Annotated in this window: 108 protein-coding genes and 7 tRNA genes (2 of these 115 cut by a window edge); 53 read left to right on the top strand and 62 right to left on the bottom strand. The window is 39.0% G+C overall.

What is annotated here, in order from left to right; translation table 11 throughout:
* From A994_RS04880 to fen, 4 genes are all read left to right on the top strand, one after another.
* A protein-coding gene (locus A994_RS04880; protein ID WP_004030215.1) for a homocitrate synthase family protein crosses the window boundary here: on the top strand, positions 1-906 show its 3' portion. The gene continues 270 nt to the left of window position 1, outside the view; only the last 906 of its 1,176 coding nucleotides appear in the window; its start codon lies beyond the left edge, outside the window; its stop codon occupies positions 904-906.
* A 129-nt stretch (positions 907-1,035) separates the two neighbouring features.
* On the top strand, positions 1,036-2,280 hold the full coding sequence (gene hacA, locus A994_RS04875; RefSeq protein WP_004030214.1) for a homoaconitase large subunit: 1,245 nt from the start codon (positions 1,036-1,038) through the stop codon (positions 2,278-2,280).
* Between the two features lie 2 nt (positions 2,281-2,282).
* Entirely contained in the window at positions 2,283-2,816 is a 534-nt protein-coding gene (locus A994_RS04870) for a chorismate--pyruvate lyase family protein (protein ID WP_004030213.1), read from the top strand.
* A gap of 159 nt (positions 2,817-2,975) precedes the next feature.
* Positions 2,976-3,962, top strand: coding sequence for a flap endonuclease-1 (gene fen, locus A994_RS04865; RefSeq protein WP_004030212.1), 987 nt, complete (start codon positions 2,976-2,978; stop codon positions 3,960-3,962).
* A gap of 22 nt (positions 3,963-3,984) precedes the next feature.
* Here the strand turns inward: fen and A994_RS04860 are convergent, their stop codons facing one another.
* The 6 genes from A994_RS04860 to A994_RS04835 all read right to left on the bottom strand — a co-directional run bounded on the left by A994_RS04860 (position 3,985) and on the right by A994_RS04835 (position 11,585).
* Positions 3,985-4,593 (bottom strand): DUF2119 domain-containing protein, encoded by a 609-nt coding sequence (locus A994_RS04860; RefSeq protein ID WP_004030211.1) that lies wholly within the window; start codon positions 4,591-4,593, stop codon positions 3,985-3,987.
* Positions 4,594-4,702: 109 nt separating this feature from the next.
* Positions 4,703-5,494, bottom strand: a complete 792-nt coding sequence (locus A994_RS04855) for a DUF2119 domain-containing protein (protein ID WP_237739701.1) — start codon at positions 5,492-5,494, stop codon at positions 4,703-4,705.
* A gap of 125 nt (positions 5,495-5,619) precedes the next feature.
* On the bottom strand, positions 5,620-6,873 hold the full coding sequence (ahcY, locus tag A994_RS04850) for an adenosylhomocysteinase (protein ID WP_004030209.1): 1,254 nt from the start codon (positions 6,871-6,873) through the stop codon (positions 5,620-5,622).
* Positions 6,874-7,275: 402 nt separating this feature from the next.
* Positions 7,276-9,474, bottom strand: coding sequence for a CDC48 family AAA ATPase (locus A994_RS04845; RefSeq protein ID WP_004030208.1), 2,199 nt, complete (start codon positions 9,472-9,474; stop codon positions 7,276-7,278).
* A 262-nt stretch (positions 9,475-9,736) separates the two neighbouring features.
* Complete coding sequence (locus A994_RS04840) at positions 9,737-11,041, bottom strand: prephenate dehydrogenase (RefSeq protein ID WP_004030207.1); 1,305 nt, start codon at positions 11,039-11,041, stop codon at positions 9,737-9,739.
* A 223-nt stretch (positions 11,042-11,264) separates the two neighbouring features.
* Entirely contained in the window at positions 11,265-11,585 is a 321-nt protein-coding gene (locus A994_RS04835) for a hypothetical protein (protein ID WP_004030206.1), read from the bottom strand.
* 340 nt (positions 11,586-11,925) lie between these two features.
* Between A994_RS04835 and A994_RS04830 the strand changes: the two genes are divergently transcribed.
* The 3 genes from A994_RS04830 to A994_RS04820 all read left to right on the top strand — a co-directional run bounded on the left by A994_RS04830 (position 11,926) and on the right by A994_RS04820 (position 15,388).
* The gene (locus A994_RS04830) at positions 11,926-12,987 is read left to right on the top strand and encodes an mRNA surveillance protein pelota (RefSeq protein ID WP_004030205.1); all 1,062 of its coding nucleotides are present in this window, start codon (positions 11,926-11,928) and stop codon (positions 12,985-12,987) included.
* Between the two features lie 129 nt (positions 12,988-13,116).
* Entirely contained in the window at positions 13,117-14,349 is a 1,233-nt protein-coding gene (locus A994_RS04825) for a radical SAM protein (protein ID WP_004030204.1), read from the top strand.
* A gap of 127 nt (positions 14,350-14,476) precedes the next feature.
* Complete coding sequence (locus A994_RS04820) at positions 14,477-15,388, top strand: cell wall biosynthesis protein (protein ID WP_004030203.1); 912 nt, start codon at positions 14,477-14,479, stop codon at positions 15,386-15,388.
* A 44-nt stretch (positions 15,389-15,432) separates the two neighbouring features.
* Here the strand turns inward: A994_RS04820 and A994_RS04815 are convergent, their stop codons facing one another.
* The 3 genes from A994_RS04815 to A994_RS04805 all read right to left on the bottom strand — a co-directional run bounded on the left by A994_RS04815 (position 15,433) and on the right by A994_RS04805 (position 18,516).
* Positions 15,433-16,563 (bottom strand): ABC transporter permease, encoded by a 1,131-nt coding sequence (locus A994_RS04815; RefSeq protein ID WP_004030202.1) that lies wholly within the window; start codon positions 16,561-16,563, stop codon positions 15,433-15,435.
* 61 nt (positions 16,564-16,624) lie between these two features.
* Positions 16,625-17,764 carry an ABC transporter permease gene (locus A994_RS04810; RefSeq protein WP_004030201.1) on the bottom strand — a complete coding sequence of 380 codons (1,140 nt, stop codon included), beginning with the start codon at positions 17,762-17,764 and terminating at the stop codon, positions 16,625-16,627.
* Complete coding sequence (locus tag A994_RS04805) at positions 17,761-18,516, bottom strand: ABC transporter ATP-binding protein (RefSeq protein WP_004030200.1); 756 nt, start codon at positions 18,514-18,516, stop codon at positions 17,761-17,763. The genes A994_RS04810 and A994_RS04805 overlap by 4 nt, the downstream gene beginning before the upstream one ends.
* A 129-nt stretch (positions 18,517-18,645) precedes the next feature.
* On the opposite strand from A994_RS04805, the gene A994_RS04800 reads away from it, so the two are divergent.
* Entirely contained in the window at positions 18,646-19,485 is an 840-nt protein-coding gene (locus A994_RS04800; protein WP_237739700.1) for a TrmB family transcriptional regulator, read from the top strand.
* A 301-nt stretch (positions 19,486-19,786) separates the two neighbouring features.
* On the top strand, positions 19,787-20,839 hold the full coding sequence (locus A994_RS04795; protein WP_004030198.1) for a glycosyltransferase: 1,053 nt from the start codon (positions 19,787-19,789) through the stop codon (positions 20,837-20,839).
* 104 nt (positions 20,840-20,943) lie between these two features.
* Here the strand turns inward: A994_RS04795 and A994_RS04790 are convergent, their stop codons facing one another.
* Entirely contained in the window at positions 20,944-22,242 is a 1,299-nt protein-coding gene (locus tag A994_RS04790) for an FAD-dependent oxidoreductase (protein WP_004030197.1), read from the bottom strand.
* Between the two features lie 243 nt (positions 22,243-22,485).
* On the opposite strand from A994_RS04790, the gene A994_RS04785 reads away from it, so the two are divergent.
* Positions 22,486-22,737 (top strand): HypC/HybG/HupF family hydrogenase formation chaperone, encoded by a 252-nt coding sequence (locus tag A994_RS04785; RefSeq protein ID WP_004030196.1) that lies wholly within the window; start codon positions 22,486-22,488, stop codon positions 22,735-22,737.
* Between the two features lie 355 nt (positions 22,738-23,092).
* Here A994_RS04785 and A994_RS04780 read toward each other — a convergent pair whose 3' ends face one another.
* Positions 23,093-23,596 (bottom strand): hypothetical protein, encoded by a 504-nt coding sequence (locus A994_RS04780; RefSeq protein WP_004030195.1) that lies wholly within the window; start codon positions 23,594-23,596, stop codon positions 23,093-23,095.
* 329 nt (positions 23,597-23,925) lie between these two features.
* Here A994_RS04780 and trpE point away from each other — a divergent pair, with 329 nt between their 5' ends.
* The 7 genes from trpE to trpD all read left to right on the top strand — a co-directional run bounded on the left by trpE (position 23,926) and on the right by trpD (position 30,674).
* Positions 23,926-25,317, top strand: a complete 1,392-nt coding sequence (trpE, locus tag A994_RS04775; RefSeq protein WP_004030194.1) for an anthranilate synthase component I — start codon at positions 23,926-23,928, stop codon at positions 25,315-25,317.
* Positions 25,314-25,892, top strand: a complete 579-nt coding sequence (locus tag A994_RS04770; RefSeq protein ID WP_004030193.1) for an anthranilate synthase component II — start codon at positions 25,314-25,316, stop codon at positions 25,890-25,892. Before trpE ends, A994_RS04770 begins: the two co-directional genes overlap by 4 nt.
* Positions 25,889-26,689 (top strand): indole-3-glycerol phosphate synthase TrpC, encoded by an 801-nt coding sequence (locus A994_RS04765; RefSeq protein ID WP_004030189.1) that lies wholly within the window; start codon positions 25,889-25,891, stop codon positions 26,687-26,689. Before A994_RS04770 ends, A994_RS04765 begins: the two co-directional genes overlap by 4 nt.
* Before the next feature lie 52 nt (positions 26,690-26,741).
* Complete coding sequence (locus A994_RS04760) at positions 26,742-27,479, top strand: phosphoribosylanthranilate isomerase (protein ID WP_004030188.1); 738 nt, start codon at positions 26,742-26,744, stop codon at positions 27,477-27,479.
* Between the two features lie 49 nt (positions 27,480-27,528).
* The gene (trpB, locus tag A994_RS04755) at positions 27,529-28,710 is read left to right on the top strand and encodes a tryptophan synthase subunit beta (protein ID WP_004030187.1); all 1,182 of its coding nucleotides are present in this window, start codon (positions 27,529-27,531) and stop codon (positions 28,708-28,710) included.
* Positions 28,707-29,525 (top strand): tryptophan synthase subunit alpha, encoded by an 819-nt coding sequence (trpA, locus tag A994_RS04750; protein ID WP_004030186.1) that lies wholly within the window; start codon positions 28,707-28,709, stop codon positions 29,523-29,525. The genes trpB and trpA overlap by 4 nt, the downstream gene beginning before the upstream one ends.
* A gap of 63 nt (positions 29,526-29,588) precedes the next feature.
* A complete protein-coding gene (gene trpD / locus A994_RS04745; protein ID WP_004030185.1) occupies positions 29,589-30,674 on the top strand; it encodes an anthranilate phosphoribosyltransferase in 1,086 nt (361 codons plus the stop codon).
* Between the two features lie 66 nt (positions 30,675-30,740).
* On the opposite strand, the gene A994_RS04740 is transcribed toward trpD, so the two are convergent.
* Positions 30,741-32,849 carry a heavy metal translocating P-type ATPase gene (locus A994_RS04740; RefSeq protein WP_004030184.1) on the bottom strand — a complete coding sequence of 703 codons (2,109 nt, stop codon included), beginning with the start codon at positions 32,847-32,849 and terminating at the stop codon, positions 30,741-30,743.
* Positions 32,850-33,037: 188 nt separating this feature from the next.
* On the opposite strand from A994_RS04740, the gene A994_RS04735 reads away from it, so the two are divergent.
* Together A994_RS04735 and A994_RS04730 are read left to right on the top strand one after the other, a co-directional pair.
* A tRNA-Ser gene (locus tag A994_RS04735) sits at positions 33,038-33,121 on the top strand.
* Between the two features lie 330 nt (positions 33,122-33,451).
* The gene (locus A994_RS04730; RefSeq protein ID WP_004030183.1) at positions 33,452-34,897 is read left to right on the top strand and encodes an RDD family protein; all 1,446 of its coding nucleotides are present in this window, start codon (positions 33,452-33,454) and stop codon (positions 34,895-34,897) included.
* Positions 34,898-35,062: 165 nt separating this feature from the next.
* On the opposite strand, the gene A994_RS04725 is transcribed toward A994_RS04730, so the two are convergent.
* Entirely contained in the window at positions 35,063-37,069 is a 2,007-nt protein-coding gene (locus A994_RS04725) for a copper-translocating P-type ATPase (protein WP_004030182.1), read from the bottom strand.
* A gap of 174 nt (positions 37,070-37,243) precedes the next feature.
* Between A994_RS04725 and A994_RS04720 the strand changes: the two genes are divergently transcribed.
* The 4 genes from A994_RS04720 to A994_RS04705 all read left to right on the top strand — a co-directional run bounded on the left by A994_RS04720 (position 37,244) and on the right by A994_RS04705 (position 39,834).
* The gene (locus tag A994_RS04720) at positions 37,244-38,098 is read left to right on the top strand and encodes a hypothetical protein (RefSeq protein WP_004030181.1); all 855 of its coding nucleotides are present in this window, start codon (positions 37,244-37,246) and stop codon (positions 38,096-38,098) included.
* A gap of 3 nt (positions 38,099-38,101) precedes the next feature.
* Positions 38,102-38,596 carry a MarR family winged helix-turn-helix transcriptional regulator gene (locus A994_RS04715; protein ID WP_004030180.1) on the top strand — a complete coding sequence of 165 codons (495 nt, stop codon included), beginning with the start codon at positions 38,102-38,104 and terminating at the stop codon, positions 38,594-38,596.
* A gap of 13 nt (positions 38,597-38,609) precedes the next feature.
* On the top strand, positions 38,610-39,158 hold the full coding sequence (locus tag A994_RS04710) for a flavodoxin domain-containing protein (RefSeq protein WP_004030179.1): 549 nt from the start codon (positions 38,610-38,612) through the stop codon (positions 39,156-39,158).
* A 169-nt stretch (positions 39,159-39,327) separates the two neighbouring features.
* Positions 39,328-39,834 (top strand): CDP-alcohol phosphatidyltransferase family protein, encoded by a 507-nt coding sequence (locus tag A994_RS04705; RefSeq protein WP_004030174.1) that lies wholly within the window; start codon positions 39,328-39,330, stop codon positions 39,832-39,834.
* Positions 39,835-39,870: 36 nt separating this feature from the next.
* Here A994_RS04705 and A994_RS04700 read toward each other — a convergent pair whose 3' ends face one another.
* Positions 39,871-40,497, bottom strand: a complete 627-nt coding sequence (locus A994_RS04700) for a TMEM175 family protein (RefSeq protein ID WP_004030173.1) — start codon at positions 40,495-40,497, stop codon at positions 39,871-39,873.
* A 286-nt stretch (positions 40,498-40,783) separates the two neighbouring features.
* Between A994_RS04700 and A994_RS04695 the strand changes: the two genes are divergently transcribed.
* The 4 genes from A994_RS04695 to A994_RS04680 all read left to right on the top strand — a co-directional run bounded on the left by A994_RS04695 (position 40,784) and on the right by A994_RS04680 (position 44,910).
* Positions 40,784-41,242 (top strand): GyrI-like domain-containing protein, encoded by a 459-nt coding sequence (locus A994_RS04695; protein WP_004030172.1) that lies wholly within the window; start codon positions 40,784-40,786, stop codon positions 41,240-41,242.
* Between the two features lie 563 nt (positions 41,243-41,805).
* Positions 41,806-42,870, top strand: a complete 1,065-nt coding sequence (locus tag A994_RS04690) for a nitroreductase family protein (protein WP_004030171.1) — start codon at positions 41,806-41,808, stop codon at positions 42,868-42,870.
* 402 nt (positions 42,871-43,272) lie between these two features.
* Complete coding sequence (locus A994_RS04685) at positions 43,273-43,761, top strand: TIGR00288 family NYN domain-containing protein (RefSeq protein ID WP_004030170.1); 489 nt, start codon at positions 43,273-43,275, stop codon at positions 43,759-43,761.
* 498 nt (positions 43,762-44,259) lie between these two features.
* On the top strand, positions 44,260-44,910 hold the full coding sequence (locus A994_RS04680; RefSeq protein WP_004030169.1) for a potassium channel family protein: 651 nt from the start codon (positions 44,260-44,262) through the stop codon (positions 44,908-44,910).
* A 129-nt stretch (positions 44,911-45,039) separates the two neighbouring features.
* Here the strand turns inward: A994_RS04680 and A994_RS04675 are convergent, their stop codons facing one another.
* The 7 genes from A994_RS04675 to A994_RS04645 form a co-directional block, all read right to left on the bottom strand.
* On the bottom strand, positions 45,040-45,573 hold the full coding sequence (locus tag A994_RS04675) for a DUF2115 family protein (protein ID WP_004030168.1): 534 nt from the start codon (positions 45,571-45,573) through the stop codon (positions 45,040-45,042).
* 72 nt (positions 45,574-45,645) lie between these two features.
* Positions 45,646-46,257: a (Fe-S)-binding protein gene (locus tag A994_RS04670; RefSeq protein WP_004030167.1), complete on the bottom strand. Its 612-nt coding sequence runs from the start codon at positions 46,255-46,257 to the stop codon at positions 45,646-45,648.
* Positions 46,258-46,268: 11 nt separating this feature from the next.
* Positions 46,269-46,622: a DsrE family protein gene (locus A994_RS04665; RefSeq protein ID WP_004030165.1), complete on the bottom strand. Its 354-nt coding sequence runs from the start codon at positions 46,620-46,622 to the stop codon at positions 46,269-46,271.
* Between the two features lies 1 nt (position 46,623).
* Complete coding sequence (locus A994_RS04660) at positions 46,624-47,010, bottom strand: DsrE/DsrF/TusD sulfur relay family protein (protein ID WP_004030163.1); 387 nt, start codon at positions 47,008-47,010, stop codon at positions 46,624-46,626.
* A 50-nt stretch (positions 47,011-47,060) separates the two neighbouring features.
* A complete protein-coding gene (locus tag A994_RS04655; protein WP_004030162.1) occupies positions 47,061-47,381 on the bottom strand; it encodes a DsrH/TusB family sulfur metabolism protein in 321 nt (106 codons plus the stop codon).
* 93 nt (positions 47,382-47,474) lie between these two features.
* The gene (arsB, locus tag A994_RS04650; protein ID WP_048204077.1) at positions 47,475-48,554 is read right to left on the bottom strand and encodes an ACR3 family arsenite efflux transporter; all 1,080 of its coding nucleotides are present in this window, start codon (positions 48,552-48,554) and stop codon (positions 47,475-47,477) included.
* 18 nt (positions 48,555-48,572) lie between these two features.
* Entirely contained in the window at positions 48,573-48,926 is a 354-nt protein-coding gene (locus A994_RS04645) for an ArsR/SmtB family transcription factor (RefSeq protein WP_004030160.1), read from the bottom strand.
* Positions 48,927-48,984: 58 nt separating this feature from the next.
* Here A994_RS04645 and A994_RS04640 point away from each other — a divergent pair, with 58 nt between their 5' ends.
* Both A994_RS04640 and A994_RS04635 read left to right on the top strand, forming a co-directional pair.
* Positions 48,985-49,419: an arsenate reductase ArsC gene (locus tag A994_RS04640; protein ID WP_004030159.1), complete on the top strand. Its 435-nt coding sequence runs from the start codon at positions 48,985-48,987 to the stop codon at positions 49,417-49,419.
* The gene (locus tag A994_RS04635; protein WP_048204076.1) at positions 49,413-50,111 is read left to right on the top strand and encodes a DUF166 domain-containing protein; all 699 of its coding nucleotides are present in this window, start codon (positions 49,413-49,415) and stop codon (positions 50,109-50,111) included. Before A994_RS04640 ends, A994_RS04635 begins: the two co-directional genes overlap by 7 nt.
* Positions 50,112-50,201: 90 nt before the next feature.
* Here A994_RS04635 and A994_RS04630 read toward each other — a convergent pair whose 3' ends face one another.
* The 6 genes from A994_RS04630 to A994_RS04600 all read right to left on the bottom strand — a co-directional run bounded on the left by A994_RS04630 (position 50,202) and on the right by A994_RS04600 (position 57,075).
* The gene (locus A994_RS04630) at positions 50,202-50,741 is read right to left on the bottom strand and encodes a DUF2115 domain-containing protein (protein ID WP_004030154.1); all 540 of its coding nucleotides are present in this window, start codon (positions 50,739-50,741) and stop codon (positions 50,202-50,204) included.
* Between the two features lie 55 nt (positions 50,742-50,796).
* Entirely contained in the window at positions 50,797-51,183 is a 387-nt protein-coding gene (locus A994_RS04625; RefSeq protein WP_004030153.1) for a putative zinc-binding protein, read from the bottom strand.
* A 53-nt stretch (positions 51,184-51,236) separates the two neighbouring features.
* Positions 51,237-52,910, bottom strand: coding sequence for an arsenite methyltransferase (gene arsM, locus A994_RS13255; RefSeq protein ID WP_004030152.1), 1,674 nt, complete (start codon positions 52,908-52,910; stop codon positions 51,237-51,239).
* A 135-nt stretch (positions 52,911-53,045) separates the two neighbouring features.
* Complete coding sequence (locus tag A994_RS04610) at positions 53,046-55,487, bottom strand: anti-sigma factor antagonist (protein WP_004030150.1); 2,442 nt, start codon at positions 55,485-55,487, stop codon at positions 53,046-53,048.
* A 377-nt stretch (positions 55,488-55,864) separates the two neighbouring features.
* Positions 55,865-56,746 (bottom strand): hypothetical protein, encoded by an 882-nt coding sequence (locus A994_RS04605; protein WP_004030146.1) that lies wholly within the window; start codon positions 56,744-56,746, stop codon positions 55,865-55,867.
* Entirely contained in the window at positions 56,743-57,075 is a 333-nt protein-coding gene (locus tag A994_RS04600) for a hypothetical protein (RefSeq protein ID WP_004030144.1), read from the bottom strand. The genes A994_RS04605 and A994_RS04600 overlap by 4 nt, the downstream gene beginning before the upstream one ends.
* A 398-nt stretch (positions 57,076-57,473) precedes the next feature.
* On the opposite strand from A994_RS04600, the gene A994_RS04595 reads away from it, so the two are divergent.
* The 5 genes from A994_RS04595 (at position 57,474) to A994_RS04575 (ending at position 63,099) form a co-directional block, all read left to right on the top strand.
* Entirely contained in the window at positions 57,474-57,830 is a 357-nt protein-coding gene (locus A994_RS04595) for a hypothetical protein (RefSeq protein WP_004030143.1), read from the top strand.
* 395 nt (positions 57,831-58,225) lie between these two features.
* Positions 58,226-59,578, top strand: a complete 1,353-nt coding sequence (locus A994_RS04590) for a DASS family sodium-coupled anion symporter (protein ID WP_004030142.1) — start codon at positions 58,226-58,228, stop codon at positions 59,576-59,578.
* Positions 59,579-59,667: 89 nt separating this feature from the next.
* Complete coding sequence (locus A994_RS04585; protein WP_004030141.1) at positions 59,668-60,900, top strand: histidine kinase dimerization/phosphoacceptor domain -containing protein; 1,233 nt, start codon at positions 59,668-59,670, stop codon at positions 60,898-60,900.
* A gap of 289 nt (positions 60,901-61,189) precedes the next feature.
* A complete protein-coding gene (locus A994_RS04580) occupies positions 61,190-62,542 on the top strand; it encodes a DASS family sodium-coupled anion symporter (protein ID WP_004030140.1) in 1,353 nt (450 codons plus the stop codon).
* A 110-nt stretch (positions 62,543-62,652) separates the two neighbouring features.
* Positions 62,653-63,099, top strand: a complete 447-nt coding sequence (locus A994_RS04575) for a universal stress protein (RefSeq protein ID WP_004030139.1) — start codon at positions 62,653-62,655, stop codon at positions 63,097-63,099.
* A 153-nt stretch (positions 63,100-63,252) separates the two neighbouring features.
* On the opposite strand, the gene A994_RS04570 is transcribed toward A994_RS04575, so the two are convergent.
* Positions 63,253-65,046 carry a PAS domain-containing protein gene (locus tag A994_RS04570; RefSeq protein WP_272942731.1) on the bottom strand — a complete coding sequence of 598 codons (1,794 nt, stop codon included), beginning with the start codon at positions 65,044-65,046 and terminating at the stop codon, positions 63,253-63,255.
* Positions 65,047-65,490: 444 nt separating this feature from the next.
* Between A994_RS04570 and A994_RS04565 the strand changes: the two genes are divergently transcribed.
* From A994_RS04565 to A994_RS04555, 3 genes are all read left to right on the top strand, one after another.
* Positions 65,491-65,847: a DUF2085 domain-containing protein gene (locus A994_RS04565; protein ID WP_004030137.1), complete on the top strand. Its 357-nt coding sequence runs from the start codon at positions 65,491-65,493 to the stop codon at positions 65,845-65,847.
* Between the two features lie 36 nt (positions 65,848-65,883).
* On the top strand, positions 65,884-66,453 hold the full coding sequence (locus tag A994_RS04560; RefSeq protein WP_004030136.1) for an FxLYD domain-containing protein: 570 nt from the start codon (positions 65,884-65,886) through the stop codon (positions 66,451-66,453).
* A 502-nt stretch (positions 66,454-66,955) separates the two neighbouring features.
* Positions 66,956-69,184: a tetratricopeptide repeat protein gene (locus tag A994_RS04555; protein ID WP_004030135.1), complete on the top strand. Its 2,229-nt coding sequence runs from the start codon at positions 66,956-66,958 to the stop codon at positions 69,182-69,184.
* 31 nt (positions 69,185-69,215) lie between these two features.
* Here A994_RS04555 and A994_RS04550 read toward each other — a convergent pair whose 3' ends face one another.
* Positions 69,216-70,214 (bottom strand): abortive infection family protein, encoded by a 999-nt coding sequence (locus A994_RS04550; protein WP_004030134.1) that lies wholly within the window; start codon positions 70,212-70,214, stop codon positions 69,216-69,218.
* A 409-nt stretch (positions 70,215-70,623) separates the two neighbouring features.
* Between A994_RS04550 and A994_RS04545 the strand changes: the two genes are divergently transcribed.
* Together A994_RS04545 and A994_RS04540 are read left to right on the top strand one after the other, a co-directional pair.
* The gene (locus A994_RS04545; RefSeq protein WP_004030133.1) at positions 70,624-71,439 is read left to right on the top strand and encodes an ATP-binding protein; all 816 of its coding nucleotides are present in this window, start codon (positions 70,624-70,626) and stop codon (positions 71,437-71,439) included.
* Positions 71,440-71,519: 80 nt separating this feature from the next.
* Entirely contained in the window at positions 71,520-72,077 is a 558-nt protein-coding gene (locus tag A994_RS04540) for a flavodoxin family protein (protein WP_004030132.1), read from the top strand.
* Between the two features lie 54 nt (positions 72,078-72,131).
* On the opposite strand, the gene A994_RS04535 is transcribed toward A994_RS04540, so the two are convergent.
* From A994_RS04535 to A994_RS04515, 6 genes are all read right to left on the bottom strand, one after another.
* Positions 72,132-72,392: a hypothetical protein gene (locus A994_RS04535; RefSeq protein ID WP_004030131.1), complete on the bottom strand. Its 261-nt coding sequence runs from the start codon at positions 72,390-72,392 to the stop codon at positions 72,132-72,134.
* Between the two features lie 143 nt (positions 72,393-72,535).
* Positions 72,536-72,700 carry a methyltransferase family protein gene (locus A994_RS13360; protein WP_192812695.1) on the bottom strand — a complete coding sequence of 55 codons (165 nt, stop codon included), beginning with the start codon at positions 72,698-72,700 and terminating at the stop codon, positions 72,536-72,538.
* 14 nt (positions 72,701-72,714) lie between these two features.
* Positions 72,715-73,140 (bottom strand): hypothetical protein, encoded by a 426-nt coding sequence (locus tag A994_RS04530; protein ID WP_004030130.1) that lies wholly within the window; start codon positions 73,138-73,140, stop codon positions 72,715-72,717.
* Between the two features lie 192 nt (positions 73,141-73,332).
* Positions 73,333-74,391: an AI-2E family transporter gene (locus A994_RS04525; RefSeq protein WP_004030129.1), complete on the bottom strand. Its 1,059-nt coding sequence runs from the start codon at positions 74,389-74,391 to the stop codon at positions 73,333-73,335.
* Positions 74,392-74,494: 103 nt separating this feature from the next.
* A complete protein-coding gene (locus tag A994_RS12845) occupies positions 74,495-75,163 on the bottom strand; it encodes a hypothetical protein (protein ID WP_237739699.1) in 669 nt (222 codons plus the stop codon).
* Positions 75,150-75,575 carry a MarR family winged helix-turn-helix transcriptional regulator gene (locus A994_RS04515; RefSeq protein WP_004030127.1) on the bottom strand — a complete coding sequence of 142 codons (426 nt, stop codon included), beginning with the start codon at positions 75,573-75,575 and terminating at the stop codon, positions 75,150-75,152. Before A994_RS04515 ends, A994_RS12845 begins: the two co-directional genes overlap by 14 nt.
* Before the next feature lie 131 nt (positions 75,576-75,706).
* Here A994_RS04515 and A994_RS04510 point away from each other — a divergent pair, with 131 nt between their 5' ends.
* The 5 genes from A994_RS04510 to A994_RS04490 all read left to right on the top strand — a co-directional run bounded on the left by A994_RS04510 (position 75,707) and on the right by A994_RS04490 (position 81,404).
* Positions 75,707-76,996, top strand: a complete 1,290-nt coding sequence (locus tag A994_RS04510; RefSeq protein ID WP_004030126.1) for an MFS transporter — start codon at positions 75,707-75,709, stop codon at positions 76,994-76,996.
* Positions 76,997-77,128: 132 nt separating this feature from the next.
* Positions 77,129-77,689 carry a TetR/AcrR family transcriptional regulator gene (locus A994_RS04505; RefSeq protein WP_004030125.1) on the top strand — a complete coding sequence of 187 codons (561 nt, stop codon included), beginning with the start codon at positions 77,129-77,131 and terminating at the stop codon, positions 77,687-77,689.
* Positions 77,690-77,749: 60 nt separating this feature from the next.
* A complete protein-coding gene (locus A994_RS04500) occupies positions 77,750-78,988 on the top strand; it encodes an aldo/keto reductase (RefSeq protein ID WP_004030124.1) in 1,239 nt (412 codons plus the stop codon).
* 284 nt (positions 78,989-79,272) lie between these two features.
* Complete coding sequence (locus A994_RS04495) at positions 79,273-80,529, top strand: aldo/keto reductase (protein WP_004030123.1); 1,257 nt, start codon at positions 79,273-79,275, stop codon at positions 80,527-80,529.
* 194 nt (positions 80,530-80,723) lie between these two features.
* A complete protein-coding gene (locus A994_RS04490; protein ID WP_004030122.1) occupies positions 80,724-81,404 on the top strand; it encodes a hypothetical protein in 681 nt (226 codons plus the stop codon).
* 164 nt (positions 81,405-81,568) lie between these two features.
* Here A994_RS04490 and A994_RS12840 read toward each other — a convergent pair whose 3' ends face one another.
* Positions 81,569-83,377, bottom strand: a complete 1,809-nt coding sequence (locus A994_RS12840; protein WP_004030121.1) for a PAS domain S-box protein — start codon at positions 83,375-83,377, stop codon at positions 81,569-81,571.
* A 134-nt stretch (positions 83,378-83,511) separates the two neighbouring features.
* On the opposite strand from A994_RS12840, the gene A994_RS04480 reads away from it, so the two are divergent.
* Entirely contained in the window at positions 83,512-84,111 is a 600-nt protein-coding gene (locus A994_RS04480) for a DJ-1/PfpI family protein (RefSeq protein ID WP_004030120.1), read from the top strand.
* Between the two features lie 228 nt (positions 84,112-84,339).
* Positions 84,340-84,753, top strand: coding sequence for a hypothetical protein (locus A994_RS04475; RefSeq protein ID WP_004030119.1), 414 nt, complete (start codon positions 84,340-84,342; stop codon positions 84,751-84,753).
* Positions 84,754-84,810: 57 nt separating this feature from the next.
* Here the strand turns inward: A994_RS04475 and A994_RS04470 are convergent, their stop codons facing one another.
* Positions 84,811-86,193, bottom strand: a complete 1,383-nt coding sequence (locus tag A994_RS04470) for an MATE family efflux transporter (RefSeq protein ID WP_004030118.1) — start codon at positions 86,191-86,193, stop codon at positions 84,811-84,813.
* Between the two features lie 387 nt (positions 86,194-86,580).
* Between A994_RS04470 and A994_RS04465 the strand changes: the two genes are divergently transcribed.
* Positions 86,581-87,870 carry a uracil-xanthine permease family protein gene (locus tag A994_RS04465; RefSeq protein WP_004030117.1) on the top strand — a complete coding sequence of 430 codons (1,290 nt, stop codon included), beginning with the start codon at positions 86,581-86,583 and terminating at the stop codon, positions 87,868-87,870.
* Between the two features lie 78 nt (positions 87,871-87,948).
* Here the strand turns inward: A994_RS04465 and A994_RS04460 are convergent, their stop codons facing one another.
* Positions 87,949-88,788: a DUF4013 domain-containing protein gene (locus A994_RS04460; RefSeq protein WP_004030116.1), complete on the bottom strand. Its 840-nt coding sequence runs from the start codon at positions 88,786-88,788 to the stop codon at positions 87,949-87,951.
* Between the two features lie 126 nt (positions 88,789-88,914).
* Here A994_RS04460 and A994_RS04455 point away from each other — a divergent pair, with 126 nt between their 5' ends.
* Positions 88,915-90,003, top strand: a complete 1,089-nt coding sequence (locus tag A994_RS04455) for an NAD(P)/FAD-dependent oxidoreductase (RefSeq protein WP_004030115.1) — start codon at positions 88,915-88,917, stop codon at positions 90,001-90,003.
* Positions 90,004-90,141: 138 nt separating this feature from the next.
* Positions 90,142-90,510: a hypothetical protein gene (locus tag A994_RS04450; protein WP_004030114.1), complete on the top strand. Its 369-nt coding sequence runs from the start codon at positions 90,142-90,144 to the stop codon at positions 90,508-90,510.
* A 591-nt stretch (positions 90,511-91,101) separates the two neighbouring features.
* On the opposite strand, the gene A994_RS04445 is transcribed toward A994_RS04450, so the two are convergent.
* Entirely contained in the window at positions 91,102-92,151 is a 1,050-nt protein-coding gene (locus tag A994_RS04445) for a winged helix DNA-binding domain-containing protein (RefSeq protein ID WP_004030113.1), read from the bottom strand.
* A 264-nt stretch (positions 92,152-92,415) separates the two neighbouring features.
* Here A994_RS04445 and A994_RS04440 point away from each other — a divergent pair, with 264 nt between their 5' ends.
* The 3 genes from A994_RS04440 (at position 92,416) to A994_RS04430 (ending at position 94,198) form a co-directional block, all read left to right on the top strand.
* The gene (locus tag A994_RS04440) at positions 92,416-92,730 is read left to right on the top strand and encodes a hypothetical protein (RefSeq protein ID WP_004030112.1); all 315 of its coding nucleotides are present in this window, start codon (positions 92,416-92,418) and stop codon (positions 92,728-92,730) included.
* A gap of 297 nt (positions 92,731-93,027) precedes the next feature.
* The gene (locus A994_RS04435) at positions 93,028-93,468 is read left to right on the top strand and encodes a MarR family winged helix-turn-helix transcriptional regulator (RefSeq protein ID WP_004030111.1); all 441 of its coding nucleotides are present in this window, start codon (positions 93,028-93,030) and stop codon (positions 93,466-93,468) included.
* A 295-nt stretch (positions 93,469-93,763) separates the two neighbouring features.
* Complete coding sequence (locus A994_RS04430) at positions 93,764-94,198, top strand: SRPBCC family protein (RefSeq protein WP_004030110.1); 435 nt, start codon at positions 93,764-93,766, stop codon at positions 94,196-94,198.
* 140 nt (positions 94,199-94,338) lie between these two features.
* On the opposite strand, the gene A994_RS04425 is transcribed toward A994_RS04430, so the two are convergent.
* Positions 94,339-94,806 carry a hypothetical protein gene (locus A994_RS04425; RefSeq protein ID WP_004030109.1) on the bottom strand — a complete coding sequence of 156 codons (468 nt, stop codon included), beginning with the start codon at positions 94,804-94,806 and terminating at the stop codon, positions 94,339-94,341.
* 346 nt (positions 94,807-95,152) lie between these two features.
* Here A994_RS04425 and A994_RS04420 point away from each other — a divergent pair, with 346 nt between their 5' ends.
* Positions 95,153-96,295, top strand: a complete 1,143-nt coding sequence (locus A994_RS04420; protein ID WP_004030108.1) for a hypothetical protein — start codon at positions 95,153-95,155, stop codon at positions 96,293-96,295.
* 77 nt (positions 96,296-96,372) lie between these two features.
* Here the strand turns inward: A994_RS04420 and A994_RS04415 are convergent, their stop codons facing one another.
* The 22 genes from A994_RS04415 to A994_RS04310 form a co-directional block, all read right to left on the bottom strand.
* Positions 96,373-97,755 (bottom strand): PAS domain-containing sensor histidine kinase, encoded by a 1,383-nt coding sequence (locus A994_RS04415; RefSeq protein ID WP_052309303.1) that lies wholly within the window; start codon positions 97,753-97,755, stop codon positions 96,373-96,375.
* A 283-nt stretch (positions 97,756-98,038) separates the two neighbouring features.
* The gene (locus A994_RS04410; RefSeq protein ID WP_004030106.1) at positions 98,039-98,704 is read right to left on the bottom strand and encodes a stage II sporulation protein M; all 666 of its coding nucleotides are present in this window, start codon (positions 98,702-98,704) and stop codon (positions 98,039-98,041) included.
* A 252-nt stretch (positions 98,705-98,956) separates the two neighbouring features.
* Positions 98,957-99,478 carry a dihydrofolate reductase family protein gene (locus tag A994_RS04405; protein WP_048204074.1) on the bottom strand — a complete coding sequence of 174 codons (522 nt, stop codon included), beginning with the start codon at positions 99,476-99,478 and terminating at the stop codon, positions 98,957-98,959.
* Positions 99,479-99,649: 171 nt separating this feature from the next.
* Positions 99,650-99,734: transfer RNA gene (locus A994_RS04400), tRNA-Ser, on the bottom strand.
* Positions 99,735-99,908: 174 nt separating this feature from the next.
* The gene (gene rpsJ, locus A994_RS04395) at positions 99,909-100,217 is read right to left on the bottom strand and encodes a 30S ribosomal protein S10 (protein ID WP_004030104.1); all 309 of its coding nucleotides are present in this window, start codon (positions 100,215-100,217) and stop codon (positions 99,909-99,911) included.
* 85 nt (positions 100,218-100,302) lie between these two features.
* Entirely contained in the window at positions 100,303-101,544 is a 1,242-nt protein-coding gene (tuf, locus tag A994_RS04390; RefSeq protein ID WP_004030103.1) for a translation elongation factor EF-1 subunit alpha, read from the bottom strand.
* 228 nt (positions 101,545-101,772) lie between these two features.
* The gene (locus tag A994_RS04385; RefSeq protein ID WP_004030102.1) at positions 101,773-103,965 is read right to left on the bottom strand and encodes an elongation factor EF-2; all 2,193 of its coding nucleotides are present in this window, start codon (positions 103,963-103,965) and stop codon (positions 101,773-101,775) included.
* Between the two features lie 38 nt (positions 103,966-104,003).
* Positions 104,004-104,567, bottom strand: coding sequence for a 30S ribosomal protein S7 (locus tag A994_RS04380; RefSeq protein WP_004030101.1), 564 nt, complete (start codon positions 104,565-104,567; stop codon positions 104,004-104,006).
* A 13-nt stretch (positions 104,568-104,580) separates the two neighbouring features.
* Complete coding sequence (locus tag A994_RS04375) at positions 104,581-105,006, bottom strand: 30S ribosomal protein S12 (RefSeq protein WP_004030100.1); 426 nt, start codon at positions 105,004-105,006, stop codon at positions 104,581-104,583.
* Between the two features lie 122 nt (positions 105,007-105,128).
* The gene (locus A994_RS04370) at positions 105,129-105,560 is read right to left on the bottom strand and encodes a NusA-like transcription termination signal-binding factor (protein ID WP_004030099.1); all 432 of its coding nucleotides are present in this window, start codon (positions 105,558-105,560) and stop codon (positions 105,129-105,131) included.
* Between the two features lie 4 nt (positions 105,561-105,564).
* Positions 105,565-105,861, bottom strand: coding sequence for a 50S ribosomal protein L30e (locus A994_RS04365; RefSeq protein WP_004030098.1), 297 nt, complete (start codon positions 105,859-105,861; stop codon positions 105,565-105,567).
* 11 nt (positions 105,862-105,872) lie between these two features.
* On the bottom strand, positions 105,873-107,024 hold the full coding sequence (gene rpoA2 / locus A994_RS04360; protein WP_004030097.1) for a DNA-directed RNA polymerase subunit A'': 1,152 nt from the start codon (positions 107,022-107,024) through the stop codon (positions 105,873-105,875).
* An 81-nt stretch (positions 107,025-107,105) separates the two neighbouring features.
* Positions 107,106-109,721: a DNA-directed RNA polymerase subunit A' gene (locus A994_RS04355; protein ID WP_004030096.1), complete on the bottom strand. Its 2,616-nt coding sequence runs from the start codon at positions 109,719-109,721 to the stop codon at positions 107,106-107,108.
* 48 nt (positions 109,722-109,769) lie between these two features.
* Positions 109,770-111,581: a DNA-directed RNA polymerase subunit B gene (rpoB, locus tag A994_RS04350; RefSeq protein WP_004030095.1), complete on the bottom strand. Its 1,812-nt coding sequence runs from the start codon at positions 111,579-111,581 to the stop codon at positions 109,770-109,772.
* A 70-nt stretch (positions 111,582-111,651) separates the two neighbouring features.
* Positions 111,652-113,142 (bottom strand): DNA-directed RNA polymerase subunit B'', encoded by a 1,491-nt coding sequence (locus tag A994_RS04345; protein ID WP_004030094.1) that lies wholly within the window; start codon positions 113,140-113,142, stop codon positions 111,652-111,654.
* 203 nt (positions 113,143-113,345) lie between these two features.
* Positions 113,346-113,582 carry a DNA-directed RNA polymerase subunit H gene (locus A994_RS04340; RefSeq protein ID WP_004030093.1) on the bottom strand — a complete coding sequence of 79 codons (237 nt, stop codon included), beginning with the start codon at positions 113,580-113,582 and terminating at the stop codon, positions 113,346-113,348.
* Between the two features lie 24 nt (positions 113,583-113,606).
* Positions 113,607-113,680, bottom strand: a tRNA-Lys gene (locus A994_RS04335).
* Positions 113,681-113,687: 7 nt separating this feature from the next.
* Positions 113,688-113,759: transfer RNA gene (locus A994_RS04330), tRNA-Asp, on the bottom strand.
* Between the two features lie 176 nt (positions 113,760-113,935).
* Positions 113,936-114,009, bottom strand: a tRNA-Tyr gene (locus A994_RS04325).
* A gap of 44 nt (positions 114,010-114,053) precedes the next feature.
* Positions 114,054-114,128 (bottom strand) — tRNA-Pro (locus tag A994_RS04320).
* A 75-nt stretch (positions 114,129-114,203) separates the two neighbouring features.
* Positions 114,204-114,277 (bottom strand) — tRNA-Thr (locus A994_RS04315).
* A gap of 313 nt (positions 114,278-114,590) precedes the next feature.
* Positions 114,591-115,343, bottom strand: the 3' portion of a protein-coding gene (locus A994_RS04310) for a phosphoglycerate kinase (RefSeq protein ID WP_004030092.1). The gene runs 462 nt beyond the window's last position; the window shows 753 of its 1,215 coding nt (coding positions 463-1,215); its start codon lies beyond the right edge, outside the window — the gene reads right to left on this strand; it ends in the stop codon at positions 114,591-114,593.

The raw sequence follows: 115,343 nt of genomic DNA, 5'->3' as shown, positions 1-115,343 counted from the left end.
ACCAAGAAAGAAGATATAGACACAGCCATTGATTGTGATGTAGATGGAATAATCACTTTCCTGGGTACATCTGCTCTTCATCTTAAACATAAGCTTAACGTAACCCCGGAAGATGCTTTGAACATCTGCATGAACTCAATTGAACACGCCAAAGATCACGGTCTTTTTGTGGCATTCTCAGCAGAAGATGCAACCCGTACTGATCTAGACTTTTTGAAAAATGTTTACAATAAAGCAGAGACTTATGGTGCGGATCGGGTACACATTGCCGATACAGTTGGTGCAATAAGTCCCCAGGGTATGGATTATCTGGTGAGGGAGTTAAGAAAAGAAATTAACATAGAAATAGCCTTACACTGCCATAATGACTTTGGAATGGCTCTGTCAAATTGTATTTCAGGTTTACTGGCAGGTGCCACTGCAGTTTCCACTACAGTTAATGGGATAGGTGAAAGAGCAGGCAACACCTCCCTTGAGGAACTGGTCATGACCTTACTCCTTATTTACGGAGTGGATCTGGATTATAACATTGGTGTGTTCTATGAACTTTCCCAGATGGTAGAAAAACTTACCAATATGAAAGTTCCTGATAACAAGCCCATTGTGGGTAAAAACGTGTTTCGACACGAATCAGGCATACACGTGGACGCAGTGATTGAAGAACCTTTAACCTATGAACCATTCCTCCCTGAACTTATCGGCCATCAAAGACGGATTGTGCTTGGTAAACACTCCGGTTGCAGAGCAGTGAAGGCCAAACTGGATGAATGCGGGATTGCTGTTACCAAAGATGAGTTGTGTAAAATCGTTGGCATGGTAAAGGAAAAACGAGAAGAAGGGAAATACATCAACGATAACGTTTTCAACGATATCGTACGTTCAGTTCGAGGCCCATTTGAGTTTTAAGCACATCCCATTGATTTAGCTGGATAACCTATTAGATTACTTAGGTAACTGGAATAATTTAATGAATCAATCTAAAAATAAAAAAGTAAACAATAATCATATTTTACTATTGTTAATGGTGTTTTATTTATGAATATCACTGAAAAGATACTGGCCAATGCTTCTGGAGCAAAAGAAGTCCAGCCCGGAGAGATCATTGAAGCAGAAGTAGATCTGGCCATGACCCATGACGGAACATCACCCCCCACCATCAACACCTTCAATAAAATAGCTGACAAGGTGTGGGATCCTGATAAAATTGTCTTAGTCTATGACCATAATTTACCGGCAAATAACATTGGTTCTGCTGAATTCCAGAGGATAACCAGAGATTTCGCTAGGAAACAGGGAATCAAAAAATTTTACTCCCATGGAGAAGGAATATGCCATCAGGTCCTTCCTGAAGAGGGCCTCATCAAACCGGGCATGGTAGTGGTGGGTGCTGATTCCCACACCTGCACTTACGGAGCTTTTGGTGCCTTTGCCACTGGTATGGGTGCCACTGATATGGCAGTGGTGTATGCAACAGGAAAAACATGGTTCATGGTTCCGGGAGCATTGAAAATTGAAGTGGATGGAATTTTAACCGAAAACGTTACTGCTAAAGATCTGATTCTTCATATAATTGGTGAAATAGGTTCCTATGGTGCTACTTATAAATCTCTGGAATTTTGTGGAAATACAGTCCAGAATATGGATGTATCCGGAAGAATGACCATGTGTAACATGGCAGTGGAGTCCGGGGCCAAAAATGGGATAATGGAACCCAACCCGGCTATTTTAAAATATTTAAAAGAGCGTAATGTGACTGATTTCCAGATATTCACCTCAGATGAGGATTCTGTTTATGAAAAATCCCATTATTTCCAGGTGGATGACCTGGAACCCCAGGTAGCATGCCCCCACAATGTGGATAATGTGCACCCTGTTTCTAAGGTTTCTGGTGAAACCATTGACCAGGCATTCATTGGTTCATGTACCAATGGTCGACTGGAGGATCTGCGCATGGCTGCCCATGTACTGGAAAACGAGAAAGTTCATCCAGATGTTAGACTCATCGTGTCACCTGCCTCTCGCCGAATTTATCAATCGGCAATAGCCGAAGGAATCGTGGAAACATTCCTGGAAGCAGGAGCCATCATCATAAACCCTGGATGTGGACCCTGTTTAGGTGCCCATATGGGTGTTTTAACTGCAGGAGAGGTGTGTATCTCCACCACCAACCGTAACTTCGTTGGTCGTATGGGTGACCCCCTATCTGAGGTTTACCTGGCCAACCCGGCTGTGGTGGCTTACTCTGCCATTCACGGTGAAATAAGAAACCCCAGTGAATAAAAATGGACCCAAAAATCTTTGAAGGAATAAAACAGATTGAAAAAGAGTTAGGAACTCTTTCCAGTGCTGAAAAAATACTTTTAGCTACTGATGGCTCGGTAACCACTATCCTGGACGTGCTCAAAGGACATGTGCACATTAGGACCCTAATTCAAGAATTCCAGAAAGCAGATAAAGAAGCTGCTAGCCTCCTGGATATTGAAGTTGGTGACACTATCAACTACCGGGTAGTGGTTATTGAAGGTCAAACTCCCCTGATATATGCTATTTCCATGATCCCCGTGGAACGATTAGACAATGATTTTAAGGAAGACCTCATCAGGGCAGATATTCCCATAGGCCGCATTCTACGCAAACACAACATTGAATCCCGTAGGGAGATAAAATCAGTTTCACTGGAAAAACCAGATCCAGAAATGGTTGAAATCTTCAAAACTGATACCCCCATGCTGAAGAGGACCTATAATATAATCCATAAGGACCAGGTGCTGGTTTGGCTCATGGAAACATTCCCTCACAGTTTATTTAAAGATTAAATTCATTTATTAAACTATAAATCATCCATTAACAGGTTACAAGCCAATTGAACTAAAAAAAATACATAATCCAACAAATAATACAAATTAATAGTACATTTTAATGATTCAAATATTGTTAATGATTTATTACGATACGATTTAGGGGTTGAATTTAGTATGGGTGTGAAGTTCAAGGACATAGTATCTCCAGAAGAAATTAAATTTGAGGATCTGGATGGTAAAGTGGTGGCTCTGGATGCAGCCAATGTCATTTACCAGTTTCTTTCCAGTATCCGTCAGATCGACGGTACTCCCCTCAAGGACCAGAATGGAAGAATTACCTCTCATTTTAGTGGAATCTTATACCGCACATCATCCCTGGTGGAAAAGGGAATTAAACCCATCTATGTTTTCGATGGCCAGTCCAGTGCCCTTAAAAAAGAAACACAACAAAAAAGAAGGGAAATAAAGGAAGAATCAGAGCGCAGGTGGAAAGAAGCCTTAGAAGAAGGGCGTTTAGATGATGCCAGGAAATTCGCGGTCAGATCTTCCCGTATGTTCCCTGAAATTGTGGAAGGTTCTAAAAAACTGATTAAACTCATGGGAATTCCATATATCCAGGCTAAGGGGGAAGGGGAAGCCCAGGCATCTTACATGGTTGCACAAGGGGACGCATGGTGTGTTGCCTCCCAGGATTATGATTGCATGTTATTCGGAGCACCGCGCATGGTTAAAAACCTGACCATCAGTGGAACTCAGAAAACCCCCGAAATCATTGAACTGAACAAGATCCTGGAAAACTTGAGCATAACCCGTGAACAACTGGTGGATCTTGCCATTATGGTGGGCACGGATTTCAACCAGGGAATCAAGGGAATTGGAGCTAAAAAGGGTTTGAAACTCATTAAAGAACATGGTGACATCTATCATATCCTGGAAAAGCTGGATATTGAACTTGATGTGGATCCCCGTACCCTGCGTGAAATGTTCCTTAACCATGATGTGGATTCAGACTATGATCTGAAATGGCAAAAAGCTGACGAAGAAGGTATTGTGAATTTCCTCTGTGGAGAACATGATTTTTCTCAAAACAGAGTTTTAAGTGCTGTGGATAAGCTCAAAAAATTGCAAACCACCCAGAGCAGCCTGGAACAGTGGTTTTAAATCAGCACTGACAATCAAACATCTAAAATGGCGGATAATCCCCAAAAAACTCCCGAGCATACTTGCGAGCAGTCTCTACCTGAGATGGATAACTTTTTTCCATCCTTTTTTCCACTTCATCCCTATTATTTGAGACAGCAAATATTCTTAAAACATTCAGGTAAACATCCAGAGAATCCCGCGAAGGATTGCATGGCATTTCCAGTGTGATACAAACATCATTTCTGGTAAAATAAGTGGTTCTAATATTCGGAGATGCTGATCCCAGGAGTACTCCTTTACCCAGTTCTATAAGTGGCGGAACTTTCTCTTTGATCCATCTCATCGGAGAAGTCAATCTATTGTAGCTTTTTTCTTTATAACAGTGCGCTTCCACGTAGATTTGGGGTTTATAATAGTTTATTAAGTACAGAACTTCTTTACCCACCTTGGATTCATAGTAAAGAGGATCAAGGGTGCTCCGGTAGAGGCTCACATCACAGTTGTGGATCACCAGTTTTCCTTCATCCACATCCTCATCCTTAATCTCCTGAAGGGCTTTAATAGTGCTCAAACCTTCCCTTCCATGAACTCCACCTATAAAAAGCCGGTTTATTCCATTTCCTTTATCTATGATTTTAAAGTAAGCCAAAACCATCACCTGATTAAAGTTCATTTACCAAGGTTTTACCTGAAATTTAGAATTTGATTAAAATAGATTTGGTTAAAAATAATTATACTATGTTCCTGGTTTTTTTTGTTTATGGTCTTTTATTACATTTGAATGAATTGTATTCATTAAAAATAAGGAATGCTCCTTCTAATTGTTTGATCTGTTTAGGATTTACTTTAAAATTTCCTTTTTCTATCACATCAACTATCAATTCATTCAGGTCATTGAAATCCTTTAAATCTGTTTCCGGTGCTCTTTGTTTAATTTCCTGAAATGCCAGGTGAAAGTTCAGGGAATAATCCTTAAAATAATTATCCAAACGTTCCACCTGCTCAGGGTAAATTTTCTTTAATTTTTCCATTATCTCCAGACGGTTACTGGATCCAGCAAGTATTTCCATGAATGAAATGCATGTCTGCAGTGATTTTGAGGAAGGATCACAGGGGACCTCCAGAGTAAAAGGAAAATCATTAAGATCAAAAAAATTAGAACGTGCAAATGGAGATATAGAACCAATTAATACTCCATTTTCAAGTTCCACCAGGCCGGGCACTCCGAAAACTTCTTTGCGATCTTCTCGGGTGAGTTTAGGATAATTATCAGGACGATAGCAGTGTATTTCCAAGTATATGCTTGGCTGGTTTTTCATTACAAGGTCAATGAGTCTGCTACCGGCAAGTGAAAGGTAGTAAAGGGGATTTAGGGTACTCAGGTAAGGGCTGGGGGGCATGTTACATAATTCCAAGTATCCTTCAGTGACTTGGATATCATTAGCTGCCTCAATGATGCGTATGGTGGTTAAACTTTCCTTACCATGTATTCCTCCCACAAATAGGCGTGAAGTCCCTTTATTCACACCTATTCTTTTGAAAAAATCCATCACCATTTTTAGTCCCTTAATACAGCCCATTGAACTTTTATAGTTTGCAACTCAACTCATCGGGCCAATTAAACCAATTATGGATTTAATAGGTTAATAAAACTTATTGAACTTTTTTAGGTTTTTTAGGTTCCCTGTTCCCATCCATCCAGGTATTCAACCTGTTCTTCTGTCAGGTCATCAATTTCAATACCCATAGCTTCTAATTTGAGTCGTGCCACGCGCATATCTGCCTCATCAGGTGTTTTATGTACTCCTACTTCCATAGAAGTGTTTACAAGCTGTTCTGCAGATAATGCCTGCATTGCAAAGCTCAGGTCCATGATCTCGGCAGGGTGTCCCTGTCCTCTTTCACCAGCCAGGTTAACCAGCCTTCCTTCTGCAAGGAGGTATATTCTGCGACCATCTTCCATTACAAATTCATCAATGTCTGCTTTCATTTTTCCCTGTTTTACAGCCATCTGGTCCAGGTCTTCCCGGTTTATTTCCACGTTGAAGTGACCGGAGTTGGCCATTATGCAACCATCCTTCATTACCTTAAAGTCATCTCCAGAAACAACATCTAGGTTTCCAGTGGCAGTGACCAGTATGTCCGCGTGTTTAACTGCTTCGCGAACTGTCATAACCCTGTAACCATCCATCCGTGCTTCTAATGCTCGTATTGGATCAACTTCGGTTACAATTACGTTAGCTCCAAGTCCATCGGCACGCATGGCTATTCCACGACCGCACCATCCGTATCCACATACAACCACGTTTTTTCCAGCTATCAGGACGTTAGTGGAACCCATAATGGAGTCGAAGGTTGATTGTCCGGTTCCGTAACGGTTGTCGAAGAGGTATTTGGTGTAGGCATCGTTAACCGCTATCACCGGGAATTCAAGTGCTCCATCCGCGTGCATGGATTTCAATCGGTGAATTCCAGTGGTGGTCTCTTCACAGGCCCCTTTGATCTTATCCAGGACATCCCTCCTTTGGCGGTGGATCATGAATATCATGTCAGCTCCATCATCAATGATGATGTCTGGTTTGTGATCTAGTACCATGTTGATGGTCTGGTAATATTCTTCGTTGGTTTGTTCTCTCCAGCCATACATGTTAAGGCCCAGACTGGCACCCGCTGCTGTGGCATCATCCTGAGTTGAAAGCGGATTGCAGCCTGTCATTGCCACTTCCGCCCCACCTGCCTGCAGTGTTAAACCCAGGTTGATGGTTTTAGGTTCCAGGTGCAGGCAGGAGCCTATGGTGATCCCCTCAAATGGTTTTTCTTTTTCGAAACGTTTTTTAATGGTTTCCAGAACTGGCATGTGTCTTTGAACCCATTCAATCTTCTTTATACCCTGAGGAGCTAATTCCATATCTTTTACTTTATAAGGCATTGTTATCACCGTTACATCCATGTCAAATCAATACTAAAATAATATCAAGTTATAAATGTTAATTCTCTGTTCTAATATAATAAAGTCTCCCTGTTCCCTGATAATATTTATCGTTTTTACATTTTATTGTAGACCAGTGCAATTGGAGATAAGTAATTCGTGTGAAGAGTGTGGATAACAAAGGCGAAAATAAGATTGAGCACAATTTGTTAGGTTAAATAAAGTATGGTAAAATAGATTATGGTAAAATAGGTTAAAATTCATGAATAGATACAAAATAAAAAAAAGGAGAAGATTCCATTAGATTTATATAGAATCTCCTCCAGTTAGGGGGTTTTAAGGTCTTAAGGTTTTACAAGTTGCAATTATGATATTTTTTTGGAGTTGGAGTCGTACTGGGTTTTAGTGATACTGGACCATGTCCACGTTTTCCTCAGTTTTGACCTTTTTCATGGCTTTTTTGAAGTATTTCATCTTCACCTGTTCTGCTTTGAGGTCATCCCTAAGGGTTAACATTACCGCTTCCCTGCATACTGCTTCAATATCAGCACCCACGTATTTTTCAGTGCTCTTGGCCAGGTACTCCAGGTCCACGTCATCGGCCAGTGGCATGTTTTTGGTGTGTACCTTGAATATTGCCAGTCTGGCTTCTTCATCAGGGTCATTCACCTTCACGTGTCTGTCAAATCTGCCAGGTCTTAAGAGTGCGGGATCCATGATGTCCACCCTGTTGGTGGCGGCGATTACGGCCACATCCTGCAGTTCTTCCAATCCATCGATTTCGGTGAGTAACTGGTTCACCACTCTCTGGGTTACTCCACTGTCAGAGCTTGCGCCGGATCTGGCTGAAGCTATGCTGTCTATTTCATCGAAGAATATCACTGTGGGTGCGGTCTGCCTCGCCTTGCGGAAAACTTCCCTTACACCTTTTTCTGATTCACCCACCCATTTAGAGAGTAATTCAGGGCCTTTAACTGCTATGAAGTTGGCTTTACTTTCATTGGCTACTGCCTTGGCCAGTAATGTTTTACCAGTACCCGGTGGTCCATATATCAACACCCCACGGGGCGGTGTGACTCCAAACTTGTCGAAGCTTTCGGGATATTTTAAAGGCCATTCTACCGCTTCTCTGAGTTCCTGTTTGGCGTCTTCCAGGCCACCAATATCTTCCCATTTGACATCAGGCACCTGTACCAGAACTTCACGGAGGGCAGAGGGTTGAACCTCTTTTAAGGCCTCTTTGAAGTCTGATTTCTTGATAATCATCTTTTTAAGGGTTTCTTTGGGTATTTCCTCATCGGCCTTGATATCCGGGAGCACCCTGCGCAGGACTCTCATTGCTGCTTCTTTACAGAGCATTTCCAGGTCTGCACCTACAAATCCATGGGTGGTGTCTGCAATTTCATCAAGATCAACCTTGTCATCTAAGGGCATTCCCCTGGTGTGTATCTGTAGGACTTCCTGGCGTCCATCCTTATCAGGTACACCAATTTCTATTTCCCGGTCAAATCTTCCACCACGGCGCAGGGCAGAGTCCAGTGCATCTGGTCGGTTGGTGGCACCGATAACTACTACCTGACCTCTGGTTTTAAGACCATCCATTAGTGTCAGTAACTGGGCAACCACACGTCTTTCTGTTTCTCCAGAGACTTCTTCACGTTTAGGTGCTATTGCATCAATTTCATCTATGAATACAATGGAGGGGGCGTTTTCTTCTGCTTCTTCGAAGAATTCCCTTAGTTTTTCTTCGGATCCACCCACGTATTTACTCATGATCTCGGGTCCCTGTATGGCAATGAAGTGGGCGTCACTTTCATTGGCCACAGCTTTAGCCAGTAATGTTTTACCAGTACCCGGTGGTCCGTGCATCAGGACTCCTTTTGGTGGGGATATTCCCAGTCTTTCAAAGAGTTCTGGACGTTTCAGGGGTATTTCAATCATTTCCCTGACTTTTTTCACTTCCTCTTTTAGGCCGCCTATGTCTTCGTAGGTGACATCAACCAGGGTTTTCACTCCTTCCAGTTTGGATACATCAACTGGATCGGTTTGAACTTCCACATCACTCATTTCGGTTATTTTAACTGCTCCAGCGGGTTTAGTGGAGACCACTGCCAGTTTCAGTTCTCCCATGGGGCTGACATCGGTCATGGCATCCCGGAAGAACTCGTCAAATAGGCTTCCTCGCATGGCGGTTTGCTGCTGTTGCCTGATTCCAGTTACGATGATGTCTCCTTTGGATAGTACTCTCCCCTGGAATGCTCCTTTAACATCTCCCCTGATCATGATTTTTTGATCCACTGGGGCCAGCACCACTTTTTGTGCTTCTTTAACCTGGGCTTTTCGTACGGTTACTTCTTCTCCCAGGGATGTTCCTGCATTTTTTCGGATATATCCATCGATCCGTATGATTCCCAGTCCTATATCTGATTGGGATGAAGCCACAGTGGTGGCGGTGAGCTTTCGACCTTCGATTTCAATCATATCTCCATCCAGAAGATCGAGCTTGCCCATGCAAGCTGGGTCTATCCTGGCTATGGATCTACCAACATCGGCCTGTGAAAATGCTTCTGCTACTTTTAGTTTCATATCTTCGCTTTTCATGATAATTCCCCCTGTAAATTCTTTTATATCTTGAATGAAAATAATTTATCTATTAAAAAATAAATATAAATCATTAGTGTATTTAGTTAACTTATGTTACTTTAACATTGTAGGTTCTACTATATAAAGGTTGTGGTTATTATTTCTTTATGAAGTTCCAACAAAAAAGAGAGAATCGAAAATAATAATAATCATTTAAAAAAAAAACCTTAAAAAAGTTTAAAAACAAATTTAATTCAGTTATTAAAGTGAATTTCAATTTTTAACGGATTATGCCACCAAATCCAGTTAGAAGTTCCTGGACCCTTTCCATGGATTCCAGCGATAACACCTGGTAGGTAAAAGTGATACTTTTTTTGCCCTCTGGAATCTGACCTCCATAATAAACATCCTTAACTTCAGAACTCACCACCCCTTCTATTGATCTGATGACTCTGGAAATTAACTCTGGTTGAGAGGTTTCCGGTAAAACCACAGAAACATCCAGTTTCTTCAAAGGTAGATTACCAGTTTTCCATGATTTTAATTCTTCACCACTTAAAACTTCAATGTTGGAAAGTTTGAGCTTCACAGTTCGGTTATTTTCTTTCAAAATAACAAAATCAGGAGATAATGACTCCAGGATACCTAGATGGACTTTTCCAGAGTACATGTGGCGCAGGCCCACTTCCATTCCCACCGAGTTTTTAAGGTGGGTTACCTCGGCATTCAAAGCAGATATGGCTTTATCTGATCTTCCCAGAGAGGCTTCCAGATCATTTAAATGTTTAGCAGCAGAACTCATTGCTTTTACAAATTCATCCTGATTTTCATCGCTTATCATGGATTTAAGATCTTGAAATGTCTCCAGGAATGTTTGGTGAACTTCAGGAATGTATTTATTCTGAGTTTGAATGGAATAGTAAAGGTAAGGATTTTGAGCCACAATTCGGGCCACCATATCCAGCATCAGATTGTAAATGGGGCTGGCAAATTTGCGAGATTCTTTTATATCCACTCCCATCTTTTCAATGGTGCTGGCTATGGCGATGTAAGCAAAATGGGTTAAACCCTGAACAATACTCATCATTCGGTCGTGCTGTTCTGGTGTTGTCTCTAGAATACGGGCCCTTTCTAATTTTAATAGTTCTAAAACCTTTGGGTACCATTTCCCTTTTTTTTGAGGGGTGAGCACTATTACCTGTCCCTCCAGCGATCTTATCCTGGGACCAAACATGGGATGGGTAGGAAGTACTTCCACACCAGGAGGAGCGTATTTTTGCATGGTTTCTGCGGGTAATTCTTTAACCGATGTCACATCCACCAGCAGTGATCCTTCCTGAAGGTGGGGTGCCACTTCCTTTATGGTCTGAGATGTGAATTCAATGGGAACTGCTATTATTACCACATTTGCATGTGATGCTGCCTGTATGTTGTCTGATGTATATAATACACCCATTTTATTGGCTATATCTTCTCCAACAATGGAATTTCTACCGGTGAGGGTAATCTGACATCCCTTCTCCTGAAGAAAATTAGCTATCCAGTTTCCCAGTCCCCGGGTCCCGCCTATAACCGCTACATGCATAGATTATCTATTATGCAGCGAAGGATATTAAATTTTTCATGTCACTGATGAATTATTTCCACATTAAATTATTTGTAACTCCATGAGTATCCGGTAATCCAAGCAGGATAATCATATAATCTGCAGAAGAACTCCGTAATCCAAGTAGAAGAATCATTCAATGTGCTGAGGATTCCTGGATCTATAGATGAAACACACCATACATTCAAATAACAGCATCAAACTAAATTTTCAGTGTTCCGACCTTCTCTTTACCTACATTTCCTGCCATAGAATCCAGTGTCTCCATAAACTCCATGAGTCTTGGTTTTTGCATCACTTCCAAAAACATTTCCAGCTGAATTTTCTGCTGTATAAATATACCCCTACGTTTAATGGGTCGCCCAAACTCATCTAAAGGATTTATTTCTACCATAATACTCTCCTGATCACCCCGGGTTGGAGCTTTAATCAGGAATACACCATCCAAAGACGTTGGAACCCTTTGCCACGGTTTTACATTATCCAGGGTTTCTTTTATTTTACTTTCCAGTTGACTGTCCATTTTAATCACCAACCCATAATATGTAATACATTTTATATATAAGTTATGATTAAAGGAACAAAACTTATGAGTTAGATAAGAGAAATTAAGGATGTTGGAAAAAGATTAAAAGATAAAACACGGAAAATATAGGGATAAAAACAGCTAAGTTATTTCATTCCTAAAGTTATTTTCCCAAGTTATTTTCATTCCATAGTGAGAATCATTTTTGGATAGTTCCAAATTAATTATAACATCAAAATTAATTCTTAACAATTCATCGAAAAATCTGTATAAAATTCTTAAAATACATCCACTTAGAATACATCAATCCACATAAATTCAAAATAAAGGTATTAAAATGCGTATAGTTCATCAGGACACCAAAAGAGGAATTATAGAGTTATTTCCCGAAACTCTGGATGACCTCTGGCATCTTTCCCACTTAATAGAACCAGGAGACCTGGTCTCATCCCGAACCACCCGCCGTATACAGGACACCACAGGAGAACGCCTGCGAAGTGACAGAGGGATTAAAAAAACATTTTTCATGGGGATAAGAGTGGAAAGCATCAGTTTCCACAAATACACCGGAAAACTGCGGGCAAAGGGAGTTATTGAAAGGGGACCGGAAGACATGGTTTCACTGGGTTCCCACCACACCCTGGATTTGAAGCTCAACAATTCTGTGAAAATACAGAAGGAAAGATGGTCCAGGTGGCATCGTAAACGAATTAAAGAATCTATAGAAGCTTCTAAAATACCAAAAGCTCTGGTAGTGGTAATTGAGGATGATAATGCCGATATGGGCATTTTAAGGCAGTATGGAGTGGAGTATTACGGGCCGATTATTGGGGGAATCTCTGGAAAAAGGAACATCCAGAAAAACCGTCAGAAGGTCATTGATAATTTTTACCAGGAAATTGTCAGCACCATTGAAAAATTTGAGGGCATTGAAGGCATAGTTATTGCCGGACCCGGATTTGGTAAAAATGATTTTTATCAGTTCCTCAGCCAGAAATATCCGGATATCACCCGTATTTCCCGGTTGGAAAGTACCGGTGCCGGAGGACGATCCGGAATTCACGAGGTGCTGCAGAAGGGTATCCTGGAAGAAATGGCCACCGAAGGACGGATTGCCCAGGAAACACGCATGATAGCCCGTGTTCTGGAAGAAATCGGGAAAAGCTCCAACATGGTAACCTACGGGAAAAAGGAGGTTAAAACTGCCGCCGAAGCAGGGGCTGTTGAAGAACTGCTGATAATCGACGAGCTGCTCCGTGAACGGGACATAGAAAAGATCATGGATCTGGTTGAAAACCTGGGAGGTAAAGTAATGGTCATAAGCAGTGAACACGATGGTGGGAAACAGTTGGGTGCCCTGGGCGGAGTTGCTGCTTTATTAAGGTACACGCTGAATTAACAGATTTGAAAATAATAGACTGAAAGAATAGACTGAAACTAATATTTTTCGTTAAATGGCCGCCCTGTTAAATAATTGGTTTTTAATGACACTTTTTAATTTCCTTAATTGAAGCGAGGTTCAATTTGAATGAAAGTCATCAGGGATAAAGATAAGTGTATTCACTGCCGAATGTGTGAAATGGTTCTCTGTCCTGCAGGAAGTGCCTGGAGAAGTTTAAATGAAGATGAGTGTGTTGGCTGTGGAGCCTGTGCCATTGCCTGTCCCGAAACTGCCATTATAGTCCGAAAGGATAATTTAGCCACGGCATCCTCTGAAAAAACAGTACATGTTAATGGTGAAAAAATAAAAACATCTGGCCTCATCAGGGATGCTCTACGTGATGCAGGAGTGATAATCACTGAATTCCCATTCGAACCATCTGAAAGTAATTTAATACCAACCAGTACCATGCCCTGCCTTTCAGGAGGTTGCTGGTCCTGTGCAGTGAAAGTTGATGGTAGATACGCACTTTCCTGTATCACACCATTACATGAAGGTATGAAAATTGAATTACTCGGCCAAATGCCTGCATTACGGGTAGTAAGTGGATTCGGAGCCCATACTGTAGGTGGGGTGGGAACTCCCTATCAGCTTAAAAAAAATGAATACCCTGTAGAAATTAACTGTTTCACCCATGGATGTAATTTACGCTGCCCCCAGTGCCAGAATTATGGCATGGCATTTACTGCCCGAGGACATCTCATGGATGCTGAAGAAACCGCCAGGATACTTCTTGGACTCAGTATACAACACCAAGTTGACAGGATAGCGATATCTGGTGGGGAAAGTACCTTAAATCCCCACTGGCTCCTAGAATTGATTAAATATATCCGTAATGAGGATAACGATATTCACATTCACGTGGACACCAATGGAACAGTACTCACCACCCCCTACATTGACCAATTGGTTAAAGCCGGAATGACAGAATTAGGAGTGGATCTTAAGGGAATTCATACCCGGACTTTCCAGAGAATAACCGGGCTCAATGATACTGAACTGGCAGATAAATACCTTAAAACATCATGGGCTGCTGTTGAATATGCTCTAACAGAATATCATGATAATTTATTCCTGGGAATTGGCATACCCTACAATCAAAACCTTATCTCCCTAGAAGAAGTGGAAGAAATGGGTAGAAAAATAGTGAATTTAAAGGATGATACTCAGGTTTGTGTGCTTGATTATCGAGGTGAATTCAGGAAGAAAGAACTTATATTGCCCTCTTATTTAGAGATGATGCAAGTAAAAAAGATTTTAAATGATACTGGACTTAAAACTGTCATTGCCCAAACTTCTGAAGGACATATAGGTCCCTGAAGCAGAACTTACCAAACTAATGGCAAATTTAAGTATTCAGGTTTTTAAAGTAAACTTCTGATATATCAATGGAATACCAGACTGACCTACATATTTATCGTAAATATTTTATTATAAGTGATGTTAAATGATTATCATGGATTTAATTTGGCTAATTGCGATTTTCATTCTCTCGGGGATTTTAACCTCCTTATTCAAGAGTATATTCACCCGTCTGGGAGGAAACCTTTACACACCAATAAGGGGCGGAACCCCCCGTGCAGTGGGAATTGCTCCATTTATAGTTCTTTTATTATTTTTTCCACCGCCAGGGAACTATTTAATAGCTTTAATTGGAATATTCGCTTTTTTAGATGATATAATTGGTAGAAAAAAGATTAAAGGAATGCCTTTTGAGTTTGGTCAACTTTCAAGAGGTATAGGTATGCTTCTGGTTATGGTAATTGGATATGCCTATTTTGGACCAGCATCCATCCTGATTGCACTGATGATCCAGCCCATGAACATCGCGGACATGCAACCGGGTACCAGCGCATCAACGGTGATCATAATGGGTCTTCTAATGGCCATCCTTCTCTATCTCACCACTGGTAATCCATACTCGCCAGCCCTGATTCTACTGGCAGTATGCCTGGGTTACGCACCACTGGATTACCAGGGAAAGATAATGATGGGCGAAGTTGGAAATCACTCCTTCGGAGTTGGCCTGGGAGTGACATACACTCTGCTGGCCGGTAACATAGCCAATTTCCATAACTGGGGAAGTGGAGGAGTGTTTATAGTTGTACTGATCCTTCTAATCTTTACCGCACTACTCATAGCCCTCCTGAGACAGAAGAATCTTAAAAATTTCCTGGAAACCAACCTTCAAATCCCCAACCCAGGTTACGGTGACCTGGTGATGGACGTACTGACCGGTGGCGGCCTAGGAGACCTTTTACGAAGAATAATACTTAGAAAGCGCACTATAACTATTAAAAACAGGTTTTTAATCGTTTTGGGCATGAGAAGACTTTTTTATAACCCTCATGCAGTTTAAAAAAAATTAAAAATGAGGAATTCATTTTATTTTCCCCTATTTATTCACACCTTTTGATCATTTCTTTGATCATCCCCTGATTTTTGCACCAACTTCAAACCAGCCATGGACACGATTACTGCCACTGCGAGTATTACCAGTAAAGCTACGAGATCTGTTCCCACATCAGCCAGGGAAAAGCCTTTTATGGTTATGCTTTTCATGGCATCCAGTGCATAGGTAAAGGGTAAACTGTAGGATACAAGCTGGGTGTACTGGTCGAATCGACTAACAGGTATGAATAATCCGCTGAATACCACCTGCAGTATAAGAACCACAGCAAAAAGACCAAATGCCTGGTTTCTGGTTTGGGTGATGGAAGTGAAGAGAACTCCCAGGGATGTTCCCACCAGAGATATCAACAACATTACCAGTACCACACTGGTAAGACTTCCCACTATAGTGGCTCCCATTATAAAGATCAAAAACGCCAGGACAATGGGAATTATAAGGAATCCAAAGATACACAAGCCCAGAATGTAAGCTATTACACCTTTAACCGGTGATACGGCCATCCTACTGAACAGGCCTGTCTTTTTATCCTGGAGAACTCTCACTAAAGCTATGATCAGTGATAGTACCAGTGTGATCAAAACCATGAACCGGTACAGTATGAGATCAGTGAAATCCAATCCAGTTCCGTATAAATCATTTACATTAACTGTTAAAGGCTGGGTGATGTTGGCAGTTTTTGCTGCCACTGCTGTGACAGAAGTTGAAACTGCTTTACTATCCAGTATATTCATGGTCTGGTCAGTTCCCTCCAGAGTCATGTTTAGCTGGGCATTTTTTCTGGTTAAATCCGTGGTGAAATTTTCCGGGAACACCAGGGCTGCGGAAATGGTTTTATCATTAAGATCTCCTGTTATTTGGTCCTGGCTAATGTAGACCACCGAAACATTTTCCTGATTTTTTAGTTCTTCAATTATACTTGATGAGGCACTGAAGTTTCCCAGTCCCTTATCGTAGTTCACCACTCCTATTTTAACCGGATCCTGAGTGCCAACCATGGTTACCATGTACCCCACAATAATCATGATTATAAGTGGTGCAATGATGGCTAATCCAAGAGTTTGCTTGTTTAATCCATTTTTAAAAACATGTTTTATCATTCCAGTGAAACTGTCGTTTTCCATTAATTAATCCCCCAAAATTTTTTAAAATAACGTGGTTCATTACCCAACACCAAAAATGATTTTATTGTTTACCCCTCCGGAGAGTGTAAACTGCCAGAACCATGAACACAATTGCAAACAGTATTAGGGCCAGTAGATCAGGCCATATCATGTCCAGACCCCCTCCTTTGAGCATGACTGCACGGCAAGCATCCACTGCATAGGTGGGAGGAACCAGATAGGAGAATGGTCTTAACCATTCAGGAATAGCCTGTATGGGCCAGAAAACACCTGAAAGCAGGAATGCCGGTAAAATTACAAATGGGAAGAATTGTATTGCCTGTTCTGGACGTTTAGCAAGGCTTGAAAGGAGTATCCCCAGGGCCTGGCAGGTTACGGCCAGAATAGCCACTGCCAAAAATGCCAGGAGCACATTTCCCACTACCATGATGTTGAAAACCAGGATTGCAATTGAAAGGAGTAGTGCAACCTGTATAATTCCAAAGGTACCGAATGTAATGGCGTATCCAGTAACGATCTCACCTTCAGTCACTGGACTGGCCAGTACCCTTTCCAGGGTCCCACTGGATCTTTCCCCTACAAAGGTGATCAGGGTCAGGATGGTGGTTAAAAGGTAAACTACAAAAGCCAGAATTCCTGGGACGAAAAAATCAACAAAATCAGCATCCTGTCCATAAATCGGGTTAGAAGTAATGTTGATGGCTGGTTTGACCCCTTGTTCTGCCATGGTGTCAGAAAGTGCCTGGTTAACTGTTTTCAGGATGGCATTTTTTACATTGGTTATACTGTCATCACCCTGGATCAGGATCTGACCATTATCTGGATAGGATGAATTTGTAGTTTTTAACATGGAGTTTCTGGTGAAATTCTGAGGAAATATTATGACTGCTGATGCCTGGCCATTGGCCACTTTTTCCCGGGCTTCATCAGTACTGTTCATGTTTTCAATGTTCAGCACCTTGGTGTCCAGGTGGGAGATGATCTCATCAGAAAGGTAGGTGGTGTTTCCAAAGCCAGGAGTGTAACCTTGGTCCTGATTAACTATTACAACATTAACCCCTTCCACATCACCACTGAAGGCCACACCAAAGACACACATGGCAAATATCGGTGCTAAAAAGAGCATTGCTAAGCTGCGCTTGTCATTGACCACATCCCGAAAGACGCGACGAGTGACCGCCATGACCCGGTAGAACTTCATGATTTAACCCCCTTAATTGACTTATCCCTACCAGAAAACACCAGGAAGGCATCTTCAAGAGAATCTTTCCCACTTTTTTCCAGAAGATTGGAGGGGGCATCCTCGGCTATTATACGGCCACGTTGCATGAATCCAATGCGGTCACAGTGACGGGCTTCATCCATGTAGTGGGTGGTGATGAGAATGGTAACTCCCCTTTCACGCAACCGGTTGAAATAATTCCAGAATGAAACTCTAAGTTCTGGATCAACTCCCACCGTGGGTTCATCTAAAAAAAGCAGCTCTGGCTGGTGTATAAGGGTACATGCCAGTGAAACCCTGTGTTTCATTCCCCCGGAGAGGTTTTCTACCATTTCATGTTTCCAGTCAGACAGATCCACAAATTTTAACAGTTCATCTTCCCTTTTTTCTATTTCTTCCCTTTTCAGGTTGAAAATCCGGCCATAGAACTTCATATTCTGATCCACGGTAAGTCCCAGATACAAACCAGTTTCCTGGGGCATGTATCCGATCCTGGATACAACCTTTCCATCTGGTATTTCCTCCCCCAGAACCCTGGCCTCTCCACTGGTTGGATTCAGTACGCTGCAGAGCATTTTAATTAACGTGGTCTTTCCCGCACCATTAGGACCTAAAAGACCGTATATCTCACCTTTTTTAACCTGTAAGTTTAAATTATCAACAGCCATAAAATTTCCAAACTTTTTTACCAGTTTAGATGTTGTTATGGCCATTTCACCATGTTGTTTCATGATCGATCCCCACTGCATATTTTTTTCTGGTTTAAGACCTATTTCACACGATTATGATCTTGTAATGAGCAAGCTTTTATAAGTTTTGTCACTAAATGAGTATAAAATGAAACAAATATAGCTGGTGTAGTGATAAAGACAGGTGTAGACATGACTGTAAGCAGAGAAACCCTAGAAGCCCTGGAGAGTTTGGGACTCACTGACTATGAAACCCGCACCTACGTGGCCCTGAATTCCATAATATCTGGAACTGCCACTGAAATAAGCCAGGCCTCCCAGGTTCCCAGATCCCGGATATACAACATTCTTAAAAGTCTGGCAGGTAAAGGTTTCCTGGAGATAAATCGAGGAAAACCACTGACTTTCACGGTAATCCCCCCACATGAGGTTTTTGAAAAAAATAGGAATAATATCAGAAGGAAGTTGGAACGAGCCGAGGCAGAATTGAATGTTATTTACGAAAATCAAATCCCCCAGGTACCAGCCCCTATCTGGATTCTCCACGGTCCAGACAAGATAGTAAATAAAGAAATGGAAATAATTTCCCGGGCTAAAAAATCAATATTCGTTATGGGAGGACTTATGTTCCCGGGGGAACCCGCAAAACTAGGTATGAATCTTCAAAAAACTCTTAAAAAAGGGATCGATACTCGGATCTTAACTGCTCCTACCTGTAATGTGGATGGAGTGGAAGTTCCAGTCATGGAAGTTCTGAAAGAACTACCGACAGAAACCAAGTTTTTCCCGGTTCCCTACATTAAACTGGTGGTCCGGGACCGGCAGGAGATGTTGATTGCCTTCTGTAAACTATCTGGAAAAACTGCCATATCCGAAACTGCCATCTGCATATGGAACCAGTATGAAGAATTCGTGGATACCATAGCTGGAATTTACGATTTCATATGGAGTATGGACTTCTTCAGTCAGGATTTCAATCTAAAAAAGTCTTCAGATAAATTTTCAGATTAGCTTTCGATAGGATTTTAGATTGGAAATATTAAAAAAAATAACTGGGTGGATTTAAGATCACAATTTTATAGATTGACATTCAAAAATTCTTACAGTAGCCATTTCTGGATTCAACCATCTTATAACCAAATCAAATCCTGCATAATATCTATACTTAAAAGGGAATCATCCAATATTGTGAAAATTATAACGTGAATTAGAAGAATGATCGTGAATTACCCAATAATAGGCATGAATTACCCAATATAGTCTTTATTCAATGTGAGAACGTTTTAAAATAAAAAAATAAATGGTTTTTTAAATGAAAGCATTATTCATAGTTACCGGAAGAGGAATAGGCGGAGACGCAGTTACTGGTCTTAACATTGCCCTAGCGCTTGAGAAATATGGTGTTAAATGTGAATTTGCACTGGATCACAGTGCACCGGGATTACTGCTTAAAAAATATGACCTGCCATGGTATAAAATCAGCATCCCCCAGGCAGGAGGTCATGCTGCCACCAAAAAAACTCTGGCCAAAGCTGCGGTCAAAACTTCAAAAGCAGCCATGGAAGCAGCCCGCCTCATACGAAAAGTGAAACCTGACGTGGTGGTTGGTGTTATTGGAGGTGGAGCTGTGGTGGGATGTTTAGGAGCTAAAATGGCTAACACCCCCTCGGTTGGTATTTTAATCACCCCCACCGATGCTAAAGTATGTACCAGAATAACCACCACCGTGGCGCTTCCTGAATCTAACCTTTTCCAGATGAACCTGGAGAATAAGGATATTCACAAAGCTTATTCACCGGTGGATCCTTCCATAATTGTTGGTGACCGTGACAAGGCATTGAAGTTAATGCCCGAAGGATTTGATGAGAGCCGCCCCACGATTCTATTTTCCTCAGGTTCCACTCTATTTGAAAAAATGGCACTTGGGGCATCAAAACTGGCTAAAAGTGGATTAAATGCCAATATACTGGTAGTTGGAGCACCACTGGAAGAAAAATACAGAGAATACCTTAAAGAAGAGAATATATTTTATCTGGAGTATATTAACTGGATCCGGGACCTCTATAAAGTGGTGGATCTGGCTGTGCTGACTGATGATGGTATGATGATTCAGGAAGCAATTGCCTGTCAGTTACCCATCATAGCCCTTTTGGGAGTTAAATACGGGCGTTATCATAACCTGGCTGACATATTTAATGGCGCAGTCCTGGAAAGTGAACTGGAAGACATTGTCACAGTCACCGAAGAAGCATTCGGTGATCTTGCCCAACTCACCAACAATGCTCAAAGATACAGCCCGGATGTTCTGGAAGCTTCAGATAGTATAGCCCAAATAATATACGGTAAAATAAAAAAAGAAAGGTAATTTAATTGAATTAAACATCCTATAGTTTAAATACTCAATAGTTTAAAATACCCCACTTTTTTAAAACAGCACACTTTTTTAAAAAACCCCATCTTAAATTATATTTAACCATATCGGGATAGATAGTGAAGTAATTTGTAAAGGGCATCAGTTGAGGGATGAGTTTCGATGAAATCATCAAAATCTGAAGTTTTATAACCTTCCTTGATCATTTTGGCCAGGTAGGGAGTGCTGGTGCTGGAAGAAGGCGAAATTGAAGATACTCTGGTGATTTCACCGGTTTCAAGGTTTGAAGTTATCTTGGTAAATCCAGTTTCCCCATCCAGTGTATGCCAGAATGATCCTGGCCCGGCAGATCCTCTAATACGCACATTGAACTCGTTTTCATTGTCTTCATTATCCAAATCAAAGAAGCTTACTGGGTAGTATAGGTTCAGTGATTGGGGTATCAACTGGTAGTCCATGGTGGCGGATATATCACAGGCATTTCTGGCGGCTATCACTCCTTCTCTGCGGGCCACCGGAACGTTGCCCACAGTTCCCACCACGTCTCCTGCAGCATAAATAGAAGGATTACTGGTTCTCATCTGTTTATTAACAATGATTTCCTTTTTTGAACCGATTTCAACCATTCCCTGGGCTATTTCAGAGTTGGGAACCATGCCGGTGGCCATGAACACCAAACCATCCACAAATCCAGTGGATGCCAGAGCACCTTCAGAGGTTATTTCGGATACCACACTATTTTCCAGAATTTTAACATCATTAAGCAGATGCTCAACAATGTAATCCTTTATTTCAGAGTCCAAATTACGTAAAAATTGGCCTCTGCATAATATGGTGACCTTACTACCTAAAGACGAGAATATTCCCGCAAATTCTGCGGCAATCACACCACTCCCTACTATGTTCAGGTTTTCAGGAACCTCTTTAAGGTCCAGTACATCTTTATAGTTTAAGGCCTGTTCAACACCAGGTATGGATGGTAAAAATGGCCGGGAACCGGTAGCGATTAGAAGTTTATCATAGGGGTGCTCTTCTCCATTAAGGAGGACTTTGCCTTCGGCAATTTCTGCTTCCCCCATTATTATTTCCACCCCTGATTGTCGGGTTTCGTGTTTCAATACATTCTCTATTTTCCCGGTGATTTCCCTTATTCCCTCAGCAAGGTGTGAGTAATTAATGGATAGTTCTTCGGAGATTATGCCCATCTTCCGGTAATTTTTAGAGTCTTCATGGAAGCGTACCACGTCGTTTAATCCGCTTATCACCATGCATCCCTCGTGCAGGCAGGTTCCACCTACGTGTTCCTTTTCAATCAGGAAAACTTCTGCTCCCAGTTGCGCTGCTTCCATCGCTGCACTGCGACCGGCTGGTCCTCCTCCAATAATTACCATTTTCATTTAATGTCCCCTTTATAATTTTTTTACCTTGAAATGTTTTAATCAATTTAATTCTAAAAATATTTTAACCAAAAAAATTTTGGCCCCAAGTTATTTATATGGTGATGAGTATCTATTAAAATAACTAAACTTATTCTGGGCAATCTCAGGAGAACCCGGTTTAATACTATTCAATATAAAGTTAATCTAAATTATGAAAATACTGATATTGACTCTTTAAATGAATTTTAAAAGGTGAAAATTGTGTGTATAGCAGCACCAGCTCAAATTGTAGAAATTAAAGATAACGTAGCTACTGTGGATTTTGGTGGAGTAAAGCAACAGGCTAAACTGGATTTAGTTAACGATGTTGATGTTGGTCGTTATGTTCTGGTCCATTCAGGATACGCAATAGAAGTTTTATCAGATCAGGAAGCTCAGGAATCTCTGGAAGCATGGGATGAACTTTTAACGATTCTTGAGGAAGAAGACACCACCAAAGAAAACAATCAATAAATTGAAAATAATCAATGAAATGATTTGTTTAAAAACTTAAAATCACTTATCCTTTTTTAGAAATTCATTGTTTTTATCCGATTTTAAAATTATCCTATTTTAAAATTTATTATTTTTATTCATAAATTACTAAAAATGCGTTCATTTACTAAAAAAGCTAGTTATGGTAAGATAAATCATAGTAAGATAAATCCTAGTAAGATAAATCCTAGTAAGATAAATCCTAGTAAGATAAATCCTAGTAAGATAAATCCTAGTAAGATAAATCCTAGTAAGATAAATCCTAGTAAGATAAATCCTAGTAGATAGTTCTTAGAAGGTAATTCATATAACGGTAACTCTTATAAAGTAATTCTTAATAAATCGAAACTCTCTTTACCCCGGGTATGTCCAGAAATTCCTGGATCATTTCTCCTTTAACTGGTTTTTCAGTGATTATGGTTAGTTTAGGATTTTCTTCCAGTTCAGGGTCCCCAGCATGGGCCTGTCTGATACTGATATTTTCTTGTGATATTAACTGGGTGGCTTTAGCCAGTATTCCAGGTGTACCAGCCTGGGCTTCTATTTCCACCACTCCAAACCGGAGATCACTTGCCACGTTTTTTAAGAGTGCTCCTGCAGGGAATATGTTTCCGAATATTGATGCCAGTTCAGGGTCATCCATTATAACCTCCACTGTAGAGCGAATAGACCTGCGGTCCACACCAGTCCCCCTGGCAAGAGCAACATCACTTATTTCAACATTCCCACAGTATATCTTTCCGTTTTCACCCACCCTAAGCCCTAGCTCAACTATCTTACGGGCTACTCCCATTCTAGCCGGAAATTTATCGAATTTGTGTTTAATACGATCCCACATGGAATAATCACCTGATTAATTTCTACTATCAGTTTTATTTTAATTTAACACCATTAGATTAAAATTTTTTGTTTTTGAATTCTTTGAATCCATTTCAATTAATTTAAGTATCTATAGATCAGTTTATGAATTAGTTTCTTATGAATTAGTTTTTGAATTTCAATATTAATATTCAGGAAATTGCAGTTATCCCTATTTTCATAATTTATAATATGATTTTGATTTGTGATCTTTCATTTGGTATTGCTCATATAATTAATTTTATGCACATATATGTACTCTAAAGGTTTAAATAGTACAATGAAGTATAGGAGTGTTAGTGAATAAATATGGTGACAACATGCAAGGCAGTGAATGTTTTTGGCGAATACAACCTGAAAAATAAAGAAGCTGAAAGGACTAAACTTGACTTTAACGCTCCTTTTGAATTATTTCAAAAAATATACTCTAAATACCCCAGTAGTTTCCTCCTGGAATCCATGGAAAGTGACAGCGGACTGGCCAGGTACTCAGTTCTGGGATTTAACCCCGTAGCAACCCTCAAAGCCCGTGATGGGATTCTTGAAATCATAAAAGAGGATGAAACAGAGGTAATAGAAACCTCAAATCCTTTTAATGAAATAAAAAGTCTCATTGGAAATGGAAGTAACAAGAAAGGTTTCCAGGGAGGACTGGTGGGATACGTATCCTATGAATCAGTGAAGTACTTTGAACCAGTCCCTGTGCAGGAAGGAACATTCCCTGATTATGAATTTGGACTCTTTTTAGATGCTGTGATCTTCGACCGGCTCCAGAATAAATGTGAATACATCACACTGGGCGAAAACAGAATAGACCAAATCAAAGAACTTGAAAAAGAAGAATTTAATGGGGAAAGTATGACTTTCCACGAAATAAAACATCATTTCTCCCAGAATAAATTCGAAAACATGGTTATGGATACCAAGGAAAGAATTAAAGCCGGTGAAATATTCCAGGGCGTTATTTCCAATGCCCGAGAATACATCATCAAGGGAAATAAACTGGCATTCTATGAAACTCTCCGTAACATCAATCCTTCACCATACATGTATCATCTGAAACTTGGTGAAAGGGAAATAATTGGATCCAGTCCTGAAATGCTGGTGAGAGTAGAAGGAAGGGATGTTGAGACCTACCCTATAGCCGGAACCAGGACCCGAGGCACTACTCCAGAAGAAGACCTGAAACTGGAAAAAGAACTCTTAAACGATGAAAAGGAAAAGGCAGAACACCTGATGCTGGTTGATCTTGCCCGTAACGACATAGGTAAGGTGAGTGACTTTGGCACAGTCAACGTGCCCGAATACATGACTGTGAAAAAATTCTCCCATGTGCAGCACATTGTCTCTAACGTGAAGGGAAAACTCCAGAAGGACAAAAATGCAGTGGATGCATTTGCCTCCATGTTCCCAGCAGGCACACTAAGCGGAGCCCCAAAAATACGGGCCATGGAAATAATAGACGAGTTAGAAGGCATACCCCGTGGACCCTACGCCGGAGCAGTAGGTTACTTCTCCTTAAATGGAAATGCAGATTTCGCAATTACCATTAGAACCCTGGTCTGTGATGGTAACCACGGAAAAATACAGGCCGGAGCAGGAATAGTCCATGACTCAGTTCCCACCAGCGAGTACCAGGAATGCGAAAACAAAGCCCAGGCACTTTTAAGTGCATTGAACATGTCAGGTGAAGCTAAATGATTTTAATAATCGATAATTATGATTCTTTCACCTATAACCTCTACCAACTGGTGGGAGAATTTGAAAAAAACATCCAAGTCTTCAGGAATAATGAAATAACTGTGGAAGAAATAAAAAACTTACAACCCGACCGGATCATAATATCCCCGGGTCCCGGAAACCCAGAAAATGAAAGGGATTTCGGTGTCTCCAGAGACACCATCCTGGAACTTGGCCAGGAAATACCAGTACTGGGCGTTTGCCTTGGACATCAAGGAATTTTCACAGCCTTTGGTGGTGAAATCACCCGTACAGAACCAGTCCACGGGAAAAAGAGTCTGATTCATCACCAGAACACCGGCATGTTCCAGGGTGTTAAAAGCCCACTCCAGGCAGCAAGGTACCATTCCCTGGTCTGTAAAAGGGACAGCACACCACCTTCCATGGACATACTGGCTGAAACAGATGATGGGATGATAATGGCAATTAAACACCATGATTATCCCATATTTGGCCTCCAATTCCACCCAGAGTCCATTGGAACGGGTGATGGTAAGAGAATCATGAAAAATTTCTTGGAGATGGAAGTTTTATGAAATTCATTGACATAATCCGAGAAAGGGAAAGGTTGCTGGAGATTAGGAAGAAATACCAACCCCTGGCTGAACTTAAAGAGAACATTAAACGGGTTAAGCTTCGAACAGATTTTAAAAAATCACTAGTTAAAGAAGATGATGTTTCCATTATCTGCGAGTACAAACCAGCATCCCCCTCTCTGGGTGAAATCAGCCAGCTTACAGTGGGTGATGTGGTTCCCCTGTTTGAGGAAGGAGGAGCCAGTGCAGTGAGTGTGCTGACTGAAGAATCATTTTTCAAAAGCAACATTGACAATCTGAAACTGGCCTGCAGAATAACCCGACTTCCCCTACTTCGCAAGGATTTCATCCTGGATCCATATCAGATCTACGAAGCCCGGGCCTACGGTGCAAGTGCAATTCTTTTAATGGCTGATATATATCCAGATCTGAAGGAAGGGATTGAAATATGCAAGTATCTGGATATGGATGCTCTGGTGGAATGTAAAAACCCTGAAGAAATAGAAACAGCCGTTAAATCCGGAGCAGAAGTAATAGGAATAAATAATAGGGACTTCAATGATTTTAAGACTGATCTAGGAAGAACCGAAAAACTGGCCAGTTACGTGCCCTCAAATATCACTCTGGTATCAGAAAGTGGAGTTCAAAGCCCGGAAGATGTGGATTTCCTATCCAAACTGGGCGTAGATGCCCTTCTGGTGGGAAGCAGTATTATGAAATCTTCCCATATCCTGGAAAAAGTTAACAGCCTGGTACTTACCGGGAAAAATTCCAAAACCCGAAGACAAAAGAGATAATTAGAAAATCAGAATATCAAAAGGATCATTAAGGATACGAAAGGTTAAGGACATGAACATTAAAATCTGTGGAATACGCCGAAAAGAAGACCTTTCAACTTGTTTAAAAGCTGGTGCAGATCTAATTGGATTTATCAACATCAAAAGATCCAAAAGAATGGTCAAAATCGAAGAAATAATAGATTTAACCTCATTTATAGATGATAAAAAGAAGGCGGTGCTTGTAATTGAGCCCAAAAATATGGCGGATGCCAAGGAAAGGATAGATAAAACAGGATTGAAGAATATACAACTCCATTCACTCTCTGCTTGTGAGATAGATAGGTTGAAAAAATATTATCAGCTAACCAGTGCAACAGAAGAAAATCAACAAATTAGGAAGGAACATCCCAAGGATAAACAGCTTATTGAAGATAATAACGGTGATTTGACAGTTACCCGGGCCATTGGATTATCAAAAGTAATGTATCCTGAAAAAATTAAGGAAATTCAGGATTTTGCCAGTGTCTGCGATTATATTCTCTTTGATTATGAAGTTAAAGGGAAAACAGGTGGAACTGGAAGACGTATCCCCACAAAAACTGCTATTGAAGCTGCAAAAATTGCAAAGGATAGTAACCCTAATTTAAAACTATTCCTGGCCGGAGGAATGGATAAAAAAAGGATCCAAACAGAATCAGAGATCCTGGAAAAATTCTTTGACTTTGTGGATGTTAACTCTGGAGTGGAAGATGAACCAGGGGTTAAAAATTCTGCTAAAATAATGGAATTAATGAAAATTAAAGATTGAAATGGGAATTAAAATCTAATTAATCTATTTAAATTTAAATGGTGATTTAATGATAAATGATGGAAAATTTGGTAAATACGGAGGAATATTCGTTCCAGAACTCCTTATACCCGCCCTGGAGGAGTTGGAGAAGGCCTTCCTGAAATACAAGGATGATGAAAAATTCAATCAGGAACTTGATTACTACTTAAAGGAATTTGCAGGACGACCCACTGCCCTCTACTATGCCCGTAATCTTTCAGAAAAATTGGGATGTAAAATATACCTTAAACGGGAAGATATGCTCCACACTGGAGCTCACAAAATAAACAATACAATAGGACAGGGACTTCTAGCTAAATATATGGGTAAAACTAGATTAATCGCTGAAACTGGTGCTGGCCAACATGGTATTGCCACAGCAGTGGTGGGATCCCTCCTGGGAATTCCAGTAGAAGTTTACATGGGATCAAACGATGTGGAAAGACAGAAATTGAATGTCCTGAGAATGGAACTATCAGGGGCCAAGGTTTTACCAGTTGATGCCGGTTCACGCACACTGAAAGATGCTATAAATGATGCTTTCCGGGACTGGACTTCCAGTGTGGAACACACCCACTATCTGATTGGTACCACCATGGGCCCCCACCCCTACCCCACCATGGTTAAACACTTCCAGAGCGTGATTGGTAGGGAAGCCCGGGCTGAAATCCTTGAAAAAGAGGGTGAACTTCCAGATGCAGTTATTGCCTGTGTTGGTGGAGGTAGTAATTCCATAGGAATCTTTTCAGGATTCGTGGATGATGAAGCAGTTGAACTCATTGGAGTTGAAGGGGGAGGAGATGGAATCAAAACCCCCCGGACCGGTGCAACCTTATGTAAAGGTACCGAAGGCGTGCTCCATGGATCATTCTCATACGTGCTCCAGAATAACGATGGTCAAATATCTGAAGCCTACTCAGTATCCGCAGGCCTGGACTACCCTGGAGTCGGCCCAGAACATGCCTACCTCCACAGCAGTGGCAGGGCAAACTACGTAGCGGTAACTGACAAAGAAGCCCTCCGTGGTTTTGAACTGCTCTCCAAATACGAAGGTATTATCCCTGCCCTTGAAAGTTCCCATGCTGTTGCTTACATGGAGAAGTATGCTAAGATGCCTGAAAATAAGGGTAAAACCATTGTGGTTAACCTTTCCGGACGAGGAGACAAGGACATGTTTTTAGTTGCCAGTGAACTGGGGGTGGACGTATGAATACCAAAGAAGTAGAAAGCTACCAGGAAATGTTTGCCCGGGTTAAATCCAAAAATGAGGGTGCTTTCATTCCATTTATAGTGGCTGGAGACCCTGACTTTGACACTTCCCTGGAAATAGTGAAGACCTTCGTGGAAAATGGTGCTGATGCCCTGGAGATAGGATTTGCTTTCAGTGACCCTGTTGCTGATGGCCCCACAGTTCAGGACTCCGATTTAAGGGCACTTAAGTCTGGTATGACCACTAAAAGGGGATTTGAATTTGTCAAAAAAATTAGAGAGTTCACATCCATACCCATTGGCCTGCTGGTATATTACAACCTGATTTACAAGATGGGTGTTGACCAGTTCTATGAAGCTGCCTTTGAAAGTGGAGTGAATGCTATTTTAGCAGCAGATTTACCCCCTGAAGAATCAGATGATGCAATTCGTGCCTCCAAAGAGTATGGGGTTCAGCAGATCTTCATGGCTGCCCAGACCACCAGCAATGAAAGGTTGGAAAAAATTTCCAAACTCTGTGATGGATTTCTGTACGTGGTGGCAGTTATGGGAGTCACTGGAGCTAGAGGAAATCTCCAGACAAGCTCTGTAGACCTTATTAAGAGGGTGAGAAGTCACACCGACCTCCCCCTGAGTGTTGGTTTTGGTATTTCCAAACCAGAACACGTTGCCAGTGTGATCAGTGCCGGGGCAGATGGAGCCATTGTGGCCAGTGCCATACTGGATCTGGTAACTGAAAATCTAGAGAATAAAAAGAAAATGCTGGATGAAATTGGGTCTTTCTGTTGCGACCTCAAGGAAGCAACCAGGAAATGAATTACAGCCAAGAAATGAATTGCAACCAGGAAATGATTAGAGTAATAGGAAGGTTATGGTTCGATGATTGCAGAATGTTTAGGTAAGGTAACCTCCAAGCAGGATCTAAGCGAAAATGAAGCTTATGCGTGTATGGTGGAAATGATGGGTGGTCAGTCCAGTGATATGGAGATGGCTGCATTTTTATCGGCACTGGCCACTAAAGGTGAAGTTGTTGATGAAATAACTGGATTTGTTAAGGCCATGCGTGAGTTTTCCATCAAGGTATCTCCCCAGTTAGATGAACCACTGGTTGACACCTGCGGTACTGGGGGAGATAGCTTTAAAACGTTTAATATCAGCACCATTGCCACCTTAATTGCAGCATCATCTGGTGTTCCCATTGCCAAACATGGAAACCGTGCTATAAGCAGTAAATGTGGTGGTGCGGATATTCTAGAGGCCATGGGAGTGAATATAAATTGTGATGCAGCGGGTGTGGAGTTCTGCCTGGAAAATGCAGGGATAGGGTTCATGTTCGCCCCTAACTTCCATCCAGCCATGAAACAGGTTATGCCTGTACGCAGACAGCTGGGTATTCGCACGGTTTTTAACATTTTAGGACCATTAACTTCCCCAGCCAGTGCAGATATTCATCTCATGGGTGTTTTCCATCCAGACTACGTGGAGTTAATTGCCCAGGTCCTCAAAAATCTAGGAGTTAAAAGGGCCATGGTAATGCATGGTTTTGATGAAGCAGGCAAACCAGCCCTGGATGAAATTTCACTCATTGGCAAAACCACCGCAGCCATCCTGGATAATGGTAAAATAGAAGTCCTTCAACTTTACCCTGAAGATTTTGGGCTTGAAATGGTTGACAAAGATTTGATCCGGGCTCAGGATACTCTAAAAGAAAATCTGGAGATTGCAATGGAAGTTCTGGAAGGTAAAATGGGAAATCCTGCTCAGAAGGCCAGGATGGATATCTGTCTAGCCAATGCAGGAGCTATTCTTTTCCTGGCAGGCCAGGCCCGTGACCTTAAAGAGGGAGTGGATTTAGCCAGAGAAAACATCCAGAATGGATGTGCCCTGAGAAAATTGAAGGAGTTTGTGAGAGTTAGCAATGATTCAAGCCATTTAAAGCAACAAATCACAACAGTGTCTAGTTAAATAAAAGTAAACCTAATGATTTGAGAAAAAGGGCTTAAAATAGGACTTAAAAAAAAATAAAAAAAATTACTGGATTTTCTGACTGCCTATGCGGATAGCGTTGAGTATAACTGCCAGGCTAAGGCCCATGTCTCCAATTCCCACAGCCATCCACAGTGTCACCAAACCCAACACTGCCATGATGGCAAAGGAACTTTTAACCAGTATGGAGAGTGCCACGTTCTGCTGCACCACGCCCATTGTTTTCTGGCTCAGTTTAAGAAGGTATTCCAGTTTGGACAGGTCATCGTGCATCAGGGCCACATCAGCAGTTTCAATGGCCACATCTGAACCTGCTGCACCCATGGCAATTCCTATGTTGGCCCTTGCCAGGGCAGGTGCATCGTTAACACCATCACCCACCATGGCCACATGCCCGTGGTGCTTAACCAGTTCATCTATCTTTCTAACTTTATCCTCTGGTAGCAGACTGTGGTAATACTCATCCAGACCTAACTGGGATGCCACCCTCCGGGCAGTGCCCTCAGTATCACCCGTGAGCATTACCGTCAGGATACCATTGTTTTTAAGGAATTTAACAGTTTCTGGAGCATCATCCCTGATGCGATCCATTAACACCATTAAACCCATAACCTCCTGTTCGGTCCCAACTAAGATGGTGGTTTTACCTTCCGCTTCATATCCTCTTATTTTCTCCAGAATATCGTTATCCTCCAGAATATTATTATCCTGAGATTCTCTTTCATTGATAATACCTGAATTTTTAAAGAGGGTTTTATTTCCCACATAGAATGTGTTTCCCCTGATCTCACCCTTTAAACCGGTCCCGGTTATGGATTTGAAGTTATGAACCTCTTCCAGTTTTAAACCTTCATCTGTTGCTTTCTGGAGTATGGCTCTGGCCAGGGGGTGTTTGGAATGTGATTCAAGGGAAGCAGCTAATTGTAAAATATTCTCTTGGGAATTGTCATTGAAGCTGATGATATTTGCCACTTCCAGGCGACCTTCGGTTAAGGTTCCTGTTTTATCAAAGACCATTGCCTTCACATTCTTCATTTCCTCCACGTATTCTCCACCTTTTATGAGAACACCATTTCTGGTGGCCGCGGTGATCCCTGAAACCATTGAGACTGGGGTGGATATTGCCAGGGCGCAGGGGCAGGATACCACCAGTAAAACCAGGGCCCGGTAGAACCATTCATCAAATGACATGTTCAGGAGGAATGGGGGGATTAATGCCACCAATACCGCTGCAAGGATTACTGTGGGAGTGTAATATGTGGCAAAGCGGTCAATGAATGCTTCTGTTTTTGATTTTTTATTTTTAGATTCACGGACCAGTTCTATTATTCGGGATATGATGGTTTCATCTGACTTCCGGGTTACCATTATTTCCAGGTAACCTTCGGTGTTGATTGAACCTGCAAAGACTTCATCACCCTCTTTTTTGGTGACTGGTATACTTTCCCCGGTTATGGGAGATTGATCCACTGCCGATGCACCCCTGACCACCAATCCATCCAGAGGTACCTTGTCACCAGGACGGACCACCATTTTCTCATCCAGGTTCACGTCATGAGTATGAATCTCGAGTTCCTGGCCATTTCTAATGACATGTGCAGTTTCAGGTGCAAGTTTAAGGAGGGCTGCTATTGAGCTGCGTGCTCTTTCACTGGCATAGTCTTCCAGAAACTCAGCCACATAGAACAGGAACATCACTGCAGCACCCTCTTCACCGTGACCTATCAAAAATGCCCCAGCAGCCGCAATGGTTATTAAAAGGTTCATGTTGAAACGGAGCTTCAACAAACCTTTAAATGCCCCTTTAATTATTCCAAAACCAGCCACTGCCACCACAGCCAGGAAAGCAACCTCCGCCAGGAGCCCCTGGTTCAGGAAATTTTCAAGTATTATACCAATAGCAAAGATTACAGCAGAGGTAATGATGATTAGTAGGGGTTTATGTTTCCATTGGGGCTGTTTTTCCTCGAAAAGGTCCCCTCCACAGCAGCTGCAAGTATCTGGCGAATTTTCGTCTTCTGTACATTGTTGAGGGTTATGTTTATGATTATGCTGATGATTATGCTGATGATTAGGTTGATGATTAGGTTGATGATTAGGTTGATGATTAGGTTGATGATTAGGTTGATGATTAGGTTGATTGTCTTTTGACATGGACATTCCTCTATTTTTTAGATTACCTACAGATTTTACTTACATTAACGACATTTCTTAGAAAATATGTTCATATGAATAGATGTTCAATTGAACATATAAATGTTAGGGTCCATAACAATCAGCCAGCATTCTGTAATAATCAACCAAAAATATTAATGCAATGCGAATTTAATTTCAATGTGGATGCCGGGATAGTCTAGTCAGGTAAGGCGTAGGATTCGAAATCCTATGAGCGATGCTCACCCTGGGTTCAAATCCCAGTCCCGGCGCTTAAATTAAATATTATTGAATATTATTGAATATTTATAAAAAAATGATATTTTAAAATAATTCTTTTTCCACCATTTCTCAAAAAATGGTTTTTAATTAACAAAAGCATTAAATTGATGATGAAAATGTCACAAATGACAATATTAATATAGAATAAAAAAATAATACAGAAATTCACCTAAATATAAATCTACAAACACTCATCCCAAGTATCTATGCAAGCACTCCCAAGTCCCATATTTTAATTCCATGTGTAAAAAATATATAAAAACAGTTTAAGCCATATTTGATTGAATGAATATTGATAATTAACAGCGGTTCTGAATAAGATGGATCGAATAACCTTTTTAGATAACGCCCATCAAGGAAAAAACAACTGGTGGAGATATCTCCTGACCAGTGCTTTCGCCTGGATAGGGCCATTTATACTGATTTTAATAGTCTTAATTCCATTTATCATCCTGAGTCAACCTGTTAAAATGGATATAAACCCAACTAACGTGGAAAATGCCATAGATCCCCTAATTTTAATGGTAATGCTCGGGGTTTATTACACCCTATCCTTCGTACTATTTTATCTTTGTTCTCGTTTTATCCAGGCTAAAACAATTAAAAAAATGATTACAACTGTTTCCAAGTTTAACTGGAAGAATGTGTTAAAGGGAGCTGGTCTTTGGTCCATTATCATAGGTGCTTCCCTGGTGGTGGATGTGCTCATCAATCCATCACCAGTTAAATTATCACTGGATCTGCCATTTTTAACCCTTTTAATTGCAAGCATCATCATTTTCACAATACAGGCCTCCTTCGAAGAAATCTTCTTCAGAGGGTATCTCATGCAGGGGATAGGACTCTTAACCCGAAAACCATTCATCCCCCTCTTTTTGACTTCAGTTATTTTTGCCATTGGACATTTCTGGAACGGAACCAGTATTATAACCGGAATCACAGCAGTAGTTAATATGTTCATTTTTGGGATGGTACTGGGCATCATCACCTTAGGAGAAAACGGTCTGGAAACAGCTATTGGAGCCCATATTGCCAATAACATCCTGGTTACAAGCATTGTGGGTAATGTTGGTATTATAAATGACCTTCCAGCCATGTTAACCTTTGGGGGCGGATCATCCTTTGGTGTTCCTTATTTCATCTTACCATTCATCCTCTTGGCCATTGTATTCTGGAAAAAAAATGATAGAATCGGGCTGATATTTAAAACACAGGAAAAATTAAATGACATTAACCAAACATCCACCCCAATCCAGTGTGTTAAGTGTAAAACCATCAATCCTGGAATCGCAGTTTACTGTGGAGAATGTGGAGGGAAAGTAGTAAGAGAATATGCTTCCACTCCCAGAAAACTGGTGGCTTTCCTCATTGATATGGCACTGCTACTGGTGATATCTGGAGTTTTACTGGTTATGTTTGTTCTAACTTTTTCAATCTACAACCAGGATACATTCAGCCCAGAGTTAATTTCTGGAATATGGATAATTCTAACCAGCATCATAATCTTTGTTTACCTGGTTTTAATGGAAAAAAACGGGAATACAATAGGCAAAATTGCCATGGGAATAAAAGTGGTCCAGGAAGATACTCAAAAACCTATTAGTTATCCTCAGAGCATTGCACGAAACCTTTTTTTAGTTGCAGATCTGATTCCCTTTATTATACCAGGTTTATTAGGCCTGATAGTCAGCGCAAAATCCGATAAAAAACAGAGAATTGGAGATATGGTTGCAGGAACTGTGGTAATCAAAAAGCAGGAACTATAATCAAAATAAATAACCATAATCAGAAAATAAATTATCTTAGACCAAATAATGGTGACTGGATTAAGTTGTAGTAAACAGAAAATAAATCATTGATTGGAAAATAATCATTGATTGATTAAATCTGGAGAAATAACCCTTTACCGGGGGATAATTCCGTGACTATAACTACTTTTCCATCCTCAAAAACCTGGAATTAACCGCCACAATTATAGTACTGGCGGACATTAACACTGCCCCCATGGCAGGGGTTAAAATTATCCCATAAGCTGATAAAACACCTGCTGCTAAAGGTATGGCAAATATGTTGTAACCTGCCCCCCAGGCCAAGTTTTCCAACATTTTCCGGTAGGTGGAGCGGGCTAACTGTATAATGTGAAGAGCATCTAATGGGTTACTCCGGACCAGGATTATGTCTGCTGCTTCTATGGCCACATCGGTTCCAGCACCAATGGCAATTCCCACATCAGCCTGAGCCAGTGCAGGGGCATCATTGATACCATCACCAGTCATTGCTACAATCAACCCCTCTTCCTGTATTTCTTTTACTTTTTTGGCCTTATCCGAGGGTAGGACCTCAGCAAAATACTGATCCAGACCCACTTCCTGGGAAACCCATTCAGCCACTTCTGCCTTATCTCCGGTAATCATGAGGCATTTGATGCCCATTTCCTTGAGGCGCGCAATAGTTTCCCTTGACTCAGGGCGGATGATGTCAGCCAGTGCAATAGCACCCTTTACTTGACCATCAACCATGACAAAGACCGTGGTTTTTCCCTGGGATAATACTTCATCAACTTTTTCATCTTTAAATTCAAGCCCAATTTCTTTTAAGTATCCTGAACTGACCACATTTACTGTTTTTCCCCCAACTATGCCTTCTACACCCTTACCAGGGGTTGATTTGAAATTTTCCACCGGTAAATGATCCTTGGACTCTACTGCCACACCTCGAGCAATGGGATGTTCAGAATAAGCCTCCAGGGATGCTGCATATTTTAAAATTGATTCATTATCAAGTGTTTCATCAGTGGAGATCACATCAGTCACACCAAACTCCCCTCGAGTTAATGTTCCGGTTTTATCAAAGATTATAGCATTTATGTTACGTGCTTTCTCAAAAGAGGTTCTGTTTCTTATTAGTAACCCGTTTCTGGCAGATAATGCCGTTGAAACCGCCACCACCAGAGGTATGGCCAGTCCCAGTGCGTGTGGACATGTGGTTACCATTACCGTAACCGCTCGCTCGAGAGAAAAGGCCAGATCCTGTGCAGTAACTATCATCCAGACAACCAGAGTTATAAAACCTCCAGTAAGAGCTATTATTGTCAAATACATGGCGAAACGATCTGCCAAGTTCTGTGTTTTGGATTGGCTAGCCTGGGCTTCTTCCACCAGAGTTATCACTTGAGACAAGAAAGAATCCTTACCTGTTTTCAGGATTTCTAATTGGATTGAGCCATCTCCATTTATTGATCCTGCTATAACCTCACTTCCAACCTTTTTATACACTGGCTCTGACTCGCCAGTTAGCATGGATTCATCAATATTGGTTTCACCACTTGTAATCTGCCCATCAGCAGGAACTTTCTCTCCAGGTTTAACCAGTAGTTGATCTCCTACTTCCAGTTTTTCCAGTGGAACCTCAATGATCTCACCATGCATCATTTTATGGGCAGATGAGGGTAGGAGTTTTACCAGTTCTTCCAGGGCTCGGGAGGCCCCCATGACTGATCGCATCTCCAGCCAGTGCCCCAAAAGCATGATATCAATTAAAGTAACCAGTTCCAGGAAGAATAGCTCACCTTTAAATCCGAAAACTACAGCACTACTGTAAATATAGGCAGTGGTTATGGCCACCGTCACCAAGGTCATCATCCCCGGTATTTGTGACTTAAACTCACTATACATACCCTTAAAGAAGGGATATCCTCCGTAAAAATAGATTACGGATGATAAAAAGAACAGAACATGCGAATCCCCATAAAAGCTTATTATCTCTCGGATACTGAGAATATCTTGGATCATTGGTGTTAAAAAGATTACAGGAATGGTTAAAACTAAACAAATCAAGAAACGTCTTTTAAAGTCTGCGATCATATGGTGATGGTCATGGCCACCGGTTTTCTTTTCCATTCCATGGTCCATTTCATGGCCCGAATGAGAATGTTCCATTCTAGTTTCCCCCAAAATTCCCTTAAATCATTGTTTATTATTATGTGGTTAATGATTTAAAAAATTTTGAGACATTTTTAATCAGATATCCACAAAGTTTATATACTAGTTTCCACACTTTAGGTAATATATTACCTAAACATGTAATATATTACCTATTGGGGTTGGAAAAAAATGAACAAAAAAATAATATATACAAACTCAATTGCTATTGCCATTCTGGCATTAATAGCAACCTTAGCGGGATTATTTTGGAAAGGACTTTACCAGCACGACACGATTTCTGGTGTAGCTCAAATGATGGGCCAGGATTTAGTTACATTAGTAATCTGCATTCCACTAATGCTTGGTACATTATACTTGATCAGAAAAGATTCACTTAGAGGACGATTGATTTGGATGGGAATCATGTTTTACTTCCTATATTCATATGCATCAATGGCCTTCCTGACATCATATAATCAACTATTCCTGGTTTATGTGGCCATATTTTCAATATCACTGTATACTCTCCTTGGAGAGCTATTATCTCTTGACACGAGGAGTATCCAGAAAAGTTTCACTCCCGGAACTATCAATAAAATTGGCGCAGTATTTTTGGTAATTATTGGGTTAATGCTTGCTGGAATGTGGCTTAAAATGATTATTAGTTCATTAATTGCTGGTATTGCACCTTCTACACTTGAAACTTACACTACACTGGTCATTCAAGCTTTAGATTTAGGAGTCGTTGTTCCCGCAGCAGTAATTACGGGAGTACTTCTATTCAAAGGCAAAGCATGGGGATATGCACTTGCTTCCATATTCTTGATAAAGGTATCTTTACTGGGAACAGCAATTCTTTCCATGATCTATTTCATGGCACAAAATGGAGTGAATATTGAATTAGGGCAAGCTATGTTCTTTGTAATTGTCACTGTACTGGGAATAATAATTTCAGTAGCATTCTACTCTCAGATAAAAGGCTCCGTGAATGGAAATAAATATGTTGAACTCAATAAAGATGATAAAAAAACAATAATAGGGTAAAATATGAAGGATTCAAATGAAATTAAGGAAGAATACCGTTCGGAAAGGTTGGAGATGGAAAAATACATATTAATTGTCTTATTCCTAATTCAGCAGCGATGGGGATACATAATCAACAAAGATCTTGCCAATGACCAGATAACCACTAAACAATGGTTAATGATGATCGTAATGGCAAATGCATTCCAAAATCCCCCTTCCATGCAAGAAGTGGCTGATGCCATGAGCACCACCCACCAGAATGTTAAACAACTTGCTACTCGTCTGGAAGCCAGGGGTTTTTTGAAAATAGAACAAGACCCCGAAAATAGGCGTATTCACCGTTTAAATGTCACTGCAGAATGTTTTGAATACTGGGATAAGAGAACTCCAGAAGATGCTGAATCAGTGACCGCATTATTCAAAGGACTGGATGACATTGATATAAAAAATTTATTTGAAATAATGGGTAAACTGGAAAAAACATCCAGTGAATTATATAGGGAATCTAAAAAATAAGGAGATAATTTTCATGAAAGCATTAGTTGTATATGGAAGCAGATACGGAACAGCCGCTGAAATAGCCCAGGAAGTAGCCCGTGTTATTAAAGATGAAGGAGTTGAAGTTGACCTGGAAGATGCAAGAGGAATTAAGGATTGTGATGTTTCCCCCTATGACCTGGTAGTGGTGGGAAGTGGAATAAAAATTGGTAAATGGACCAGTAAATCCCTTAAATTTCTTAAAGACAATAGATCTTCCTTAGCAAATAGAAAAGTTGCCATTTTTGTCAGCTGTGGGGCCGCCAATGAAGAAAGTAGCAGAGCGGAAGGTCAGGAAAAATACTTGGATGAAGTGGCAGCCAAAAACTTGATAAACGAACCATTATCAACTGGACTCTTTGGCAGTGTTTACGATCCTGAAGCCAACCATGGCCTGATGTTTAAAATGGTTAACCGTTCCGTGAGGAAAAATCTCCAAAAACAGGGCATAGACCCATCTAAACGCTTAGATTACCGTGACTGGGGTGAAATAAGAAGTTGGGCACGGGGTCTGGTTGATAAGTTAAAAAATGATTCATAAAATAAATTACTATGAAAGAAGCAGTTTCATTAGCAAATGGTAGTAATATCACCGTAAAAGCCGTGAAAAAAGGATTAAACGCAGATAAAACCAAAACTATTACCTTCATTACACTCTAATAGAGTAAGGGATGTTTGTATCCTTTAGTTTATTTGGGGGGTTGAAAAATATGTCAAAAAAATCTCTGATTCCATCTATAGTAACTGCACTTCGATTACTGGTAGCACCGGTATTATTCTACACAATAATGACTAATCAGTATTCATGGGCTATTTTAATACTGATTCTTGCAGGAATCACCGATTTTCTGGATGGGTATCTAGCCCGGAGACTGGATGCATCATCTGATAGTGGGGCTTACCTTGACGTTATATCTGATTTCATCCTGATAGTCCTTGGTTTTGCAGCATTTGTCCTTAAAGGATGGTACGATCCATTCATTCTTTTGTTAATCATCACCATGTTTGCACTGTTTTTAGCCACTTCCAGCCTTAAAAAGCTGGTTTACGATCCAGTGGGGAAATACTTAGGTGCCTTTCTCATGGTTATGCTTTTTGTAACACTCCTATTCCCAGAACCAATGATAAAAACAATTTTACTTGCCTTATTGGTGATTATATGTCTTATTTCAATAATAAGTAGGTTTTCAGTATTTTTAAATCGGAATAATGGTTAAAGAGAAAAATTGAACACAAAGAATATTTAAGATGAATTAACTCAAATACTTTTTTTCTAGTATTTTCTTTAAAAACGGACTGATTATATAAGCCAAACTGCCCCATGCATAGAAATAAAAGGATAAACCTAAAGCGAGAACCGAGCACAGGGGTAAAATAAGATTGATGTCCCTCATTAACTTAATTGTACTCTCATTTAGAGTTTCATCCACCAATCCTTTCCAAACAGAATAGTACCAGTTCAAGTAGTATAAAACTCCAGCAAATAGAAGGTTGAGTTGGAAAATTAGGTTTGCTGTGAAGTAAGTTCCACCATATTCTGATATTATTTCAGTGGAAAAAGGCACCAGAGCTATAAATAGCAGCCAGAAGATGTTGATGGTTATCAAAGAAGAGTCAGAACGTTTAATGAACTGGAACTGCTGATGATTATTACGCCAGAAACCAGAAAGGATCCAGAAAGATAGAGCGTAACACATTAATTTAGGCCATAATAACCAGAGCTGTTGTTGGAAGGCAGCTTCACTTAAGTTATAAGCTATATCAGGGACTCCAATACTTAAAACCAAAAGAGTCATGGCAATGGCAAATATACCATCCACCAGGGTTTCAATACGGCTGGTGGTCATCCATAAGTTAATAGAATCCTGGTTTTTTGACATTAAATTATGATATTACTTTTGGCTATAAAAATTATTGGGTTTTTTAAGACTCCCTTACCCAACTACTGTTTTAAAAATTGGAAATAATGACTCCTTAAAGTATATTCCACCACTAAAACAAAGGATATTATTACCTTTCAATTGCATTACTTTTCAAGTGGTCTTAGTAAAATAATATGTTTATGTGTATTACAATAATAAAATAGAATGAAATTACAGGACTAAATTATCCAATATGGAATAATCAGGGCATATAAATTAAAAACTAAGATTGTGGAGTAAAATCATGAAAATCGAAATAAAAAACATCCCAGAATATCAGGTGGCTTTCATCTTAAAGAAAGGAAGTTATCAGCAGATTCCAGATACATTAGGTAAAGTTGTGGGATGGTTAATGGTCAAAAACGTGGAAATTCAAATGCCAGTCTATGGATTATACTATAACAGTCCGGTGGATGTTTCTGAAGAAGAGCTGGAATGGGAAGTTGGAGCAGCCTTTGTTGGGGAATTAGAAGGGGAAGCTGATATTAAGATAAAAACTGTACCATCTCATGAAGCAGTTAGAACTGTTTTTAAAGGACCTTATGGTGACGCAGCATCAGTTTATATGGATCTCATTCAGTACGCAGCAAATGAAGGTTACCAGATCACGGGGCCTGTCCTGGAAAGTTATCTTAATGATCCTTCTGAAGTCTCCCAGAGTGAGGCTTTAACTGAAATACAATTCCCTGTGGTGAAAAAATAGTTACCTATTATGATCAGCCGGGTTTGATATTTTAAACTGTTTTTAATATTTATTTAATATTTAAAGATAAATGAAATATTATTGACCGAGAGTTAGCAAAAAAATCATCCCAATATCCAGTTAGGCCAATTTAATGCTATTTCGTGAATCTATGGAAGCCGGATTAATCTGACCCCATGACCTTCGATTTTTTTCTTTGTGTATTAAAAGGTAAGAGTATTATTAAAATATAAGAGTATCATCTCTCCAAATATCCCCATATTTCCCTAATTGGTCGATATAATTATTAATATCTCCCTATTCCCCTAATTGTTCTATATAATTATTAATATCTCCCTATTCCCCTAATTGTTCTATATAATTATTAATATCTCCTTTCTATAATTATCCACTAAATCACTAATTTATCCAAATATACTTATTAAATGCCCTTTTAAGTCTTTTAAAACTTTAGTTTTGTTTTAAAATTCTCTATCATTTATATATGATTTCAATCAACTATGTCTAACCTTCGCATTACTGAAAGTTCTAAAATAATGAAAGTTTGTAGTTCAGGTGGGAATATGAACCAAGTCCTTGACATTATTAAAAGCAGAAGAAGTGTTCGTAAGTATCAGGATAAGCAGATTAAAGATGAAGAGCTGGAAAAAATCCTGGAAGCTGCCATTTATGCCCCTACCGGCCATAATGACCAGCCATGGCATTTTACCATAATTCAAAATAGGGATCTGATAAACCAGATCAATGAAGGTGCCAAGGAAGTTATGAAAACAATGGATGTGGAATGGATAGCGAATATGGGGAAAGCTGAGAGTCTGAACATCTTCCACCAGGCACCAACAATCATAATAGTCTCCGGACGAAAAGATGCCACCACACCCCTGGTTGATTGCGCAGCAGCGGTTAGTAACATGCTCCTGGCTGCAGAAAGTATGGATATTGGTTCATGTTGGATAGGATTGGCCAAATTTTACTTCCTTAATGGAGAGAATATGGAAGAATTCGGCATACCAGAAAATTATGAAGTTCACTTCGGAGTTTCACTTGGTTATAAGGTCCGAAAAAACCCAGAAGCTCTCTTAAGACACAAAAACGTGTTTAATTATGTGGATGTTCCATCACAAAATATTAACAAACCAAACACCAAATTACAATTGGGTGTAATAATGGATGTAATAGAAAAAAGAATAGAAGAGACTAAAGTTGCTTATATTCCATACAGTGGAAGTTATGAACTTATCCCAGAACATATCCAGGAAGTAGGACAGTGGGTTATGGAAAAAGGCCTTGAAATGACTGGTCGGGTTTATGGAACCTATTTCAACAGCCCGGAAGATGTGGCTGAGGAAGATCTGCAATATGAAATCGGCTTTTCATTTGCAGGAGATGCAGTACCAGAAGGCAAGATCGGTATTAAAGAAGTCCCAGAACACACCGTACTTTCAGCCATACATCAAGGTCCTTATACTGAAGTGGGGCCAGTTATACACGCAGTGGTGGATTATGCTGTTGCAAATGGTTATGACATTGTGGGACCAGTAACTGAGGTATATCTAAATGATCCTGCAGAAGTTCCTGAAAGTGAACTTTTAACTGATGTGCAGTTTCCAGTCATGAAAATCAAATAATTTCATTGAATCTTTTTTTTTAACCTTTTTTTAGATTTTTCTTCATATTATAATGTCCCAAAGTGCAAATAAAATATTTAAAATACAATTCAGATATTTAGGGTTGCTTAAACTTCCCCTGATTTATTTGATATTTGGGTGTAATTTGGGCATAGCTATTTATTATTCGGATTGAATAAAATAGACTAGTTCTTACTTGATTCCAAAAGAATTAAAAGGACCACATCACGAATCCGTATGACCTAAAAATGTCAAATATGAATGTCATGCTGCTTTAAAAAGCTTTAAAAACTAAAAATTTAACAATAATAATAAGAACGATAATAAAAATATATTAATAATATTACAACTAATATTAAAACACCTGGCTCGTGTTTATCTTGAATAGAACCAGGAGGAACAATGCGTAACCTCGAAAAATTTAAAGAATATATTCCCAGAATGGGAGAACCTAATGTAAAAAGTGTTGCTTTATTAATAGATGGACCTAACATGCTACGAAAAGAATTTGATTTCGATCTAGACGTAGTACAAGAAATACTGGCGGATTATGGGAAAATAAAGGTGGGAAAAGTTTTCTTAAACCAGTACGCCTCAGACAAACTTATTGAAGCTATTGTTAACCAGGGCTTATCACCCATAATTGTTGCCGGAGATATTGATGTTCAAATGGCAGTTGAAGCCTTTGAAGCCATACACAACCCCAACATTGATGTGGTGGCATTAATGACCCGTAATACTGATTTTTTACCATTAATCAATATTGCCAAGGAAAATGGAAAAGAAACCCTGGTGATTGGTGCAGAACCCGGTTTCAGCATCGCCTTAAAGAACTCTGCAGACAGCACCATAGTTTTGAAAAAACAACACCACCCCCATGGAGCAGTATAAGCCAATCTTATTTTTATTTTCATTACTTTATATTTTTAGCATAGAATACAGCTTCTTATTAATTTTTCCCCATATAAATCTCTTTCTCTTTAAAAAAAATCTATTTTTACTAAAATTAAGGCATTATACACTGGAAATAAACAATATCCAATCAATTTCGTTTAATATGTTTCCTTGCTGAGAAAGATCAGATAAAAAATGTTATTCAATCCTTTAAATCAGGAACTGGGCAATTTCCAGAATTATTGTTCATTACTATCTGTCGGAAAATTTATATGGGATGTAAGGTCTATCTTTAAGTCCTACCTAGAAATATTGTTAGTTTGCAGGAATGCAAAGAAAAATCACCCGCCTCAGGAGTATATTCTCTGGGAAAGGTGCTAGAATTCAGTGCATGTAATATAATCTTCATATTAGAAACGTTCTAAGGATTTTCACGTCACTGAGTATTTTATGCTCCTATTATTATGTTAATTGTTACTTTAAAGGTGGTTCAAGATGTATGTGGTTGTAATGGGTGGTGGAAGAGTCGGATTGAACCTGGCTTCCTTCTTAATTGCGGATGGTCATGATGTTACTCTAATTGAAAATGATGAAAGCTTATGCACCAATGCTGCAGCAGAACTGGATGCACTGGTGATCTGCGGTAATGGTACCGATACTAAAACGCTTGAAGAGGCTAATGTGTCCAGTGCAGATGTATTTGTGGCAGCAACTGGTAATGATGAGGCTAATTTACTTGCCTGTATTTTGGTGAGGGAATTTAAACTTCCCAAAATCATCGCCAGGGTAAGTGAACCCAGCCATGCTGAGGCTTTCCGCAAAGTAGGTATTGATTCAGTTATCAGCCCAGAGATCACTGCGGCCAGTTACCTGGAAAAACTGATTATTCGACCTAAAATCGCTGATCTAGTGGTAATGGGAAAAGGTGACGCAGAATTACTTGATTTTAATCTGGAGAATGAAAAAGTAGTAGGAAAGAAAGTTGGAGATATCAGCCCTACCGAAGACTTTATAATCGTTGCAGTTTATGAAAATGGAGATATAACCATCCCCAAACCAGATATCATCTTGAAAAAGGGGATGAAGGTTTCTATACTGGTGAAAACCAAGGCTGCCCGGGAAGTCATGAAAAGATTCACCAAGTAAATTAGTTCATTTTAATCATTAAATATCAACAAATTTCATTTAATATTCTGTTTTTAGTCTGTTTATAAATTCCATTAATTTTTCAACAAATTATACTAACTATGCTAATTGATGAGAATTCATTAAATATCAAACTTCCTCATCTTGTTCTGCAATACAAAATGGGCACAATGCCAGGGGATTGTCATCGTTGTTATCTTTCACAGGGCAAGTGTACTTGCTCCCCTCTTTTTTAACCGTGAACCCACCGGGAAATAGCGTTCCCACTTGATGGATAGGTTCGTCCTTTATAAATGTAGTGTATAAGGATATGATTGAATATATCTGGAGGAGGGAGGGGTTCATCTCTTCCATGTCTTTTACCATTTTTTCTTGTTCTTCAAGAATGTCAATGGCAGTATTCAGTTCATCCATATCTACCTGACCATCATAACAAAAGTTATCATCTTTAACCTCTCGGATACGGATTAAAAATCCGATTTCGGCTTTGATATATTCCTTTTTGTAACTGGTATGAATGCATTCTGCTTCCTGTTGAATCTGAAGGCTGCACTGTTGAATATCATCAATATTAAATTTTCTGGCATCTTCCTTAATTACACATAAAAGCTGGTCTTTGGTTGTTTGACCCTGAATGCTCATACTTTTCAATTTGTCTAACAAAATCGTAACCCCTCTTGTTAAGATGATTACTATATAATTCAAGTCATTAAAGAAAAAACACAATATAACCTACTATTTTTCAACCCATCCTAATGTTTTCATTAGTTGATCCCCCAGAAGTTCCTTTATAGAATTCAATTTATCCAAGTTTTCAGTTTTTAGGAGAGGTTTGCATTGATCTAATGTGGCATCTCCTGATAGAAGTTTCATTGAAAATGCCATGCAGGTGGCAGTTCCGCACTCTTCACAGTTAGTTTGAGGTAGGCAGTTATAAATGTTTAATGGACCTATTTTTGACAGTTTTTCTGATAGATCCTCATCAACATCACCACTCTCACTTTCCAGGTAACATTGGTTTATTTTTTCCATGAACTCTGTTATTATTTTTATTCCTTCTTCAGGGTCCCTGGTATTCATCATCATGATCCTTCCAGATGGGAAGAATGATATCACTCTATCGTGTGTATTTAGTGTCAGGATTTTTTTGTGCGGGATATAATTCACTTTTCCTGGTGGAAATTTACTTGAAAACATTGGCATTACCTGATCTAATGCTGAATCAAACTGCATTGCCAGTTTAACCCGCCCTTCCTCTGCCATGCAGGGCATTATCTTGGTTATGGAAACGCTTTTTACCAGGGCCCCATCTTCAAAAATTTCGTATTTTAATTCTTTCATTTCCATTTTACCGCCTCTTAAACTTTTATTATATGATTTTTTGATTTTAAAATGTTGTAAAGCGTTTTATCATCAACTATTTCAACTATTTCAACCAATTCCCCATATTCAATCCCTCTTTGGGTTAAAGAATCTAAATGTATAAATAAATTTCCTTCGGGGAAAATTGAATAAATTAATTCACTCACTGAGGGATATTCAATTGTTTTTTCTGGAGATTGATCTTTCAAAGCCGCATAAACACCGTCACCAATTAAGAGAATATCTGCATGTATTCCTTTATCCAAGCCGGCTAGTGCAATATAAATTCCACTTAAAGCATTTTCGTGCCCATAAGGAGCTTTATCTATAATTATCAGTGCAGACTGCATGTTACCGACCTAAAGTTATGATTTTATTGTCTTCTTTCATCCATTCTGCAAGATCATAGATGCTGGTTATTTCAACTCCATCTAAATAATTTGATTGGTCCACATACCCCCTTGCAGCAGCACAACGTATACATGCTTTAATTTCAGCGCCTTTTTTAATCAAATCTTTAAAATTCTGTGAAACATTCTGGAAATCACGAGGATTCTGATCTTTTTGGGGTATATGTACTCCATCCATGTATAAAAATATTTTAACCACATATCCAAGGTTTAAGGCAGTTTCAGCCATTTTATATCCAATATCAGAGTATTGAGAAATGTAAGGACCGTCCAATAATACAATGCCCATTGTTTTATTATTTAGTGAATTTTTATTTAAGGTGTCCATAATCCCACCATCTGCCCCATTATTTCAGTGTTTTGAAAGATTTAAGTGTTTTAAAAACTCACGACCTGATGAAAGTTCTCCATGACATCCACCACCAGATCATCATACTCACTAAACACCATTAACCCCTCTTTTAGTTGCCTATCTTCAATTCCTCTGGCTTTCAGATCATCACCATACACATAAACCTTTGAATTTTTAAAAAGCCTCTCCATATCTGGATTTAGGTAATTTTCTCGTGCAGCATAAACTCCATTTCCCACTAAATAGATGGAAATTTGATCATTATGGATGTATAATTGTGTGAAATCCATAAATGTTTTGAATCCCTGTTCAGATGGACTTTTTGTTAGTATAAACCCAATATTCATCTTGATCTCCGAAATATAGATTAATTACTGTTTTCTGATTATTGTACAGTTAATAAGGCCTTTTATTGTTACTTAATATCTCTCTAAAATCTATTAAGATTCTTTAAAATAGCGCTTTTGGAAGATCAATGCAACATTAACCAGACTTATTAGGATAGGTACTTCTATTAATGGACCTATTACTGTGGCAAATGCCACTCCCGATCCTATCCCAAAAACTGCTATGGCTACTGCTATCGCCAGTTCAAAGTTGTTACTGGCTGCTGTAAATGATATGGCTGTGGTCCGAGTATAATCCGCGCCCAATTTGTATCCCAGGAAAAATGTGATGAAAAACATCACCACAAAGTAGACCAGCAGAGGTATGGCTATAATTACCACGTCTAGTGGTATCTGAACTATGTAATCTCCCTTTAAGCTGAACATCACCACGATAGTAAATAAAAGTGCTATAAGAGTTATGGGACTTATTTTTGGTATGAATTTTTCATGATACCATTCCTTACCTTTAATCCGAATTAAGAAGAATCTGGTGAAAAATCCGGCAATGAATGGTATTCCCAGGTAAATGAAAACACTTTGAGCTATCTGTAGTATGTTAACATCAACCACAGTTCCCTGGATCCCTAATAATGGAGGTACTACTGTGATAAAGAACCAGGCATATACACTGTAAAACAGGACCTGGAATATGCTGTTTAAAGCCACCAAACTGGCAGCGTATTCATTGTTTCCCTGGGCCAACTGATTCCAAACTAGGACCATGGCTATGCAGGGAGCTATTCCAATTAGAATCAATCCCACCATGTACTCAGGGTAGGCAGATAAGAATATTACAGCCAATGCGAACATCAATAGAGGGGCTACTATCCAGTTCTGAAACATGGCCAATCCTAAAACCTTCCAGTCCCGGAAGACCTTAGGTAATTCTTCATATCGGACCCGGGCCAGGGGAGGGTACATCATAAGTATAAGTCCTATAGCGATGGGTATGCTGGTGGTTCCCACCTGGAAATTATTCACCAACCCCTTGAAGGAAGGTAGGAATACTCCCAGCGAAACTCCCAGTAACATTGCTAAAAAGATCCATAATGTTAAAAATCGGTCCAGAAATCCTAATTTAGGAGTATCACAGATTTGATTGGTAATTTGACTTGTAAAATCATCTTTCATCGGATTCTCCCCAACCAATTATCTATTATTAAGCAGTTCATCCAAAATATCCATAATTTTTGGATTAGACAGACTGTAGTGAACCCATACTCCTTCTTTACGCCATTTTAAAAAGCCAGCTTTTTTTAATACGTTTAAATGGTGTGATACAGTTGGTTGTGGTTTTTCCATTGCAGTAAAGATTTCACAAACACACAGTTCACCATATTTTAATAAATAGATTATTTTCAGCCTTGTTGGATCCCCGAGAGCTTTTATAGACTCTGCATTTCCATATAAAACATCATCTGCAGGAATCTTAGACTTTATTTTTTCCAGTCTTTCAATCTGGTCCGGGTCAGGTTTATCCCCACTAATTTCACATGATTTCATAGTGTTTTTATAGACATGTAATATATTTAAATATATGGATGTATCATTTATTGATTAGATGACAATCCCAAAAGTTAAAAAAAAGGTTCTGTTTCTCTGTAACCACAACTCAGCACGGTCTCAAATGGCTGAGGGACTTCTAAAATCATTGTATGGAGAACATTATGATGCATACAGTGCAGGGAGTAATCCGAGTTGTGTAAGTCCATTTGCAGTGAAAGTTATGGGAGAAGTGGGTGTTGATATATCCGGAAACCGATCCAAAAGCATCAAGGAATTTGAGGGCATCAAATTTGACTACGTGGTAACAGTATGTGGTGGGGAAGGGGAGGCATGCCCATTTTTCCATGGTGGAGAAACTTATCTCCACGAATCATTTGAAGACCCGGTGGCAGTTGATGGAAATCTAGATGAAAAAATCAATGCTTTCCGAAAGACTAGAGATGAGATTAAAGATTGGATCAATAAAACATTTGAGGTGAGTGAATGTTGAAAGTTGCAATAGCTACAGACGGTCCCTACGGTGACCGGGCCTATGATACCATAAAAAAGGAATTTGAAACCAGATTTATAGAACTTGAACCACCCACTTCCCTGTTTATGGATGACATTGAAATACCTGATGAAAGTCTCAAACTGATTGAAGATACTAACATACTCATAACTTACACTACACATCCGGATCTAACGTTAGAACTGGTTGAAAGATTTGCAGATAAAGTTGATTGGATAATAGTTGCCGCATGGCGGGGTAACGGCTTCAAAAACCAGTTAGAAACACGTGAAAATGTAGTTTGCCCATATATAATGTGTGAACTTGAAGAAAATGGTAATCCCGTTTTCGATAAGTTTGTATCAGATATAGGGAAGCCTAAAGTAGTTCTGAAATTGGAAGGAAATAAACTTGAAGATATAGTGGTTTTAAGATCCTCCCCTTGCGGATCAACCTCTTTTGTAGCTGATTTTATAAAAGAGAATTATTGGGGTAAGAAATTAGACCCTGAAAATCTACCAACCGAAGCTGGACTCAAATTACAACATTATCCCTGCAGATCAGCTAAAATGAGGCTTTTTTCTGATGAGGAATGTAAAAAAGAGATGGCATCAGGACTTCACAGGGATGCCTTTGAAGAAGCAATTGCCTTTGCCAACAGGCGTTTGGAAAATCGTAACTTAAAAATATAAAATTACAATTTCGTTTAAAAAAAATCAATCGTTGATATAATTTACTCTAATATACAATTCTAACCTTTTAAACAACCCCCAAGTTTTTTTTCACGTTGTCTCTGGATCCTGCTGAGCAATACAAAAACCACAAACAGCCCCCGGATTATCTTTTTGCCGTTCTTTCACCGGGCAAAGAAACTTTTCACCATCGTATTGTACTTTTAATCCTCCAGGGAATGATGTGCCCACGGGATGAACTGGTTCTTCCAGTATAAATGTGGTGTATAGGGAAATAATCTTGTAAATCTGGAAAAAAACCGGATCAAATCCATCATCTTCTACCTGTTTTTCCTGCTCTAGAAGCAATTTTAAAGCGTTCTTAACTTCCTGCATGTCCAAAGATGTGTTATCATATTCAGGGTGTTCCTTGACCTCCTTAACACGGGCGATGAAAGCCATGGTATAAGCTTTAATGTATTCCTCACGATAACTTCCTTGAATGTACTGGGCATCTTCAATGAGGAAATAACTAGCCTGCATTAAGTCCTGGATTGTAATTAGCCGCGCTTCGGCCTTTAACCTGGAAAGAAGATCATTCCTATGTATTTCATTAAAGGAAAAAATATCCTTTATTTTTTTAATTGACATTACAAAGCCACTTATTTGTTCTGTTAATTAATGAAAGAGTTTGAATTAAAAAAAATTATTCAAACTTTTTTAATTCATTTTTTATTTTATTTTTCATGTGTTCAACGCAAAGTTCTCCATTATCATCCAATCTGGACACATCAGTGGGTTTTAAACCGGCTTCATTGAGTTCTTCCATTACATTGATGTTTTTAGCTGGTTTAACTCCTTTTTGTTCCAGTATTTTAGAAGTACAGTTACCATCACACCCACTGAGTGCTATGATAGGATACTTTTTTATTAGATTTCTAAATCCTTCTCTATCTGCGGAAGTGGCACCCATACAGATGGATATGGTATTATCGGTTTCTGCAACTGTATCTGATGATGTTACACGAGTAACTAAACCGTATGGACTCATTCCACTACATGCAGCCAGTGCTATCTTCTTTTTTTCACTCATTGTATTATCTCCTTGTTATCATCCCATTAATCATTGCTAAATGTTTAAAGTCATTAACAGCCTGATTTTGATTTTTTTAAAGTTAATTTTGCATTCATTTTATCGAATTTATTTTTTACATGTTCATACCCTTTCTCATCGAAGGGACAGTCCCCTATACAGTAAGTACAACCCTGACTACAGCCTATACATCTTTTTTGTATGAATTCTATTTCTTTACCACAGCAGCTCTTGGTTTCTATCAGTGCTTTTTCAGGACAGGCTTTGATACATTTTCCACATTTTCCACAGTAATCAGAGATCCATGAATGGTCAACATTATTATTTAGGGGTAAATTTTCAATATTGGTGAATATGGCTGATATCTTCTGCCGGGGTCCAAGTTCAGGACTTATTAAAAGACCACTCTGCCCTATCCAGCCTAAACCTGCTTTCTGACCAAGTTGTGAGAAGCCCACCATGCCCCCATAGGGATGAGCAACCTGAGTGACGAACCCATTTGCTCGGATAAAGTCCGAAAGTGCGTAGGTTATGTTACCCAGTTTTGCATATGTTGCATCATTTAATTGCTGGGCTTCTGGGCCTGGAGGAGTTTCGATAATATCTTCACCCATCTCCAGAGTTAGAACAATGGCGTTGGGGTAAAGAGGTTCTTCGGCGTTGATTAATTCCGGAATGACTTTTGTGTATCCTATGCTTACAATGCCCATTGCGTGGGCAAATTTCTCAAAACCTTTTAAAAGATCCGGATCAACCATATTTTTAGGTTCATCTGGATTTTTTACCAGTGATTCATCAGGAAATTCTCCTCCACATCCACATTCATCACTTTCTCCTATCTCACTTTCAGGTTTCATATCTCCAGTTTCCCCACAGCATCCCAGATTCATATCTGTTTCTTTTTCAGGGGCCCCTACAATACTTTCCCCACAACATGCAGTTTTATCATCACTCACTGTTTCCTCCTTTAAAGCTCTCACCTGTACACTTGTTATTTTCCCCACCAGACGTTCATCCAGTTTAGGTTCTGTGAAGAAGTGCTGTTTGATGATTTCAACATCTTTAAACCCGGCTTTTTTTATGGTTTCCAGGTAATCTTGTTTTTCCATGGCTCCTGCAGTGCATTCAGACCATGCCTGGAAGCTTTTACGGACTGCATCCGGAAGTTCTCCCTCTGTAACTATATCTGATATTAGTATTCTCCCACCATCTTTTAAAACCCTGAAAACTTCTTTAAAGGCCACAGACTTGTTAGGTGTGAGATTTATAACACAGTTACTGATTATTACATCAATGGAATTATCTTCAATGGGCAAATTCTCGATCTCACCCAGTTTAAACTCCACATTATCATAACCACCAGCTTCAGCATTTTGGGTGGCAGTTTTTACCATTTCTTGGGTCATGTCTACTCCTATGACCTTTCCTGCATCACCTACTTTATTGGCAGCCAGAAAAACATCTATTCCCCCACCTGATCCCAGGTCCAGAACTGTTTCCCCCTTTTTTATCTCTGCTAATGCTGTGGGGTTGCCGCATCCCAGACCAAATATGGCATCTGCAGGGATGCTTTTGATTTCCTCATCAGAGTAACCTACTGCTTTGGCTTGCATGATTATGCCATCCATTTCAGTTCCAGAGCAGCATGAGCAGGAAGAAGAATCTGTTTTATTGGCAATTTTTGAATATCTTTCTTTTACAAAGTCTTTTATTTCTTTTTCTTTCAAATTATCCAACCACCCTGTTAATTTCATATATCCAAATATATCAATATATAGATAAATTGATGAGAATCCTTATAAGCTTTACTATCAACATGGACATTCACAAAAAAAGTTAAAATCATGCCCAAAAAATTAAATCTAAATCAACTTCTGACAGATTAAAGATGAAGATATCCAGGCATATTCCTTCTGGTAATCATTGAGACTGACGAATGAAATTGCAGACATGGTGTAGGATAATAATCCCAGAAGATACTGAGATATATCTTCATCTAAGAGGGTTATCATATTACCGTACTCCCTCACCCTCCGTATGCATTGAAATGCCTTGATAACATCTGAATTATCAAAATTTAATTGAATTTCAGTGGATTGAATGGGTATCTGTGGTATGTCACTGAGATTTTCAGCATCAATGAACTGTTCTTCCAATTCCAAGATGTACTTTAACTTTTCAAGAGAATTTACCTCCACACATTCCAGTTTGAAGGCAGTTTCCAGTTTAGCCACATCACGTAGGATGTGGGAATACCTGGTGGCAGCAAAGTCAATGAGCCACATGTTCAGATCATCATCCAGGAGCACGTTTCTCAGATTCAGGTCACCATGGGTGGAAGTTTCATAGGCACTGACTGATTGGGATCGGCGTTCACTCATTACTTTTTCCACAAAGTACAGTGGATTTATGGATTTTCCAAGACCGTATGGCAGTTCAACGTATTTGTCACCAGATGTGACCCCAAATTTTTCCAATGAAAAACGTTTGATATTTTCGTAGTTAAAGAAAAAGTCGTATTCCTCATAAAGGAACAGTTCCTTTAGCTTGGGCTGCCCATACCAGCTTCGGAGGACGTTTCTGAAGAGTTTATCCAGGGCAGTTAGAACCTCTCCGGTGCCATGGGAGGCATAGTAGTCTTCCATGGTTTTTATGGTGCTTTCCCTGCCATTTATACCCACGAAGTTGTATAATATTCCACCATATTCGGCTATTCTACGGTGGTCTATGATTTGTGTGGCGTTATTTTGTATGTAACGTTTCACATGGTCTTCATATCCTCTAAGCTCATCCCCTAATTCATACCAGGGGCCCAGTTTCATTACAAAAGGCATCTCCTTTCTACCGGAGCGATCCCATGCATCCACCTTGAACACTGCAGAACCACTGTACCCCCCGGTTATGGGATTTAGGTAAATTTCAGTTGCATCCGAAAATATTTTGCTGGTTATGTCCTGGTAGGTGTCATTCCATCTTTCACATTTACCCTGCAGTGTTATTTCCTGTTTTTTTTCAAAAGTAATATCTGATATGTAAGAAACACCAATCAAAGCTTTTTTTAGCCTGGAATTATCTAAAAGATGACACATGTCCAGAAATTCCCCATTCTGGACGATTTTTCTAATCTGCCCGTCCAGGTTACTATTTTTCTTCAGGGGAATGTGTTTGAAGATCACTGCATGGTTATGGAGTAACATTTCCTTGTTTCCAATGTTGGCCGGGTGCAGGTAAAACAGAGAGCCCAGTGCATCTTCATCGAAGCTAGATAGATCACTGGCCAGATCAACACCCACACCAAAACTCACCATGGTTTCACCCTTAAACATTGGCTTAGTGTTTATATTCATCCAGGATTGAATATTATCCGGGTGCATGATCATTTCACGGTTTTTAGGGGCAAATTTCTTGAGGGGTGATATTCTAATTCCGGAACTATATATTTCCCCAATATCTGCCTGGATTGCCAGGCTGATGATGCCCTTAAATGAGGGTTTCATTTTGCGGGCCATCTGAAAAAGGGATGAGTAAAGTTCGTCCATGCTGAATCCTTCGCTGGTTTTGGATTCTGCAAATATGATATCATTGAACTTTCCATCCAGTGCAGCGTTAAATCCAGTGTGGATGGTGACCATTCCTGTGTCGGTTGCTGGTATTAAAAAATCAGGAGTGTTATGTCCATCAGTGGGGAGCCAGACCATGGTGCCCCCAATGGTGATCATTTCCCCCATGATCTCCATGAAGTCGTTCATAGTCTCACCCAGTCCGCCCAGTCCAATGGAGTATTCTGTATCTTGGAACTTCCGGGAATAGATATTATCCTCGTCTAACTGAGCTTTAAGCACCTTGGAAATGTCACCAACTACTTTCAAATTAGAATCAGCAGATGATATATCAAGTATGGTAAATGAAAGCTGTTCATCAGTATATTGTGGGAGGTTACCCCAGTCCACTGGTTCTGATTTAACTGTATCTGACTGGAACTTTAGGGCATCTTTAAGGGTAGGTTTTATGGAAAAAATCTGGTCAAATCCGGCCATTTTCAGGACTTCCATAGGATAAGGTTTCACATTGCAAAGGTGTATCATTCCACCCCTATCTTTCAGGATTCTTTCGGTTCCAAGCAGGCTCCTGATACCTCCACTGCTCAGGTAACTGACATCATCCATGTTAAAAATAACCACTAAATCTGTATCTGTGATAATGGTTTCTAGAGATTCGTTTAACTCCAGCGCACCATAAGCATCCAATCTACCCTGTGGTGTCACTATCAGCACACCATTAACTCTTTTTGAAGTTATATTCATGATTTACTCCCCTAAATTACATGAATTTGCAAATACTTAAAATCAGTTAGGTAGGATTATGAGGTTTTTATCATATATACTAATTTTTTATCTGAATTTTGGGACTTAAAAACCTTTTTAAATATCATTACGGAGATTATTCCACTAATTATAATTTATTAATCCCTGGAAGTGAAATTTATCCAAATACCCGGGTTTTTTTAAAACTTCTTTCTACAGTAGACTGCTGGTTTATAATTCCCCCATAGGAATGATTCTTGATCATCAGTTACAGAAAAGGTACAGTTGTCTGTAAGGCTAATAAGTGCAGCTTTGTGTAAGGTTAAAAAATATATTTTCTCCTGTAGAATTAAAATTTAAAAAAAATAGTAAAGAGACTACTTTGATGTCCCTTTTATAGAACCGGGGGTTTTACCTGAATTTGATTTAAATCCAAAAAGCACCCTGAACATGTTTCTGAATGGTTTTCGGTATATGTGGAAGTGGATCAAGGTCCCCACAACCATCAGGATTGATAGTTCCACATGCCAGAAAGTTAAAGAAGGGTTTAATGCTGTTTTTATACCCATATTTATTAACAACACCAGGATAACCCCAGTACCTCCACTGCCAAGGCACCCTGCAGTGAGGAGTAGATTCCATATTCTTCTATGCTTATTTCTTTTTAGAATTCCCTTTTTAAACAGGAAATGTGTGATGAGGTAACCACCAATAATCAACATGCTTATGGGCAAGACAAAGTAATTGTTTGCATCTCCATTTAGGTTTCCAGAGTCTAAACTGGGAGAATCCTGCACTGTGGTGGCATTTGTATCAACTTGATCCTGCACCTGAGTATCAGCATTTGCTCCGTTTCCATGCCCACTATCCACTGTGGTGGTACTGGTATCATCTGGCGAGGTAGTAGAGGTGTCAGTGGTAGATGTATCGGTAGTGGTAACTGGTGTTGCCTGGGAAAAATCACAGATTCCATCTCCACCTACATCCATGTATCGGGAACACTGCCCGGGAAAAGGGTCATTCACCATTCCGTAGGGGCAAGTGGTGGCACATGAAGAAGACATTGTACTGGCAGCTATGAATGGAATTGTAGAACCTGCTACAAGGAGTTTCTGCTTTAAAGAGCCAGTTTCTAATGTGGATTTTATATTTTCTTTTGATAATGCAGATTTTAGCTTATCCTTTAATGGAACAGATTTTGACTTATCGTTTGATTTAGGAGTATTATCTGATATTTGGTGAGTAACTTTTCCAATCATGATTTCACCCTCCTCTTGGCAGGGATGAATGTGGTTTTAGCGGATTTCCAGTAGGTGTGGATGTGGAAAATTGTTACCAGAGCCAGAGTAATTCCCACTTCAACATGCCAGTAAAGTAGCTGAGGGTTGATTGGTAATTTCACCCCGAATTCCAAAAATAACAGCAGGATGAAACCTGCTCCGGCAGCTATCAGGAATGCAATTCCAATTATGAAATTCCATATATTGACGTGCAAAGCTTTTTTGATTAAATTCATTTTGTATAAGCTGTAGGTGAGTAAATAGCCCCCTATAAAAGGTAGGGCCGGTGATAATATATCGTAAACCATAATTTTGTTCCCCCGAAATTTTTTTCAAGTTTTAAAATTGTTTTAATTCTATTTATAACGTTTTTTTGGAGGTCTTAAAGCTAATAAAAAATTATAAAAATTTTTAAGATTATTTAAGAATTAAATAATTCTTTAAATCTATTTTAAGACCTTAAATTTACATTACACTACTAAATAGATCAACTATATAAAAGTAATTATTCCAAGTTTATGCCCAAATCTTTCCATAATCATGCCCAATTATTTGTTTTAAGATTAAAAAGAATTCTCATGTTTTATATACGATTTTGGGTATGTTAATGGCATAAAATTGGTGCAATTTGGGCATAAACTTGGAATAATCATTTATAAAATCTTAGACTTAGCTTAATGCACACACACCATGGAGGTGAAAATAGGTGAAAATTCCAAAAAAAGCAGCATTAATATGTGCACTGGTGATGATGATCAGCGTAGTTCCTGCCTTTGCATTGAATCAGACTGACAACACCACCACTACCGACCAAACTCAGGGCCAGAACTGTACCGGTAATCAGAGTCAACATAAATATCAGAACAGTCAGGGATCCTGCGATTCTGCAGGTGAAAATTGTGGCAGTTGTGATGGAGATCAACACCAGTACCAGTACGGTCAGAAAAACAGTGCATCAGGAGCTTCAAACTGCGACCAGGGCCACCAGTACCAGTACGGCCAGGGAAACAGTAACTCCGGCACTGGAATCTGTGACGGTACAAACTGCAAAAAAACTAGTTAAAACCTGTGAAAGGTCATTTAAATGACCTTTCATTACTTATTTTTTATAACAATACATAAATAGAGAATTTTCCTGAATTTTTCAATATTATTGATACTTAGTACCAATACCAGGGTGAAAAAGTCATACAGCACATGTAGTCTATTTTTAAACTTTAATCCAGAAATCTTACTGAAAGTTATAAATATTGTATTAATAACCGACTAAATCTTGCAACCAATACTTGTTTTTTGGATTAAATATATTTAGCACCTCTTTGAAATTATTACTTGTATAACAATTATCCAATATAATGATTAATCATTATTAAATAAGTATATATTATGTCATGGTTCTAGGTAACCTGTTAAATAAAGGGAGGCTTATAAACGAACATAAACTTAAAAGTTTTAGGAATGCCATTGGCCATTATTGCTTTTATAGTAATAATGCTAATTCCAATGAACGGTTTAAGCTATCCTGGCCATGCAGCAATTGCATTACTTGTATTCGCCGTTATAATGTGGGCTACAGAAGCAGTACATTTAGCAGTTACTTCTTTAATATTACTATTCATACAGCCCATAATTGGTGTTGCAAGTTTTGATGATGCTGTGATTGGTTTTGCAAACCCAATTATCTTCCTGATGATTGGTGGTTTTATTATTGCCGAAGCAATCCGAAAAAGCGGACTAGCCACACGACTAACTTACGTAATGCTTAATAAATTCGGTACAACACCGGATAGAAGCATCTTCGTGGCAGTATTCTCCACCGGAATATTATCCGCCTGGATTGAAAACGTGGTAGCCTTTGCAATGCTACTACCCATAATCAAGGAAATCATCCCACTAATGGGAGTTGACGACCCTGAAAAAGGTAAAAGCAACTTCGCAAAAGCCATGGTACTCGGTGCATCCTACGGTTCACTCGCAGGAGGATTCGGAACAGAAATAGGAACCGCACCCAACCTAATGGCAGCAGCCTACACCAACATCCCCTTCGCAGACTGGATGATATTCGGATTCCCCCTTGCAATTATCATGATGCTCATCATCTGGAAATTACTAGGCAGAATGTTCAAACCAGAAGTAAAGGGAATAGTAGGTGGGGCAGAAACCATAACAAATAAGCTGGAATCATTAGGCCCCATGACTGGAGTAGAAAAAAAATCATTGATTATACTTCTATTCACCATTGGATTATGGGTTACCACCGGCTTTACTGGACTTAACAGTTATTCTATTGCCCTGATCGGTGCTGTGCTTTTCTTCATATTCAAAATACTCGACTGGAAAGATGCACAGAACGGTGTAGACTGGGGACTAATCGTCTTCTTCGGAGGGGCATTAAGCCTCGGAGCAGCACTACTGCAAACTGGAGCAGCAAACTGGCTTATATCCGATATTGTCGCCATGTTGGGAAGTAATCCATCAACCATCCTTATAATGGTGGTTTTGATGATAATTGCCGTTCTTATAACTCAGGTAATGTCCAACATTGCACTTTCTGCGATATTGGTACCATTATCAGTTACACTTGCAATTGCACAGAACCAACCAGTAGGAACATACGCCGTTCCAGTAGCAATCGCCTGTTCACTATCATTCATGCTCCCAATGGCCGACCCAACAGTAGCAATGGCCTACGGAACAGGATATGTGAAGATCAAGGAAATACTAAAAGCAGGAGTCCCACTAGTTATAATCGGAATTATAGTAACCATTATAATTCTATTGAGCCCCCTTGCAAAACCAGCGCTTGGATAAAAACAGTTTAAAAACTTGAAGTGTAGAATCCGATTCTACATTTTTATTATTTTTTTAAAATAAATTGAAAAAATGGGGAGTTTAAAAACGTGGCAAAAAAGATGGCATATAAAGAGGGTAGGGGTGATTCTGAACCCAATGTATTGCACAAAAAAAAGAGGAATCAAAAACAATTAAAGGTATTAAGTGGGGATGAACTAGATTTAAAAGAAATAATGGATGTTTCTCCGGTCCCCCAATTTGTTATAAATAATGATCACAATGTTATTTACTGGAATCATGCCCTGGAAAAATTGAGTGAAATCAAGGCTGAGAATATTTTAGGGACCAATAAGCAATGGCAAGTATTTTACAATTCTGAAAGGCCATGCATGGCTGATTTTATAGTTAACGGACGTCTTGAAGAAATTCCCAAATGGTACAATACCCAAGATAGCAGATCTAAATTCGTTTTAAGATATCAGGGGCAATCCCAAAATTTAGGAAATTCCTGTGAAGCTGTGGCTTTTTTCCCCATAATGGGTGATAAAGGAAAATGGTTACATTTTACTGTGGATGCAATTAAAAATAATAAAGGTAAAGTAGTTGGTGCAGTAGAGACCTTTGAAGATGTGACTGAACAGATAAATTTACAGGATAAATTCATAAAGACTCTCGAAGAGAATGAGTTACTCCTTAGTAAAATTCATCATAGAACCCGGAATGACCTGCAGATAATAAATTCCATGATAAATTTTCAATCTTACTACACTGACGATAAAAAATCACTGGAACTTTTCAAAGATCTCCAGGACCACATTAAATCAATAACTCAAATCCATGAAAAAATTTACCCTTCCACTGATCTGTTAAACATTGATTTTGGAGTTTTCATTAAAAATCTGGTATTTGACCGACTCAGAGCATATGGAATTGGTAAAAATACCATTCAGGTGGATATTGACAGTAGTAAGATTTTACTTGACATCAACACTGCTATTCCATGCGGGATCATTGTAAACGAACTGGTGAATGATTCAATAAACCGCATTATTTTAACTGGAGAGCTTGAAGAATCTGGAGATGATAAAATTGAAGATCCTCACCAGGTGAAGGGCGAACTAGCAGTTAGAATTAGTAAAAAAGGCGAATTCTTTTTATTGACAGTTTATGATAATGCCAAAGTCTCACCAGAAAATCTGGACATCCAGAGTAACAAAAATGCACTTGATATGTGGTTTTTAAACAAGTTAGCAACTGAATTAGGCGGTACAGTTAGTCTAGAACAGGATAACGGAACTTTATTTAAGATTACATTTAAAAAAAATAATGTGCAAATCTGATTTTCACTTTTTAACCAGTAAAAAATTAACTATTCATACCCCCTAATATTGGTGCTTTTTTTGAATTTATTGAGAATTGAATTATTGAAAATAAAAGAGCTACTACACATCTTGTTTTTGTAATATATATTTAAATTATTATAATAAAACATGGTTTAATCATAAATCAGAATTTAAAATTAACATGATTAATCATTGTAAAATATGTTTATATTAATCTTAAGGCAGTAAGTTACCTGTTAAAATAAAGGGAGGCTTATAAACGAACATAAACTTAAAAGTTTTAGGAATGCCATTGGCCATTATTGCTTTTATAGTAATAATGCTAATTCCAATGAACGGTTTAAGCTATTCAGGTCACGCAGCAATTGCATTACTTGTATTCGCCGTTATAATGTGGGCTACAGAAGCAGTACATTTAGCAGTTACTTCTTTAATATTACTATTCATACAGCCCATAATTGGTGTTGCAAGTTTTGATGATGCTGTGATTGGTTTTGCAAACCCAATTATCTTCCTGATGATTGGTGGTTTTATTATTGCCGAAGCAATCCGAAAAAGCGGACTAGCCACACGACTAACATATGCAATGCTTAATAAATTCGGTACAACACCGGATAGAAGCATCTTCGTGGCAGTATTCTCCACCGGAATATTATCCGCCTGGATTGAAAACGTGGTAGCCTTTGCAATGCTACTACCCATAATCAAGGAAATCATCCCACTAATGGGAGTTGACGACCCTGAAAAAGGTAAAAGCAACTTCGCAAAAGCCATGGTACTCGGTGCATCCTACGGTTCACTCGCAGGAGGATTCGGAACAGAAATAGGAACCGCACCCAACCTAATGGCAGCAGCCTACACCAACATCCCCTTCGCAGACTGGATGATATTCGGATTCCCCCTTGCAATTATTCTAATGCTCATCATCTGGAAATTACTAGGCAGAATGTTCAAACCAGAAGTAAAGGGAATAGTAGGTGGGAGTAAGACCATATCCGATAAAATGGAATCTCTGGGACCCATGAAAAATGTAGAAAAGCTTTCATTAGCCATACTCATTTTTACTATTGGATTATGGATTACCGCCGGCTTTACTGGACTTAACAGTTATTCTATTGCCCTGATCGGTGCTGTGCTTTTCTTCATATTCAAAATACTCGACTGGAAAGATGCACAGAACGGTGTAGACTGGGGACTAATCGTCTTCTTCGGAGGGGCATTAAGCCTCGGAGCAGCACTACTGCAAACTGGAGCAGCAAACTGGCTTATAACTGATATAATGGGCTTACTGGGAAGTAACCCATCAATTATCCTCATAACTGTAGTTCTGATGATAATTGCCGTTCTTATAACTCAGGTAATGTCCAACATTGCATTAGCAGCCATACTGGTACCATTATCAGTTACACTGGCAACTGCACAGGGACAACCAGTAGGAACATACGCCGTTCCAGTAGCAATCGCCTGTTCACTATCATTCATGCTCCCAATGGCCGACCCAACAGTAGCAATGGCCTACGGAACCGAGTACGTGAAGATCAAGGAAATACTAAAAGCAGGAGTCCCACTAGTTATAATCGGAATTATAGTAACCATTATAATTCTATTGAGCCCCCTTGCAAAACCAGCGCTTGGATAAAAAAAGTGTAAAAACTTTAAAGTGTAGAATCTGATTCTACATTTTTATTTATTTTTTAAAAAAAATCTAAAACTCGAAAATGATGGAATAAATGAATAGAGGTTTTAAAAATGTTTAAAAAAATATTGTTACCTACAGATGGTTCAGAAGCATCCGAAAGAGCTGGAGAATATGCAATTTCTGCTGCAAATTTGAGTGGTGCAGATATAATTGTGTTAAACGTGATTGATACCGATTACCTGAACGCGTTACCACAACAGGATCTAAGAGAAAAACTAGATGAACAAATGCGTGAAGAAGGAAAAGAAGCTGTTGAAAAGTTCAAAAATAAAATTGAATCCGAAGAATGCGCAGGCAACTGCAAAAACATTAATTTATTAACCTTAATTAAACAAGGAAAGCCTGAAGATGTTATCCTAGAAACAGCGGATGAAGAAGGTGTTGATCAAATAATAATGGGCAAATCAGGTAAACATGGATTGGAGAAGTTTTTAATGGGCAGTACTACCGAAAGAGTGGTTAGAAGAGCTAAAATTCCTGTTAGCATCATATCCTAGATTTATGCACATTCTAATAATTTGAAATATTCTAAAAAAAAGTTCCCTGGGAAAATAGTAAAACCTGGTTAAAAATACATTAAACAGCTTGTTAATAAATAAACTTGCTGATAATAGTAAAAATTGTTAATTCTTTATTTTTAACCTTACTATTTACCTGCTTCCGCTTTTACACTCTGTGATATCACGCCAGTAGACTGAAATCCCATCATCAGATGGATAAACACTGATATCAAACCAGTGATCATTTTTAGAAAATTCAGAAATTTCAAAGTGTTGTATTTCCTTATCTCCCATTGCTTTACGTAACCGGGTCTCATATACAGTTCCTGTAAATTCAGGGAACCTTTCCCACAGGTTTTGTCCCAGGAGATCATCTGCATCTACACCCAGATACTCGGCAGCACACCGGTTAACATAGATGAAATTCCAGAAATTATTCAATGCCATGAATCCATCCTGTATACTATCTAATATGTTGGTTACTTGTTGTTTTCCACTTTCCAGTTTTTCTTCGGCCTGTTTGCGTTCAGTGTCATCAAAGACATAGCCTTTAACCTGGACCAGTTCATCAGAATCATTGAAGATACCCACCAGATTGGCAATAACATGGATCCGCATAATATCATATCTTCGCTGCCAGCTTTGAAATCCCATTATTTTACCTTCGCTTTTGAGACGGGTAACCATATAAGGCCAATCAAACGGGTTTGACTCGGATATATTCCATTTAAGTGCATTTTCAATGGTATCAAAGCCGTAAATCTCGGCAAAGGCAGGGTTGCACTCCAGTATTTTTCCATCTAAGGTGGCAATGAAATCCCCAGTGAGATCTTCATCAAATAAACGATGATATTTTTCTTCACTCTGCTTTAAGGCTTCCTCGGCTTCCTTACGTTCGGTGTCATCGAAAACATAACCCTTAACCTGCACCATCTCTCCCTGATCATTGGAAATACCCACCACATTAGCCACAACATGAATCTTCATGTTATCTGGTCTTATCTGCCAGCTTTGATAATCCTGTATTTTACCTTTATCCTGGAGGCGAGTGATAAGGTTCTCCCAGTCATGGGTGTTGAATTTGGAAATATTAGATCCAACAGCTTCTTCACTATCTTTAAACCCATGTATTTGGGCAAAAGCAGGGTTACATTCCAGTATTTCACCATCTAGCGTGGCAATGAAATCCCCGGTTAAGTCTTCGTTAAAAAGTCGCCTGTATTTTTCTTCACTTCTTTTTAAAGCTTCTTCAGCTTCCTTGCGTTCGGTGTCATCAAAGACATAACCTTTAACCTGGATTAATTGACCGGATTCATCGAACATGGCCACCACGTTACTGACAATATGGATATTCCTCCCGTCAGGCCTCTGGTGCGTTGTCTGGTGGCCCTGGATTTTATGGTCGGTTTCAAGGTTTTTTATTAAATTTTCCCAGTCATCCGGGTTGAAATCTGCTATATTAGCTTCTAGAGCATTTTCACGACTAGAAAACCCATATATTTCTGCAAAAGCAGGGTTGCACTCCATAACTGCACCTTCAGGAGTGGCGATGAAATCCCCAGTCAGGTCATCCTCAAAGAAACGACGGTATCGCTCTTCACTTATATGGAGTTCTTCAGTTCTTTCGGAGATGACTTCCTGAATCTGGACCAAATAGCCGGAATCAATGGTTGAAACTGTTCCCTCGATTAATAAAGGATCACAAGAAGTAAAAATAAAATAATCGCGAATTTTTCCAGAATCAAGTTGGGTTTGGAATCTGATAACACCCTTTTCCCTGATTTCATCCCTTTGGCAGGGGATAATTGGATTATGGAATAGGTTAATCTCGGGCAGGTCCTTTAATTTAGGTAATCCTATTAATTTTATTGCAGCAGGGTTAGCATCCACCAGTTCCCCTTCTTCATCATAAAGAAGAATTCCCATGGGAGATTTATCGAATATTTCCTTGAAAATATGGTAATAGCTTTTTACCGTTCATTCCCCCTGATAATCCATTATATAACTTTTATGTATTCATTGTCCTTGCTAATTATTATGGTTTGGGGATAAGAGTTGGGGATATGAGATTTTTTGTAATTTGAAAAAAGATTTGTTTATCAGAACTGGTTGAAAAATTCAACCTATTTCAAATAAAAATAATACTCCTCTAGATCAAAGCTTTTTTTAAACATTCCTAAAGACATATAACATTTTTATCAGTTTAAATAAACCGATTCATAGTATTTAATAAAATAAATCACTGATTTTAGTTAATCAAATGAATTACAATTAATTTAATTTGATTTTGAATAGTTAGTATTAACCAAAAGTAACATTTAAATATGCTTACAATATATTGTTGTTTAGTTGTAAAATTGTTATCAAACAAAAATTGGGCGGGGGCCTATGAAACACGAACTAAGTAATGAAGAATTTAAATTTTCAAATTTAATATGCCACAGAATCCCTGAAAGAACCTTTAAAATTAGGGGTCATTATTTTCCTGTTTGTTCAAGGTGCACAGGATTCTATATAGGGGCATTTTCCTATTTTATTTTAGCTTATTTTGTTTACGTCGAGTATACTGTTTATTTAATTTCTATCGCAATAATAATGTTAATTCCTGCTTTTTTAGATGGTTTTACGCAATTAATTGGTTTAAGATTGAGTAATAATGGGTTAAGATTATTAACTGGATTAATTGGAGGATTAGGTCTTGCAATTATCGTCAAAGCAATAAAATGGATGATAATTAGTAGTTGATGTTTTTTTAATTATCAAAAAAATAGGAGCGATTAAATGACAAAGATTTGTCCTAATTGTAATCAAGCAAACGTAGATTCTGCAGGATTCTGTCAGAATTGTGGTACAAAATTAAAAGAATCTGTAACTGCACCATCAGAAAATAAAAAGCCAAAAGGTGGAGCAAGTGGATGGTGGAGTAAACAAAGTTCAGGTGGAAAAGCAGCCATCCTGCTGGTAGGAGTTTGTGTTATCGGACTCATAGTAATTGTAGGTTTGGCAGGGATGATTTCTTCTGATAAAACAACTTCAACATCTTCATCCTCTCCATCTGTAAGCACATCTTCACAACCAACAGGAAACATAACCGTACTAAGTTCAAGTGCAAGACGAGATAGTATAGGAAATTACATAGTTTCAGGTGAAGTTCAAAACAATTATAATACTGATAAAAAATATGTTGAAATCAGCGGAACCGGATATGATTCAACTGGTAAAGTTGTTGCAACACATACAACATATGCCAGCCTTGATTCCATACCTGCAGGAGGCACATCACCATTCACACTTTACTTGGATGATGAAAATGACCAAATAACAACATATAAACTGCAAGCACAAACATAATCCCTAAAAATATTTTGAATGAGGTTTCCATAATCCTCACTTTTTTAATTTTTTTTAAAAAACTGTAATTTTTAATATAGCTAATTAATCAAACATTGAACTGGTTTTAGGTGTTATAATTGAATACAAAATTAACAGGGAGCAAATAAACCTTTTTTATCAGAATTATGGCCTAAAATAATAATAAATCAAAAAAGGAAAATTAACCACCCTCATTTGATAGGATATTGAATTATTGTCCGGATAAAGTGTATCAATCTTTATTAGTACTTAAACTAAAGTACAGTATTTTCGCCAATGGGTGGATAAATGATCTTTATTTTAAAAATTGAATGATCATAACTTATTTATAATATATCAGAGCATGAAAACAAACATATTTAATGATTAAGTAGTATATAACTCTTATGTAAATTTTTTTCATGATCAAAATGCAGTATTATTGTTATATTTTGTTCGGTTTTTAATAAGTATAAATTGATGAATAACAAAATAATAAAATATGGATTTAGAAGTTCTTAGTAAATTAGATGAGCTCAAAGCAGCGGAATATGGGAGAATTAAGAAAAAAGTTAAAGAAAATAATGTTGACATATTAGATTTTTATCCAGATCTTGACTTAATAACACCTTATACTAGTTCAAATTCTGCTACCTCTAACAATATTAAACCCTATCAACTTTTACCTTTCTTTAAAACTATAATTGTAGATGTAATTCCTTTACCTAATGAGGATTTATTTGAAAGATATTATGGGGTGTCTGTTGAAGAATTAATCGAATTAGAAAGAAAAGAAAGGGCGGTTATTAGACTTCCGGGTCTTTATTCTCATTATAAAGGTTTGGATTACCTTGATCCGATTTTATCTAGAAGACCTCATTCATCTTTTTTGGTTAATTTGGTATTCGGATCATTAATTAATGATAAGATAGTCGAACAAAGTGAAGAAATAGAAAATTTTTTTAAGGAAAAGGATTTTGATTTTGGTAATAATGTTTCTATGGAAATGGGAATGATTGATCCATTAGTTTTGGTCTCTTCTGATATAATAACTGGCAATAAACCTTATTTGGGTAATTTTACTAACAACGATTACATAAAATTCACACGAAATAATTTTCTAAAGTTGAATTACGCAGGTTATAATAATGTTAATAGGTTCATAAAGGGGATATTAGATGCCGGTCACGGCAGGTTAGATTGGGCTTTTTCATATTCATCTGCTTATGCCTCTTTTTTAGCTGATCCTCTTCTTAACTCTTTAAATGGAACTCACATGGCGAGCTACAACATGAAAGAGATTTTGAATGATCTAATTCTTAGAACATCTAATGAAACCCTTAAAAAGGGTTTTTTGAGCAAAAGTAGTGAAATATTGTCATATGATCTAGGTAGAACATTGTCTGAAGAAATCGTAATGCATCTACCTTTAAATATAGATGATGCCCTCGCTTTTGATTCAGAAGGAGCTATTGATGCTTTAAACAGTTTAGAAAAAGTCATAACTGATAAAAATAGTGATGAAATTATCGAATTTACAAGTACTCTTCAAAATGAACTTTCTGAAGCTGGTCAAATTGTGGAAGGGATGAGAGATGCAAAAGAAAAACACACAACTAATATATCACATATATCCACAACAATCAGTCTTTTGGGTGCTGGAGCTGCCTATTTGTCGGAAGATCCTAATATAAAACCCATTCTATATGCTACTTCTTTAATCTCAAAGGTGATTGGTTCGACTGTTAAGACAGAATCAATTCAGAAATTAATAGAAGGAGTCTTCAAACTAAATAAAAGTGATCATGTTCTATTTTTATATAAAAATCATGGAAAATTTTCAATCACTCCAAAAACTAGGGAAATAAGAGTTTTAAACAGTAAAAAAGCATATAGTGATACTTTATCAATGAAATATGATTATTATGAATATATTTACAAAAATATACCTATTTTAAGGGTTTTAATTGATATAACTGCACGTATGATTGTTGGTAAAGGTCTTTCCTTAAAGTATACTGGCAATGATGAAGTCCCAGATACTAAAATGATGGAAATGTTAGAAAAGTGGAGAGATGAGAATTTACATGATGAATTAATTATATTGCAAATGAAATATTCATTGCTTTATGGAAAATCGTTTTTCTTAAAAACAGTGATTAAAAAAGGCAAAAAACGGGACATTAAACTTAAAATGATTCATCCGAAAATCATCAGGCCATTTTATAAAAATAGGAAGCTTAAAGGATACAAAATTCTGAATGAACGAGGAGATGAACAATTATTCCATAAGGATGATATCGTCGATTTCAAGCCAACTACAAGAAATATATCCTTTGTAGAGAAGTACATCTACTTATTCGATGAGATTTACCCAAATATAACTAATAAAGAAAATAGGCCTAAATTACTTTATGATATTTTATTTGAAGATATGGATAAAGCTGGAATTTTATCCCATCAAAGTTACGGGGAATCCGAAGCTTTATTTTTAAATTCATTGAAACTCGCTCAGTTCTTAGAAAATTGGCTTTGGACTGCTATAATACTTATGTCCATTGGAGATCTTAACAGACAATACAATTCCAATGAAAAAGCCCTTGAATATTATTTAAAGGCCAATGATCATATTGAGGGGAAAGTATTCAGTGGGCTGATGGAAAAAATAGAAATGGATTTGAATAATAGGATTATAGAAACCCAACAGATCCTATGGTTTAAAAAAACATAATCAAATGACATCTCCTTATTGATCCTATTATCTATTGTTTATCATCACTATATTCAACTTCATTGTACCTTTCAATGAGAAAAACAATATATGTCCCTGTAAGTCTCAGAACAAAATCTGCATAACTTTTTTCCATCTCTTTAATATCTACTCCTTGTCCATGCCCAATACCCTCCATATTTCTAATAATATTTGGGCCCTTCTTTAAAACGGAAAAAAATGGACTTACTAAATCTCTAAAACTAGAATCAATTATATCTGTCTCATCCTGAACTTTTTGCACAAGTGTTGATATTTTTTCCTTAGCAGGATTAAAATCATGATTTTTTTTCTTTAAAATTGTTTTTAGGGTACTTTCATAAGATTTGTTAGCTTTATGAATTGCGTCATCATATTTTTCATATCTGTAATCATCCAAAGCACGTTCAAACTCATTTAATGGACCCCTAAAGTTTGTATCATTCAATAAAAGTAAAGGTTCTCTGATTGTTTCAACATACAAATACTGCGAGTTAAATGGTACAACAATATATGGTAATTTTGGTAAACTGACAGGAACAATTTCATAGCCTATTTTATCTATCCTGAAAATTTCATTAATTATATTAATGAATTCTTTAAATTCTTCTTCTTTTTTAACAAATTGAGGGTTGGGAGGTCTTTCAATTGTTTTTCCAGTGCTTTTTACCACACTTCGTGATCCTTCTACTAAGATCCGATATAATGGACTATCATCATACTTTAAGCTAATCAAGATTTCAATTGCTGAAAGAAATTCATTTTCATCACATGAATACAAAAAACCTTCAATGATCTCATTATTATATAAATTATCTGATATTTCTCGCCCTAACTCCATTCTAAGTGTGCCAATAAGATCAGATAGCTCTTCATCACCAGTATTGTCCAGAATATGATTAATAATCTTAAATCTGACTTTATTATCAAGATCATAAGAATAGTAATCTGGGATTTTCCCTTCTAGTCTTTCCATTCGTCGGAAAAATAAATCTCTTATTGGATATAACATACTACCACTTAGATAATTTATTTATCTCAATTCTGTTGACCATTACTTCGTTATATCGGCATATTACGAAGTTCGAGTTTCAAACTAAATTTATTAAAACCATTTTTCATCAGATCTCTAACTTCCACAAAAATAAATTAATTTAATAATACTTTAATCTATGTTTCAACCCCCATTAACCCACCAGAAATATCCAATTTCTGTCATTAACTGACCTGATATTGATAATATAATGAAATATAAAATTAATAACTCTAAACTTGCACTAAATATAATGTTACATGTACCCTAACTGACTGATATTCCTGGCAGATGGAATGTTATTTCAACTGTCAATCACATATAATAATTTTAGTCACTAAAGTGAATGATCTACCTATTGATTTATTCATTAACATGAGGTTTTATTATGAAAAGGGATGTTATCAAAATCAATGAAGAAAAATGTAATGGATGTGGCAGTTGTGTTACCGGGTGCCCTGAGGGTGCACTGCAGGTCATCGATGGTAAGGCCCGTTTGGTAAGTGATCTTTTCTGTGATGGACTGGGGGCCTGTATTGGAGACTGCCCCGAGGGGGCCATAGAGATTGAAAAAAGAGAAGCTGAACCATATGATGAATACAAGGTCATGGAGAATATTGTAAAAGCTGGTCCTAACGTTACCAAGGCCCATCTGAAACATCTTCATGAACATGGTCAGACCAAATACTTAAACGAAGCTCTCAGCTTCTTAAAAGGAAAAAATATTGAAGTACCAGATTATGAAGAGGAAGCACCCCTGGCCTGTGGATGCCCTGGTTCGGCAATGCAGGTTCCAGAGCCCAAGTCTGGAAGTGGGGAATCTCCACAGATTCTAAGTGCAGAACTGGGTAACTGGCCAGTACAGCTGCAGCTTCTAAATCCCAATGCACCCTACCTTAAACATGCGGATCTACTCATTACTGCCGATTGTGTACCCTTTGCCTACCCAAACTTTCATCAAAGATTCTTGAAGGACAAGATTCTGATAATTCTCTGCCCTAAACTGGATAAGACCATTGAGGAATACGTGGATAAGTTATCTGAGATTTTCACCAATCAGGATATAAAATCCATTACCATAGTGCACATGGAAGTTCCCTGCTGCTCTGGTATTGAAGTGATAGTCAAACGTGCCCTGGAAAAAGCCCAGAAGAATATAATCATTAAGGACTACACCATTTCCATAAATGGGGAAATAATTTAACAACAATTATTTGATTCATATAATGAATTGTATAAATCCAGTAATGAAAATATAAAATCCAGTAAGAGGAGGTCAATAAAATGAAAGTAATTGGATTTAATGGAAGCCCCCGGGAGGGGAGTAACACTGGAATTATGATTGAAGAAATATTAAAGGGTGCCAGTGAAGCAGGAGCGAGTACTGAACTTTTCAATCTGAGCGCAATGAATATCGCCCCCTGTAAGGCATGCATGCACTGCAAGGCGAATGAGGGAGAATGTGGTACTGACGATGATATGCAGATTGTCTACTCCCAGATAAGAGATGCAGATGCATTTATACTGGGATCCCCTGTTTACATGTGGCAGATGAATGCCCAGGCAAAGCTCTTTACTGACCGGCTTTTTGCCAACTTCAAAACTGGATTTGAAGAAAAATACGGCCAAAAAAGCATGGCTCTGGTATTCTCACAGAACAACCCTGATGAAAACATGTTTAAGGAATACTTTTACTACACCCGTAACATGTTCGACTTTTTAGGTTACAATGTGGTGGACATGCTCACCTCAACAGAAAACAGTATTCCAGGAGAAGTTAAAAACAAAAAAGAGGTTATGGACCAGGCCAGGGAAATTGGTTGGGAATTAGTCAAGGGATAACTTTGGTCATGCATATTTTGCATACCATGCCATCCTAACTTTTTTCCTATTAGATCAACTTTTTCCTATTAAATCAATGAACTTATCCATGTCCCGGACATTGAAGACAAATTTTTGACTGGCATTGGGCCCACGCATGGACATCAGGCAGCTAACTGCAGATTCTCGCTGGTAATCCTCGAAGATGTTTTCAAACCAGCCTGCATCCTCTTTTTGAGTGAAAGTAATCTCCATAACACTGGAATGCTTTTCGATACGGCAGTTCCTATCTTTTAAGGCCTCTTTTAACTTTCTAATTTTATCATCAGATTCCATTGTATCTCCTTCACAGTTAACCCTTAATTCTGTTTATAAATTATAAATTATAGCCTTAAACTAATCTATATCCCATTAATAAGTGCATAAATCCTCAATTTTAAGTACATAATTCTACAATTCAAATTTAAATAGCAACTCATTCAAACTCTTGGAAACAACCGGGGAGTATTATTCATGTATTCTAGGTATTCTTCACCAAACTTGAGGATTAATTCCTTCTCTTCTTTCTTCATTCTAATGATCAATCCAGCTATGAATAAAATGAAAAAAATCAAGCCCCATACATTCTGTGATATAATGGCCACTCCTGAAAACAGGACTAAAATACCAGTTCCTGATTCTCAGTTGTTTTTGAAAGTGGCACCCAGTTTTTACCTAATTCTCTCCGGACCATTAAATTAAAGCCCATACCCACAAACATCACCAAAAAACCAATTAATACGATGATTGTACTGTAAATTCCAGTGTAAAACGTGATCAGGACTGCCATCATTAGACCGGTCTGGGGAACAGTCAGGGCAATGGAGGTGTAATCCTTCTCTTTTAGTATACTGGGCCAGCCTTTGATCTGGGCACCGTATTTACGTGACACGTGTAAGGAGATGAAACTGTAGACCAGGAAGATTACCAGGAAAAGGTAGAGCAATGTTTGGTCATATCCCAACAGGAAATAGCTATAGGCCAGTGCCAGTATAAAGAGTGAGAAAATGGCTATGTCCTTATTTTCTACTATTTTTATCACCATCCACAGGATTTGCCTTTAAATGAGATTATAATTCATTTTGTATTTTTAATTCATTAATTTTCCTTAATCCATTACTCTTATCTTAAACTGAATATACCTGAATCATCAAATCTTAGTTAATCTCTAAATCCTACTAATCAACCCTAATTATCCCTAACCCACTACTGTATCATCAAACCCTTGTTTACATCCTTAATCATTTGCCTGTTTTGATTTTAATCTTTCCTGTCTGTAAACCTTGTAGGCGGCGTAGGTTATTCCCAGTATGAGTGGTCCTATGAAGAGTCCTGGAATTCCCATGGTCACTGCCCCGTAGATGAATCCCAGTAGGAATACCAGTGGATGTACCTCTGAGTACTGGACTGAAATGCGGGGGCGGATGTAGAAGTCGGTGGTGGTTTCAATTATCCAGCCAAAGATAATTACCAGTATTCCCTGGGTTGTGTTTCCAGTGAGGATACTGAAAAGTCCTATGGCCCCGTATACTATCCATGGTCCAATTATGGGTATGAACATGGCTATTCCGCTGATTATGGCCAGTAAGATCACGTAGGGATAACCCAGGAAGTAGTACACCACTCCTGAGAGGACACCCAGGATGGCTGCTGGGATGATGTTACCAACTATGATACTCTTCAGGACATCATCAGCACCATTGAGGACTTCACGGTAGAAACCTTTATCCTTATCTGGTACCACGTCTTTTATGTATTGAACTATTTTATCCCCGTCTCTGGCAAAATAGAATATTGAAAAGATCAATATAAGGATTTGTGCAGCTAAAGCAGGAATAGAACTAACCATATTGATTAATGAATTGGTTATGGTAGATAAGAGTTGCAGGATCCCTGATTTTATGGCATCAGTGATGTTCTGGGTGATAGCTGGTGAAAGGCCCAGTTTTTCCACTGCACCATTGATGTGGCTTAAGTCCATGGTGGAGTTTACTGCAGTGGCCTGCTGAACCGAACCCAGGAGTAAACTGGAAATACCTAAAATCTGGGTGATGGTAAAATACAACAGTAGTGCAATGGGGATGGTCAGGAGGATCATTCCCAGGAAAATAGATAATGTATCGTATTTAACGTAAGGTTTGATCCTACAGGAAATGAAACGTACGTAATAGGCCAGAATAGCCCCAAAAATCACCATAGTTACGATGGGAGATAAAACTACCAGGGATAAAATGGTTAAAAGTAATAAGAGTGGAAATATGGTTGAAGAGGACATTTTTTTAATTTGTGAAATCATTAGTACACCTGTAAGTTTGAGTAGTGTTCATTCTCTAAACTTTCCGGTTAATAGCTTTATGTCAATCCTTACCTTCACCAGGGAATCCATTTTCTTAACTGTTTTAACAATATTTTTTCATGAATTTTTTGGCCATTTTCCGAGTTTTGGGGCTGATACTGTCTAATTCATCTTTCACAAATTCATTAACCTGTTCTTTATAATTTATTTGTTCATAAAATTTATAAAATAGTTCTATGATATCTGATTTCAACAAGGCTTTCTGTTTTAGAGAAAAATCACACCTTTCATCCACATCCAGAAGAATATCAGTTATATTATCAGTTAATTCACCTTTACTTTCCAGAATTTTTGCCGTGTTTTGAACGCACTTGCGGGCAGTCATGAATTTTTCATCATTTATGTGGCTGTAATAATCTGTAAATACATTTGAAAATTTGTTTTCTTTATCTACAGGGGTTAAATTGGCTAAAAGAACCAGTCCAAAATCACGGTGATAAGAATTGGGGTGATCTAAAATCAATGCAAAATCATCCCAGTACTGATAAAACAGTTCAGGTCTCATCTGACTGGCCTGAGAAATTATACTGTAAGAATGGTGGTAAACCATTATTTTAGGGTGATTCAACATCAAATGAACTATTTCATCCCTAATTTTAGAGTCTTCAATGATTCTTTCAACAAATTTTTCTTTGTTAAAGTTTTTATCGGATATTTCCAGGATTAAATCTTCCTCAGAAAACAAAAAGACCACTTCTTTACATTTTTTCACGGATTTTAAGCAGAATTTTCTTTAAAGATCCTATTTCTTCATCCTGGAGGTTTTCGAACATTTTTCGGGCCATTAACATTCCTTCTTCATCCATTCTTTCCAGAAGTTCCTTTCCTTCCGGTGTTAGTTGAATTAGAAGTTTTCTTCGGTCCTTTTTACCCACGCTCCTGTTGACCAATCCCTTTTCAACCAGCCGGTCAATGGTCCGGGTAGGGGTGCTTACTGCCACACCCAGGGCTTCAGCAATCTGCTTCATGGTCTTGGGTTCCTGGGGACCGATGACATAAATAGCATTGGCCTCGGCTATGGTTAGGTTTTCATAGCTTTTCAGGGTTATTTCAGCCGTTTTAAGTATCTTATCCCCTATATCATCGAACAGTTCGATGATTATCCGTAAATCTTTATCATCCATATCCAACTTTCTATTACTTTCCAGATATAAATATTCCGATAAGTATATATTATACAAAACATACATTCTGTTATACATATAGTTTGATATGCATACTATTTGCCACACAGAATAAATCATGGAGAATGGGCATGGAAAATGAAAAAACCGTAAACTCAACAACCAGTAACGTATCAACGAATAAGAAAGGATTCTTAAATTTAAGTCTATTTTTACTCTTGCAGGGGCAGTTCATATCGATGATGGGAGATATGATCTATGAAATTGCCCTTGGATTCTGGGTACTGGCCTTTACCGGCTCCCCCGCACTCATGGGAACTTTGATGGCCACTTCTCTTTTACCTGGTGTGATCTTATCGCCCTTTGCAGGAGTAGTGGTGGATCGATCCAACCGGAAGAGACTGATGATCTTAATGGACTTAATAAGGGGAATCACTATTATAATAGTTGCCATAGCAGCGATAATGGGATTACTCCAACTGTGGATGGTTTTCCTGGCAGGCATTATTTTGGGAATAGGTGGGGCCTTTTTCGGACCTGCAGCAATGTCAGTGCTACCCCAGATGGTTCCCCGGGATAAATTAACCAATGCCAACTCCCTTTTCGGGGTTTCCAACACCGGTGCCGATATCCTGGGAAACTCACTGGGAGGCATACTCTACGTTTTAATAGGAGCACCCCTGATGTTTCTTTTAAATGGAATATCATTTATATTATCTGGAATTTCCATAAGTTTCGCTAAGATCCCTAAAAGCAGAGAATCAAAGATAACCACCGAGAATTTCCTTTCAGACCTTAAAGAATCCACGCAATTTGTCTGGAAATTAAAGGGATTACTCTATATCCTATTGATATTTTCAATATTCAGCTTTCTGGTTCACATTGCTGTGGTACTACTCATACCATTATTTCAGTTCACACCCGGTCTGGGAGCAGCAAAATACGGAATAGCAGTGGCTTGTTTCACTGTGGGCGTATTTATGGGGATGGTGGTTCTCTCAACAGTCAATGTACATCCATCCAAAAAGGCAACATTAATGCTGATTTCACTCACTATCAGTAACCTGTGCCTGATCCTCTTTGCCCTCACCACCCAGTTCTATTTAATGGCTCTGCTTCTTTTAATCGCCGGTCTTTCAGAATCTGTGGTTAATGTGTTTATCCTTTCATCTATTCAGTCAGTAGTGCCTGACGAGATGATGGGTAAGGTAATGGGACTGGTAGGAACCATTACCATGGCCCTCACACCCCTAGCCATGGTTACCGGGGGTGTGCTGGCCGAAATATTCCCCATACGAACAATATTCCTGGTTTGTTTTGTGGGCAGTTTCCTGGTCTTTGTGAACCTCTTTTTCATTAAATCTGTGCGTAGATTCATTAACTTCGACCCGACCAGGGATAGTAGGGAGGATCTAATTTGAAGTTAAGGCATGAATATCCGGAAGAATTGGGTATTAAAGAAAAGAAGGTTTCTTTGATAGTGGAGTTCATGGAAAATTTTAAATACTAAACTGACTAATCAGTCTAATAGTTAAGTTCAGGATGTCAGAAAATTGAAGGAAAAAGAACAGAAAATACTGGATACATCCCTTAAACTCTTTGTGGAGAAGGGTTTTCACGGAACTTCCACCGCTGAAATTGCAAAAACTGCAGGAGTAGCTACTGGTACGCTCTTCCATTATTTCAAGACCAAAGAAGAACTCATTGATCGCCTTTATATTTACACCAAGGAAAGCATACTGGAAGAGGTTCAGGGGGATTATGATGAGAACAACCCATTTAAAGAAAATGTTAAATCATTATGGTTGAAATTTGTGTGTTTGGGAATTAAAGACCCTTATAAATTCAATTTTATAATGACATTCCACTGTTCTCCCTACATTACCTCATTTACCAAGGGAAGAATTGAAGAAAAATTTGTGGAACTGCTTGAAATTTATAAAAAAGGATTTGAAGAGGGTGAAATTAAGGAAATCTACGATGAACTTCTCATGGATTATTTCTGGGGTAACATACTCAACACCATAATGCACTTTGAGCAAAACCCTGAAAAAATGAATAAAGAGAATGTAGATCTTTCCTTTGAACTATTCTGGGATGGAATATCCCGGTGAGTGTATATTTTTATGTGAAACTATTCGACTGACAGGTCAATCTATAACGAGGTATTAACCATGCAGTACAGGAAAAATAAGAAAAATGGTGATGAAATCTCGACCCTGGGATACGGTGCTATGAGATTGCCTACTAAAAACGGCAGGATCGACAAAGAATTGGCAAAAGAGCAGATATATTACGCTATTGACCAGGGAGTGAACATTATTGACACTGCGTACCCTTACCATGGTGGCTCAAGTGAATCATTCCTGGGAGAAATCCTTAAAGATGGATACCGGGAGAAAGTAAAACTTTGCACCAAAATGCCGTCATGGTCTGTTAAAAAATATGAAGACATGGAAAAATACCTGAAAATTCAACTTGAAAAGCTCCAGACAGACTGTATTGATTATTATTTGATTCACAACCTGAGCAAGGTAAGTTTTGAAAAACTTAAAAAAATAGGCGTTCTTGAATTTTTAGAAGATGCTAAAGCAAAAGGGAAAATAAATAACATCGGTTTTTCATTTCATTCTGATTTAGATTCTTTTAAAGAAATTATAGACACGTACAATTGGGATGTTTGTCTAATTCAGTACAACTATATGGATGAAAAAAATCAGGCAGGTACTGAAGGATTAGAATACGCTCACTCCAAAGGAACAAACATATTTATTATGGAACCTTTAAAAGGCGGGATTTTAGCTGGTAAAATCCCTGATAAAGCACAAGAAATTTGGGAGGAGTCTGACACCAGAAGAAGTCCTGCTGACTGGGCAATCCGTTGGGTCCTAAACCATCCAGAGGTTACCACTGTTTTTTCGGGTATGGGTGAACTGGACCAGGTTGAAGAAAATTTAAAGGTATCAGATGAAGTTTTACCTAATTCATTAACTGAAGAGGAATTAGAACTTTATGAAAGGGTTAAAGAAGTTTATAAAGATCTCATGAAAGTCGATTGTACTGGATGTGGTTACTGTATGCCCTGCCCTCGTGGAGTGGACATACCCCGCTGCTTTAACTTCTACAACCAAAAGTACATGTTCAATGAAAGTCCGTCTTTTGATTATCTTGCAATATTAGGAGGAGTTTTTTCCGGCCAGGAAGCCTATGCTGGGCTCTGCAATGGTTGTGGCAAATGCGTGAGGGCCTGTCCTCAGAATCTGAAAATACCTGAATTATTAACTGATGTTTCCAGTGAACTTGAAGGTCGTGGCTTTAAATACAAATTAAAAATCACAGGAGCAGTGATCATGCCAGTTTTTGAAGTTTTTATCTCGTTAAGTGATCGACTCTCCCGCCGATCTCGATCCTAAACTTTTTAATGATAAAAAAAATCAATTTTTTAACTTATTGTTTAAATCCAGCCGTTCTTTGTAATTTAAATCTTTGAAAGTGATTTTATATTCTGTTCATGGCTCCGGTCCAGGTTATTCACAATCAAGTTGATTAATTAAGGAAAAGTTAGACTAAAAAACAAAACAACTGTTATAACATTTATTTACATGCAAAAAGTTTGAAATCTTTAAGTTTTAGGAACTTCTACAGAGCCATTTTATGTGAATTCGATTGACAGATCAATTATAAAGAGGTATTAACCATGCAGTACAGGAAAAATAAGAAAAATGGTGATGAAATATCAGCACTGGGCTTTGGAGCAATGCGCCTACCTACCAAAAACGGAAGGATTGACAAGGAAAAAGCAAAAGAACAGATATACTACGCAATAGATCAGGGGGTGAACTTCATTGACACCGCCTACCCCTACCATGGCGGAGCCAGTGAATCCTTTTTAGGGGAAATCCTCCAAAATGAGTACAGGGAAAAGGTGAAACTATGTACCAAAATGCCCTCCTGGTCTATAAAAAAATATGAGGACATGGAGAAGTTCCTGGAAACCCAGCTGGACAAACTGCAGACAGATTACATTGACTATTACCTGATTCACAGCCTGGGGAAAGGTAGCTTCCAAAGACTTAAAGACTTGGGTGTCCTGGAATTTTTAGAAAAAGCCAAACAAGATGGGAAGATCAATAACATCGGATTCTCATTCCATGATAATGGTGATGCCTTCAAGGATATTGTGGATGCTTACCCCTGGGATGCGTGTTTGATCCAGTACAATTATCTGGATGAGAAAACTCAGGCTGGAACCGAAGGAGTGAAGTATGCCCACTCACAGGGGATCAGTGTATTCATCATGGAACCATTGAAGGGAGGTATTCTGGCCGATGTGCCAGAAGAAGCCCAGAAGATATGGGATAATGCACCGGTTCAGCGGAGCCCTGCAGACTGGGCTTTAAGATGGGTCTTAAATCATCCAGAAGTGACCTGTGTGATCTCCGGGATGGGTGAATTGGACCAGGTTAAAGAGAATATCCAGGTAGCAGAAGAAACCCTGCCCGGCAGTCTCAGTGAAGATGAATTAAAACTTTACGATGAGGTTAAACAGGTTTATCATGAACTTATGAAGATCAACTGTACTTCCTGCGGTTACTGCATGCCCTGCCCACGAGGAGTGGATATTCCCACATGTTTTGAGATCTACAACCACAAGTACATGTTCAAAACCAGAGGAACATCATTCACTTACCTGACAAGACTGGGTGGTGTTTTCAGTGGGAACGAATCCCATGCAGGACTCTGTAATGGTTGTGGGAAGTGTGTGAGAGCCTGCCCCCAGAAACTGGAAATACCAACCCTTTTAAATGATGTTTCCAAGGAACTGGGAGGAGTGGGATTCAGCTACAGGGTGAAAATTGGCAAAGCCATTCTGGTGCCCCTTTTTGATGCATTCATATCAATTAGCTCCAGATTTTCCAGGAGATCTGGTAATAATTCCGTTAGAAAAGAGTGATTTTTTTTCCCATTTCTTTTCCATTTTTTCTTTTTTATAATCCATAAATAGTTTTAATGTATATAATTGTACTACAAAGTATTAAATAGTACCATAACTTATCCATTAATAGAACATAACCATCCAATCACCTGCTTATTCATGATGATGAGTTAAAATAAGGAGAATTGTAAACTAGGCAAGGAGAATTAAAAATGGGAATTAAATACGAATCCGTGGTTCCATGGGGGCGATCATACCCAGAATATGTTGACATGTTCAATTTAACCCCACCTGACTTGAATAAACCAATCTTAAGTTGTGGAGATGGACCGGCCAGTTTTAATAGTTCTATGAACCAGAAAGGGAAAACCGTGGTTTCTATTGATCCAGTTTATAGGTTAAGCAGAACTGAAATTGAAAACAGGATAGCTGAAACTAGTAAGATAGTCATGGCTCAAACTAAAAAGAACCAGGACAAATTTGTATGGTCTGGAATTGGAAGTGTGGAGGAACTGTTTAAAATACGAATAGAATCCATGAAAGAATTTCTATCAGATTATGAAGCAGGTAAACATGCAAAACGGTACATAACAGCAGAATTACCTTTTTTACCATTTAAATCTGATGAATTCGATTTAGCCTTGTCTTCTCATTTCCTATTTTTATACACTGAAAACCTATCACTAGAATTTCATTTAAAATCCATTGATGAAATGTTAAGAGTGTCAAAAGAAGTTAGAATCTTCCCGTTATTGGATATGAATGCCACAACATCCACCTATGTTAACCCGGTCATTGATGGGTTTTCTCGAAAGGGTTATGATGTGGAAACAGTACGGGTTAACTATGAATTCCAAAAAGGTGGGAATTTAATGCTGAAAATAATAAAGTAAGAATATAGCGTAATATTGGAGATTAATGAAGTATAAAGAAAGATAATGAATAGTAAGGAGAATAAAATAAAAATAAGGAAAAACAAAGAAGAATGAGGAATAGCGATTAAATACGCACCATTTGAAAATATCCTAAAAACTATTTTTTTGATTTAAAGATAAATTTATTCAACTGTATTGTTAATATCCAACCGTTTTTTGTAATTTAACTCTTTGAAAGTGATCTTATATTCTGTTCCATGGCTCCTGTCCAGGGTTATTTCACCATCAAGTTGATTTACCAAATTGTTAACCAGTTGCAAACCTAATGAATCAGTTTTCTTAAAATCAACATCAGCAGGGAAACCTATCCCATCATCAGCAACTATCAAGGTGTATTCATCATTTTTAGTTTTCATCTCGACTGTAATTGAACCTTTCTCCTTATTTGGGAAAGCAAATTTAAGACTGTTGGCCACCAGTTCGTTAATTACCAGACCTAAAGGTATAGCTGTTTCCATGTTAAGTTCAGCGTATTCCAGGTTAAAAATAGGTCGAATCCTATCCATTTGTGATTCATAGGTGTAAAATATGTCTGAAACCAGTTTTTCAGTGTACTGTTTAAAGTTTATGTGGCTCAGATCACCTGACATGTAAAGTTTTTCATGGACCATTGCCATGGATTTAACCCTACTTTGACTGTCCTGAAGAACATCCCTCGTCTCATCTTCCCTTACATACTCTTTTTGAAGGTTTAGTAAGCTGGAGATGATCTGCATATTGTTATTTACCCTGTGATGAATTTCCCTTAAAAGTGCCTCCTTTTCCCTCAAAGATGTTTTAATTTCGTTTTCAGCACTTTTTTGCCCTGTAATATCCGTTGCAATCACTAAAACGTGAGCAATTTTTCCATTATCCAGAATCGGAGTTATATGCACCAAACCCCAATGAATATCATCATTTTTATCTTTAAACCTGATTTCAAATGGTTCTATGACGTTCCCATCCAATAAAAGGGATAATTTCCCTAAAATAAAGGATATGTATCCGGGCTCCATTTTTCCCAATTCTGTAAAATTCTTACCAACTAACTCACTTTTAGATAAGCCTAGCAGATTGATTAATGCTTTATTTATTTCAACTATTACACCATCCACATCTATGAGCAGGTTATAATCGGGGTCTTTATCAAAAAGAGTTCTGTATTTTTCTTCACTTTCTGCTAATTCTCGGGTACGTTCTTCTACCTTTTTTTCCAATTGAGAATGTGAGTCTTCAAGGGCTTTTTGGGTTTTCTTAAGTTCAGTGATGTCACTGTGCATGAAAAGATTGGATAGATGGTTTCCATGACTATCATATAATGGGGATGCCTGGGCCAGGGTCCACAATGTGGAACCATCTTTCTTACGGAATTCCGGAGTAAATGTGACTTTTTCACCTTTTAAAACTTTGTTTCTGACTTCAACAAAAATATGCCTCTTATCTTCATCCACGAATTTAAAAATATTATGGTTTAATATCTCATCTTTTTTATACCCAAACAAATCACACATCCTCTGGTTAACATAAAGAATAGTTCCATCTATATCTCCAGTTAAAACACCTTCATGTGTTGTTTCTACTATGTTACGGTATTTTTCTTCACTTTCAGACAGTTCAATCTGTGATTTTTCAATTCTTTCACTTATGAAAATGATAATTACACTAACTGAAAATAATATCATAACCCTATACACCTGTAAAATCAAGGGATCAACTGGACTTATTAACTCTGAAATAAAAAGAACACTCACCAGGAAAAAAACAACCCATATACCCTTCCTTTTCCACCAGAATGCAGAAATAATAACTGGAATATAATAAAATTGAGAGAATACTATGCCAGATCTTAGAATAAAATGGAAATAATAGGTTAAAATACAAGCCAGGGCTAATAAAATAACCATAATCAAAGGTTTAGATTTGGTATTTGGTTCATCCAAACTTAACTTCAATTAGAATCCCCCTTATTAGTTATATATTTTCCAACCACCACATTAGTAAATTTTTATTTGGATCAAGGAAGAATCATGATATGAGATTAATCTAAACTATGAATTTAACCCCTAAATAAATGGAGAAACTCCACATGCGCGAAATTGTAACCATCCTGTTTGATGAATTTGAAACCCTGGATGTTTTTGGCCCTGTTGAAATCCTGGGAAGACTTGAAGAAGATTTTCACCTTAATTTTTATTCTCTTAAGGGTGGGATCATTAAAAGCAGCCATGATGTGCCTGTTTGCACTAAGCCCTTAAATTCCCTAAACCTAGAGCAGTATATACTGATGATTCCAGGTGGAATGGGTACCCGCAAATTAGTAGAGGATGAGGTTTTCCTGGAACGTCTTAAAGCTTTATACCTTGATGCAGAATACATTTTAACCATTTGTACTGGCTCCATACTTCTGGCTAAAACCGGTTTTTTAGATGGTAAAAATGCCACCACCAATAAAAGAGTATTCAAATGGACCCAAGAATTTCCAAAGGTGAACTGGGTTCATAAAGCTCGCTGGGTCCGAGATGGTAATATTTATACCAGTTCAGGGGTGAGTGCCGGAATGGATATGGCTCTGGGATTTGTTGCTGATTTATTGGGTTATGATGTGGCTAAAAAGCAGAGTATTCAGATTGAGTACAGCTGGCATGAAGATTCCAGTTGGGATCCTTTTTCTGGAGATTTTTCCTAAAAGATTATTAAGGATAAAAATACTTATCATACAATAAACAACCATTAAACTATTCAATTACTCTTTTTAACATATTTATAGAACCGTATGAACTATTTAGGACATTAAATTGGATTTATCGGTACCAAAATCATTGCCACCCTCCCAATGGATTCCATAATCATAATGTATTTAAGGTTACATGTGAAATGGAAGAATAATAATTATTTTGATTAAGGGAGACAAATAATGATGATAAAAAATTTAATCGTGGTTGGAGGGGTTATAGCCCTAGCTATTATCGCTTTTTATTTTATTGGAATGGGACCCACAAATTTAGAATTAGATTATGATGATGGTTCTTATGATCACTATGATGGTCCAGGGATGAACAAAGAAATAACTACACTGAACATATCCGGTACAACAGAACGTTTTGCTACTGTAACTATTGATGGAGACATTGTTCCGGTGGATAAAGATGGAAAATTCTATAAAGTGATAAATCTTAAAAACGGAACAAACGTGTATTACATCACTTCTAAAGCTCCATTTAAATCCATAAATCAGATAAATGTTACTACAAATAGAATTGAAGATAAGAACGGTAATGTTGCTGGTAACTGGGTATATAACGGCACCGCAATAAGAGAGGGATATTGATTAAAAAATGAATATTAATTTAAAGTTAATATTCATTCTTTTTTTAAATAGACAATCTTAATAATTTCTTTTAAGACGTCTTACGTATATGGTAGCCCAGGTATAGGCCACTGCACATCCCAGTCCTCCTCCAACTACTATTCCCCACCATACACCTGATGATCCAAATCCCAGTGTGAAGGCAAATAGATAGGCAAAAAAGGCAACAAATACCACTTCTCTCAATACTGTTAGTATCAGGGAGGTGAATCCTTTCCCCATTGCTTGGAATATGGAGCTGGCAGTGATTCCCAGTGGAACGGTGATGAAGAACAGGAACATCACCTGGAGGAAGGCTGCAATGGATGGTGCCATGAAAGCACTTTGCGGGGAGTAGGTGAATATAGTGGCTATACTCCCGGCGAAGACATAGGTTAATGTAGCGGTAACCAGGGCTATTCCCACTCCTAATTTGGCAGAATAGCTTAAAGCAGTGGATAGGTTTTTATACTTACGGGCCCCGTATGCTGCTCCACCAACAGTGATGGCAGCGGTTCCAATTCCAATTGGTGGTATCATGGCCATCATAACTACTCTCCAGCCAGCAGTGTAGACTGCCACTGCCTCTGCTCCCCCAGTTATAACCAGCATGAAGTTTAAGATTATTCCCAGGATAGACATAACCAGTGATTCCACACTGGCTGGTAGTGCTACCATTAATATGTTTTTAACCACATTCCAGCTTGCCTTGAAGTCTTTTCCTGAGAAAGAAACATAAGTATCTCTTTTTAACAGTAACCAGTAGATCAGGACCACACAGGAGATGGAACTGGAAAGTATGGTGGCCCAGGCTGCCCCGCTTACTCCCCATCCGAAGTAGTAGATGAATATAGGGTCCAATATTACATTCAGGATGGTAGTGGCCGCAATGGCATACATTGGCCGATTAACATCACCTTCTGCCCTGAGAATACCGGAAGCTACGTTGGAGAACATGAAGAAAATTAGACCCCCGAATACTATCTGACCGTATTGCATTGCCAGATCTACAGTAACACCGGCACCCATCAGTAGCAGGATGGGTTTTAAGAACACCAACAGAACAACTGTTACTCCGGCAGATACTACAATTGTAAGTAGTAGTGAATGCATTGCCGCATTGTCGGCACCTTTTTTATTCTGGGCACCTATGCATCGGGCGATCAGGGACATGGCCCCCGCTCCCAGACCATTACCCAAACCTATCACTATCATAAAAAGAGGGTTGATGAAACCTAACGCAGCCAGGGCATTTGGTCCAAGGCCAGCCACCCATATACTGTCTGCCAAGTTGTAAGCCATGATTAAAAACATGGAAATGATCATTGGCATGGCAAGTACCCGGATTGCCCTTTTTGGTTCCCCCGTAACCATGGAGATGCGCTGATCCACATCTTTTGAACTTTGATTATTAGTAGTCATCTTTTTCTCCTTTTTAATACTCTAAAAACATTCGACTAAGAGGTTTTAAGATTTTAAAAACCCAAATTAACCATTTAAACTATTTTAACTCCAATTAAAGATATAATTAAGATAAGAGGAGTTATTATCAACTATTTAGCTGGAATAGGTAAAATTAGATTCAACACTATTAAATTGTTGATACAGATATATATCTTTGTGGTCGCCAGATGAAATAATGTTACATGAATTTTATTTTGAAATGATTCTTCCAGTTACTCAACTTATAGCCAAACCAGAACCTTAAAGAAGGGGATGTTTTTAAAAGAGTGTATTTTTTATATCTTAGGGAATAATTAACATCTGTATCATAGTTAACCCCATTTATTATTATAAAGGACGATAAAAATGCGATATGGACTTGATGACAAACCTAAACTTTCAGATATGATTATTTTCGGCCTGCAATGGTTGGCAGTAACTATACCGTTCATACTGATCATGGGAAAAGTGGTTGGTGTGATGGATGGGGATTACATCTCCTACATCCAGAAGCTATTCCTGGTTCTGGGATTTTTGATTCTATTGCAGATCTTCAGGGGCCACAAACTCCCCCTGATTATGGGTCCTGCAGCGGTTATTCTGGTTGCAATTTTAACCAGTTCTCATCAGGGCATGGGAGCTATTAATTCTTCAGTACTGATTGGAGGCTTAGTACTGGCCATTTTAGCGGCCAGTGGTCTTTTCAATTATTTGAAAAAACTGTTCACTCCAAGGGTCATTATTGTTATTCTCATGCTCATCTCTTTCACCCTTCTTCCCACCATAATCAGCCTGATAAGTGTCAGTGGCCCAGTAACTGCCATTGATAACTTTCTGTTTTCTCTGGGGTTTGTGGTGGTGCTTTTAGCAGCCCATGCATTATTAAAAGGAATCTGGAAATCAACTTTAACCTTATCTGCCCTTTTCATCGGCACCCTGGTCTATTACCTTATATTTGGTTTTACTGGTTTTACGGACATGAACCTGGCCCGGGTGGGTTTACCTCATTCTTTAACTGGGTCCCTGGCAGTTCCGGATGTAGGAGTTCTTGCTGCATTTCTGGTTAGTTTTTTTGCCCTGGCAGTTAATGATCTGGCTTCCATTGAATCTGTGGGAACCATATTAAATGCGGATGAAATGGAAAAAAGGGTTAAAAATGGTATAACCATCACTGGGTTGGGTAATGTTTTTTCAGGCATTATGGGAGTTATGGGTTCAGTTAACTATTCCATCAGCCCCGGTTTGATAGCTGCCACAGGAGTAGCATCCCGTTACACCTTTATTCCCGCTGCCATTGGCCTGATAATCCTTTCATTATCTCCCATGGCCATAGGCATTATGAGTAGCATTCCTTCCCCAGTTATTGGTGTTATTTTTCTTTATATCCTCACCGCTCAGATTGGGGCTTCCCTACTCCTGGTGGTGGAAAAGGATGGAATTAAAACAGTTGACCATGGAATGATCATTGGGTTACCATTGATTCTGGGTACTGCCATTGCCTTTTTACCCTCAGAAGTTGCATCACAGTTGCCTGCTATTTTAAGGCCAGTTCTGGGCAATGGTTTTGTTATGGGAACCCTTTTTGTACTTTTCCTGGAGCATTTGCTTTATTCTAAAGGTACCATATCAAGAAAAAATAATTATAAAAAAGAGTGAATGTTGAAAAAAACCATTGATTTATGGTTAAAAAAATGGATTTATGGTTAAAAGAGTTAATCTTTTGTTTAGAGGTTTTTATTCACAAATGTAGAGTAAAGCCGATGATCTGGCAAAAAACATGACTAAATAAGCAACAATGAACGAGTATAATGCGGTGAACACGTTAAAACTAACCAGATTTGCTGGAAAAATGAAATTAACCAGGTTTAACACTGTAAGTAGGGCAAAAAAGATAATTACCATTGAAAAATACCAGATGATGAGTTTGCCCCATCCTATCTCACCAATTTCATTGATTATTTCATTGAACCGGAATGCTGTTTTTAAATCACCATCGTAGTTTGCCATATGTACCAGAGCCATGAAAAATAGGGGTGCAACTGCCACCATATACAGAATCCCAATAAAAGCAGTTGATCCTTCCGGAATCATAATTGGGAACTCACCTAAAACTGACATGAAATTTAGAAACATTACTCCAATTTTAGACTCGAATAAACCACTAAGTAAATAGTTTAGATCCATACCCATCATTGAGAGGTAATTTACAATATAGTCAAAAGAACCTTGTATAAAATATATTATAATTAAGATTGCAGGGAGACAGTAAACAAAACTGACCAGGTAAACCTTCAAACCATCTGTGAACATGATTTTCCAATTACCAAAAACAGGAGGTTTTGAAAGATCATCCAGGGATGACTTTAAAATTTTAAAGAAATAACCATCAACGAAAAATCCAATCACAAATCCAATTAATATTAAAATCCACACTACCATGAAATCTGTTACACCGACTGATTGGATAATGGGAGATATGCTTGTGATTAGAGTGATAATTCCCAAGATCAAAAATTTTTTAAAATCTGAAAGGGGATATTTTAGAGAATTTCCTATTATTTCCTTTAGATCCATGTATTAACCCCGCTTTTATTCAAGTTATAATCTTCCTATTTCATCCATTATTAATATGATTATTTATATAGATAATTACCTAATCAGCCAAAACCCATTAAACATCTTTCAAAGGAGAAATTGAATTTGTACGACGTTATAGTGATCGGAGCAGGACCTGCTGGTTGTATAGCTGCTAAAAAATTAGGAGAATCAGGTTACAAAGTTTTATTAACCGAAAAAATGGATTTACCCCGGGAAAAGTCATGCTCAGGCATTCTCATACCCAAATCAATCCAGACGATTGAAAAAGAGTTTGGGAAAATACCAGAGAGTGTTTTCTCTCATCCTCTGATTAGTAAGGGAATTATAATTAACAGCACCCATGGGAAGGAGTACCGGTTTGAAAGTGAAGGTTACAATATATGGAGGAATTTATTCGACCACTGGATGAGCCTTAAAGCAGAAGAGACCGGTTGCAACCTCCAAACACTGACTGCAGCCACTGGTTGTGAAGAAGAAAAAGACCATGTCAGGGTAACCTTGGCCAGAATGCCTGCCAGAAACCATGCAGGGTTTTCAAAAAATCGGAGCCCTACAATTAGTTATGAGAAGGCCAAAATGGTGATAGCCTGTGATGGTGCATCCAGCAGGATAAGGAGGGATATTTTAAAATCACCCCCAAATCACATAATCACCTATCAAACCTTTTGTAAGGGCAGTATTGACCTTGATTATGGGTTTTTCCATGCTTTTTTAGATCCACAATTTTCTCAGTACGATGCCTGGTTCAATGTGAAGGATGATTACCTAGTTATGGGTGTGGGGGTTAAAGATGCTTCCCTCATGAAACATTACCATTCTAAATTTGTTTCGTATCTAAAATCACATTACCACGCACGGATAGGCCCATTTAAAAAGGAAGAAGTGGGTTTAATGCCATATATCACTCCAGAATTCCAGGTGAACTTGGGCAAGGGCAGGGTGCTTTTTGCAGGGGATGCTGCCCACCTTTTAAATCCCATGGGTGAGGGAATATCCAGTGCCCTGGCCAGTGGTTATGCTGCGGCTGAGGCCATTAATGCTGGATGTGATTTTGAAAACAACATAAATCCTGTGAAAGTGCTGGATAGCTATGAAATTTATCTTAAAGAAGAAATAGAGTACATGAGGAGGCAGTGGAAGTTTCTGAGTAGTATTTGTCCTGATTTCACGTCTTTCCGGGATAGTGAATGATTAATTATATTGATCCCCTAAACAGGCAAAATTTCTAGATGTTTGGTGATGTTTTTCACTAAAAAAGTTTTAAATAATAAGCGTTTGTGAAAATTAATAACTATTTTTAAATATAATAGTATTAAAGGAGGTAAACGTTTGAACAAAAATTTAATAGCCATAATATTGATTGTGATCATAATTTTAGTAGCAGCAGGAGCATGGTTCTTTTTGAAACCATCCCCAGAAGTAAATATCACTTTAACTAATAACACCAGTAACAGTGTTAATACCACCAATCAGCACAAAAATCAGACAAATAACACCACTGCAACCAATATAACTGCAGCAAAGGCAAAAGAACTGGCAGGTAAGTACGTTGGAACCGGAGTAACACTGGAAACACCCACACTGACCACTTACAAAAATATTCAAGTGTGGAAAGTGCCTGTGGTGACCTATTCACCAGAAAAGACTTATTTAGATCCAATATACATAAACGCCAAAACAGGAGCAAGGGTTACCTAAAATTACCCTTTGAATTTTTTTTATTTAAACCAATTCATTTTATTAGGATATATCCTTTAAACAGGGATAAATACCAGTTCTTTCTTATCATATTCTGTTCTTATTTCAATTCGAGAAAACCTTACAATCTTGTTTTACCATGGAAAAAGGATTGCAATCCTGATTTACCAGGGATTTTACCCGGAATAACTAAGGATCTGTGCAAAAAAATAAAATAGTTATTTCACCTTTAAATGGAGTTTTGGGTGATTTCCGGTGAAATTAGGGTGTGATCTGGGTGTCAATTTGGAAAAATCATTTATCCAATGGTAGACTTAGTATAGCCAACCAAGTAGGGAGGTGAAATCCAAGAAGCAGCATTCGCTCTCTGCCATGTTGACCATAATATCTGTCGCGCCCATTTTAAACCACTCGAAATTTTAGAACCGCCTCTAAAAATAGGTCTGGCAGATACTAAAGTCAATATGGTACGAGATTATTTTAAAATCATTACTCTAATCTGTACTTATTTGATGTAGTTCAATTATTAATGCAAATTCAATTATTAATGTAAGTTCAATTATTAATGTAAGTTCAATTATTAATGTAAGTTCAATTATTTATATTCATAAATTCACGGTATAAAAGTTCTGCTTGACTTAAAGCCTGGTTTTCTTCATTATTAAGGTTTTTGAAAGGATTGTATTCCATTATTATCGTCCTATTTTTGAAGGTGCGTTTCCAGGTACCAATGATCTGACCATTTAGGGCAATAGTTGGCCTGTAACGATTTTTCAAACCATTTATGGTTTTTTTAAGATTCACAGAAGCACTCCGATCACGGTAGGCAAATAGGTACTCGTCATAAGTGGGTAAAAGATGAGCAACCTGCATATCTGGCATTTCAGGTTTTGATCCAGAATGCCAGTATATCGCATCACCAATTCTTTCCTGAATGAACTCTGATGCAACTGATTCTATACCTGCCTGTGCATCTGCTGCCAAAAGCCCCGACCACCACATGAAATCTCTGATGGTAGCCGGACCACGGCTTTTAAAGTAACACCTGGTCAGTGCTGCCAGGGCTTCTTCACGTTTAACCCTAGTTTTAGGAACAGAATCCATGGACATGTAGATTGGATTATTATTTTCCACTCCACACTGACAGATAACCCCATCAAGAGAAGCCCTCTGCAACAGGTAAGCGCCTCTCTGCCCTTCTGTGGATATCCGTCTTTTCTGAAGGATAGCCAGTAATTCCTTCCGATTAAGTTCATTACCACCTTCAAGAGCCTCTTTTAACACATTATTGCCGTGTTTTAGGGTTTTTTCATCTAATTCAAGCTCCCAGTACCTGCGCATATTGCTGGTAATGATACGGGGTGCCAAAAGCTCCAGCATCCAGCGGATATCCTTTGCAGTGACAAAGTGCAGGGTTCCGCGCATGAGCCAGGTTCTGAAGATGGTCCTGTCAGCAAATGCCTTCTCCACCTGAGAATCATGAACTCCTGGCAGGCGGAGGCCCACAGCCCACTTAGCACCAGAGTAATCCTGTCCCTGGATAGCGCCCATGTGAGAGATCAATTCATCCGGCTCTTTGAAACTGGTATTGATAAGCTGTTGATTATGAAGTCGTGTTATTGCAATGGTAGATGGATTCATATAACCTATTTTCCCCCTTAAATCATTATTCCAGATGTAGATCTATATTCAAAATATATAATACATTTATCTTTCATTTAGCAGGATTTCATTCCTATTATTCACCCAATGATCCCTAAAATTAGTTTTATATTATAACCATAAAATTAAGAACTGTCATTTTACGTAATGTTTATATATATAATAGTTCTATAATATAACCATGGTGGGAGAATAAATTTAACAAAAATAATTTCCACCCCAAAAAAATAAACTGGTGATACAATGCATGGTGAAATGAAATACGGATATATGCACGGTGGAATGAAAGGCCATCATATGCACGATGAAATGAGAAAAGATTGGATAAAAAAGTCATTTATGATGAAAGAAATAATGGAACATCTTTCTCCTGAAGACAAAAAGAAACTGGCAACCATGAAACTGGATATGAAAATATCCATGGCAGAAAAGAAACTGGAAATGCTGGAGGACCGAAAGAAAATTGTGGCTAAGAAATTAGACATGAAGACAGATATGGCCAAGCAAGAAATTGAAATGCTCAAAACGCTGCGAGATATGCTTAAATCCGAAAAATAATTTTAAGCTAATAACCAGATTTTATTAGCTTATAACCATTTTTTAATTGTCAAACTCTTCATTGTAACCTATTTAATGATTAAACTTATTTTGTGCTTAAACTCTTTTTATAAGTTCATACCACATTTATTCAAAAATTTGATTTTTATCCGGACTAATCTTATTTAAAAACGGATTAGTCTTATCTAAAAGAATAATTACCGTTTTTTTAATTAAATACTGTACTTTCAACAAACTGTTATGTTCCGAAATGTTTTTTTATATAATTGTTATATAGAATAACTAAATGGTGACAAAATGGAAGATGAAAGACTAGATAAAATGGTGGACAATCTGTACCTTTTTTTCCCACTTTTCCGAAAAAAAGTGTTTAAACATAGAAAAAGGTCACACGAAGGGAAAATGCCACATTCATATTATCATGTTTTGAAAATACTGGATAAACATGGCAACCTGCCCATGTCTAAAATAGGGAGAAATGTTCACATATCCAAATCAAATATGACTTCTTTAATTGATAAACTGGTTGAAAATGGATTAGCAGAACGTTTACCTGATCAAAACGATCGAAGAGTGATCAATATTTCAATAACCCCTAAAGGAAAGGATGTTTTAAAAGATTGGCGAAAAAATTCCAATAATGAAATTAAAAAAAGCCTATCAGTCCTATCTGAAGAAGATCTGGAAACATTTTACGTGTCAGTTGAGAATATTAAAGACATCCTCCATAAACTGTGAAATAGATAAAAAATGAATCCAGTAATCTTAAAAAAATTTTATAACTCTATTAGTAACATATTTCTTCAGTGAGACTGCAAAAATTAATAAAACATCATCAATGCATTTTTTTGGGATTAAATCCTCATTTTTCCTATTATATTTTTAATTTAAGAATTTTAAACACTATTTTCCCCATGTTGCTATAATTTCTGAGTATATTCCGTTTTTCATGCGGTTTTTAAGAATTCAAGTAGTACAATGGAACATAATTTTTTAATATTCCCAGATTCAAATATAATAAGTGGTGATAAAAATGGTTAATATCAATGAGGGAGCTCCAGTGTTGGCTAAGGCTGAAATTGAAATTAACGCGTATCCAGATAAAGTGTGGAGTATAATCACTGATATTGAGTCCTGGCCCCAATGGAACCCAGATATAAAAGAGGTTACACTCCACGGCGACCTGAAACCCGGAACCCATTTCCAGTGGAAAGCTGGTCCTGGAAAAATTTCATCGGTACTGCAGAATGTGGAACCACCCACCCTCATAGCCTGGACCGGGAAGACCATGGGTATCAATGCCATCCATGTCTGGAAGATTGAAACTATAGATGGTAAGACCATTGCCAGAAGTGAAGAATCATGGGATGGTCTTTTGAGCCGTGCCATGCATGGAAGGTTGCAGAAAATGCTGGAAGAATCACTCAATTCCGGATTGAAGTATCTTAAAATCGAAGCAGAACAATAAAATAGGGGAAATTTCTTTATTTTAACAATTTATAGGTAATTTAACCAATAAATTGCTTGATAACAGTTTTAAGATGTAGGGATTTGACCCTGGTATGAACCAGAGAGTATAATCCCATATACCAATCAATTTTTTAGGATTCAAGGCGGTTCATTTATCTCTGCATTTGTTTCGATGTCCCAGGTTTGAATCCCTAATACTGCGCCATTGTTACCATCTATTTTAACATTTCCCACAACTGTTCCTTTAGCTGATTGGGCATTGTCATTATTTATAACCATGGGCACAAAGTACACAGTTCCATGTAACGAAGCAACACCAGCATCAAAATTTACATACTTAGAATGGGAATTTAAGTAATTATTTGCAATGGCCTGGGCTTCAGCTGCGGATATCAAACCCCTATTTTGATCAGTCTGATTCTGCTGCTGATTACCACTGGATGAACTTGCATTAGATGTTGTGTTATTAACTGCAGTATCGTTGGCAGTTGTGTTGTTTGTAACATTCATAGAAGAATTTTTAGCAGGTTGAATCAAAAAATATCCTGCCGATGCTGCACCAGCAACTAGTACAACCACTATCACTATAATAAGAACAGTATTCATAAACATACCCCCTTAAATCTTATTTTTATCCCCCAGACTAGTATAAATATCAGTGACACTGATATTATCTAGATAATTATAATATTTTTTTAAGGTAGTATATAAAGTAATATTAGTTTTGATTATGATACATGTGTTATCAGGGCACAATTTTGTTATAATCCCATATTATTGATAAAATAGCAAAATAAATGAACTAGAGGCAAATCCAAAGATTTATAGAACTTCTAAACATAATAATAACTTATCTTCAATGATAATATTTCATATCATAAAGCAGGGTAGATCACATTAAATTTTCAATCCTGTGAATACTCAATGGACGATCTAAAGAGGGAAACTGGAGATGAGTACTGTAGAAGTAGAAGTTCTGCGGAAAGAAGCTAGGGAAAAGGAAAAAAGAGAAATAGAAGAACTCAGACAAAAATACAAGCAAAGACAAAACCAGAAAAAACCAAAACAAACCACCGACCCAGAAAAACAAGCCCTCATACAACAAGCCCAAGAAAAAGAACAACAAGAAAAAGAACAAATCAGACAAAAACTCAAGCAAAGACAAAAACTCAAAAACAAAACACCAACCAACACCACCAACCCAGAAAAACAAGCACTCATACAACAAGCCCAACAAAAAGAACAACAAGAAAAAGAACAAATCAGACAAAAATACAAGCAAAGACAAAAACTCAAAAACAAAACACCAACCAACACCACCATTCCAGAAAAACAGGTTCATAAACAATACAAAAAACAAGAAAACAAACACCGCACAACTCAAAAAATCCTGGAAAAGGAAGATCTCTATAAAAAGGCGTTAAATATAGAAGTAATCGAAAATGATGATATCTGGGAACGTTTTCTGATAAAAAAGTCTAAAAAGAATGCTGAAAGGTTTAATCAGTTAGAGAAAAGTTATGAAAATGCACTTGAGAGTGATGGAATTGAAAGTGAAAAACTCGAAAGTGAAGGGGTAAATAGTGAAAGACTCGAAATGGAAGGGCTAGAAAATAAAGGATTAGAAAGTGAAAATTTAAATGTCAACAAACTTGATGGGGAAACTGAAGACTTAGAAACAGTTGATAGATCTGCATTACTGGCCAAGTATAATATAAAAGATGTTCAAGAGGATGAAGTTACCACTCTCTTGGAGAATTTTGATAGTTCAATCACTGATGAGAATGTTGAAGAAATAGAAGAGAGATTGATGGAAACAATTAAACAATCTACTCTGTCTCATCCTAAAATTGAATGGGTCAATGTACTGGTATTTTTAGATGAAAACCAAATGAGTGGTAACATTAAAATATTAGCTGAATATGATGATAGAAACTTATTAAAACGCATAATATCTGATAATAATAAAAAGTTAGAAGTGGAATTAATACAAATCGCATTATATGAAGTCTGGGATGTTTTCACCACATTAGGCGTTAACACCAATGATCTCGAATCAAAAATAGAGGTTGAAGTTGAACTGGACCGGGCGTAGGTTATTCCAGGACAAAAATTAAACATCTCAAAACTCATATCACATTTACACAAATAAAATAATGCTATTTCTTCTATTTAACTGTAGTCTCCTTCTTTAAATATGATTTTAAATTCTGTGCCATGTGTTCCGTCGAACTCAAGAGTACCACCTATTTGATCAGTTAAACTGTTTATAATTTGTAAACCAAGAGATTCTGTGTTTTTATAGTCCAGATCTTTTGGGAATCCTACACCATTATCCCGGACAGTGAGTATGAACTCATCATCCTCCAAATGGAAGTCAATATTAATTTTTCCTTTCATACCGTCGGGAAAAGCGTGCTTCATTGAGTTGGAAATAAGTTCATTAACAATAAGCCCTAGAGGGATGGCAGTGTTAATATCAAGGCGGACCTCTTCAATATCCATAACCATCTGGATACTGCTTGGATCTGAAATATAAGTGTGGAAAAGGTCATTGGCTAATGTTTGAATATAATCTCCAAAATCTATCTTTTTAAGGTCTGCTGATCTGTATAATCGCTCATGGATAAGTGCCATGGACTTGGCACGATTTTGACTTTCCCTGAAAATGTCTTTGTATTTTTTATCTTCAATATATCTGGATTGCAGGTTTAAAAGGCTGGATATAATCATTAAATTATTTTTAACCCGGTGGTGTATCTCCTTTAGAAGTAATTCTTTTTCTTCTAATGACTTTTCAATTTGTTTTACCAGTTCCTTTTGTTTGGTAATATCATAACATGAACCTATGTAACCTGAAAAATTCTCATCAAGTCCATAAAAGGGCATTGCCATGTCTAAAATCCACTTATATTCCCCAGTATTGTGAAGTAATCGATATTCCATTTCAAAAGGTTCTCTGGCCTCAAAGGCTGTGCTGTAAACTTCAAAACAATGGTCAAAATCATCAGGATGTACTCCTTCTGCCCAACCATCACCTAATTCCTGCTCCATAGTTTTTCCGGTAAATTGGAGCCATCTTTTATTGAAGTAATTACACTTTGCATCCACACCAGCACGCCATATAAGTGCAGGGAACTCTTCAAACAGAGTTAAATAAAAATCCCGAGATCTTTCAAGGTCTTTTTCCAATTTTTTCTCATCACTAATATCCTGAATTGTTACTAAATATCCTGATTCTTCTAAAGCAGTTATTATCCAGTTAGTATAAATTTTACCATATTTATCAGGATTGTAGTAATCATCTTCCCCCTCAGAATCAAAATCAATGATGGACTGGAATTTAACCCGGCCTTCAGCTCCTAATTTCTGTTTATCTTCCTCAGTAAAATATGGATTGTTAAACATGTTCATGTACTCGGTTCTATCTAATTTTGACAACCCGAACATGTCTAAAGATGCAGGGTTAACATCTAAGAGATTGCCATTATCATCATAGATTATAGTGGCAATGGGAGACTGAATGAAAATGTTTATAAATATTTCATCACCCAATTGACCTTTAATAATAGTTTGGGACTCCTTCCTACTATTTTTAATTTTGATCATCCCTAAAAAATCGATAAAACAATATCTATACTGTTTATGAACTTTAAAATTAATAACTTTTATTGTTTTTAGAACTTTTACTAGTTAACATAGTTCATATGCCCAAGAATCATAATATTAAAAATAAATAATAATCAATTATGCCATGGTAACAAAAATTAACCTTTGTGGTGTTCCTGTCGGATCGATTGATTTTTTAATTTTATCACTTTTTATTGAATTATCAGCCCTAAACTGTTTTATTAAAACCTGTAATGTAATTTCCCAGAGATAAAGTAATATTAGCTTCAATAATCGCTGCAAGAAAGATTAGTACTATGGCAACTGCAAGTAACACCAGGGAATCCTTAAATTTCCAGTAATGATCATTTATGGGTGTTTTTCTCATTATGCTTTTTATCACACCTATAACCATGGTTGTAAGCCTGAGTCCTGCAGCACCGGCTATAATAAATCCGGGAAGTTCCAGTATACCATGAGGTAAAGTGTAAACAATAAAATGTACCGGAGTGAAAACTCCAGAACTGGTTACAATAGGACCATGTATTAAATATCCCAGGAATGCCCCATAAAGGAATCCATTAACTGATAAGACCCCAACTGGAATTATTCCAATCAGCCCCCCAAAGTAGGCAACAAGTGCAGCTTGAAGATTGTGAAGGAATATTGAAAGTGTATTTATCTGAATATGGCTTTCATGAAGTAAAGTGAAATAGGTGTTCAGGAGACGTCCAATATAATCTGATGAAAAGTAACCAATCAAAATACCTAAAAATAAGAATCCAAAAAACAGGACTACTGAAAAAGTTAATATTGTCTTGTTCCGATTGTAAAGACCTGTAAAAACCTCTGAGTACTTATTCCAAAAATTGTTATCTGTAATCTGTTTAGACATAATGTAATTCTCCCCATTCATCAAATATGATGAGCTTAATTCATAATTATTGAATCACCTATAATAATTATAGTTTGTGCTTTATTATTCAAGCATGAAAAGCCTTAAATTAAATTCTTTAGTCACAAAAATAGTTATTTTTAAATAATCTCTTTTTATGTTCTGATTTCAGAAACACTTAATGAATTTAAAGTTACATGCGCTTCCACATATTAATCATTAACTGTTATCTTTGACCCTAATTGTGAACTCTTATCCTTTCATATAATGTTTAACCAAGTCACCCAGCAATTCAACTTTCACACATTTAAACTTCAAATCTCGTTCTAGATGTCCAAATAATGGAATTCCATCCCCCAGTAAAATAGGAACCGTAGTAATTATCATTTCATCAATTAAATCCTCTTTAAGGAATGACTGGATGGTCTTTCCACCATCTACATACAGATTTTTCAATTCTCTTTTTTCAAGATCTTCTAAAATAGTCTTTAAATCTCCACTGACAATTTCAACTTCATCAATCAGATATTCAGGCACCTTTTTTAGAGTATTACTTAAGACAAAAACAAGTTGTTCATAGGGCCAATGATCAAATTCTAAAACCTTTTCAAAGGTATGCCTGCCCATGATAATGGCATCAATGTTACTGATAAATTCTGAATATCCAAAATCACTATTTTCTGGATTGGGAATTTCATCAAGCCAGGATATGTCCCCATTGGTTCTGGCAATATATCCATCAAGACTGGTTGCAATATACGCCATATTCGGCATCTTATCACCTTAGTAAATATAGTGTAACTAATTTAATTTAAAGGGATATTTAATCAAAATATTTTCAAAAATTAAAGAAATCAAATTAATATTTAAGAAAAATTAAGTAAAAAATAGTTTCAATAAAATCAATGAAATGTTTTGATAAACTTTTTTAAAAAAGTTTGAATACGCCGGGACAGGGATTTGAACCCTGGAGGAGCCATGCTCCACGGGATCTCAAGTCCCGCGCCTTACCTGGCTAGGCTATCCCGGCTAATGAGATAATTAGATTTATTTTGTTTTCAACCTATTAAAAGGTTTGGGATTGGTGTATCCCGGTAAAAAAGGATTAATAAATTTATAAAATATGGGTAATTTTTTTAAGCTGTTGTTTTCAGCTGTGAATATTCGTATCTTTTACCTGGTTTTAAGTTATTTATTGTTTAACTTAACTGCGGAGTTCGATTTCAATGCTCACGTTGTCAGGTACGTTTACTTTCATTACCTGTCTCATGGCTCTTTCATCGGCTTCGATTCCTACCAGTCGTTTGTGGATCCGGAGTTCCCATTTTTCCCAGGTTGCTTTTCCTTCTCCATCCGGTGATTTCCGGGTGGGCACCACTAGTTTCTTGGTGGGTAATGGTATTGGTCCGGAGAGATCTACACCAGTCCTTTCAGCGATTCTTTTGAGCTGGTCACATACGTAGGCCAGTTTTTCTGGGTCGGTGCCGGTGAGTTTAATTCTAGCTTTATTCATTAGTCTATTCCTCCATTAAAAACAAAGAGAAGGTAACATAAACTGGGAAGATCCCAGTCTACCTTCAATTAAATTTATCCCAAATCTATTTTGCTGGTACCAGGTCGATACACATACCTGCGGCAACAGTCTGACCCATATCACGTATAGCGAACCGGCCCATGTGTGGTATGTCTTTGATCTTTTCGATAACCATTGGTTTGGTAGGTTTGACTACTACAAAAGCTGCGTCCCCTGTTTTCAGGAAGTCTGGGTTTTCTTCTTTAACCTGACCAGTTGCAGGGTCCAGTTTTTTCTGGAGTTCCAGGAAGGTACAGGCAACCTGTGCAGTGTGACAGTGGAATACAGGAGTGTAACCCACGGTGATAACACCAGGGTGCTGCAGTACCACGATCTGTGCAGTGAATTCTTTAGCAACAGTTGGTGCGTTTGAAGTATGTCCAGCCACGTCTCCACGGCGGATATCATTTTTACCTACACCACGTACGTTGAATCCTACGTTGTCACCAGGTTCTGCTGAGTCTAACATTTCGTGGTGCATTTCGATGGATTTTACTTCTCCGCTTGCTCCTGGTGGTTCGAAGATGACGTTGTCACCTTTTTTCATGATTCCAGTTTCTATTCGGCCCACAGGTACAGTTCCCACACCAGTGATGGAGTATACATCCTGTACTGGTACTCGTAGTGGTAGTTTGGTTGGTTTTTCTGGTGCTGCGAATTCATCCAGTGCTTCCACTAAGCTAGGTCCTTTGTACCATGGAGTGTTGTCGGATTTTTTGGTTATGTTGTCCCCTTCGAATGCAGATAATGGTATGAAGTTGATGTCTTTGGGCTTGTAGGCCACAGTTTTGATGAGGTCTGAGACTTCTTCTTTGAGTTCGTTGAACTTTTCTTCACTGTAGTCCACCAGGTCCATCTTGTTTATACCAATGATGAGCTGGTTGATACCCAGGGTACGTGCAAGAAATGCGTGTTCCTTGGTCTGGGGCATTACTCCGTCATCAATAGCTACTACCAGTACTGCGGCGTCTGCCTGTGATGCACCGGTGATCATGTTTTTAACGAAGTCACGGTGACCGGGACAGTCCACAATGGTGAACTCGTACTTGGGAGTTTCAAACTTGGCGTGGGCCAGGTCAATGGTTACTCCTCTTTCTCTTTCTTCGGACAGTTTGTCCATAACGAATCTGAACTTGTTTTCTCCGTCAGATAGCTGTTGTTCAGCGATAGCTCCGGACTGTAACAGTAAGTGACCCACCATAGTGGATTTACCGTGGTCTACGTGTCCGATAAACGCCAAATTCATGTGTTCTTTTCCTTTAGCCATAAAATATTCCTCCAATAAAATTCTCTTTCTATAATATTTAGAGAGCTTACTAAGCGTACTGGTTGGATTTATTCATTCCCCTATTTAAATTAACCAGTATAACATCTATGATCTGGATGGACCATGTAGGATGGTTATGTGTTATCCAGATTTATGGTATTCCCTAATGAGAATACTACCCAAAAAATTAAGGGGTATCAAATAAGTTGGTGGGATAAGTTAAGTACTTTATCCCAGGTAATGGTCAGGACCATAAGGCTGTTCACTGAGGCCTTTACGTTGCCTGATTTCCCGTATTATAGTATTTTGAAGCTCACGTGGGAGTCTTTCGAATCCTGCACTCTCTGTGGACCAGAGACAGCGCCCTTCTGTAGCGGATCGGATGTCTCCTGCGAATCCGAACATTTCAGCTACAGGTACTTTGGATTCTACTGTGGACATGTCTCCTTCCTGGGACATGTCTACGATCTGACCACGTCTGTTCTGGATCTCACGGGTGGCTGATCCCATGTAGTCCTGTGGTGTGTTGATAAATACCTTCTGAATTGGTTCCAGTAATGCTGGTTCTGCCATCATGATTGCACCGTAGACTGCCTTTCTTATGGCGGGTAGGACCTGTGCTGGTCCCCTGTGCACAGCGTCTTCGTGTATCTTGGCATCCATTAGTTTGATTTTGATTCCCATTACCCTTTCTTTGGCTATGGGTCCATCATCCATGGCACTTTCGAAACCTTCCAGGAGTAGTTCTTTGATCTCATCCAGGTACTGGATACCACGAGTCATGTTGACGAAAATACTCTTATCGTAAACATCCCACACCTTCCTGGCCTGTTCTTTGGGTAGTCCGTATTCCTGGAATTTAGGGACTAATTCTTTACCTTTAACTCGGCCTTCTTTGATGTCTCCATCAACAATGGCCTGGTAAACAGCTTCATCCAGTGGCTCAATTTCTATGTAGAAACGGTTGTGCTTGTTGGGGGATTTCCCTTCAACTGGTCCGGCTGTTCCGGCGATGGTTTCCCGGTACACCACGATGGGTTCGGAAGTTTCGATTTCCACACCTTTCTCATTGATACGGTAGGATATGATCTCCAGGTGGAGTTCACCCATACCTGCTACCAGGTGCTCACCGGTTTCCTCGTTGATCTGCATTTTAACGGTTGGGTCTTCCTTTCCAACCTGTCTTAATACTTCAATGAGTTTAGGTAAGTCTTTGGTGTTTTTGGCTTCCACTGCCACGGTTACCACTGGTTCAGAGATGTGTTCTAAACCTTCGAAGGCTTCTATTTTCCGGTCCTTGTCACAGATGGTTTCCCCGGCCACGGCGTTACGTGCTCCAGTTATGGCCACGATGTTACCGGCAGGCACACGATCAGTGTTAACCCGTTCTGGGCCGAAGTACACTCCCACTTGCTGGGTTCGTGCTTTTCCATGTGAGCCTACGAAGAATATTTCACTTCCCTTCTCCAGTGTTCCACCGTACACTCGTCCGGTGGCGATTTCACCAGCGTGTTTGTCTATACTCACGTCGGTTACCATCACAGCTAATGGTCCATCAGGGTCCGTGTTCACCATACCCTGGCCTTCTTCACTTTCAATGTCTCCGGGCCAGATGCTGGGCACCCTGTAGGGCTGGGATACATTGGGGCTTGGTAAGTGTTCTACTACCATTCCCAGTAATACATCGGATAGTGGCACTTTCTGAGCTAATTCTTTCTGGTTTTCATTGTTACAGTAATCCAGGATGTCGTTGAAGTTTATCCCGGTTTTCTGCATGATGTCAACGTTGATGGCCCAGTTGTGGTATGCTGATCCGAAGGCTACGCTTCCGTCTTCCACTTTAACCAGCCATTCTTTTTTGAGTTCTTCAGGAGCCATGTTACTGATTAGCTTGTTGGCACTGGCAATGATCTTAACGAATCTCTGCTGGAGTTCAGTTGAGTCCAGTTTGAGTTCGTTGATTAAACGGTCCACCTTGTTTATGAAAAGTACGGGTCGTACGTTTTCTTTGAGGGCCTGACGTAGCACAGTTTCGGTCTGGGGCATGATTCCTTCTACTGCACATACCACTACCACTGCTCCATCCACTGCTCTCATTGCACGGGTTACGTCTCCCCCGAAATCCACGTGACCGGGTGTGTCTATGAGGTTGATAAGGTAATCATCTTCCTTGTACTTGTGAACCATGGACACGTTTGCAGCGTCGATGGTGATTCCTCTGGCCTGTTCCTGTTCATCAAAGTCCAGGAAACGCTGATCTCCAGCCAGTTCAGATGAAATCATACCTGCACCAGCCAGAAGGTTATCGGAGAGGGTGGTTTTCCCGTGGTCAATGTGGGCTACGATACCAATGTTCCGAATGTAATCCGGTTCGTACATCAGTTCCTTGATCTTGCTGATCATCTTGTCTCGTCTGCTCATACAATTCACCCTTTAAAATGAGTTGGTATGATCACCCCTTAATGGGCTGATCTGGCCACTCGTTCTTTTTCCTCTTTTTTCCCGACTGAGAAGCTTCTGGTGTCAGCTTCTGCTGCCAGTAACAGTTCCTCTGCCAGACATTCTCCTGCGGATTTTTTCCGTTTGAATGCTGACTGGAGTGCTCCCTTGGTTATGAAACCAATGGCCAGGTCTACCCTGCGCTGTGGTGCTATGTCCACTGCTACCTGGTAACCGATTCCACCGTATTTGATACGGGTGGTTTCTTCCCGGGGTGCTGCGTTTTCCACGGCTTTAACCAGGGTCTGTAGAGGGTTTTCTTTGGTTCGCTGGTTTATAACTATTAATGCTTCTTTAACAATGTTATAAGCCTTGTTTTTCTTACCGGAGTTCCTCTGGGTCCTCATTATTTTATTCATTAATCTTTCTACTATTGATACTCTTGATTTGGCGAACTGCCTCTTGACGTGTCTTCCCATGGTATGGGGGACCATTATTTCGTCCAGACAAATGTAGTTGACCAGTCCCAGGTCTTCTACTTTAACTTCTTCCAGTTCCCAACTGTCAAAAACTTTGAAGCTCATATCATAACCTCGCTTATCTCACTGGTTTTTCGATTTTACCCTTAACCATTTCTTCAAGGGCCACGTTGTTCACTTTGGTAACTTTCCAGCGTACACCTGGAATGTCTCCCATGGATCTTCCGGATGGTCCACCGATTCCTTCAATAACCACTTCGTCGTGTTCATCGATGAATCCTATTGCTCCGTCTCCTGGGGCGAATGCAGTGAGTTGTTTACCATTTTTTATGAGTTGTACTCGTACACACTTCCGGATTGCGGAGTTGGGCTGTTTTGCTTCGATTCCCACTTTTTCGATGACAATTCCCCGTGCCTGGGGTGCGCCTCCCAATGGGTCTGCTTTAATATCTAGCCCGAGTGCTTTCCTCTTGTATTCGGTGTCTTTCCACCGGAAGTTTTGTCGATTCTTTTTAAGCTTTTTTGCTGCGAATAATCCTGGCAAATGAAATTCCTCCTTGTTAACATTAATATCTATGACAAATCCCTGATCTAGTATGAAGATTGTATAGGGTTCCCTGGATCAGGGATGATCAGTGTAACTGGATCTGCTTAATTGGTTTTTTACTATTTTATAACTATATTATTTATATTGTGCTGCCTTTTGGCCAGTACCCGAGCCCTTTCAATATTCTGCCCGCCCTTTCCTATGGCGGTGCGTTTATTACGTGAATCGGCTTCTAAAGTGGCTATTTTCTCCCCGTTTTCTTTTTGGAGTATGCGTATACTCCTTATCTTTGCGGGGGCCACCAGGTTAGCTATGAATTCTGTGGGGTCATCAGAGTGTTCAATTACTTCCACACCCTTGTCCACGGTTTTCTGCACCTTGGCAACGGTGCTTCCTCTTTTCCCTATGGCCAGACCCATGTCTCCCTTTTTAACCAGGAAGGTGATTTTACCGTTTTCATCATCCACCAGGCAATCTTTCACTGTTGCCCCGGTCATGCTCTCAAAGAGGGCGATGTATCGGATTTCATGGGTACTGAATTTAATGGTCACGGTCTTACCCCACTATTTCCAGTATGGTGGAATCTCCAGGATCATTGACCATCATAGCGGCCACTGTGAATGGTTTCCCACACACGGATCCTAAATCCACGCTGGTACCCTGGAAGGTGTAAACCGGGATTTCGGATAATTTGGAATACTGCATCACATCTTCACTTACCTCTTTTGGGCAATTTTCTGCGATGATGACCAGTTTTCCTTTTCCAAGCTTCAGGGCCTGGATTGTTTTACCGGATCCCAGTGTGACATTACCTGTATCAACTGCAACTCGAATTCCTCTTTCTACGTCCATCTACTGCCTCCTTATTTATCTTTCATGATGACGCCAACTGACCCTGTTCCCAGTGGTATTGGCTGTCCAATTATAATATTCTCTATTATTCCGGTGAGATGATCCACCTCACCCCTGATGCTGGCCCGGAGAAGATGTTTACCTGTCTCCTCGAAGGATGCCCTAGCCAGTACACTGGCTTTTTCACCACTGATACCGTGCCGGCCTATGGATTTTACTATACCATCGGCAGTCATCATATCTGCTACCAGCATGATGTGCCTGACATCCACAGTTAGTCCCTGTTCTTCCATGGTGGTCTGGGCCTCGTGAATTATGGAGTTACGGGCGGCTTCCACTCCTAAAACCTTTTCCACTTCATGAATATCATTGGTGGTGGTTCTGACGCGGTCAACACCATCCATTTTCAGGACTGCTCCTAGGTTTGAACCTTCGGTGTGTATAACCCATTCCTGTCCCTCTTTTCGGATCACGACCTTCCCTATGTTCTTAATTCCACTTATCTGGAGATCGCGAACCTTGTCAGCTAAAAGTCGGAGTTCCCTGATTGCATGTTTAGGATCAGTGATTTTGGGTTCAAAACTCAGCAGGTTGTTATTTATTTCTACACTTTTAAAAGTTTTTTCTATCTTGCCCATGACCTCATCATAGTCCAGGCGTTTCTCTTTCACCTGCTCTTCATCGATCTCTATGCTCATGTTCATACTGGCGTAGTTAACGTTGAAGTCTTTGAGGATGTCATTAAGAGTTATCTTACCTATCCTGTTGGCGATGGTTCGCACAAACTCCTCATCACTGGCATGGTCTTCATCGAAGTATATGGCCATGGTTGGTGTGGATATCTTCTTACGGGCGTCCACGATCTCAATGAGTCGAGGTAACCCCAGGGTAACGTTGAGTTCTGCTACCCCTGCATAGTGAAATGTACGCATGGTCATCTGGGTACCGGGTTCTCCCACTGATTGGGCAGCTACTGTACCTACTGCCTCACCAGACTCCACTTCCGACCGTATGTAGGCTCTTTTAATTTCTTTCACCAGTTCATCCAGTTCATCATCATCCAGGTTATGCCTTTCGGCAGCTTCTGCTATCTCCTGAATGAGTTTTTCCGGGAACTTGGCTCTTTTCTTTTTGACCAGCTTTTCAACTTTCACTATATCCACAAAACCACCTGAATTTTTAAATACCCTGTGAGTAAATTTACGCTCATTAAATCCATTTTTTTAAAGGTAATTATTTATGAGTTATTTGCCTGATTTGGCTTTGATTCTCATTTCTTCTATTAATCGATCAATGTCGGCTACTTTTCCGTAGTCACTCTTGGCTGGGTCGATTCCATCTTCACCGTAGTGGGTCTGGATGACCACTCCTCTGTTGTCTCGCACTGTTTTATCAGCATTCACTGATAAATCCTGCAGTGCGTTCACCAGTCGACGTTGCATGTAACCACTCTGTGCTGTACGGATAGCAGTATCCACCAGTCCTTCACGTCCTCCCATAGCGTGGAAGAAGAATTCCAGTGGGTCCAGTCCGGTTTTGTAACTGGAGTGAACAAATCCACTTGCTTTAGCACCGAGTTCACCTTCCTGGAAGTGAGGTAAAGTTCGTTTACTGTAACCCCTCTCGATACGACCACCACGAACAGATTGTTGTCCCACACAGGCTGCGATCTGAGTCAGGTTTAGCATGGAACCTCGAGCACCGGTTAATGCCATGATAACTGCGTGGTTGTCCATTCCAAAATAGCTTTCTGCTATTTCCCCTGATTTATCCCTGGCTTCACCCAGTACCTGCATGATCTTCATCTCCAGGGTTTCCCTGAGACTGCGGCCAGGTAGGGCTTCCAGTTCATCGTTATGGTATGCTTCAATGAGCATTTCCACTTTCTGTTCAGCCCGGGAGAGTAGTTCCTCGATCCTGTCCTGTGCTTCACGTGGAATTTCCTCATCTGCAGTACTGGTGGTGAATCCCCGTTTCATGATACCCGAGATGGCTAGTTTAGTGGCTGCATCCAGGAATTCTCGTGCACGGTCAGTTCCGTACTCCTTAACCACGGAGTCCAGGATTTTACCAGAAAATGCACCGTATGCCTTTTCATCTATAGCACCGGATTTAAGCTGTCCATTCTCTATAACCACATATGCATCGTTTTTACATTCCTGCCTCAGACATTCATCGCATTTACGACATATCTCTGCTTTGTAGACCATGTTCAGGTCTTTTGGTAGGAGTAAGCTGAATATTTCTTTACCAGTCCATTCCTGGTTTCTTGGTTTGGGTATTGGTAACTGTGATTTTTTGAGCATCTGGAACACGTCATCCTCACGGAAGTTGGATCCTTCCCTGGTGAGTAGGTATGCTCCGGATATGTGATCGTGTATTCCACCGATAATCGGCCCTCCGAAACGGGGCGATAGTATGTGTTCCTGTACCCTCATAAGGGATTTTGCTTCTGCACGTGATTCTTCTGTCTGGAAGACGTGCATGTTCATTTCGTCCCCGTCAAAATCAGCGTTGTATGGTGGACATACACAGAGGTTTAGTCTGAATGTTTTATACGGCAGGACCTTTACTTCATGGGCCATCATGGACATACGGTGTAAGGAGGGTTGCCTGTTGAACAGGACGATATCCCCATCCATGAGGTGTCTCTCCACCACGAATCCGGGTTCCAGTTTTTCGATGATTGCTTCCTTGGTTTCATCGTAGACCCTGATCTTTCTTGCATCAGGCCTGATGACGTAGTTAGCACCGGGATGTTGTTTAGGTCCGTTTCGGATGTACTTTTTCATGTCTTCGATGTTCCACTCGGTGACATAGATAGGTACTGTGACTTCGGTGGCGATCATTAGAGGCACACCTACCTCGTTGATACTTATGTTGGGGTCCGGGGAGATAACTGTCCTGGCAGAGAAGTTAACCCTCTTACCAGACAGGTTACTTCTGAAACGACCTTCTTTACCCTTTAACCGTTGAGCCAGGGTCTTGAGTGGCCTTCCTGACCTGTGCCTTGCTGGTGGCACTCCTGAGGCCTCATTATCAAAATAAGTGGTAACGTGATACTGTAATAATTCCCAGAGGTCCTCTACAATGAGCTGTGGTGCTCCTGCTTCCATGTTCTCTTTGAGGCGCTGGTTAATACGCAGGATATCCACCAGTTTGTGGGTCAGGTCATCCTCTGATCTTTCCCCTGTTTCCAGGGTGATGGAAGGTCTCACTGTCACTGGGGGTACGGGTAGTACGGTCAGCACCATCCATTCTGGTCGGGCTACTTTGGAGTTAATTCCTAGGTAAACGTAATCATCTTCAGGGATTTTTTCCAAGCGTTCTCTGACCTCGCTGGGGGTTAATTTGTAGTTACCCTCAACTATGGATACAGGTTTGTCAATTTTAACATCTTCCTGTTCCGTGTCACAGTGGGGGCACTTATCCCGGCGTGCGGTGGTGTAAACATCCTTCACTAATCCGGTGATGCTTTCCTCATTTTTCAGTCGGGACTCAATTCTATCCCTGTAGTCTATTCTTTCGGTTTCAGTTAAAAGCACCCTTCCACATTCACTGCAGGTAGAACGTAAAATTTTGTGTATTGTGTCTGCGAATCCAACATGGACTACTGGTCGAGCCAGGTTTATGTGACCAAAGTGTCCCTGGCAGTCTCCTCCTTTAGAACCACACGATCGACATCGAAGTCCAGGATCAATAACTCCCAGTCGGGGGTCCATTAGACCCGCTTCTATGGGGTATCCATCTTCATCGTAGGTATCGGGGGTCACGATTTTGGTGACGGACATTCTCCGGATGTTCTCCGGTGATAGCAGGCCAAAGTTGATCTGGGCGATCTTCTTTAAAATTCCTTTCAAACTCACTCTCTCCTCTTTTTAATACATACCCTTAGTTTAGACCCTTAATCAGGCTTTATCTTCAAGAACCAGTTTGGGGAAAATGCACAGGCTCTTGAGTTCGTCCAGTAATAGTTTAAATGCGTATGATATCTCCACAGGGTAACTGTCTGAATCTCCACATATTGGACAGTATCGTTTATCTCTTATTCTGTCGTATATGGCAACCATTCCACAATCACCACAGATTATGGCCTCATACTTGTCAGATTCATCCAACAATCGCTCTTTAAGGGCTAATGCAGCTCCGTGAGCTATGAGACAGTCTCTTTCCATTTCTCCGAATCTGAGACCTCCTTCTCGGGCTCTTCCCTCGGTGGGTTGTCGGGTTAGAACCTGTACCGGCCCCCTTGACCGGGCGTAAACTTTGTCTGAGGTCATGTGGTGTAATTTCTGGTAGAAAGCCACTCCCACGAATATTTCTGCTTCGATTCTTTCACCAGTGATCCCGTTGTACAGGGATTCCCGGCCAGCAGTTTCGAAACCATTGTTACGGAGCAGGTCCATTATTTCTTCTTCCTGGTTTCCACTGAATGGTGTTCCATCCATACGATGCCCTTCCATGCAGCCGGCTTTACCAGCTAACATTTCCAGCACCTGTCCCACTGACATCCTGGAAGGGATAGCGTGAGGGTTAACTATGAGATCTGGTACCACTCCTTCAGCAGTGAAGGGCATGTTTTCTGGGGATACTATCAGACCAACCACTCCTTTTTGTCCGTGTCTGGATGCGAATTTATCACCAAACTCTGGTTGTCTCTGGTCTCTTACTCGTATTTTAGCCAGTTTACTTCCTTCCACTGTTTCAGTAAGCATGACTGCATCCACCACTCCGTGTTCTCCGTGTCGTACGGTGACTGAAGTTTCTCTTCTTCGTTCAGCCACTGTTCCGAACTCGTCGATCTCTTCTAAGAAACGGGGTGGTGAGGTTTTCCCTATGAGGACATCCCCTGATTTCACGTTGACTTCGGGGTTGACAATTCCATCTTCGTCCAGGTTGCGGTACACTTCCTCAGAACGGTATCCGCGCACCATGTTTTCTGGTACTTCGAATTTGTCTTCCTGTCCCCCGGGGTATCTTCGCTCGGAAGCCTCGTAGGATCTGAAAAATGAGGATCGGGCCAATCCACGTTCAATGGAGGCCTTGTTAAGTATGAGGGCATCTTCCATGTTGTAACCCTCGTAGGACATTACTCCCACCACGAAGTTCTGACCGGATGGCCGTTTATCGTACTGGGTGGCATCCATACTCCTGGTTTTGACTATTGGAACCTGAGGATGGTGCAGCAGGTGTGCACGGGTGTCTGTCCTTAAATTATAATTAGAAACATAAAGTCCCAGTGCCTGTTTGGTCATCCCTGCTTCCATGGTGTTACGGGGGGATGAGTTGTGGTTGGCATAGGGAATGATCCCGGCACAGATCCCCAGCATGGTGGAGGGGTCTATTTCCAGGTGAGTGTGATATTCATTGATTTCATATGGGAACATGGCAATGTAGGTGTTTTCTTCTTCCTCAGCATCGAGGTATTCGATGATTCCTTCATTTATCAGATCCATCCATGTCATTTCCCCATCAGCAATTTTCTGAAAATGTTCATCTGTTAAGCGTGACCCACCGTTTTCAACCACAATGAGTGGTCTTCGGGTTCTTCCAGGGTCATTGAACAAGTATATTTCATTGTTTTCAGGATAATGAGTGATGTTCATTTCATAGGATACTTCTCCAGATCTCCTTTTCTGGCGCATTTCTTCCATGAAACCTTCTGGATCATCACAAGTTCCAATAAGCTTTCCGTTAGTATAAACCTTGCATTTTTTCACGAATCGGCCCCCAATAGCTGGCTTTTCATAATAAAATAAATTTTAACTCCTTAATATCTCATCTCGTCCCTTAAAGGGGATTGATGCTCTTCGCTTTCTTGACCACTGCTTCCAGTTCCTCAGGGTCGGAACCTTCAGAAATTTTGGCCAGTATGGCCAGGTTCTTCACCAGTCCACAGTTGGGACCCTCTGGGGTTTCGTTGGGACAGATCTTCCCAAACTGAGTAGGATGCAAATCACGAGCTTCAAAGTGAGGCTGACTCCTTGAAAGTGGCGAAACAACACGTTTAAGGTGTGAAAGAGTTCCCATATAACTAGTTCGGTCCAGTAACTGGCTTACACCAGCCCGTCCACCAACCCAGTTCCCAGTGGCTATGGCGTGTTTGATGTTTTCAGTGAGAACATCTGAACGCACTGCCTGCTTAACTGAGGGTTCTTTTCCACGAGCAAGGCTTCTCTCCAGTTGGTAAGTCATGTCACGAGTTAGACTGGTGAATGCTACCCTGAACAGGTCCTCCATAAGGTCTCCGGATACACGGAGCCTTTTGTTGGCGTAGTGATCCTTGTCGTGTGGTTCACGTTCATCAAAAATAACTTGCAGGAGCATTTCTGTCATTTCAGCCAGGTAAGTGGCTTTTTCTGCTCTTTTTTCTGGTTCCACACCTATGTGTGGTAATAAGTATCGGTCAATGACATCTTCTGCCCTTTTGATCCGGTACTCCTCGGTCATACCCTTGGCCACCCGGTTACCAATGTACTTGATAGCATCGTAGGTGTTGGTTATTTCCGAGGTTTGAATATCATCTATGAGTAGGAACTGCACATCATTTTCTTCAGAAACACTGCTGACCAGATCCACATCTTTTTCCAGTCCCAGTGCACGGAGTAGAACCACCAGTGGTATTTCTCCAGGTACGTAAGGGAATGATATCCTGAGGAATACACCTTTTTTCCGTGGTTTACGATATTCCAGAGTGATACGTGCTCTGAATCCGCTCTTAATCGAGGTTACTATTGCCCTCGCTCTGCGGTCTTCTTTTTCACCGATTCTTTCCAGTATGATCTTGTTAGGTGCAATCTCTTCCATGGTTACTATGGCCCTTTCTGAGCCATTAACAATGAAATAGCCTCCTGGATCCTGGGGGTCTTCCCCATTATCTTCCAGTTCATTGTATCCTAATCCGTTTAAGTGGCAGATGTTGGATTTGAGCATAACTGGAAGTTCACCAATGTACACTTTTTCAAGGGTGGGTTCCTCTTCACCTTTGGAAAGAGCCATGTCCATGTACATGTGGGCAGAATAAGTTAAATTTCTAAGTCTGGCTTCAGTGGGAAAAACCTTACTTTTTGAACCATCTGCTTCCTTAATGTAAGGCTTCCGGATTTCAACTTTACCCGTTTGTATGCAGTACTCTCCCTGCTCCAGAACAATGGGCTCGGTTATATCAATTATATCCTGTATACGGTGATCTACAAAGTCATTGTATGACTTAATATGATGATCCACCAGTTTGTATTCATCAAAAAAGGTATCGACAAGTCCCCAGGCATTTTTTACCATTAAATTCCTCCAAAAAACAACCCATACCTAATCCATCTTATTATAACACCAACGTAGGTAGTCCTAGTGGTTCTGGTCCATTAATATCAATGTATATATATTATATTATTAAAATATAACACAATTTATGTACCGGTTTATAAGGCAAGGCATTATTCACTAAACTATTTTATGTGCTTTGTTATTAAATCAATTATCTATATTTAATCTAAAACCAAACGGTAGGTTTCGAATTTACCCGCAGTCTGACTCTTTCTAGTTATTTTGAGAATATCCCCCGGCTTAGCTTCTATAGCTTTAACAACCGGATCATCAGCCTTTATTTTGGGTAGCTGTTCGGGATGGATATCCAATTTTTTCAATACTTTCTTAACATCAGATTTCGACAAAACAACATGATCTGGAACCAGTTCGTGTTTTAAGATATCCTTCTTCACCATTTAATCCTCCATTAAAAATTAGAACGGGCCCGACGGGAGTTGAACCCGCGGCCACCTGGTTAAAAGCCAGGCGCTCTCCCAGACTGAGCTACGGGCCCTCTAAAACGCCTTGGCCGGGAATTGAACCCGAGTCGCGGGCTCGACAGGCCCGCATGATAGCCCCTACACCACCAAGGCAAATACTTTAGCAGAACTAGAGTATAGTGGTTTATGTTATGCTTCCTTATATACTTTTCCTTTCTGTTGATTACATATAAAGGTTTGGGTAAATATCTAGAGGATAAAGTGACTGGTCACCTTCATCTTGATTGAAGATACCATCAACAGTTTCCATTGATTGGTAGATATTTAAGTCCCGCCTGCCGGACTTGAACCAGCAACATTCGGATCTACAGTCCGACGCTCTGCCAAATTGAGCTAAGGCGGGATAAAGTTTCAGATTTATTTGAGGATCATTTAATGATCTAAAAATGGGACCACCCGGATTTGAACCGGAGTCTCAGGCTCCCAAAGCCCAAAGGATCGACCAAGCTACCCTATGGTCCCACATTACTTTAAATCCAATTATTTTTATCAGACCTACATCTAAACTATGTTATTCTTATTTAACCATCAGTCTAGAGCCCCGGACGGGAATTGAACCCGCGACCACGAGATTACAAGTCTCGCGCTCCACCAGACTGAGCTACCGAGGCATTTTAACTTTTGAGATATTGCCTTATATAGTTTTGGGTGGAGACCTATTGACTTAAATCTGGTCTTAACTATTTTTCAAATGTTTAAGAGGGGAATTCTTACTATGGTTAATCCAAGTATTTAAACTTGATTTAATTTTTGGGTGAAATCAATGAAATTCAGGTGAAATGATTAAATTTTAAATAAATTAATTCAAATTTTTATTAAATCATAAGATTATGTTAACACACAAGGTATGGAATATCATTGTTAAAAGTTACAGTGCTAACCTTTCATACTCTACCTATTAGTACTCTACCTATTAGTACTCTACTATTCAATCTTTTCCCTGAGCACTTCCACTGCAGGCAGCCTTTCCCCCGCAATAAGACTGATAGAAGCTCCGCCTCCACTGCTTATGTGGCTGATTCCAGATAGGCCCATTTTATTGGCAGCAGCTGCCAGGTGTCCACCACCAATAATGGAGAACCCTGCAGATGAGGAGATTGCATTTAGTATATCCTCGGTACCCTGGTTGAATCCTTCTTTTTCAAAAACCCCCGCGGGACCATTGGCGAATATGGTCCGTGCATTTCTAATGACACGTGCGTATTCAGTGGTAGTTTCAGTACCCAGATCAAATATAGGCAGGTTGGGAAGTTTGCCCACAGGATATTCTAATCGTTTATCATCCTTACATACCGCTAGATCTGTGGGTACCAAGATCTGGTCTTTGAATTTTTTACATAACATTTTGGCCTTTTTAACATATTCACAGTAGTTTCTGTCTTCTATGAAGTTCCGGTTATATTTTCGTATGTTTACTCCTCCACCCCACAGGAATATGTTGGCCACCAGCCCAGTGGTAAGGATGTAATCAGCACTACCTGATTCCAGGGCATTTTCCATAACCATTATGGAATCATCAACCTTAACTCCGCCCAGAACATAGACACACGGCCTTTCCACATTACTAACCGCACTGTACATTGCTTTAAGTTCCCTTTCCATCACCCTTCCAGCTGCAGAGGGTATTTTAACTGCAAATCCCACCAGTGATGGTTGTGAACGGTGTGCGGCAGCAAA

It is taken from the genome of Methanobacterium formicicum DSM 3637 (assembly GCF_000302455.1).
In the GTDB taxonomy this organism is placed as follows: domain Archaea; phylum Methanobacteriota; class Methanobacteria; order Methanobacteriales; family Methanobacteriaceae; genus Methanobacterium; species Methanobacterium formicicum_A.
This window is presented reverse-complemented; position numbering and strand designations above follow the sequence as displayed.

Bases quoted from the DNA above. Each gene is read 5' to 3' on its own strand.
- hacA (WP_004030214.1), top strand. From the start codon at position 1,036: ATGAATATCACTGAAAAGATACTGGCCAATGCTTCTGGAGCAAAAGAA.
- A994_RS04870 (WP_004030213.1), top strand. From the start codon at position 2,283: ATGGACCCAAAAATCTTTGAAGGAATAAAACAGATTGAAAAAGAGTTA.
- fen (WP_004030212.1), top strand. From the start codon at position 2,976: ATGGGTGTGAAGTTCAAGGACATAGTATCTCCAGAAGAAATTAAATTT.
- A994_RS04855 (WP_237739701.1), bottom strand. From the start codon at position 5,494: ATGGATTTTTTCAAAAGAATAGGTGTGAATAAAGGGACTTCACGCCTA.
- ahcY (WP_004030209.1), bottom strand. From the start codon at position 6,873: ATGCCTTATAAAGTAAAAGATATGGAATTAGCTCCTCAGGGTATAAAG.
- A994_RS04845 (WP_004030208.1), bottom strand. From the start codon at position 9,474: ATGAAAAGCGAAGATATGAAACTAAAAGTAGCAGAAGCATTTTCACAG.
- A994_RS04840 (WP_004030207.1), bottom strand. From the start codon at position 11,041: ATGCATGTAGCGGTTATAGGCGGGACCCGGGGACTGGGAAACTGGATA.
- A994_RS04835 (WP_004030206.1), bottom strand. From the start codon at position 11,585: ATGGACAGTCAACTGGAAAGTAAAATAAAAGAAACCCTGGATAATGTA.
- A994_RS04830 (WP_004030205.1), top strand. From the start codon at position 11,926: ATGCGTATAGTTCATCAGGACACCAAAAGAGGAATTATAGAGTTATTT.
- A994_RS04825 (WP_004030204.1), top strand. From the start codon at position 13,117: ATGAAAGTCATCAGGGATAAAGATAAGTGTATTCACTGCCGAATGTGT.
- A994_RS04820 (WP_004030203.1), top strand. From the start codon at position 14,477: ATGATTATCATGGATTTAATTTGGCTAATTGCGATTTTCATTCTCTCG.
- A994_RS04815 (WP_004030202.1), bottom strand. From the start codon at position 16,563: ATGGAAAACGACAGTTTCACTGGAATGATAAAACATGTTTTTAAAAAT.
- A994_RS04810 (WP_004030201.1), bottom strand. From the start codon at position 17,764: ATGAAGTTCTACCGGGTCATGGCGGTCACTCGTCGCGTCTTTCGGGAT.
- A994_RS04805 (WP_004030200.1), bottom strand. From the start codon at position 18,516: ATGAAACAACATGGTGAAATGGCCATAACAACATCTAAACTGGTAAAA.
- A994_RS04795 (WP_004030198.1), top strand. From the start codon at position 19,787: ATGAAAGCATTATTCATAGTTACCGGAAGAGGAATAGGCGGAGACGCA.
- A994_RS04790 (WP_004030197.1), bottom strand. From the start codon at position 22,242: ATGAAAATGGTAATTATTGGAGGAGGACCAGCCGGTCGCAGTGCAGCG.
- A994_RS04780 (WP_004030195.1), bottom strand. From the start codon at position 23,596: ATGTGGGATCGTATTAAACACAAATTCGATAAATTTCCGGCTAGAATG.
- trpE (WP_004030194.1), top strand. From the start codon at position 23,926: ATGGTGACAACATGCAAGGCAGTGAATGTTTTTGGCGAATACAACCTG.
- A994_RS04770 (WP_004030193.1), top strand. From the start codon at position 25,314: ATGATTTTAATAATCGATAATTATGATTCTTTCACCTATAACCTCTAC.
- A994_RS04765 (WP_004030189.1), top strand. From the start codon at position 25,889: ATGAAATTCATTGACATAATCCGAGAAAGGGAAAGGTTGCTGGAGATT.
- A994_RS04760 (WP_004030188.1), top strand. From the start codon at position 26,742: ATGAACATTAAAATCTGTGGAATACGCCGAAAAGAAGACCTTTCAACT.
- trpB (WP_004030187.1), top strand. From the start codon at position 27,529: ATGATAAATGATGGAAAATTTGGTAAATACGGAGGAATATTCGTTCCA.
- trpA (WP_004030186.1), top strand. From the start codon at position 28,707: ATGAATACCAAAGAAGTAGAAAGCTACCAGGAAATGTTTGCCCGGGTT.
- trpD (WP_004030185.1), top strand. From the start codon at position 29,589: ATGATTGCAGAATGTTTAGGTAAGGTAACCTCCAAGCAGGATCTAAGC.
- A994_RS04740 (WP_004030184.1), bottom strand. From the start codon at position 32,849: ATGTCAAAAGACAATCAACCTAATCATCAACCTAATCATCAACCTAAT.
- A994_RS04730 (WP_004030183.1), top strand. From the start codon at position 33,452: ATGGATCGAATAACCTTTTTAGATAACGCCCATCAAGGAAAAAACAAC.
- A994_RS04725 (WP_004030182.1), bottom strand. From the start codon at position 37,069: ATGGAACATTCTCATTCGGGCCATGAAATGGACCATGGAATGGAAAAG.
- A994_RS04720 (WP_004030181.1), top strand. From the start codon at position 37,244: ATGAACAAAAAAATAATATATACAAACTCAATTGCTATTGCCATTCTG.
- A994_RS04715 (WP_004030180.1), top strand. From the start codon at position 38,102: ATGAAGGATTCAAATGAAATTAAGGAAGAATACCGTTCGGAAAGGTTG.
- A994_RS04710 (WP_004030179.1), top strand. From the start codon at position 38,610: ATGAAAGCATTAGTTGTATATGGAAGCAGATACGGAACAGCCGCTGAA.
- A994_RS04705 (WP_004030174.1), top strand. From the start codon at position 39,328: ATGTCAAAAAAATCTCTGATTCCATCTATAGTAACTGCACTTCGATTA.
- A994_RS04700 (WP_004030173.1), bottom strand. From the start codon at position 40,497: ATGTCAAAAAACCAGGATTCTATTAACTTATGGATGACCACCAGCCGT.
- A994_RS04695 (WP_004030172.1), top strand. From the start codon at position 40,784: ATGAAAATCGAAATAAAAAACATCCCAGAATATCAGGTGGCTTTCATC.
- A994_RS04690 (WP_004030171.1), top strand. From the start codon at position 41,806: ATGAACCAAGTCCTTGACATTATTAAAAGCAGAAGAAGTGTTCGTAAG.
- A994_RS04685 (WP_004030170.1), top strand. From the start codon at position 43,273: ATGCGTAACCTCGAAAAATTTAAAGAATATATTCCCAGAATGGGAGAA.
- A994_RS04680 (WP_004030169.1), top strand. From the start codon at position 44,260: ATGTATGTGGTTGTAATGGGTGGTGGAAGAGTCGGATTGAACCTGGCT.
- A994_RS04670 (WP_004030167.1), bottom strand. From the start codon at position 46,257: ATGGAAATGAAAGAATTAAAATACGAAATTTTTGAAGATGGGGCCCTG.
- A994_RS04665 (WP_004030165.1), bottom strand. From the start codon at position 46,622: ATGCAGTCTGCACTGATAATTATAGATAAAGCTCCTTATGGGCACGAA.
- A994_RS04660 (WP_004030163.1), bottom strand. From the start codon at position 47,010: ATGGACACCTTAAATAAAAATTCACTAAATAATAAAACAATGGGCATT.
- A994_RS04655 (WP_004030162.1), bottom strand. From the start codon at position 47,381: ATGAATATTGGGTTTATACTAACAAAAAGTCCATCTGAACAGGGATTC.
- arsB (WP_048204077.1), bottom strand. From the start codon at position 48,554: ATGAAAGATGATTTTACAAGTCAAATTACCAATCAAATCTGTGATACT.
- A994_RS04645 (WP_004030160.1), bottom strand. From the start codon at position 48,926: ATGAAATCATGTGAAATTAGTGGGGATAAACCTGACCCGGACCAGATT.
- A994_RS04640 (WP_004030159.1), top strand. From the start codon at position 48,985: ATGACAATCCCAAAAGTTAAAAAAAAGGTTCTGTTTCTCTGTAACCAC.
- A994_RS04635 (WP_048204076.1), top strand. From the start codon at position 49,413: ATGTTGAAAGTTGCAATAGCTACAGACGGTCCCTACGGTGACCGGGCC.
- A994_RS04630 (WP_004030154.1), bottom strand. From the start codon at position 50,741: ATGTCAATTAAAAAAATAAAGGATATTTTTTCCTTTAATGAAATACAT.
- A994_RS04625 (WP_004030153.1), bottom strand. From the start codon at position 51,183: ATGAGTGAAAAAAAGAAGATAGCACTGGCTGCATGTAGTGGAATGAGT.
- A994_RS04610 (WP_004030150.1), bottom strand. From the start codon at position 55,487: ATGAATATAACTTCAAAAAGAGTTAATGGTGTGCTGATAGTGACACCA.
- A994_RS04605 (WP_004030146.1), bottom strand. From the start codon at position 56,746: ATGATTGGAAAAGTTACTCACCAAATATCAGATAATACTCCTAAATCA.
- A994_RS04600 (WP_004030144.1), bottom strand. From the start codon at position 57,075: ATGGTTTACGATATATTATCACCGGCCCTACCTTTTATAGGGGGCTAT.
- A994_RS04590 (WP_004030142.1), top strand. From the start codon at position 58,226: ATGCCATTGGCCATTATTGCTTTTATAGTAATAATGCTAATTCCAATG.
- A994_RS04580 (WP_004030140.1), top strand. From the start codon at position 61,190: ATGCCATTGGCCATTATTGCTTTTATAGTAATAATGCTAATTCCAATG.
- A994_RS04575 (WP_004030139.1), top strand. From the start codon at position 62,653: ATGTTTAAAAAAATATTGTTACCTACAGATGGTTCAGAAGCATCCGAA.
- A994_RS04565 (WP_004030137.1), top strand. From the start codon at position 65,491: ATGAAACACGAACTAAGTAATGAAGAATTTAAATTTTCAAATTTAATA.
- A994_RS04560 (WP_004030136.1), top strand. From the start codon at position 65,884: ATGACAAAGATTTGTCCTAATTGTAATCAAGCAAACGTAGATTCTGCA.
- A994_RS04555 (WP_004030135.1), top strand. From the start codon at position 66,956: ATGGATTTAGAAGTTCTTAGTAAATTAGATGAGCTCAAAGCAGCGGAA.
- A994_RS04550 (WP_004030134.1), bottom strand. From the start codon at position 70,214: ATGTTATATCCAATAAGAGATTTATTTTTCCGACGAATGGAAAGACTA.
- A994_RS04545 (WP_004030133.1), top strand. From the start codon at position 70,624: ATGAAAAGGGATGTTATCAAAATCAATGAAGAAAAATGTAATGGATGT.
- A994_RS04540 (WP_004030132.1), top strand. From the start codon at position 71,520: ATGAAAGTAATTGGATTTAATGGAAGCCCCCGGGAGGGGAGTAACACT.
- A994_RS04535 (WP_004030131.1), bottom strand. From the start codon at position 72,392: ATGGAATCTGATGATAAAATTAGAAAGTTAAAAGAGGCCTTAAAAGAT.
- A994_RS04530 (WP_004030130.1), bottom strand. From the start codon at position 73,140: ATGGTGATAAAAATAGTAGAAAATAAGGACATAGCCATTTTCTCACTC.
- A994_RS04525 (WP_004030129.1), bottom strand. From the start codon at position 74,391: ATGATTTCACAAATTAAAAAAATGTCCTCTTCAACCATATTTCCACTC.
- A994_RS04515 (WP_004030127.1), bottom strand. From the start codon at position 75,575: ATGGATGATAAAGATTTACGGATAATCATCGAACTGTTCGATGATATA.
- A994_RS04510 (WP_004030126.1), top strand. From the start codon at position 75,707: ATGGAAAATGAAAAAACCGTAAACTCAACAACCAGTAACGTATCAACG.
- A994_RS04500 (WP_004030124.1), top strand. From the start codon at position 77,750: ATGCAGTACAGGAAAAATAAGAAAAATGGTGATGAAATCTCGACCCTG.
- A994_RS04495 (WP_004030123.1), top strand. From the start codon at position 79,273: ATGCAGTACAGGAAAAATAAGAAAAATGGTGATGAAATATCAGCACTG.
- A994_RS04490 (WP_004030122.1), top strand. From the start codon at position 80,724: ATGGGAATTAAATACGAATCCGTGGTTCCATGGGGGCGATCATACCCA.
- A994_RS04480 (WP_004030120.1), top strand. From the start codon at position 83,512: ATGCGCGAAATTGTAACCATCCTGTTTGATGAATTTGAAACCCTGGAT.
- A994_RS04475 (WP_004030119.1), top strand. From the start codon at position 84,340: ATGATGATAAAAAATTTAATCGTGGTTGGAGGGGTTATAGCCCTAGCT.
- A994_RS04470 (WP_004030118.1), bottom strand. From the start codon at position 86,193: ATGACTACTAATAATCAAAGTTCAAAAGATGTGGATCAGCGCATCTCC.
- A994_RS04465 (WP_004030117.1), top strand. From the start codon at position 86,581: ATGCGATATGGACTTGATGACAAACCTAAACTTTCAGATATGATTATT.
- A994_RS04460 (WP_004030116.1), bottom strand. From the start codon at position 88,788: ATGGATCTAAAGGAAATAATAGGAAATTCTCTAAAATATCCCCTTTCA.
- A994_RS04445 (WP_004030113.1), bottom strand. From the start codon at position 92,151: ATGAATCCATCTACCATTGCAATAACACGACTTCATAATCAACAGCTT.
- A994_RS04440 (WP_004030112.1), top strand. From the start codon at position 92,416: ATGCATGGTGAAATGAAATACGGATATATGCACGGTGGAATGAAAGGC.
- A994_RS04435 (WP_004030111.1), top strand. From the start codon at position 93,028: ATGGAAGATGAAAGACTAGATAAAATGGTGGACAATCTGTACCTTTTT.
- A994_RS04430 (WP_004030110.1), top strand. From the start codon at position 93,764: ATGGTTAATATCAATGAGGGAGCTCCAGTGTTGGCTAAGGCTGAAATT.
- A994_RS04425 (WP_004030109.1), bottom strand. From the start codon at position 94,806: ATGAATACTGTTCTTATTATAGTGATAGTGGTTGTACTAGTTGCTGGT.
- A994_RS04420 (WP_004030108.1), top strand. From the start codon at position 95,153: ATGAGTACTGTAGAAGTAGAAGTTCTGCGGAAAGAAGCTAGGGAAAAG.
- A994_RS04410 (WP_004030106.1), bottom strand. From the start codon at position 98,704: ATGTCTAAACAGATTACAGATAACAATTTTTGGAATAAGTACTCAGAG.
- A994_RS04405 (WP_048204074.1), bottom strand. From the start codon at position 99,478: ATGCCGAATATGGCGTATATTGCAACCAGTCTTGATGGATATATTGCC.
- rpsJ (WP_004030104.1), bottom strand. From the start codon at position 100,217: ATGAATAAAGCTAGAATTAAACTCACCGGCACCGACCCAGAAAAACTG.
- tuf (WP_004030103.1), bottom strand. From the start codon at position 101,544: ATGGCTAAAGGAAAAGAACACATGAATTTGGCGTTTATCGGACACGTA.
- A994_RS04385 (WP_004030102.1), bottom strand. From the start codon at position 103,965: ATGAGCAGACGAGACAAGATGATCAGCAAGATCAAGGAACTGATGTAC.
- A994_RS04380 (WP_004030101.1), bottom strand. From the start codon at position 104,567: ATGAGCTTCAAAGTTTTTGACAGTTGGGAACTGGAAGAAGTTAAAGTA.
- A994_RS04365 (WP_004030098.1), bottom strand. From the start codon at position 105,861: ATGGACGTAGAAAGAGGAATTCGAGTTGCAGTTGATACAGGTAATGTC.
- A994_RS04345 (WP_004030094.1), bottom strand. From the start codon at position 113,142: ATGGTAAAAAATGCCTGGGGACTTGTCGATACCTTTTTTGATGAATAC.
- A994_RS04340 (WP_004030093.1), bottom strand. From the start codon at position 113,582: ATGGTGAAGAAGGATATCTTAAAACACGAACTGGTTCCAGATCATGTT.